Consider the following 115,343-nt stretch of genomic DNA (forward strand, 5'->3'; position numbering starts at 1 on the left):
GGATAGCAGGACTGAAATACCATTAGAATTACTGAAATTGCTTTTCAAAACCCGAAAGAAGAAAAATAAAACTGTGTAATTAACCCTCAGGAAAAATTAATATCATGTCAAAAAAAATAGCCATAATTGGTAGCGGAAATATTGGTTTATCTTTAGCAAAAGGTTTGGTGAAAGCCGATTTTGCCCAAGCTGCCGATATTACGTTAACCCGTAGAAATATTAATCATTTAAAGTCGTATGCCGAGGCGGGCTTTAAGGTAAGTAATCATAATAAACAAGCTGTTGAAGCCGCTGATGTTGTGATTTTAGCCGTTTTGCCGCAACAATTAAATCTGGTTTTAGATGAAATACAGGCTTCGATTGTGCCCGCAAAACACCTGGTTATTTCGGTTATTTCAGGAGTAAGTTGTGCGGCCGTTAGAGCGAAGCTGGGAGATGATGTTGAAGTGATCCGCGTAATGCCAAATACGGCCATCGCTATCGGCCAGTCTATGACCTGTATGGCCAGCGATAATGCCTCAGCAGAAAACATTGAAGAGGTAACCAGGATGTTTGAAACCGTTGGCTCGGTGGTTAAAATAAACGAAGATTTAATGACATCGGCCACGGCACTTTGTGCCTGTGGCATAGCATTCTTTTTAAGGGCAATCAGGGCAGCATCTCAAGGCGGAGTAGAAATTGGTTTTCATGCCGATGAAGCATTGAAAATGGCAGTACAAACCGCTAAAGGAGCAGCCGATTTACTTTTATTGAACGCAACACACCCCGAAACTGAAATAGATAAGGTAACTTCGCCGAAAGGTTGCACCATTGCCGGCTTAAATGAAATGGAACACAATGGTTTTAGCTCATCGCTGATAAAAGGTATTAAACTTTCGGCCTTAAAAGCCGGAAATTTATACACCAAGGAGGGCTAAAAGCTTAAAGACCAATGCTAAAAGCAGGGTGCAATGTCTTGATACTTTTACAACAAAATAAATTGGTGTCGAGTATTAAGTATCAGGATTAACCATCCTTGATACTTAATACTGGATACTGGATACGGGATAAAGAGTACTTGATACTATGTCATTAGAAAATATACAAAAAGAAAGCCTGGATTTATTGCGACAGTTAATCCGCATCCAGTCTTTTAGTAAAGAAGAAGACAGAACTGCGAATTTAATTGCTCAGTTTCTGGAGGAGAGGGGGATCAAAACCCAGCGAAAAATGAATAACGTTTGGGCCTACAACAAGCATTTTGATGCCAATAAGCCAACTTTATTGTTAAACTCCCATCACGATACGGTTAAACCGAATTCTGGTTATACGCGCGATCCTTACGATGCGGCAATTGAAGGCGATAAATTATTTGGTTTAGGCAGTAATGATGCCGGTGGATGTTTGGTTTCACTTATTGGTACATTTTTATATTATTACGAACAGGAAAATTTAAAATATAATATCTGTTTGGCAGCTACAGCCGAGGAAGAAATTTCTGGCAACAATGGCTTAGAGCTGGTATTGCCTGATTTAGGTGAGCTTGAATTTGGTATTGTAGGCGAACCGACAGAAATGAACCTCGCCATTGCTGAGCGTGGCCTGCTGGTATTGGATTGTGTATCGCACGGAAAAGCCGGTCATGCTGCCCGAGAAGAAGGCGAGAATGCCATTTACAAGGCATTAAAAGATATTGAATGGTTCAGAAATTACCAGTTTCCGAAAGTATCTGAGGTTTTCGGACCATTAAAAATGACGGTTACCATTATTAATGCAGGTTCACAACACAATGTTGTTCCGGCAAATTGTACCTTCACGGTTGATGTGCGTGTAACAGATGCCTATACCAATGAAGAAGTATTGGAAATTATCCGTGCAAACGTAGATTGTGATGTTACCCCACGCTCTATCCGTTTAAAACCTTCGTCTATCGATAAAAACCATCCGGTTGTGCAGGCGGGGATAGCACTGGGCCGAACCACTTACGGTTCGCCAACTACGTCAGATCAGGCTTTATTAGATATCCCATCGGTAAAAGTTGGGCCAGGTTTTTCAGGCCGCTCGCACATGGCTGATGAATTTTTGTATGTACGGGAGGTTGCAGAAGGAGTTGAAGGGTACATTAACATGTTGAAACCGGTTGTACAGGGTTAAAGAGCTTTAGGGCACGAGGCTTGGAGGCCTAACTTAAATATTTGAATGCTTTGTGTTCTCTGTGAAAAACCCAGCGAACTTTGTGGTAAAAATAGTATAGCTTAGTGCGCTTTGCGAAAAGCCTTGCGCCCTTTGCGGTTAAATAAAATTAAAATGAAGATTTGGCAAAAAAATATTGATGTAAATCAGTTTGTAGAAAATTTTACGGTAGGTAAAGACCGTGAACTCGATCTGCAAATGGCAAAATTTGACGTGCTGGGTTCACTGGCCCACACCGAAATGTTGGAAACCATTAATTTGCTAACGGCTGAAGAATTGAAAACCATTCAACAGGAACTTAAAAATATTTACGCTGAAATTGAAGCCGGTAATTTTACCATCGAAGACAGTGTAGAAGATGTACACTCGCAGGTGGAGTGGCTGCTTACACAGCGCATTGGCGAAGCTGGCAAAAAAATTCATAGTGGCCGCTCGCGTAATGACCAGGTTTTGGTCGATTTAAAGCTGTTTTTCCGTGCCTGCATCGAAGATATGGTTAACCAGACTTCTACATTGTTTAACCAGTTAATAGCGCTGAGCAATACCCATAAAGATAAACTATTGCCAGGTTATACACATTTACAGATTGCTATGCCTTCATCTTTTGGTTTGTGGTTTGGTGCTTATGCCGAAAGCCTTGCCGATGATATGGAACTGATGCTGGCCGCCTGGAAAATCACCAATAAAAACCCATTAGGCTCTGCAGCAGGTTATGGCTCGTCATTTCCTTTAAACAGGACTTTAACAACCAAATTACTGGGTTTTGAAAGCTTAAACTATAACGTGGTTTATGCGCAGATGGGCCGTGGCAAAACCGAAAGAATTTTGGCGCAGGCCATGAGTGCGGTAGCTGCAACGCTGGCTAAAATGGCGATGGATGTTTGTTTGTTCATTAACCAGAATTTCGGATTTATCAGTTTTCCGGCAGAGCTGACTACAGGTTCGAGCATTATGCCACATAAAAAGAACCCTGATGTTTTCGAACTGATCCGTTCGCGTTGCAATAAAATTCAGGCTTTGCCGAACGAAATTGCCATGATGATTACCAATTTACCTTCAGGTTATCACCGCGATTTGCAGTTGTTAAAGGAAAATCTTTTCCCAGCCATTGCTTCGCTAAATGAATGCCTGGAAATCGCCACTTTTATGTTCCAGAATATTACCATAAAGGACGATATTTTAAAGGATAAAAAATACGATTACCTGTTCAGTGTTGAGGTGGTTAATGAACTTGCCCTGCAGGGGGTACCGTTTAGAGAAGCGTATAAAATAGTTGGCGAGCAGATTGAAAATGGTACTTTTGCACCATCGAACCAAATACACCATACCCACGAAGGCAGTATCGGTAACCTTTGTAACGAGCAGATAACTGCTGCAATGAACGCTGTATTGGCGCAGTTTGGTTTTGAAAAAGTGAATAAAGCGATAGCAGATTTAATAGCATAATATGAAAGTTTCAGTAATAGCCAATTCATTAATTGGTTCAGAAATTATAAAAATTGGTAACGAAGTTAACGAGATGAAGCGCAAGGGCGCATCGATTGCCAACTTAACCATTGGCGATTTCGATTCGAATATCTACCCTATACCAGCTGAGTTAAAAGCAGGTATTGTGGAAGCCTATAATGCCAATCAAACCAATTACCCGCCAGCTGATGGGGTTTTGCCATTGCGCGAAACAGTTTCGGAACTATTGAAAGATAGATTTGGCCTTGAATATAATACTAACAGTATTTTGGTTTCCGGTGGTTCCCGTCCGTTGATTTATGCTACCTATCTGGCTTTAATCGATCCTGGCGATACCGTGGTTTTCCCTGCACCATCTTGGAACAACAACCACTATTCTCATTTAACTTCGGCTAAAACCATTGCCGTAGAAACCGATGCAGCCCATAATTTTATGCCAACAGCTGCGCAATTGAAACCGCATTTAAAAGGCGCAACGTTATTGGCTTTATGTTCGCCATTAAATCCAACCGGAACCATGTTCGATGCAGATTCGCTGGCTGAGATCTGTGATGCTGTTTTGGAAGAAAATGCTTCACGCGGTGCAGATGAAAAGCCATTGTACATGATGTATGATCAGATTTATTCGCTTTTGACTTTTGGTAAAAAGCATGTAAATCCAGTTTCTTTAAGGCCGGAGATGAGGCCGTTTACTATTTTTGTAGATGGCAGCTCTAAATGTCTGGCTGCAACCGGTGTACGTGTTGGATGGGGTTTCGGTCCGGAAGATATCATTAACAGAATGAAAGCATTGGTTGGCCACATGGGTGCCTGGGCTCCAAAAGCCGAGCAGGTTGCCATGTCTAACTATTTTAACGATAAAGCACAGGTTGATACTTTTTTAACCAGCTTTAAGGCTCAGGTACAAGACAGCTTAAACGCGCTTTACGATGGTTTTAATGCTTTAAAGGCCGAAGGCTTTAATGTAGATGCGGTAGAACCAATGGGAGCCATTTACCTGACCATTAAAATTGACTATATCGGTAAAACAACCGAAGATGGTCAGGTTTTAAAAGACAGTGCAGATGTAAACTTCTACCTGATCAAAGAAGCCGGAGCAGCATTGGTACCTTTCTCAGCCTTTGGAAATGAAGATAGCATGCCATGGTTTAGGGCATCGGTGGGGGCTTGTACCCTACAGGACATTAAAGATATGTTACCAAGAATTAAAATAGCCTTAAGTAAGTTGAAATAGGTATTTCATTTATAACATATAAACCCCTCTTCAATTATTTTGAAGAGGGGTTTTGTTTTGATCGTCATGTCGACCAAGGTAAAACGCAGTTGAGAACCCGCAGGTTAGTGAAGCTAAATCTCGAGATAGATCTCTCCGCTACACTGCGTTTCGGTCGAGATGACGGATTTTTTTATTGGATTTTGTATAGGCTCCGGACTCCAGACTGAGGACTTAAGACTAAAAACTAATCCTCCCTGCTTCCATCATCAGCCATTCTTACCATTTTAGGCTCGAATTTAGCCACCACATCAACTAGTTCCGTTTGTGCTGCCATTACTATGTTGATGTCTTTATAGGCCATTGGTGCTTCATCTAAGCCAGCCCCAATTAATGTAACATTATGATCCTTTAAAATGGCTTTCATATCCGATTTGGTGATCGATTGAATCGCTTTCGTCCTGCTCATTTGTCTGCCTGCACCATGCGATGCCGAGTTGATTGCGCTGGTTTCGCCTTTTCCTCTTACTAAAAATCCAGGTGCCGTCATACTTCCCGGGATAATTCCCATTACGCCTTTACCTGCGGGTGTAGCTCCTTTTCGGTGCACCATTACTTCTTCACCATCAAGAATTTCTTTCCACGCAAAGTTATGGTGGTTTTCTACCTTGGCCAAAACCTTTGCCCCGATGGCTTTGGTTAACCTTTTATGGATTATCTCATGACAAGCTGAAGCATAATCGCCGGCAAGGTTCATTGCTAACCAATATTCTTGTCCTTCGGCTGTATCCATATCTAAATAAGCCAGGTTTGCGGCTTCTTTAGGCAGCTTACACATCTCTTTTGCCAGTTTGGTGTAATGCCCCGCAATGGTGGCGCCTAAACCGCGCGAACCCGAGTGGGTTAACAAAGCCACATAGCGGCCTTTATCGATGTTTAAAACCTCATCGCGTTCTGCGAAATCGATAATTCCCCATTCTGCAAAATGGTTACCTCCGCCTGATGTACCTAATTGTGACCAGGCCTTTCCATGCAGCTTTTTAAGAAAAGGCGTAGAATTAAATGCCTCATCTTCCAAAACTTTATGATCGGCTCTTTCCAAACCCTTAAATTCTCTGCCTGCTCCGAATTTAGTGTGGGCGATTAATTCCCGCTTATACATGGCATCTTTACCGAAATAATGTTTTTCGGGGATATCGAAAATACTCAAAGCCATACGGCAGCCAATATCAACACCTACACCGTAAGGTATAATGGCATTTCTGGTCGCTAATACACCTCCGATTGGTAAACCATAACCTTGATGGGCATCAGGCATTAATGCCCCCGCTGCCGAAACCGGTAATTTCATGGCTATATCCATTTGGTTTCGGGCGCCTTCTTCAATGTAATCAGCGCCAAATACCGCGTAAGGCTTAGCATGGCTTACCAGTTCAATGGTTTCATCTTTTGGCGCATTGGCTGCTTCAATCATGGCCGTAGCCAACGGATTTAAAGCCGGATCATCCAAAAAACTTTCCGGGTAATCTTTTACTTTTTTAAATAAAGCCAGCGATTCTTTTTCTTCGGTATCTGCAAAATTTTCTTTCAGAATATCTAAAGCTAAGCCTACTATTTTTCCTTCGGTATAACCTATTTCGATCAGGTTGTTACCTGTTATATTGTTTTTCATTTTTTTCTCATTAATCCCCGGCAGGCAACATTCACCTCGCCGAGGGGTTTCTAAATTTAATTTATTTCACGAAGATTTGCTTCAATTGATCTACAATTTGGCCGCTACCCGATAAGCTGATGGTATTGATTTTTTCTGCGATTTTCTCTACATATTCCATCTCTTTCAACTTATACAACATTGTATTTTCTTCCATCAATTTGGCTGTATTTAACAAACTTCTGGTCGAGGCAGTTTCTTCTCTTCGCGTAATGATATTGGCTTGCGCCCTTTTCTCGGCAACTAAGACCTGGTTCATAATCTCCTTAACATCACCCGGTAAAACAATGTCTTTAACACCACAGTTGGTCAATTTTATGCCCAAATTTTCAACTTTATCCAAGGTAATGGACATTACCATTTTGGCCACTTTTTCTTTGCTTTCCATTAATTCGTCAAACGTCATTAAGCCAATACATTCTCTTAATGCCAATTGCATGGTGATGTACAATTGTTTTTCGAATTCTTTGTTCTCCAATAAAGCTTTGATGATGTCATCAACTTTATATTGAATGCTGAAATTTACCCTCAATTGTGCTTTATCTTTTGTTAAGATTTCTTGTCCGATAATCTCCATATTTAATTGCCTGATATCAGTTTTCAAAACCTGAATACTTGTGCTGTTTTTCCAGTAAACATAGTTTCCGGCGTCCATTATCCTTTCAAATTTGCCATCAATAAATAACAAAGCTTTTTCGAATGATTCTACTTTATAAGCCCTGATGTAGTTTAACAATGGTGCTTTCTCCAATAAATTCTTATCAATTACTTCGTCAATATTAATGTTGCTGATATCTACCTTAACAAAATTGTATGCTGATAAACCTTTCCAAATGGCATGCCTTCCGGCAGTTAAAACAGATTTGAAGTTTTTGTTTTGGTAAACCAAGGCCAATTCGTTGTCGGCAACGCTTATTAAGTGAATCAAATTCACAAAATCTGCATTTTCCAACAAAATATCCAATTCGGCAACTGAGTAATAGTACTCTTTAGCCATATCATATAATGTCATGCTTTCACCGAAACCTAACCAGTAAGTTCCTGCTGTTAAAACTTTTTTTAATTTTCCTTTTTTAAACACCAATCCAACATAATTGGTGTTAATCGTTACTCTTTTCATGTTTTTGATGTTAGCCCCATCTAAATCTTCCCCTAAGAGGGAGGACTTAATGAGTATAATTAATTATTTTATTCTTTTTAAAAGTGTTGCGCAAGCACATTTACCTGTTTTTTGCGGAAGTAAAAGTTTATCAAGCTTGTTTAAAAATGAAACGGGGTTTGTCTTATCGGTTTCATACCTCTAGCGTATTTTACCTTCTTGATTCAACCAATTTGATTTTTAAATCTTTTCTTGCTGCACTGATTCTTACTGAGCAAATACAGATTTGCTTTTTGGATTTAGAAAAATCCTAAAGCCAAATGAGGTTGCACAACGCTTATTTTGGTGGGCGGTTTGAAAAGTTGCCCTTCTTTTTGTTTTGGATTTTGAGTCCTAAACGCTTACCAATTAACTATTCCAAGTGACAGTTGGAAGCAGGATTCGAACCTGCATATTTGGTTGTTACTCTAACCCCTGAGTTATTCCGGCGCGGGCCGGAAGTGGGATTCGAACCCACGACACACAACGTGTTTAGACAAACTACCACCATCCTGATCAGTACATTCCATGCAATTGCACGAATACTTTGGGGCCATACAGAAACCCGCAACCGGGATCAGTTTTGATGTAGTGTTGCCATCCCGGTTATTCACCGGAATTTCTTTATAAATGATCTGATTTATATACGTTACCCTGTTCCACCTATCGGGAACAGGGGTTTCCTGCTGCCTCAAATAATCAGCAGCAGCACGACGGAGAGCGCGTATCATTTAACAGTAAACTGTCTCTATAAATCAGGTTGTTATTGTTGATGTTTTTCAAAGAACTTCATTATCGACTGGCGACATTACAAAGATGCTACCACCCCTGCGCGGCTGATTTGCGCAGTAAAAAATATTTTGATGTTATCTGTTTAAATTATTGGTATACAGTGTGATAAATTTTGTTTTTTTGTTAAAAATATTTCTTTTTGCTGTTAACTGCGCAATTGTATTGCGTAGATCAAAAACGCTTTCATATCTTTAGCTTCAAGAAATCACCAGATTTTTGGCATAAACTTAAAATCACGCTAAAATGGCCATCAATAAATCAGCCCTCATCCGTTACAAAACCATCGACGATTGTTTGAGAAACCGTTTCCGTAAATGGACGCTCGATGATATTATAGAAAAGGTTGCCGAAACCCTTTACGAACTGGAAGGCATAACCAGTGGAGTAAGTAAGCGTACCATACAGGCCGATATTCAATTGATGCGGAGTGATAAGCTTGGTTATAATGCACCGATCATTGTAAAAGATAAACGCTTTTATGCTTACGGAGACCCAAATTTCAGTATCACCAAAGCACCGATCAATAATGCGGATGTAGATAAAATGAAAGAAATTGTTGGTGTGCTGAAACAGTTTAATGCCTTTAATTACTTCGACGAAATGAGCGATATGATTGCCCGTCTGGAAAATAACCTTTATAAATCGACCAAACAGAGCGGTAATAATATCCAGCTGGAAAGCAATAAACTGGTTAAGGGTTTGGAATGTATTCCTCCTTTATATCAGGCAGTTTTAAATAAACGATCGTTGCTGATTGAATATAAATCGTTCAAAGCACAGCAGTCGCAACAGGGGATTTACTTTCCGTATCTGTTAAAAGAATACCGCAACAGATGGTTTTTGATCTGTAAAGCGAAAAAGCGGCCAGGGATCTTAAATCTGGCATTGGATAGGATCGTTGAATTTCAGGAGCTACCCAACGAGGAATTTTTTGCTTACCAGGGAGTAGATTTTGACCGTTATTACGATGATTTAATTGGTGTAACCAAGAGCGAGCGCGACCGTGCCCAAAAAGTTATCCTCGAGTTTACTAACGATCATGCACCCTATGTGGTGACTAAACCTTTACATTCATCGCAGGTAGTATTGGCTAAAAACGAAAAAACTACCATTTTTAGGATTGATGTTGTATTAAATTATGAGTTGGAAAGGGAGATCCTGGGGTTTGGCGAGTGTGTAAAAGTGCTGGCACCAAGGATATTAATCTCTAAAATCAAGAAGCGTTTGGAGCAGACTTTTAAACAATATGAAACTAAGGAGGAATAAAAAACCTCGCAGGCTTTAAAAATCTGCGAGGTTTGGGAATTAGCTTTTAAACTCGCTTGTTTTATGAAATTCGATATCAGGATAATCCTGTTTGGTTAAATTGATCATATATTCGCTATCGGCCAGGTAAACCGGGTTAGCTTCCTTATCGAAACCGATGTGCTGTTGTTTACGCTTCACAAATTCGTCAAGTTTTTTCCTGTCTGAAGAAGTTACCCAGCTCGAACGAGTATAACTCAGGGTACGGAAACGGCATTTTGCACCATATTCGTGTTCTAATCTGAAATTGATCACCTCAAACTGAAGTTCGCCAACTGCACCGATTACTTTCCTGTTTCCGGGCTGCATGACAAATAACTGTGCCACACCTTCGTCTGTTAACTGCTCAATACCTTTCTCCAATTGTTTTGTACGCATCGGATCCATGTTTTCTACCTCTTTAAAGATGGAAGGGGAGAAACTTGGGATTCCTTTAAACTGCAGCTTTTCGCCTTCTGTTAAGGTATCGCCTATTTTAAAGTTACCACTGTCATACAGGCCAACCACATCACCCGGCCAGGCTTCTTCAACAATACTTTTCTCGTTGGCCATAAAATCCATCGGATTGGAGAATTTTAGTTTTTTATCCTGACGGGTGTGATAATAGAATTTATTCCGCTCAAATTTACCCGAACAGATCCTTAGAAAGGCAATCCTGTCGCGGTGCTTAGGGTCTAAGTTGGCATGAATTTTAAACACAAAACCGCTAAAGTTTTTTTCTTCTACCAAAACATCACGCTCCTCGGCCTCGCGGTGTTTCGGACTCGGTGCAATTTCAATAAAGGTATCCAAAAGTTCCTTGATCCCGAAGTTATTAATAGCACTGCCAAAAAACACTGGTGCAACCAAACCATCGGTATATAAGTCTTTATCTATTTTACCATAAATGCCATCAACCAGCTCAACATCATCTTTTAATGTTTTGATTTCGTTTTCTTTCAGATAATCCAATAAAGATGGATCATTTAAATCGTTTGCTGCCACAACCGAATCGGTAACCTTGGTTTTATCGGAGTTAAATAAATTTAAATGTTTGTTGTAAATGCTGTACACCCCTTTAAAAGTGTGTCCCTGACCAATTGGCCATGAAAGCGGACAAAGGCTGATATTTAGTTTTTCTTCGATCTCGTCCAATAAATCGTAAGCCTCCTTACCTTCACGGTCCATCTTGTTGATGAAGATAATTACCGGAGTGTTCCGCATGCGGCAAACCGACATCAGTTTTTCGGTCTGTTCCTCCACACCCTTTACACAGTCGACTACCAGGATTACGCTATCCACTGCCGATAAAGTACGGTAGGTATCCTCGGCGAAATCTTTGTGTCCGGGCGTATCCAGAATATTGATGCGTTTACCACTGTACTCGAAACCCATTACCGAAGTTGCAACCGAGATACCGCGTTGCTTTTCAATTTCCATAAAGTCGGAAGTATTGCTTTGGTTCGCTTTGTTCCTTTTTACCGCACCGGCAGTGTTAATGGCCCCGCCAAAAAGCAGAAATTTTTCTGTCAGTGTGGTTTTGCCCGCATCGGGGTGGCTAATAATGGCAAAGGTTTTACGTTTTTCTATTTCAGGGTTAAGCATAATAAAATTTTGGATATAAAAGATGATGAAACCTTGTTAAAGGAATTTAACAGCGATAAGATTTGAATATTGTTGTTTCATCAGGGCGCAAAGATAATAAAAAGCTTTATCATTAATTGTTAGGTTGTTGTATTGTTTTATTTGATATAATATATTGAAAAGCAGGGTACAGCGGTTCTATTGTTATTGCAGTCCTGCCATACACTATAGCTCCGATAGAAAAATCGGAGGCTGCCGTTTCTGTCAGGTTTAGGTTGGTTCTTTTGTGATTCTGTTAGCATTTGTCCTGGCCATTCCTCAAGTTTCTGCTATTTATCAGGCCTCCTGTCGAAAATTATCCGGTTAAAATTAAAATTTCTCATCAATCATTCTTTAGTTTTGTGCTAAAATGTTTAGCTTTATTCGTCCCTCCGTGTATTGCTAACTAAAATTTTACTGCCGATGCCCACTTTAGAAGAAACTTCTATGCCCGCAGAAATTGCGGCTAAATTTGTTAATTACACCTCGAAACATGTTTTCTTAACCGGAAAAGCCGGAACGGGTAAAACAACTTTTTTACGGAAACTCATTCAGCTTACACATAAAAAAGCCCTGATTGTAGCACCTACGGGCATCGCCGCTATTAATGCAGCAGGAGTAACTATACATTCGCTCTTCCAGTTGCCTTTCGGTGCATTTTTCCCTGATGCTGCGGGCGCTTTAGTGAACGAGAACATCAACTTCAATTTTAATACACCCAGAACTTTAGTCAAGCACTTAAACATGCAGGGCAATAAACGCCGTATGTTACAGGAACTCGAACTATTGGTTATTGATGAGGTGAGCATGCTGAGGGCAGATATGCTCGATGCCATTGATTTTGCTTTACGCTATGTAAGGAGAAATAGAAACCTCCCTTTCGGAGGGGTACAATTGCTTTTTATCGGCGATCTGCATCAGTTACCACCTGTGGTAAAAAATGATGAGTGGCGCATTATGGCCAAATTTTATAAAAGTATTTATTTTTTTGATGCCCTGGCCCTGCAGGATAATGCACCGGTTTATATTGAACTGGACAAAATTTACCGGCAGGATGATTCAGTCTTTATCAACCTGTTAAATAACCTACGGAACAATAAAATCACCCCGGAGGATACTGCTTTGTTAAAACAGCACTTTAAGCAGGATTTTAAACCTGCTGCCGATGAAAATTATATTACGTTAACCACACACAACAATAAGGCCGATACTATAAACCGCGAGCGGCTCGAGCAGTTAAAAACCAAATCGTATTTTTTTGAAGCCAGGATACAGGGTGAGTTTAACGAATATGCTTATCCGAACGATAAAAGTTTAGAGTTAAAAGTTGGTGCGCAGGTAATGTTTATTAAGAATGACATGACTGCTGAAAAACGGTATTACAACGGCAAAATAGGGGTGGTGCACCATATTGAAAAAGATGTGATCGAAATCGAACTCCCGGAAGATAAAGCCGTAATCCAGATCTCGCCCTACACCTGGGAGAATGTAAAATATAAACTGGATGAAGCCACGAATGAGATCAAAGAAAACGTGGCCGGTTCTTTTGTACAATATCCGATTAAGCTTGCCTGGGCCATTACGGTGCACAAAAGTCAGGGTTTAACTTTTGATAAGGCCATTATTGATATAGGCGAAGCTTTTGCCCCAGGGCAAGCTTATGTTGCACTTTCGCGCCTGCGCTCACTTAAAGGTTTGGTGTTAACTTCTCACCTTCGCGATAGCGGTTTGCAGCAGGACCAAAACATCCATTATTTTTCTAAAACCAAACAACCGGCAGAAGTGCTTGACCAGCAGATCAGTGCCGAGAGTTATGATTTTATAAGGACCTACCTGCTATCGGCTTTTGACCTGAATATGGTGCGCTATTATTTTAAGGAGCACATGCAAACTTTTGATAAAAGTGAAGCTAAATCGACTAAACAGCGCTATGATGAATGGACGATGGATTTGTACAAAGATTTTCAGAAAATTACAGCAACGGCCGATACTTTTATTAACCAGCTTAAAAATCTGTTTGCCCAACAAACCGAACATACTTTGTTCAATGTATCCAAGAGGGTACAGGCCGCAGTAAAATATTTCAGTCCGTTAATTAAGGAGGTATCGGATAAATTTTTAGCGCAAATTGAAACCATAAAAGAAGAAAAGCAGGTAAAAACCTACCTGACCGAATTGCTTGAACTGGAAATTGTGATTTATGAACAGTTGAAGAAAATTCATAAAAGCAAGGCATTGCTCGAAGCGATTATTGATGGCAAAGAGTTTAATAAAGCCGATACGGATGCACTTTTGAATGTAGTTGAAAGGGAAGCACAGTTGAAAAAGGCAATTACCCTTAAAGGAATGGCATTAAAAGTAAGAACTGCAGCTGAAAAGAAAAAGAAAGAGCCGAAGCCTGATACCAAACTCCTAAGTTTTGAATTGTATAACGAAGGCAAAACGTTAGCTGAAATTGCTAAGGAGCGGGGTTTATCGCTGGGCACCATTGAAGGGCACCTGGCTTATTATGTATCAACGCAGCAACTCGATGTAGCCAAACTGGTAAAGGCCAATAAGATCAGAAATATCAGTGATGCAGTAGAAAGCCAGAAAACAAAATCGATGGCCACAATAAGGGAATTTCTGGGAAAAGATTATTCTTTTGGCGAGATTAAACTCGTGCTGGCCTCTTTATTCCCATCTGAGGAATAAGTTTGTTTAGTTTAAACCACTTCTGCCAAATGCGATTATCATGAATGATATGTAATGTAAAAATACAGTTAAACGATAATGACTCGGAGTAAGAAGCGTCATTTCGGGCAGAGTGCAACGAAGTCAAGAAATCTATCTCGAGACAGATCTCTCCACTCCACTGCGTTCCGGTCGAGATGACGATCACATGATATAGAACTTTATTAAGCTGAGTTTAAAGCACATTTTAATACTTATTAAATCCCTATCATAAAATTATGTTTTCTAAGTAAATCTTTGCGAACTTTGCGGTTAAATGGAGAAAGTTAATGTTTTAGCGCAATACATGCCTGCCGAGGCAGCACCACTAATTGCCAAATGGATTGATTATTTTCAGTGCGAATTTAAAATTGCTAAAACCCGTTCTACAAAACTGGGCGATTACCGTCACCCTTACCAGGGCAAGGGCCACCGGATTTCAGTAAATTTTAACCTCAACCATTATGCTTTTTTAGTTACCACTGTACATGAGTTTGCACATTTACTTACCTGGAACGATTTTAAAAATAAAGTAAAACCGCATGGATCGGAGTGGAAAAAGAACTTTCAGCGGATGATGGTCCCATTTTTTGAGCTGAATATCTTTCCTGATGATATTCATCGAGCGATTGATAATTACATGTCTAATCCTGCGGCATCAAGCTGCTCTGATCTGCATTTATCGAGAGCCTTAAAAAAGTACGACCGTAATAAAACCGAAACTTTGCATTTAGAGCAGCTACCTATCAATACCACCTTTAAAATTAAAGACGGTAGGCGTTTTACCAAAGGAGAAAGGATTAGAAAGCGTTATCGTTGTATGTGTTTGGATGATAAACGTTTATATCTGTTTAATCCTTTGGCCGAAGTGTTCTTGCTAGACTAAAGTCATTCTGAAGGCAGTGAAGAATCTTGACAAAGCATTATATTAACTTAAACTCATCTCCATTAAACAAACCCTTATCGCTTAACTTTAAATGTGGAATCACCAGTAAAGCCATAAAAGAAAGTGTCATAAACGGGGCAAGTAAAGTAGAACCCAAATCTTTGGCAAATTTATCTATTGAGGTGTAGCTTTTTGCAACCTTGTACCCGTTCTGATTGCTCATTAAGCCTGCAACCGGTAAAGCTAAAACTTCTTTTTTCCCATTTCCAAGGGCCACTACACCTCCGGTTTCCTGAATAACCAGGTTTACGGCTTCACAAATGCTTTTATCATCAGCGCCAACTGCAATAATATTATGGCTGTCGTGTGCAACGCTTGAGGCAATGGCGCCGTGTTTTAAACCGAAATTCTTAACAAAAGATACTGCTACTGGTGCATCGTGATAACGATTTACCACCACCATTTTTAAAATGTCATTTTCCGGGTCGCTGATGATGTTTTGATTTGACACTTTTGGTTTAGCAGATAATCTATTCGTAATTAACTGCCCGTCTAAGGCTTCAATCACAGGGATTTCTTCCTGTCGTGTAAACGCATAAACAAAATCATCTTCCCTTTTTAAGCTGCAATGGAAATGGTTTACCGATTCTTTATCTTCAATATGTTTTACCCAATCGCCCACGGTTTTGCCATTTTCAGCCAGTAATAACCCATCAATATAGGTTTGTTTAACCCTGAAATTTTTTAAATCTTCTATTACGATAAAATCTGCCGGATCGTTAAGTTGTAACGTTCCAACATCAAGTTTATAATGGAGTACAGGATTGATACAGGCTGCCTGGAGGATTTTGAAAATATCGGTTCCTTTTTCTACCGCCCTTGCGCAAAGCTGATTAATATGGTTTTCGACTAAACTATCGGGATGTTTATCGTCGCTGCAGAACATTATCATTTCAGGCCAGTCATTCAACAGACCGATCAGCGCTTCAAAATTTTTAGCTGCACTTCCCTCGCGGATAAGAATTTTCATACCACGCTGTAGTTTATCCATCGCTTCTTCTGCTGTAAAACATTCGTGGTCGGTAGAAATACCTGCATCGATATATTGCTGCACCGCATCGCCTCTTAAACCTGGAGCATGCCCATCAACGGGTTTGCCCAATTGGTGGGCAGCAGCAATTTTTTTTAAAACTTCTTCATCTTTATACAGTACTCCCGGAAAATTCATCATTTCACTGAGGTATTTTATTTCCGGCCGTTCTAAAAGTGCTTTTACATCATCATGATTGAGTTCTGCACCGGCGGTTTCGAATATAGTAGCCGGAACACAGCTTGGCGCACCGAAATTAAACTTAAAAGGGACGGTATTGCCATTTTCGATCATAAACTCTACACCTTCCATACCACAAACATTGGCAATTTCGTGCGGATCGCTTACTGTAGAAACTGTTCCATGGACAACTGCTAGCCTTGCGAATTCACTCGGAATTAACATGCTGCTTTCGATGTGTACATGGCTATCAATAAAGCCCGGAGAAATAAAATGAGCGCCTTCCCGCTGATCGGAAATTTTGGTAATTGATTTTATTTTACCAGCTTCTACCGCTATTTCTCCAAAGAAAATATTTCGTTCTGTGATGTGGATAATATTTCCTTCGACTTTTAATTTGCTCATTTGTTTTGTGTTTAATAATCGTTACCCAGAGTTCATTCCAGGGCCTTAACTCAGAGATGCTGAAATAAATTCAGCATGACAATAGGAGTTAATATTTTAATAATTTATCTATTGTTTCTGCTAATCGTGCCTTGGCCAGGAAATCTTCTTCCAATATCTTGCTCATTGGGATTGCGGTATCCAAGCTTGCGCAGCGCATTACAGGGGCATCTAAATGCCGGAAACAATGCTCTCCTATCCATGCAGCTATTTCTGCTCCAAAACCATTGGTTAAGGTGTCCTCATGTAAAATTAGTGCCCTTCCGGTTTGTTTTACAGCTAGTTTTACGGCTTCTTTATCCCATGGCTGGAGCGTGCGCAGGTCAACTATTGTGGCTCCGCATTCCGGATGCTCACTCAAATAATCTAAAGCCCAGTGTACACCTAGTCCGTAGGTAATGATGGCAAATTTATTCCCTTCTGTTAGCGTTACTGCTTTGCCAATTTCTGTGGTGTAATAACCATCCGGAACAGGGCTTGTTAAACTTCTATATAAGTATTTGTGCTCAAAATATAACACCGGGTTTGGATCTTCGATCGCAGCCAGCAATAATCCTTTTGCATCTTCAGGAAAAGCCGGATAAACGATTTTCAAACCAGGGGTTTTGGTAAACCAGGCTTCATTACTCTGTGAATGGAACGGCCCGGCACCTGTTCCTGCCCCCGTAGGCATGCGTACCACTACATCAGCTTTTTCGCCCCAACGGTAATGTGTTTTAGCCAGGTTGTTTACAATCTGATTAAAGCCAACAGTTACAAAATCAGCAAATTGCATCTCTACCACTGCCTTATAACCATTAATAGATAGGCCTAAGCCAGCTCCTACAATAGCCGATTCGCAAATAGGGGTATTGCGTACCCTGGCTTTGCCATATTTAGCGGTAAAGCCGTCTGTAATTTTAAAAGCTCCACCATAATCGGCAATATCCTGGCCCATTAAAACCAGGTTGGGATACATTTGCATGGCTAAATCGAGTGCATCGCTAATGGCATCTAAATATCTTTTTTCTGTTGAGGATTGGCTGGGCTGAACAACCTTTTGTTGATAAGGAAAATACATGTCAGCTTCCTCCTGGCCGGCATGTGCTTCTGGTTCGGCTTCATTAAATGCTTCTTCAACTTCCAGTTCAATATCTCTTTTAATTTGAATTTTGATGTCGATAACCGCATCGGAAGTTAAAATATCCTGATCAATTAAATAGGCTTCGTAATTTTTAAGCGGATCTTTCTTTTCCCATTCATCAAACAGTTCTTGCGGAACATATTTAGTTCCAGATGCTTCTTCATGGCCACGCATCCTGAAAGTCATACACTCAACCAAAACAGGTCTTGGGTCTTTCCTGATTACCATAGCCAGCTGATTAATGGTATCATATACTTCAAGAATGTTGTTGCCGTCAATCTGCCGGCCTTCAATGCCATATCCAATGGCTTTGTCGACCAGATTTTTGCACCTGTACTGCTCCGATTTTGGGGTTGAAAGCCCATATCCATTATTCTCAATCAGAAAAATAACCGGCAGACCCCATACGGCAGCTACATTCACTGCTTCGTGGAAATCGCCTTCGCTGGTTGCACCTTCCCCGGTGTAAACCAGGGTGGCATGTTGTTTATTGGACAAAACGTTGGCCAGTGCAATACCGTCTGCCAGGGCCATTTGCGGACCAAGATGAGATATCATGCCAATAATTTTATAATCTTGTGTGCCAAAATGAAAAGAACGGTCGCGGCCTTTGGTAAACCCCGTTACTTTGCCCTGCCACTGCGCCATTAATTTTTTGAGCGGAATATCGCGCGACGTAAAAACCCCCAGATTACGGTGCATAGGCAAAATATATTCATTGCTTTGCATGGCCAAAGTACTGCCAACTGCTATGGCTTCCTGACCAATACCTGAAAACCATTTACCAATTCTGCCCTGACGTAATAGTTTAAGCATTTTGTCTTCAACCATCCGGGGGTAAAGCAATCTTTTGTATAAATCCAATAGAAATTTGTCGTCTTTATCTCCTCGATTGAAATGCATATTTGGTTGTTTGGCTAATGGTTTCTGATTAAGATTCCCGTTCCTTTTTCATCTCTTCGAACTGCTTGGCAAAAGATTTATCGGCAACTTTTGGCATTTCGCGGTATTTACCCCAACTCTTTTTGAAGAAGGTTTTGAGCATAAAGTTTTTGAATTTTCCGCCAAAGAAATCCATCCATTTGCGCTTTTGCATCATCCTGTTAAACATGCTCCAGCCAATTTCTTCCTTTTTGCCATTTTCATGGCCCGCTGCAGCATCTCTACGGTTTAGCAATAACATTTTATGGATATCGATTTTTACCGGGCAGACCTCCGAGCATTTTCCGCAGAGACTGGAAGCATAACTTAAATGTTTAAACTCTTCCATGCCTTTAAAATGCGGTGTAATTACCGAACCGATAGGCCCACTATAAGTGGTATTATAAGTATGACCGCCAATATTTTTATATACCGGGCAGGCATTTAGACATGCACCGCAACGGATGCAGTATAAACCCTGTCTTTGTTCTTTCTGTGCCAGTAAATTGGTACGTCCGTTATCCAGCAAGATTACATACATTTCTTCTGGACCATCGGTTTCGTTAGGTTGGCGCGGCCCGCTTAAAATGGTATTGTAAACGGTTAGGTTCTGTCCGGTTCCATGCGAGGCCAGTAAAGGCCAAAAGAGATCAAGATCGCTTATAGAAGGAATTACTTTTTCAATCCCTACTATTGCAATGTGAATTTTAGGGAAGGTGGTACTTAAACGCGCATTGCCTTCATTTTCGGTTAAGGCAATGCTTCCGGTGTCTGCAATTAAAAAATTACCTCCACTGATCCCGATATCGGCCTTTAGGTATTTATCACGGAGCAATTCCCTTGCTTTTTGTACCAATTGCGGCGGAGTGGCATCTAATGGGGTGCCAAATTTATCGTGAAATAGTTGAGCAATATCTGTAGCACTTAAGTGCATGGCAGGGGTAACAATATGATAGGGTGCCTGACCCAATAACTGAACAATGTATTCGCCTAAATCACTTTCAAGCGATTCAATGTTATTTTGTTCCAGAAAATCGTTCAGGTGGATTTCCTCCGTCGTCATCGATTTAGATTTGATGACGGTTTTGCCATTGTTTCTTTTAATAATGTTGAGGATTTCCTGCTGGGCTTCTGCAGCATCGTTTGCCCAAATGACCTTACCGCCACGACGCTGAAAGTTCGATTCGAACTCGGGTAAAAACTTGTCGAGGTTTTCCATTACGCGCCATTTGATCACGTGAGCCTTTTTTTTAGAGGCCTCAAGGTTTTCGAATTTTGATAATCCGCGTTCAACTGCTGCATTGTATTTACCAATATTATAATTTATGGTTTTACGGTGCGGTAAATCGAAAGCTTTCTCATCTGACTTCTCTAAAAATTCCTCGGCAGTTTTCATCAATGGCAATATTATTATAGGGGTAACGAAGAATAGCTGCTTTTAGTTTGGAGTTACTTCGTTAAAAATCAAAGATATGAATTTATGCAGGCACCAAAAGTAATGTGCATAAAAAAGCCCCAACATTTCGTTGAGGCTTGGCTTTTTTTAATATTATTTCTTCGGATTTCCTTTCCCATCCATGTCTACTACCGGGCGTTTAGCTCTGTTGGCAAGCTCCCATGCAGTAAAATAGGTTAATTTGGCTCTTTTTGCCAATAAAGGGAAGTTAATTTTACTTACTTCATCACCCGGTTTGTGGTAGTCCTGTTGTAACATTCCATCGTAATAGAAAATAATCGGAATACCTAACTTGGCAAAGTTATAGTGGTCTGAACGATAATAAATCTGTTCAGGATCTTTCGGATCGTCGTATTTGTAATCCAGTTTCATTTTGGTATAGGTAGCATTTACCTGCTCGCTGATGTTGGCCAGGTCGCTGCTTAACATTTTCGAACCCACCGAGTAAATGTAGTTTGCCGAATCTGGTTTGCCTAAATATTCTTCACCCGTACGGCCAATCATGTCGGTATTTAAATCGGCAATGGTATTGGCAACAGGGAAAACAGGATGCTCAGAGTACCACTCAGAACCCCAAAGGCCTTTTTCCTCACCAACCACTGTCATAAATAAGATACTGCGTTTAGGGCCTTTACCAGCTTTTTTAGCATCGGTAAAAGCTTTTGCCATCAATAAAACGCCGGTTGTACCCGATCCGTCATCATCAGCACCGTTGTTTACTTTGTCTTTCGCGTTAGGATTTGTTTCCAAACCAATGTGATCGTAGTGACCAGTTAAGATCAATACTTCTTTTTTAAGAACAGGATCAGAACCTTCTAAATAACCCAGAACATTTTCGCACCTAACCGGTACTTCGTTTTTGGCAGCACTTGCTGAAAAAGGAACATTCACAATTTGCGAAGCAGGAGTAACGCTTTCGGTAATTTTCTTTTGTAAATCGGCTACAGTAGTATTGTTTGATTTTAAAAGGTCGTTTGCTAAGGCTACAGAGATTGAAATACGTGGAATATCATTTTGTTTTTGAGCCTCAATAGCAGCATTTGTTTTGACGATTACACGGCCTTTATTTTGAAATTGTTTGCTGTCTTCGGTAATTCTATCCACCCCCGGATCGATCAGGATAATGGCTTTAACATTATTCTCGGCAAAATATTTTGCCCTGCTTTCTAACATGTCGCGGTAAGCTTTTCTGTCAATCCGTGTACCAGGTTTAAGGGTTGGGTCGCCACCGTTAAACATCATTACAACTTTTCCTTTGATATCGGTTCCGGCAAAGTCGTTGTAGCTGTCTTTTTTGATCCCGTAACCAATAAATACGATTTGATCTGTTGAAAAAGTAAAACCGTTATCGCTGATTAAGCTTGGCGAAACAACATAATCTTTCTGATATTCTTTCGGCTGACCGTTAACGGTTACATGGCTTTCTTTTAAAGTAACATTTACCAGGTTAATTTTCTGGAAATATCCACCATCAACCGGACCTTTTAAACCAATGGATTTAAAATAATCGCGGATATAATCGGCAGCCATCCAGGCGCCTTTGGTTCCTGTTTCGCGACCTTCATATTCGTCAGAAGCCAACACAGAAAGGTGCTTATAGGCATTATCAGGGTTAATGGCTTTGCTAAACTTGATAGCGTCTTTATTGGCCTGCAATGGTTTAACCTGGCCAAAACAACTTGCTGTTACAAGCGTGGCCAAACCAAGGGTTAAAAACTTTTTGTTCATTATAATAATAGTTAGTTGAGTTTCTGCTTAGCACGAAATTTTTTCAACCCGGTCTTGATGGCGACCGCCTTCAAATGCCGTTGTTAAAAAGGTTTCGGTAATTTTTTTTGCTTCATCTTCTGAAACAAAACGTGCCGGGATACACAGTACATTAGCGTTATTGTGCTGACGTACCAAAGAGGCTACTTCATTTTCCCAGCATAAGCCTGCTCTAATGCCCTGATGTTTGTTTGCTGTTATGGCCACACCATTAGCAGAGCCGCAAAGTAAAATACCATAGGTAAATTCCCCACTCTCAACAGCACTGGCAACGGGGTGCGCAAAATCAGGATAATCAACTGAATCTGCGGTAGAGGTGCCGAAATCCTTTACTTCGTAATCCTGTAAAAAATCTTTTAATATTTCTTTGTATTCGAATCCGGCATGATCCGCGCCAATAGCAATTTTAATTTTTGTATCAGACATTGTCAAATGTATAGAGAATTATGAATTCTGTTCGTAATGTTTTTGTTAATTAGCATAGAAAGCTGCCTCAGCCTTTTTCTTCTTTCTTTCAATGTAAGCCGAAACAAAAATACTGGCTTCATACAATAAAAATAAAGGCGTAGCCACAATCAGCATCGTCATAATGTCTGGAGTAGGGGTAACAATTGCTGCAATAATCAGGATAATTACAGTGGCATAGCGCCTGCTGGCCCGCATCAATTTAGGGGTCATTAAACCGAGCTTAGATAAAATGAAAATAATTACCGGAAGCTCAAAAATAATCCCTGTTCCTAAAGTAAGAGTGGCAACAGATGAGAGGTATGAATCGACAGTAAAAGTATTTTTAATCTCAGAACTCACCGTATAGCCAGTTAAAAAATTAACCGATAGCGGACAAACTACAAAGTAGCCGAAAAAGATACCGATAACAAATAATAGTGACGCGAAGAATACAAAACCACTGGCCGATTTGCGCTCATTATCGTGCAGGGCAGGTTTAACAAAACGCCAGATTTCCCACAGTAAATAAGGAAAACCTACCACAATACCACACATTACACAAACATTTAACTGCAGGTTAAACTGGCCGGCCATTTCGGTATTGATAATTTCGCCGTTGATTTTGGTGATACACATGTCCTTGCCTAATGAAGGGAAGTGCTCTACCAGTTTGCACATCATACGGTAAGTCCAAAAATCTGGTTTTTTAGGGCCGAAAATGATTTTGTCAAGGATTTCTTCATTGAAGTAAAAAGCGATGCCGGTAAAAACGGCAATAGCAATTACGGCTCTGATTAAATGTTTACGGAGTACATCCAGGTGATCGAAAAAAGACATTTCTGCCTCTAAAGTGGTGCTCTTTTGCCCGATTGCTTTGGTAAGTGAAGTTTTTTTATTGTCGCTCATGTTGAAAACAAAAATACCATTCTATTTGAATAGAATGGTATTTACGTGTTAAATATAAAAATAGTTTATATTATTCTGAAAACTCAAACGTTTCCATAAATTTTGTGGTGAAATTCCCTGCCCTGAAGTTAGGATCTTTCATCAACTGTAAATGGAAAGGAATAGTGGTTTTAATACCTTCAATTACAAACTCGCTTAAAGCACGTTCCATGGTGCAGATGGCTTCTTCGCGGGTTTGGGCCACGCAAATTAACTTTGCAATCATAGAATCATAATTTGCAGGGATAGAATAACCGGCATAAACGTGTGTATCTACACGAACACCATGACCGCCCGGTGAATGGAAATTCGTAATTTTTCCTGGTGACGGTCGGAAGTTATTTGCCGGATCTTCGGCATTGATACGGCACTCAATTGCGTGCATTTCTGGCGTATAGTTTTTGCCTGAAATCGGAATACCGGCAGCAACTTTAATCTGTTCTTTAATTAAATCGAAGTTGATCACCTCTTCCGTAACCGGGTGTTCTACCTGGATACGGGTATTCATTTCCATAAAGTAGAAGTTACGGTGTTTATCAACCAAAAATTCGATGGTACCTGCACCTTCATAATTTACGGCCATAGCACCTTTAATTGCTGCTTCGCCCATTCTTTTGCGGAGCTCATCCGTCATAAATGGAGAAGGTGATTCTTCTACCAGTTTTTGGTGACGGCGTTGAATTGAACAATCGCGTTCTGATAAGTGACAGGCTTTGCCAAACTGATCTCCGATTACCTGGATTTCGATATGGCGTGGATCTTCGATGTATTTTTCTAAATATAAGCCATCGTTTCCAAATGCAGCACCAGATTCCTGGCGGGCACTGTCCCAGGCATTTTCAAAATCTTCATCTTTCCAAACCACACGCATACCACGGCCACCACCACCGGCAGTTGCTTTTAGGATAACGGGATAGCCCATGTCGTTGGCAATTGCAATACCTTCTTTAACACTGGTAAGCAAACCTTCTGATCCGGGGATAGTTGGAACACCTGCATTTTTCATTGTCGCCTTTGCAGAAGCTTTATCGCCCATATCGTTGATCTGCTCAGGGGTAGCACCAATAAATTTGATGTTATATTCACGGCAGATATTTGAAAATTTGGCATTTTCCGATAGGAAACCGTAACCCGGGTGTATGGCATCGGCATTGGTTAATTCTGCTGCCGAAATAATATTTGGAATATTTAAATAAGAATCTTTACTAGGTGGAGGGCCAATACAAACAGCCTCATCAGCAAAACGTACGTGTAAACTCTCGCGATCTGCGGTAGAGTAAACAGCAACGGTTTTGATGCCCATTTCCTTACAGGTACGGATAATACGCAAAGCGATTTCACCCCTGTTGGCAATAAGTATTTTTTTAAACATAATTTTTTAATTGATGACTACACCGATGATGTGGTTACACAGATTACCTGAGAATTACAAGCCGATATATTCAAATTTTTAAATTAAATGCCATGGTTCGTGTCACCACGAACCATGTATATTTTTTACGTTTCGTCTATGCTTTAAAATAACCGTCATGATGAATTGAGCTCAGCATCCGGTTTAAAAAGAAGCCCCTGAAATATGTTTACTTGTAGCTTTTTGCTATGCTGCAGATCAGGGCAACGTTAATCTCTAAATAGGTTCTACTAAAAATAGCGGTTGATCGTATTCTACAGGTGATGCATTATCAACCAGAATTTTAACGATACGGCCAGAAACTTCACTTTCGATTTCGTTGAAAAGTTTCATCGCTTCAATAATACAAACTACTTTACCTGCACTAATCTCATCTCCAACATTAACAAACACTGGTTTCTCCGGACTAGCTGAACGATAGAAGGTACCAATCATTGGTGATTTAATTGTTAGGTATTTCGAAGTGTCTTCTGCGGCAGGTACGGCAGGTGTTGCAGTAACCGGAGCAGTAGGAGCTGTAGCAACTGGGGCAGCAGCCTGTACAAGCGGAGCTTGTGGCACGGTAGCATGAACAACTGTTGGTGTTTGGTTTGTTTTGATCGTGATTTTGAAGTTTTCTTGCTCAATAGCAACTTCATTTACTCCAGAACGAGAAACAAATTTAATCAGTTCCTGTATTTGTTTGATATCCATTTTTTAGGCTTGTTATGTAAAAAATAGTGTTTATTGAATTAACTAAGTTATACTTTTTTTGTTTTATTTTTTATCTGAGTAGTCAAAGGCTTCTAACTAATTAGTATCGTATGCCCATTTAAGGTAAACCGATCCCCATGTGAAACCGCCACCAAAGGCTGCTAGAATAATATTATCGCCTTTTTTCAATCTGCTTTCCCATTCCCATAAACATAATGGAATAGTTCCGTTGGTTGTATTTCCATAACGCTCGATATTGATCATCACCTTATCGGTAGTAACCCCCATGCGGTTTGCAGTGGCATCGATAATGCGTTTATTGGCTTGATGAGGTACCAACCAGGCTACATCTTCAGCAGTTAAGCTGTTGCGTTCCATAATTTCGGCAGCAACATCGGCCATATTCGTTACCGCAAATTTAAATACGGTAGGGCCTTCCTGGTGTGCAAAATGCTCTTTAGCATCAACAGTTTCGTGGGTTGCTGGTTTAACAGAACCACCGGCTTTCATCCCTAAGAAATCTCTTCCTGAACCATCGGTTCTCAAAATCGAATCCTGAACGCCTAAACCTTCTTCGTTTGGTTCTAACAGGGCACAACCGCAACCATCACCAAAAATAATGCAGGTAGTACGGTCTTCGTAGTTAATAATCGACGACATTTTATCGCCGCCAACTACCAATACCTTTTTGTGCCTGCCCGATTCGATAAATGATGCACCTGTTGAAAGGCCGAAAATAAAGCCTGAACAGGCAGCCTGTAAATCGTAACCCCAAGCATTGGTTGCACCAATTTTATCCGCTAAAACGTTAGCAGTTGCAGGGAAAGTAAAATCGGGAGTAGTGGTGCAAAAGATAATCAGTTCAATTTCCTTTGCATCAATTCCTCTCTTTTTAAGTAAACCATTTACGGCATGAACAGCCATATCTGAAGTGCCTAAACCTTCTCCTTTTAAAATTCTGCGTTCTTTAATCCCCGTTCTGCTGGTAATCCATTCATCCGAAGTGTCAACAATGGTTTCTAACTCTGCGTTTGTAAGCACATAGTCGGGAACGTAACCATTTACTGCTGTGATAGCAGCGTGAATTTTACTCATTTTAAGAATTTTAATAAATTATTTAAATGCCATTCTAATTTTTTCTACCAATCCGGTTGTAATCATTTCCCGCGATTGCAGAACCATATTTTTAACAGCTAATGGGCTGGAAATCCCATGTCCGATAACCACAGGGGCATTGACACCCAAAACCGGACTTCCACCATACTGTTCATAATTAAAACGATCAAAGAACTCATCTTTAAGCCCTTTTTTGATGGTGAGCACGTAAAATGATTCTGCCAGTTTTAACATTACATTTCCAGTGAAACCATCACACACAATTACGTCGGCTTTATCATTAAATAAATCCCTTCCTTCCACATTTCCAACAAAGTTGAAAAGGTTGGTTTCTTTCATTAACGGGAAAGTAGCCATGCTTAGCATATTTCCTTTTTCATCTTCCTCACCGATATTCATCAGGGCCACCTTTGGGGTGTTGATCTGCAAAAGATTTTCTGCATATAAACTACCTAAAACGCCAAATTGTAATAAAATATCGGGTTTACAGTCGGCATTTGCACCTACATCCAACAGTAAGCCGGTGCCACCTTTAATTTTCGGAAGAATTGTACATAAACAAGGGCGGATAATGCCCGGAATGGTTTTAACGCTAAAAACTGCGCCAACCAACATGGCTCCAGAGTTACCAGCACTTGCGAAAGAATCGATTTTACCTTCTTTTAAAAGATTAAAACCAACTGCTATGCTCGAATTTGGTTTCTGAACGATTGCTTTGGTGGGATGTTCGCCCATACCGATTACTTCATCAGTATGAACGTATTCAAAATGATCCGGATTAAAGCCTTCTTCTGCTAGAATGGGTTTAATCTGTTCAGTATCGCCAATAAGAACTAAATGCTCTCCGGCGTTAAGCGATTGATGAGCTGCTATTGCTCCCAAAACAATTGCCTTGGGAGCATAGTCTCCGCCCATTATGTCGAGGCCTATTTTCATAGAAAAAATCTGTTTGTGTTGAGTCAGGTGTAATCCTGAATTTTCAGTGGACTAAGGTATGACTAAAGCCGCTGAAAACACAAACAATTTTTTAAGAAAATTACCCAATCTGAGTATTTTCGATAACCAGTTTGCCGTTGTAGTATAGGTTACCATCAACGTTGTAAGCACGGTGAGGTACGTGAATAGCACCTGTTGCCGAGCATGTTGCTAAAGAAGGAGTAACAGCTTTATAGTGTGTTCTTCTTTTATTTTTTCTCTGTTTCGAGATTTTCCGTTTTGGATGTGCCATTGGTGTATAATCTAATTATTTTTTTAACTTATTAAGGGCTTCCCAACGTGGGTCGCTTGTTTGTTCATTTTCTTCAGCCTGCTTTTCGATCGATAATTGATTTAAACGGTCAATCATCTCCTGGTCGCAATCTTTACCTGCCTGTTCACAGTTTTTGATATACGGTACAGCCACATTAATCATTTCGTATAAAGGCCCCGATACATCAATCTCGGTGTCTTTACGGCTTAGCGTAATAATTTCCTCATTATCGCTCTCCAGCTCATCTTCAGCAAACTTTACAATCTGCCTTTCATAAAGATTTATCGGCAACGGAAATTCAGATAAACATTTATCGCAATCTAAATTTACGGTACCCATAACTTTGAATTTTAGAAGCAACATGGTTTCTTGTTTCTCAAGTTCCAGGTCTACTTTTAAATTTCCACTTTTAATTAACGAATACTCAAAAGCATTAAAAAAGCGATCATCAAGCTCATAATCAAACTGATGAGTTCCCAATTTTAATCCGGTAAACGGTAATGAAAATTGTTTTAATGGGTTCAAAGTACTGTAAAATTTTAGCCTGCAAATGTAGGGATAAAAAAATTAGATTAAAAATGTTTTTTGAAAATTGTTGATGTTAACTCTTGATTTTTAGATCTTATAGGTGTTCTGGTTGGTCGGGATTTGCAATCCCGACTTTAGATAAGGGATTTTTAGTCCTTGAGTGGATTACAAATCCACGGTTCAGTTGGTCAGGATTTGTATCCCGACTAGCAAAATTACTGGTCAGCCAATACCATTTCCTTATTATTCCTGCTCCATTCGCTCCAAGAGCCAACATAAAGTTTAGGAATAGGCAAACCTGCATAATCCATAGCCAAAAGGGTATGGCATGCCGTAATGCCAGAGCCGCAATGTACAATTACATTTTCGGGTTTCACATGCGCCAGGGCCTCTGCATATTTTTCTTTCAATATTTCGGGGGCCAGGAAAGCGCCGGTTGTGTCTAAGTTTTCGGTATAAGGAATATTGGCTGCGCCTGGAATATGTCCGGCAATCAAATCAATAGGTTCGGTTAAACCGGCAAAACGGTTAGCATCGCGCACATCGATTACGATATAATCGTCAGTTCCGGACACTTTTTCTACTTCATTGATATCAGATAAGGGTAAGTTCCAGGTTGCGATTTTGTATTTTTCAACAGATTTTGGAATTTCTACTTTATCTGTGGTTGGGAAGCCTGCTTTAACAGCCGCCTGGAAACCGCCGTCTATTACCTGCACTTTTTCATGACCAATGGCTTTCAGCATCCACCACAACCTTGCTGCTGCATTACCGCCATTTTTATCATCGTAAACAATAACATGGCTGTGTTTGGTAATCCCGAGTTTCTGTAAAACGGTAGAAAACTGATCAAAAGTAGGTAAAGGATGACGTCCGCCTGCTGCAAAATCGCCAATATTGGCTAAATCTTCATTTACATCAGCAAAAATTGCACCCGCTAAATGTTGCTCATCATACCTTGCTTTTGAGCCAGCACTTGCATCTATGATTACAATTTCTTCATCCTGGTTTAACCAGGTTAATTCTGAGGGTTTTATAATAGGTGATAATTTATTTTTCATATGCTAATTTTGTTTCGGCTCGAAGCTTTTGCAATATATGAGATTTTGGAAATAGCACCTAATTCATTTTCTTCTGTTAAAGCCGTCAATCCGAAAACCGGTCTAATGGTCAGAGTGCTATTTAAAGATACGAATCCATTTAGCGATAAAATTTTAACGGTAATCAACCCATGCGAAAGTAGTGGCAATCCTGTTGATATGGTGCTTCGCTACGTCGGAATGACGATTTTTCTTAGAGTCTGGTCTTTAACATCCAGTCCCTGGGCCTTGGATTTGCAGACTTCCGACTTTAGCCTTTAAGCTAATATTTCACCTTTTAAGATGCGTCGTCTTTTATATCAAACTGTGTTTCAACTACTTTTCCGCCCGTACGCAACTGGTTTTTTAACATTTCTTCCTGTTCCCTGCGGTTTTTCACAATGTGGATGGCCGAAAATAAAGCTTCGGTAAATGAAGTCGGATCGGCTAAATCTTTACCCGCAATATCATAACCTGTTCCATGATCGGGAGAGGTGCGGACGAAGTTTAAACCAGCGGTATAGTTTACGCCATTATGGAAAGCTAATGTTTTAAAAGGAATCAGACCTTGGTCGTGGTACATGGCCAAAACTGCATCGAACTGCTTGTAGCTGCCATTACCGAAAAAGCCATCAGCAGGGTATGGACCAAAACAAATAATGCCTTTGTCAAAAGCTTCCTGAATAGCCGGGGTAATAATTTCAGCTTCCTCAGTACCCAGTAAACCATTATCGCTGGCGTGTGGATTTAGGCCCAAAACTGCAATTTTCGGTTTTTCGATCCAAAAATCTTTTTTCAGACTTTCGTTGATCAGCTTTAATTTATTTACTATTTTCTCTTTTGTAATGGATGAAGGAACATCTTTTATAGGAATATGGCCGGTAACAACACCTACCCGTAGATTTTCGCTGATCAAAAACATCAGCACATCTTTACTGCCGCTTTTTTCCTGCAGGTATTCGGTATGGCCCGGAAAGGCAAAAGTTTCTGACTGAATGTTGTGTTTATTGATCGGAGCAGTAACCAGGGCATCAATATCGCCACTTACCAGATCAGCAGTAGCACGTTCTAACGATAAAAGCGCATATTTACCACCCGTTGCGGTAACCTGGCCCAGTTCTATTTTCACGTCTTCTTCCCAGCAATTGATCATGTTTGCTCTTTTTGCCTGTGCCTGATTGGCGTGGCTGATCACGTTAAAGCTAAAATCGCCAAGGCTGTTTGCCTTTCTGTGAAAAGAAGAAACCTTTGTGTGGCCATAAACAATTGGTGTACAGTAATTTAAAATGGCAGGATTTGATAATGTTTTAATAATTACCTCTAAACCTATACCGTTTACGTCGCCTATACTGATGCCAATTTTAAGTTTATTGCTCATAATTACTGGAAAATTTTAGCGCAAATTACTGATTTTCGTTTAAAGAGGTGCTTACCGGATAAAAATTAGTTATTTTGTACAAAATAGAGTAACCACAGAAACAAGGTGTGCAAGGAGATGGGATCGGGTTTCCCCCTTTCTTCGTAAAAGTTTTTCTGTGATTTCAGTGCCCCCGTGGCAAAATAAAGTGTAAAGATGAGTTTAGTAAAAGCAAAAAAGCATTTAGGTCAGCATTTTTTAACCGATAAGGGCATTGCCAACCGTATTGTTGAGGCCTTGGTTAGTACCGATAAATACCACCAGGTTTTAGAGGTAGGGCCGGGAATGGGCATCCTATCCGATTTTTTGTTGCAACGGAAAGATCTTGAAACTTACCTGATCGATATCGATACCGAATCTTACCATTTTTTAAATGAGAAATATCCGGAGCTTGGCGATCGTCTGATTAATGGCGATTTTTTGAAACTCAATTTTAATGATGTTTTTCCGGGTCAATTTGCCATTATTGGTAATTTCCCATACAATATTTCTTCACAGATTTTATTTAAAATTTTAGATAACCGCCATAAAGTGGTAGAAATGGTGGGAATGTTCCAAAAAGAAGTGGCCCAACGTTGTGCTGCACCTGCAGGCAGTAAAGAATATGGTATTTTAAGCGTATTTCTTCAGGCTTATTATAAAATCGAATACCTGATGACCGTTAAACCCGGAACGTTTAATCCGCCGCCAAAAGTACATTCAGCAGTGATCCGCTTAACGCGGAACGAAGTGGAGACTTTAGACTGTGATGAAAAATTGTTTTGGCGTGTAGTTAAGGCTGGTTTCAACCAACGTAGAAAAACCCTGCGCAATGCCGTTTCTGCGGTGATGCCAAAAGATAAAATGGACGATCATATTTATTTCGAAAAGCGTGCTGAGCAGTTAACTGTTGCCGATTTTGTAGCCTTAACGCAGCATGTGAGTAAGTTGATGGGAGCTTAGCGACTTTTTTGTCAAGCTGAAAGGCACGAAACATCATCGGGTGCGGGTTATTCTATCGGTGGGTGTTTGCCGGCCAAAACAGAATTTGAAAATGAGCTTTCAGTAGTGCTTGGTGGTGTGCAGTCCCGCTTTCACTTATAGTCCTCTCCCGATGAAAAATCGGGATGCGGGCTATTCCGCTCAATCAGGTTTATTAACAAAGGTTTCTGCACCCTGTAGCCATAAAGATGGAATGCTGTTTTGGCCACCTAGCCCCGGTTGAAGCGTTACCCTGCAGCAACGAGGCACGAGGCAGCGAAGCGTATAAGCGTAAAACGGGAAGGAACTGGGTGTATTGTACAAGCAGAGCGCTCCAAAATTAAACATGATTTTATCCCCCGTAGCCATGGTTCATGTCTCCACATACTATAAAGCTTTTTGCCTATCGGTTGGTGTCTTACCGGACGAAATACCGTCAGGAAATGAGCATTCGGTGCTTTCTGGCAGCAATCAGCCGCTTGTGTTTTCTTGCAAATCCGTGATGATTTTCATTGAATTTCTCCTTTCCTTTGCGACATAATTTTAAACATCATGGTTAATTACAGCGAAATTTTCAGCGAACAAGGAATGGATTATCAAACATACCGCGCATTGATTGATCAACTTCTGCTAGAGGGAAAGGCTACTGGTGATGTAACCTACGATTTGCACTATACAAAAATGAATGTACAAAGGATGAATCGCGTGGATAAAACAATTAGCTTAAATGATGATTTGACTTCAAGCATTGGTCGCCTTAAGGAAAATTATAAATTTTTGGTAATCACTGAAGGATGGTGTGGCGATGCAGCCCAGATTGTTCCGGTGTTTAATAAAATTGCGGTTGCATCATTAGGTAAAATTGACCTAAGATTTGTGCTTAGAGATAAAAATCTGCCATTAATTGATGCGCATTTAACCAACGGTGGAAGGGCAATTCCTGTTTTAATTATATTGAATCAATCTGCTGATCAAGTTTTGGCAACCTGGGGTCCAAGACCACAAGTTTTGCAGGAACTTTTAAAGGAATGGAGAAAAGAAATTACCGAAATGCCAATTTTGGCAGAAAAACTTCACGGATGGTATGCCAAAGATAAAACGCAAACCACACAGCAGGGATTAAATGATCTTTTGAAGGGGTTGGAGAGATAATCTTGTCGTTTCATTTTAGGCAGTTGTTAACAACCCGAATTTGTTTCGGGGGCTGCTTCTTATTAGTTGCTGAAATGAATTCAGCATGACGTTAAGACAAAATAAAAGCAGCTCTGGTTTAATCAACAGTAACAGTCAGCCCTTCTTGCTGTAAAATTTTGCGGTATACTTCCATTTCGGTAAAAGATCCTTCTAAAACTGGGCATTTACCCTCATTATGCACTTTCCATGCAATTTTTTCGGCCTGCGATTCGTTATAATCCAAGTATTTCATCATGCAATAAATCACATGATCAAAGGTATTGATATCATCATTCCACAAAATAAGGCGATGTACAGTTTTAAGGGAAGTTAAAATCTCTTCGAGCGTAAAGGTCTCTTCTTTGGTTTCTGTAGACATGGTGCAAAAATAACTATTTTTATGTAAGATGTAATAGGTAAAATGGATGATAATCTGACTTATATCTAAATACCTGCTCTTGGGTTTATAATCTCATCATTCAAAAGATTGTATTTTTAATTAATAAAGTCCGTACTGCATCTTACATCGTACATTTTACATATTCTTCGGCCTCTTTTAATACATTTGCTAACCAAATAATAATAAATACAAGTATGCACCAGTCTAAAATTGCAGGAATAGGTTATTACGTTCCTAAAAATGTATATACCAACGATGATTTAAGCCGTTTTATGGATACCAGCGATGCATGGATTCAGGAACGAACAGGTATTAAAGAACGGCGTTTTGCAGATCGTAATGAGGAAACTACCACTACAATGGGCATTGAAGCCGCTAAAATTGCGATAGAAAGGGCTGGTATTACTGTTAAAGATGTTGATTTTATCGTTTTTGCTACCCTTAGTCCAGATTATTATTTCCCTGGTTGTGGTGTGTTGTTGCAACGCGAAATGGGCATGGGCGAAATTGGTGCATTAGATATCCGTAACCAGTGTTCTGGATTTGTATACGCACTTTCGGTGGCAGATCAGTTTGTGAAAACCGGCATGTATAAAAATGTTTTGGTAGTAGGGAGTGAAAAACACTCATTTGCAATGGACTTTGAAACCCGGAGCCGTAATGTTTCGGTAATTTTTGGCGATGGTGCCGGTGCAGTACTGTTACAACCTACAGATGAGCCAGGAAAAGGGATTTTAAGTACACATTTACATAGTGATGGTGCCGATGCCGAAATTCTGGCCATGCATTATCCGGGGGCTCATGCCAATAAGTGGTTAAAGGATAAGCCTGCTTATCCGGAACAGGAATTGGGCGGATTATTTATGACTAAGGAAATTTTAGAAAGCGGTGCTGCATTACCTTATATGGATGGTCCGGCAGTTTTCAAAAAAGCGGTAGTGAAATTTCCTGAGGTAATTAAAGAAGCTTTAGTTGCGAATAATTTAACCGAAAAAGACATTGATCTGTTGGTGCCGCATCAGGCAAATCTCCGTATCAGTCAATACATACAACAGTTGTTGGGTTTAAACGATGATCAGGTTTTTAATAATATCCAAAAATATGGCAATACTACCGCAGCTTCCGTGCCGATTGCTTTGTGTGAAGCCTGGGAAGCCGGTAAAATTAAGGATGGAGATTTGGTATGCCTCGCGGCATTTGGATCAGGCTTTACCTGGGCAAGTGCGCTGATCAGGTGGTAGGTTTAGGGTTTAGGGTTTAGAGTTTAGGAAAAAATGGCCACGCAAGTTAGAATAAAACTATTAAACCATTAAGAAGTTAAGGACATTAAGGTTTCAGTAGGATTTTCTTAACTACCTTAATTTCTTAATGGTGATGCATAACTAGTTTTGTGTTTTTGGCTTGATAAAATCTCCTAAATAACTGCACTCTCCAGCTGCTACGGTATAAAAAGGTGTTTTACTATAATTAAACCTTAATTCTTTGAGGTAGGGGTTATTGTAATTTGCTTTGATGAAGTTTCGCCATTTTACATCCTTTTTATCGTAGTAATAAAATGATAAGGGATTGGCGTTCATAATAATCTGTTTTTGCAAACATTTAGCCAGCATGAAAGTACATTTAGCCTTAAAATTGGCATTGGTGCTTAAAGCCCTGGCTTTCAAATACCACGCTTTTGCAGTTTGTGCTTTTTTGTAATCCCCATCATACACGTATTTTGCCGGACTACTGTTATCGTAAGATGACCAGTCGTAACTGATCAGGAACCAGCTATTACCAAAATAACCTGTCTGATAAACAGCATTAGCCATTTTGTAATAATAAAGGGCTGCATTCTTTTTATCGCTAACAAGTAATTTCTGCAAACGGAGCATTTCTGCGGCAAAAGCTTTTTTGTTAACAGATGCCTTGGCTGTTACATATGTTTTAGGAAAATCGTTAATGGTTTCGATGAAAGGATTAGCATAAAGTTTTGCATTTGACTCATCTCCATACCAGTTCTCCGGATTGAAATATTTATAATTTGGCGAAACCTTTGCAAACATCTGTACCGCTTTATCGTATTGATGCGTACGCAAATAAGTAGTGCCGTAAAGTTCATAAAAGTCGTCGTTTTTGAGTTGATTTAAAGCTGAAGCCAATAAACCGGTAACATCATTGCCCGCTGCTTTGGTTTTATAAAGCGCTAAACCCTGCATACTTTTCGGGCTCAAATTTTTCTGCCAGAAATTGATACTCTGGTAGCTCATATTCTGGAAAAGCGAATTCTCTTTTAACGTTTTGTATGACAGGTCGCCTTTAACCATTGCCAATGCCGCTTTTGCCGTATCGCCCATGGTTAAATAAGCAGGTGCCAGAATCTGCTGATAAAAATTCCTGGTGGTTCTGCTAAAACGTTTGCCGGCCTGATCATTATCATAATATTGACCATTTGGCTGGTTTTTATTTTCCGCAAAACGTTTTTCATCCAGCCATTTTAAGGTAGGTAACAAATCATTTTCGTTAAAAGGATTGCCTTTTTTGATGTTTTTTGCTTTAATCAGTAAATCAATAATACGGTATTGATCGCGCAATCTTTCGGGTAGTTTATCCGGTTTCAAAATAGCCAGGTAATTTGCAGCCATGAAATCTTTGTTCTCCATCCAGGATAAATAGGCTGCAGTTAAGGTACCCAATTCGGGTTGAGGGTATTTCTTTTCGGTAGCCAGTTTTACCGCAAAAGTTCTGATCTCGTTTAAACGTTTCAGGTTGATGTTTTTTATACTATCGCGGTACTTAGAACTTCCGTTATCCGAAAAATAATAATTATAACCAATTTTAGCGATATCGTTTGCTACAATAAGATCTTGCTCCAGCTTATTTACTTCGCGTACCAGTAAAGTGCCGTTCAACTGGCTTTTAGGTTCATAGCTGTAAACTTTGTTGATGCTTTCTATGCCGGAATCGGCATTGCCGAATCCATTAATTGCCCATATATTGGCTTTTTCATTATTGGTTTTTGCGTATTTTAAAGCACCCTCAACAGGCGAGCTGGTATAGTAATAATTTTTATAGGCCTGTATCCTCCGTTCCGGGTTGCTGGCAAAAACTTTTGAGAATAAAAAAGCAGATTCTTCGGGATTCCCTAACCTACGGGTCGATCCGGCATATAAAGCCAATGCCCAACCCTTGGCAGCACTGTTTATCTTACTGGTTTTAATGTATTTTTCGTAGGTTGATTTGCTTTCTGTGTGCAATCCTGCAAAATGAAACATGCGTTCAGCCTGATACGCATAACGCAATTTCAGAAAATCATCTTTTTCTGCTGCTGTTAAAGCTAAGCCTTCTTTGGCTTTGGCGGCCATTCCGGCAGTATCGCGCGGTGTTGCATCCCAAAGGCTGAATGCTACATTGGCCAATGGTTCGCAGCTTTTAGCGAACTGATAATATTTTAAAGGCGCCTTGCGTTTAGCCAGTGCCTGGATAAAACTGTTTTGCTGCAGACTATCGGGTAACTGCGCCATATTGCCTTCAAAATTTACCAATTTTACATCAGTGGCACTGTCTGTTTGATACATTACTTTTAGCACATCGTCCTTTTTAATATTTAGGTATTTAGCCCATTCGCGACTATTGATATCGGGCTCACTTTCTACATCGGTTTCGCTGTTGAGGTAAACCATTTGGTTGTAGGCAAAAGGCGAATATTCATCACCCTCAATGTTGTTATGGAAATAGGAAATATAATAATCGTATGGGTCGATTTCGCCCCCACAGGCTAGATTTACGGCAATTTCGCCAAAAAAAGTAATCAGGAATACACTAAAAATTAGCGATAACTTTTTGAAGGTTTTCATGGGTAAAATGTTTTAATAGGTCGGTGTCTAAGTGGTAGAAAACGAGGTTCCGGTCTCTGGAGGCTAAATATCGGGATAAAAATTTGGAGCTGGCAAGTAAATCTTCGGGAGAAATCTGTTCCCATCTTACTACATCACCCCGTTTTAATCCGGCAGCAGGATAATCAACTAAAAGATCGTAAAGAATGGAATTTTCCCTCTGTTTAAAAAGTTTTTTATCCTCTATCTGGATTTTACTGATCCGTTTAGAAATACCCGCATATTGCCCGTTTCTGAATACTACTGCCCACTCGAACAGTGGCAGGGCTACATCTAGCGGTACCGGATATTGCCCTAAATAATCTTTTAGGTACAGGTCCATTTCATCTTGGTCCAATATGGAATTTTGAGTGCCATATTTACGCAGATTGCCCATGTTGTAACACATCAAAATAGCCTTTTCTACCGGAGGTACACCGCTCGATACGATATTTTTAACCTGGTGCAGGCGCAAGGTTACCGAAATGGTTTTCGCTTTTAAAAGTGGATTTGCCTTTAGTTGTTCAAGAAATTTAAAATACCTGTTCCTGGTGCCTTTGGTCCAATCGCAATCAATCTGGAGTTCATGATAGCTTTGTTTTCCAGCCTGCTTTACCTTAGCTTTCACAAATTTGGCGATACGATCGGCCATCACTAGGGTCTGCAAGGTGTCTATTTTGTTAAAAACCTGGTTTACAATAAACACTACCGGTACAATATCAGTCTGTTTAGGTATCTGATCTGAAAATTTAATAGGCGAAACGGGTACTGGCAATTGTAGATCCGGATTAAAATCCACATCCATAATCCTCACATACAAAGATTTTGATTTAAACTGATCGAGATAAGTGCTTTCTTCCTTCTTGTTCTGGTAATCTGTTTTCCAATAGTAAAAGGTTGGATAAACAATTGATTTTTGCTTACAACCAAGGAAGAGAAATAGAGAAATCACTAAAATACTTATCTTGCGCATATCAATTTTATTGAACAAAAATAGTATAAAATGCGGGCAGTTTTACAAAGAGTTACACAGGCGAGTTGCACTGTTGATGGCGAAATAACGGGAGCAATTGAAGGTGGATTTTTGGTATTATTAGGTATTGAGGATGCTGATCAGGCAGAGGATCTGGAGTGGTTGGCACAGAAAATTATCGGGATGCGTGTTTTTAATGATGAAAACGGAATGATGAACAAAGCACTTGCTGATGTGGGTGGAGATATCCTATTGATTAGCCAGTTTACCTTGTTCGCCTCAACCAAAAAAGGAAACCGTCCGGGTTTTACAAGGGCTGCACGACCTGACGTGGCGATTCCGCTCTACGAGAAAATGATCGAAAAACTATCGGCTTTATTGGGTAAAAAAGTAAAAACCGGAATTTTTGGCGCTGATATGAAAATAGCGCTTTTAAACGATGGACCGGTTACAATTTTGATTGATACAAAAGATAAGGAATAAAAAGAGGCGTAACTTATTAAGTCTTGAATTGTCTAAAAACCATGTTAATTTATTTTTAAAACTTTTAACCTAAGCCAATATGAGGGATAGAAATTCGGGTCGTTTAACAGAATATGGTTGCCTGGTATTTTTTTTATTGCTAAAGCTAATTTTATCTTTTGTATTGGTTAATCCGGTTTATGAATTGCACCGCGATGAATTTTTGCATTTAGATCAGGCCAATCACCCGGCAGCAGGTTTTACTTCTGTTCCGCCGTTAACCTCCCTGTTTTCATGGCTCATTAAAGCGTTTGGCAATGGTTTTTTTATGGTAAGGCTTGTACCCGCAGTAATGGGAGCTTTAACCATTTTATATTGCTGGAAAGTTGTCAGTTTTTTAAAGGGGAACTTATTAGCCAAATGTTTGGTTGCGGTAGCCTGTTTATGTTCTTCCCTGATGAGGCTAAATACCCTTTACCAGCCTAACTCTTTCGATGTTTTAGCCTGGACAGCTATTTTCTATTATTTATTACGGTATTTCGATAAACAGGAAGCCAAATACCTGTATGCTTTTGCCATTTTTGTAGCCTTGGGGTTTTTAAATAAGTATAACGTTCTTTTTCTAATAATTGGTTTAATACCCGCTATACTTCTCACTTCAAAACGAAAAATATTTACCGATAAACATCTTTATCTGGCCATTTTACTTGTACTTTTAATCATTTCGCCCAATGTGATCTGGCAGATTAACCATCACTTCCCGGTACTCGTCCATATGAAAACTTTGGAGGCCACGCAACTGGTGTATGTAAACCGGATAGATTTTTTTAGAGGACAGTTCCTCTTTTTTATCAGCTCAATTTTCATTCTCCTGGCTGGAATAGGAAGTTTGATTTTTTATAAAGATTTCAGGAAATACAGCTGGATTATTCTAACCTATGTTATTACCCTGGCCGTGTTCGGTTATTTTAAGGCAAAAGATTATTATGCCCTGGGTTTATATCCGGTTTTACTGGCCTTTGGCGCTCATTATTTAAGCCGGGTTTTAGGTAAAATGTATATAATAACAGGCCTGCTGTTCGCTTTTACAATTGGTTCGTTTATTTATCTTTTGCCATTTATAATGCCTTTTTATAGTCCTGATCAAATTGTTGCCGACCACAATAGATTCGAACGGGCGGGAACGCTACGCTGGGAAGATGGTAAAAATCATGAGGTGCCGCAAGACTATGCTGATATGAATGGTTGGAAAGAACTGGCAGCATTGGTTGATGTTGCTTACGGAAAGGTTAAAGATAAATCAGCAGTATTGGTACGTGCCGATAATTATGGTCAGGCTGGCGCGATTAACTATTATTCGAAATATAAAAACATTAATGCAGTATCGTACAATGCAGATTATCTTTATTGGTTTAAAATAGATAAACCGATTAAAGATTTAATCATGATTACCGGATGGCATGATGAAGACCCGCAGCGTAAAAGAGAGCAACCCTATTTTAGCAGAATTACCAAAATCGGAGAAATAAAAACACCTTACGTGAGAGAAAGAGGAGCAGGCGTGTTTTTGCTCGAAGGGGCCAAAATTGAAGTGAACAGCATTATCAAATCAGAAATAGAAGAAGAAAAAAATGACCATTAACGAAGCACAGGAAACCGTAGACCGTTGGATTAATACCACAGGTATCCGTTATTTTAATGAATTGACCAATACGGCCATTTTAATGGAAGAAGTTGGGGAGGTGGCGCGGATCATGGCCCGTAAATATGGCGAACAGTCTTTTAAAAAAAGTGATGAAGAGGTAAACCTTGCAGATGAAATGGCCGATGTAATGTTTGTGCTGATCTGCCTGGCTAATCAAACCGGTATTAACCTAACCGAAGCTTTAGAAAAGAACCTGGAGAAAAAGAGTATCCGCGATGCAGACAGGCATAAGAATAATGAGAAACTTAAATAAGTCAGGAGTCCTGAGTTGGGAGTCTGAAGTCTAAGCGACGAACTCCATCAAACTTCTATAAGCTACAAAACGGTTTTTATACCTTTCGTTTAATTCTGCCTGTAAAGCCGGTGCAAATTCTTGCTGGTATTTATTGTAATGCTCAAGTGTTTCTGCCACGTACTGAGCACAATAAGTTACCCCTTCATTAGGCGAATCCACAACCTTTAACAAGCGGTTAGAAACAAACATGCCTGTTGCCATCACCTCAGGGATATGAACATCCTGCATCCATTGTAACCATTCTTCGGCAGCTGCATCTTCGAGGATGAGCGTAACATTATATAAAAACATATTGCAAAGGTAAATAATATATAAATGCCAAAAAATGTATGGATAACGCTTTTTATTCTTTTAAGTGCTATTATTTAATTAAATTTGTAATACCTTATTATCTAGAATGATACGAAACAACGCCTCTCAAAAAATCGATACCTCAACGCGCAATTACATTTATACCGGTTACCTCACTGCCATATTTGGCGGGGTTTTGGGCCTGATAATCGGTTGGGATATCATGAAGAAAAAAAAGACATTACATACCGGTGAAAAAGTGTTTTTTTATTCCTTAATGGACCGGCAACATGGTGCGAGAATTTTAATTTTAGCCTGTATTTGCTTCATTTTGTTGTTAACCTTAACTATTATTGCATTAGACTCATAAGTTATCTGCAATATCAGAATGATTAGCATTACCACATCTTCAACCATAAAAGAGCTTGAGGGAATTCTTGAACTTCAAAAGCAAAACCTAAAACAGGATTTAACACCCGAACAGATTAATACACAAGGATTTGTTACGGTTTCTCATTCGCTGGGTGATCTGGAGAAGATGCACCGGTATGAACCTAATATTATTGCAAAAAATGGCGATATAATTGCAGCTTATGTGCTGGGAATGACCGGGCAATCAAAAAACGATATTCCGAGGCTCGTTGAAATGTACGAAAGCTTTGATCATATTTTATACCGGGGAAAACCTGTTTCTGATCATCGTTATATTGTAGTAGGGCAGGTTTGCGTAGGCTATGAATATAGGGGAAAAGGTTTATTTGATCAATGCTATAATGCCTACAAAGATTACTTTAAAGGAAAGTATGACTTCGCAATCACTGAAATTGCAAGTAGTAATCTTCGATCAATGAATGCACATAAACGTGTTGGCTTCGAAGTAATTTACACCTATACTGATAATAGCGGTGTAGAATGGAATGTGGTGGTTTGGGATTGGTGTGATTTTAATTAGTATCTTTATTTTAACGCTTTATTTAAATTATGGCTACCGATTTTGTAACCTTTCAAAGATTTAATGACCAAGCAGCAGCTTTAGCACTAGCAGAAACATTTAAAGAAAATAAAATTGAAGTGGAGCTAGAAGATGCTTCTGCAAATTTTGACATTACCTTTGCTAATAATCAGATTGATAAAGATTACAGGGTTAAATTAAAACCTGAAGACTTTGAACAAGCTAATGTATTATTACGACAACAAGCGGAGAAAGATTTATTAGATATAGATCCAAATTATTACCTGTTTGATTTCAGTGATGACGAGTAGAGGGAAATTATTGAAAAACAAGATGAGTGGAGTAGTTTAGATTTTTTACTGGCTACCAAAATATTAAAGGAACACGGTGTGGAAGTAAATGTTAATCAAATTCAAACGCTTAAATTAAAAAGAATAGAAGAATTGTCCATACCTGAAAAAAGTCCAAAAGTATTAATTATTGCGGGTTATATTCTAGCGGCTTTAGGCGGACTTTTAGCCATAATAATTGGAGCATACTTAAGAATCATAAAAAAACATTGCCTAATGGGGAACGGATTTTTGGTTATGCGGTTTCAGATAGGGCACATGGTGAAAGAATTCTGATTATCGGCATTCTTGGGCTTATTCTTTCGGCTATATATCAATTTTCTAAATATGTTTAAGGCAACCTGAATTAGCCAATTTGCTGATAGACTTTAGTAGTTTTTATGGATGTAGATCTCTCCATTCCGCTTCACTTCAGGAGATGACGATAATATTTAATTGGCATTTAAGCGATGTTCATTTGGATTCAGTTAACCGATTTAGACACCTAACCAGTTAACCCGTTTTACTATCAATGCCTAATCACCAATCAACCAATCACCAATGACCAATGAATCAATGACCAATGAACTAATGAACCATTGAACCAGCTCTAAACCCCATCTCCCCGTAAATTCCTGAATCTTTTTCTTGCCTCGGCACTGAACATACTGCCAGGATAATCCGTAATCAGCTTTTGGAAATATATTTTTGCCTGTGCAATATCATTCAGTTTCTTTTCGTACAGATCACCCAATGTAAATAGTGCATCGTCTGTCCAGATTCCATCTTTAAATTCTTCCGTCACTTTTTTGAGCATATCGGCCGCTTTCTGAAAATCATTGGCTTTAATAAAAATCCGTGCTTTACTCATCATTATGGCATCTGCCAAACTGTTTTGCGGATAGGCAATGGCAATGCTGTCCATTTTTTTTACCGCTTTTTCGGGCAGGTTCCTGAATAAAAGCATCTCTGCATCAGCATACATCTTTAGGGCATTGCTATCAGCCGGGGTTTGGATGTTGTCGCTGATCAATAAACTTAGGTTTAAGGCGTCATTGGCAATCAGTTGAGAGGTAGCGGCTTTTAGAACCAAACATTGGCCATTGCTGTATTCGAAATTGCCCTGATAAAAGGAGAGTTTAGCGCTCCTGAAACGGGCTTCGTTGCCTACAGGCTGACCTTCGAATTGTTTGCTTACCTGTTCGTATACCAAAAATGCTTCCCAGGGCTGGTTGGTTAAAATGTAAATGTCGCCTAAATCCAGTTTCAGCTGCCCAAGTTCCGTATCATTAATCCCTGGCATTTTAATCGCTTCTTCCAGCTCTTTTTCCGCTTTAGCCGGTTGGTTTAAGTAATAAGCCTGCAGATTGGCCAACTTTTTAATCGCGAAAAGGGTGTTTCTGTTTTTGCCGTTTTCTTCCAGTAGGGCTTCATAATCTTTTGCCAGCAGATCAAGATCAGCAGTTGTGTATTTTCCGCTGGTACGCAGGTTATACCGGGTATTCAGCATCTCTATTTTTGAGGGAAGATAATATGGGTTATCCTTTCCTTTGGTGAGCAGGTAATCGTAGGCTTTAATCGCTGTTTCATAAGCGCCATTATCTACAAAAGTATAAATGGCGTTAAATAATGTCCCTCCATCTGCTTTCGTTCTTTTATCAAAAGCAATTAGCTGGCGCAGGGCCATATCAAATTCCTGTTGCTGGATATAATTCCAGGTAAGCAACTGGATATAAATTTCGGCGTCGGGTTCTTTCTGTATTTTTTTTAAAGTGGCGGCCTGAAACGTCTCATAGTCGTTTTTATCTTCAAAAATAGACGATAATACCGCTTCGGCCTGGGGCAAGAGCTGTGGCATTGTGGCCATTGCATCCAGGTACTCCTGCATCAGCATGGGTTTATCTTTTTTGAAGCGGTAAATGTTCAGCAGCTCGAATGTAAAAGCCTGGTCGTTGCCCAGCAATTTTCGCCCTTGTTTAAAGGTTTGAACGGCAAAATCGTAATTTTCGAAACGGTAAAAGCTATTGGCCAGGTTTCTGATTCTGAATTCTTCTTTAGGCAGTTTCGCAATAACCTCGTTAAAAATTTTGCCGGCAGCCTGTACATCACCTTTTTCCTGGTAAAGTTTACCCAGGGCTATAGAATAAAGTTCGTTTTGTTGATTTTTTTTTATCTCGCGCTTTACCACTTTTTCGGCAGCATCATAACGCTTTAATTTTAACAGTGTATTGAAATAAATGTCGAAATAAGCATCGTTGTTGGGAATGGCGTAGAGTTTTTCTAAGAGCACGGCTGCTTTTTCATAATCTCCTTCCTGGTAATATTGAATCGCTAATGTGCTCTCATCTGGTGCAACCTGCTGGTTGGGACGGAAAATCTGCGCATTGGCCCCAAGTGTCAGCAATAAAAATACGATGAAAAGCAAGCGGTTCATAACCCTAAATTATAACTTTTAAATGTAACATTTTAATACATTTTTAGCTAAAGCACATATATGTATAAAACGTATTTTAAATGTTACCTGTATTTTATTTTGTGTAAATTTTATAAATACTAAATTGAACCACAACTTATTATTTGCATAAGTAACATTGTTGGTGTAAATCGCTTAAAGTTGTTAGGTTACTTATTTTTGTCATCCGGTGAAGGATTTATTTATGTTGAAGAGAATTTTTCTGATGTTAATGGTAGTATTGATATGGGCCTGTAAAGGTTCAAACGATGATACTATTCCTGTGGACAATTTTTTTAAAACACAGGATAAAGCCTATTACCGTATTTCTCCTGATGGCAAAAGCCTGTCTTATTTAAAACTGCATGATAACAAACTTGATCTTTTTGTTGAGGAACTCGCTACAGGAAATAGCATACAGCTCACCCACTTAAATGGGAAAAATATCAGCTTTCAATTCTGGACAAGCAATAATGAACTGATCTATTATACCGAAGATGGCTCTAAAGAGCGCAGGTCTGATATTTTCGTCATTAATAAAGATGGAAGTAAGCAGGTACAGTTGAGTGCCAATGAAAAAAATAGGCTGAGGGTGATCGAAGATCAGCTGATTGATGATAAATACATTATTGTGGCTTCAAACAAGCGCGATTCGACCGTTTTCGACGTATACCGCTTAAACGTTAGAAATGGGAAAATGGAAATTGCTGCAAAAAATCCAGGCAATATTACCAAGTGGATGACAGACAGCAAAGGTGTGCTTAAAATTGCCGTTGCCAGTGATGGGGTAAATGAAACCCTGATGTACCGTGAAAAGGAAAACCAGGCTTTTGCACCTGTAATTACGAATAATTTTGAAACGACTTTACAACCGATTGCTTTTTCAGAAGATCAACCTAATGTACTTTATGCCATTTCAAGCGTTAACCGTGATAAGAACGTACTGGTAGCGCTTGATTTAAAAAGCGGGAAAGAAAAACAGGTACTTTTTGCAAACGATACTTTAAATGTAGTAGACGCAACCTATTCGCGGTTCCGGAAAAAAATGCTCTTTGCAACCTGCGAAACCTGGAAAAGAGAGAAATTTTACCTTGATGACAGTGCAAAGGTGGCCTACTCGATCATAGATAAACTTTTGCCGGGCACTGAATGGGTAATTGTGGATAAGGATAAAACAGATAAAGTGTTTGTAATACGAACCTTTACCGATAAAAATCCAGGTTCTTATTATTTGTACACAGCTATTGATAAAAGGCTTAAAAAACTTACTGATGTGAGTCCTTCCATTAAACCGGAAGATATGAATGCCATGAAACCCATCAGTTTTAAAAGCCGCGATAGTTTAACCATTAATGGTTATTTAACCTTACCTAAAAACAAAAAGGCTATAAATTTACCGGTTGTGGTGCTGCCACATAATGGGCCAAGATCAAGAAATAGCTGGGGCTATAATGCAGAGGTACAGTTTTTGGCCAACCGTGGCTATGCTGTTTTGCAGGTAAATTACCGCGGTTCTACCGGTTATGGAAAATCATTTTATGCTGCGGGTTTTAAACAGTGGAGCGATAAAATACAGGAAGATGTAAATGATGGTGTAAAATGGCTTATCGCAGAGAAAATTGCCAATCCTAAAAAAATTGCCATTTATGGTAACGGTTTTGGCGGATATATTGCATTAAACTGTTTGTATAAAAATCCCGATCTTTATAAATGCGGCGGATCCAATTCGGGTGTAATTAACCTGTTTAGTTACCTGAAAACCTTTCCTCCGTTTTTAAAGGCCAAATTACAGATGTATTACGAAATTTTGGGCAATCCGATAACTGAAACCGATTATATGCGCTTCGCGTCGCCTGTATTCCATGCCGACCGCTTTAAGGCACCTGTTTTTATTGCCCAAAACCCAAAAGATCCAAGTGTTAACGTAGCAGAAGGCGTTCAGTTCATTAAAGAACTTAAAAAACGGAATGTTCAGGTCACCTACATCGAAAAAGAAGAAGGTCCTGATCCGGTAATACGCCAACAGAGCAGAACAGCCCTGTACAAAGCCTTAGAAGAGTTTTTAAAAGAAAATCTAGGTAAGAAATAGGTATGGCCTTAGATAAGAAAAGCAGTTACCGTAAAAACTTCTCACTTGGTGTAACTTTCATTATACTCATTTCCATTCTTTTTATCTTATCGCTTTTTCTTGCATTCAACTATAGTAAAAAATCGATAGAGAACGACTTCGTTTCTGAGAAGGTAAATGTACTGGAGCAGAGTATTAAGCCTTACAATGATTTTTTTCAGAACAAAATGCCGGAGATTTCTTATTACAATGGTTATTTGGATTCCTCTACCGCATCGAAGTTTGTAGATACGCTGATGTTAAAATACCCTTTTATCTCAAAGGTTACTTTTTATGACACAGAGGTTAAAAATGTGCCGGTTAAGGATGGGATCAACGCCAACCACCTGGGCATAGGGCCAAAATCCATTTACCAATTTGGTAAAGGGGTTAAACCCGATTCTATAAAACTTTATTCGGAGGATGATACCCGGTCTTTTGCCGTTGGGAGCGATTTTAATGCGATAGCGATTAAACTGGCTACTTTTGTTGAAGATCTCGATACGGCTTCAGTACCCACCCAGGAAGAGCTCTTTACCAATTTTTCTATTGTTAACTCGAACGAAAATAAAATTACATACCTTAATATTCCCAGGCGTGCCGATTTAAGGGTTTATAAAGATATGATCAGGCGTAAACTTAATCCTGCTCCTGTTTACCCACAGGATATACTGGTTTTTAAACTGGATGCACACCGGATAAAAATCGTTAACACAAGGCCTTCGCTGTATCAGACCATTAGAATCGAGCCGCTTACTTACGACCCGATTGACACTTCTGATGAAAATATTACCACTGAAATAGCATTACCAGGTGCATTTTCTGATTTTAAGCTTTATCTTATTTCATCTAAATCTTACATCAAAAAAGAGATCTTCATTTACTTTATGCCAATAGCGCTCATCTTGTTATTGGTGTATGGCGTATTGTTATTGGTGGCTTTTCTAATTTACCGTAACCTAAACATCAATAGTAAAATGTTTAAGCTGCAATACGATTTTGTGAATAACCTTACGCACGAGTTTAAAACACCTGTGAGTGTAATTAAAATTGCCGGAAACAATATTAAAAGTGCACCGGTACTTAGTCAGAAAGAGCAACAGTTATACGGCAAAATACTGGATGAAGAAGCTGATAAGCTGAACGGGCTGATGAATAAACTGCTGGCCTTTACGCAAATTGAAAACAAAGCAATTAAATTGAATCAGGAGGAGGTAAATATTGTCGATTTTATTGAAAGTACCATTGAATCGCATACCTTAAAACATCCTGATTTTAAAATTACCTACGAGGTAAGTGGCTTTAAAACCTTTATCACCGATCCGGTATTATTAGGAAGTCTGTTCGATAACCTGGCAGAAAATGCCTACAAATATTCGAAGCCTGAACAAAAGAAACTGCATATCAGTGCAAAACTGATTAAAGGTGTGCTGGTGCTTCGCTTTACCGATAAAGGAATCGGTATCCCGTCATCAGAATTAAACAATATATTTAAGAAGTTTTTCAGGATACAGAACGAATATAACCAAATGGGCAGTGTTGGCCTGGGTTTGGCATTCTGCAAAGAACTGGTTAACTTTATGGAAGGAGAAATTACTGTAAAGAGCAAGGTAGGAAGTGGCACAGAATTTAAAATTGTGCTGCCTTATAATAGTTAAATTTAGGAGTTGGAAGGTTAAAGGTTAGAAGGTTATAAAGTTAAATGGACCATCAAACATAGCAACGTTTCAATAGTACAATGTAATACACACATAAATGTCTAAAGAAGTAAAAATATTAATCGTAGAAGATGATGAAAATCTTCGCTTTTTGGTAGCACACCGTTTAAAGGCCGAAGGTTATACTGTGCTTGAAGCAAATGATGGTGAAGCCGGCGAAAGAATGATTTTAGCCGATCAGCCTGATATTGTTTTATTGGACTGGATGATGCCAGGTAAACAAGGTGCCGAAGTTTGTGAGAACGTACGTAAACAGGGGTTCGAAAACCTTGTGATTATGATGACTGCAAAGGCGCAGGACGTGGATAAAATCGATGCATATAACTTTGGTGCATCTGATTATATTACCAAGCCATTTAATATGGATGTTTTGGTAGCCATGCTGGATAGTAAGGTGAAATTTATTGTAAATAAAGATACTGCCGAAATCCACCGTTTTGGTAATATGGAACATCACCCTAATATCCATACGTTGTTTAGGGATGGAAAGAAAATCGAATTAACCATATTGGAAAACCGGATCCTCCTTTATTTCTTACGTAACCCAGGTAAAGTAATCAACCGCGACGAACTGATGCTGGTGGTGTGGGGATACAACTCTGATGTAAATACACGTACGCTTGATATGCACATTGTACGCTTGCGAAAAAAGATAGAATTGAATCCTGATAATCCGCAGTTGCTTCAAACGGTGAGGGGAGTAGGTTATCGCTTTAACGCAGGATAGAAGCTTTTATAAAATCTATTGCCATAATTAACGTTTTCAAAATACTAGATTGAATAATGATAAATCAAGTTGTAATTGATACTCTCAAGAGTGTTGTAGAATATTTAAAGGTTAATGTAACGTACAACAGCGGCTCTACTAAACCATATGATTATAAAGGTTTATTGAGATATAGAGATGCTGTGCTTACAATTGAATCTTTAGGATTATTTCCCGAAACTGTTAAGGAAATTAAAACTACGTCGCTTTTTACTGAAAGATATAAATACGATACTCAGTCTTTAAGCTCGTCGGAAGATCCTTTTGTTAAAAATCTTAGTAATGCATTGTATTTTAAATCGTTAGGTGTTATTGAGATTTATGATCAAAATTTTAATAATGATACTTCAGACGCGTTATTGTTTAAATATCCACAAATAAATGACTTTCCTGAATTAGAGAAATTTGCTAAAGAACTTAACCATGCTGTTCAAATTCCTCTTCATGTGATTAGTGGTAATGAGAATGACCTGGATATATTAAAAATAGAAGAGGGATCAATTGTTCTAACAGTATCATTTAGTGCTGGCTTATTAATTATCACAAAACTTATTGATTTGGCATTTAGATACAAATCAAAATGGGAGGAAGCTAAGAGAAATATTGAATACAGTAGAAGCCTTCAACTTGACAATGATCTGAAAGAGACCTTTGTATCTGCCATAAATGATCAGGTTAAACTTTTTTTACAAACTGAATCGGAACTATTAAGCAAAGAACTAATAGAAAATGTAGATAATGAAAAAATAGAGATTGTTAAAAATTCTATTATAACATTTAATTCTCTATTAAACAAAGGGTTATCAGTTCAGCCCTCTATAAGTGCACCAGCTGAAATAAAAGATAGTTTTGAAAGGTTTAATACTCTAAATTTAAATGAGCAAAAGCAGATAGAAGAGCCAAAAAGTGATAGCTAGATTTAAGAATTTAGCTATCCTCTTTTCAACGTAAAAATGGTAATCTCCGGCAAAATACCAACCCTGCCCGGATAACCTAAAAAGCCATAGCCCACATTTACATAAAGCTGTTGTTTTTGCTCCTGATATAAACCTGCCCATTCCTTGTAAATGTATTGTACAGGGCTCCATTGGTATTCTTTTAAACGTACACCAAACTGCATGCCATGTGTGTGGCCACTGAACATGGCATCTATCTGTGGGTATTTCTGTAAAACTTCTCCGCGCCAGTGCGAAGGGTCGTGGCTTAATAAGAGTTTTACCGGTAAATCATCTGTATTTTTAACCGCAAGCTCCATTTTTCCATATTTAGGAAAACGGCCCATGCCCCAGTTTTCAATACCTAAAATTCCGATTTCTTCACCATCAACTTTTAACCTGCGGTTTTCGTTCATCAAAAGGTCGTAACCCATTATTTTGTGTACATCAACCATATCTTTCAGGTTTTTTACCTTGGCAGGGGAAGATTCTTTGCCAAAATAATAATCACCATAATCATGGTTGCCTAATGATGAATACACACCGAGTGGTGCTTTGACTTTCGAAAATATATCCTGGTAATCCCTTACTTCGTTGGTGAGGTTATTTACTAAATCGCCTGTGAAAAAAATAAAATCAGGTTTTTCGCCCAATAACATTTCAACACCACCCTTTACGGCTGTTTTGTTGTAAAAGCTCCCTGAGTGGATATCGGAAATCTGCCCCATGGTAATGCCATCAAAAGCTTTGGGCAGGTTAGGGAGAATTAAATTTACCCTTCTTACCTGATAGTCATAAGCACCAGAAATTATTCCCCAACTTAACGAGGTTAGCGGAATGGCTGCAGCTGCCAATCCGGCCTTAACCAAAAATTCCGATCTTGAAATCGGCTCCGCAGTTGAAGATGGTGCTGTTTGAGCGGCAGTTGCACTTTTAGCCGTTTTATTTCTTCTGAAAATTTTAATAACCAATCTGCGTAAATCATCCAGTACCAAAAAGGGTAAAGTGGCCAGCTTACAGGCTACGGTTAAAAAGAAAGCAACTAAAATAATGGCTCTTAACGTAAGAAAAAGATTAAGGTAAATACCACAAAATACACCAACAATTAATAATGTGCTATAAGTCCAGTAGGCAATACCAAATGCTTTTTTTGTGCCGGGTTTCCATTTTTTAAAAACAGCAATAATGGCTTTAAAACAATAAATATCAAATGCAATAATAAAAATGCAGGCGGCAATAATAAAAGGTAATCTTCCCATTATATTCGGGTTTATAAATAAAAAAGCTTTGGCAGATTCCTCTTTTAGGAGAAGAATTTACCAAAGCTAATCAAATTAGAGAAATTCAATATTATCTGAAATCATCTTCATCCTCTTCTTCATCAAATTCGGCATTAAATAAACTGCCAAACATATCGGAGAAGCCAAAGCCGCCATTTAAAAAGTTTTTGTTCAATTGTGAATATTCGGCTAAGCCATGTAATACAAATTCCATTAAAAGTAACGTTTGGTTCTCGCTTAATTTAGGATGAAACTTCTTTACCAGGTCGTATAAACCAGGCACCAGCATCAGAACCTTTTTATATTGTGCGTTGCTTAAGGTATCCGTAACATCAACATTGTGGCCTTCAGTAAACCATTCGGTTACTTCTGTGTAAGGATTAGCCGTTTTGCTTTTCTTGGCTTTTTCAGGATCAGGGAAATAACGGGCAAACATAGTTTTAACAGCTTTGCCAATTAAGGTGGTGGCTACATGTGCAGGTCCTTCCAGTTCACCTTCATAAACCAGTTCAATTTTACCGGTTATGGCAGGAATAATTCCGGCCAGATCGGATAAGCGCACGAAAGTATTTTTCTCACCTGAGATCAGCATCCTTCTTTCGGCTGTGCTAATTAAATTTTCATAAGCAGAAATGGTTAATCTTGCCGAAACCCCCGATTTTTGATCAATGTATTCACTTTTACGGGCTTCGAAAGCAATCTGCTCTACCAGATCTTTCACTAATCCATCGGCTTCTATACTGGCTTTCTGGTCAGTGGTTAACTTTGCTTCCTGGAAGGTTATTTTGCGCGAAATTTCGACCGACTTTGGATAGTGGGTTAAGATCTGACTCTCAATCCTGTCTTTCAATGGTGTAACAATGCTTCCGCGGTTGGTATAATCCTCAGGGTTTGCGGTAAACACAAACTGGATATCAAGGGGTAAACGCAATTTGAATCCACGGATTTGTATATCTTTTTCCTGCAGCATGTTAAACAAGGCTACCTGTATGCGGGCCTGTAAATCGGGCAACTCGTTAATCACGAAAATGCTGCGGTGAGCACGCGGAATTAAGCCAAAGTGGATTACACGCTCATCATTATAAGTTAATTTTAAAGTAGCGGCTTTTATCGGGTCAACATCGCCAATTAAATCGGCAACCGTAACATCTGGTGTAGCCAGTTTTTCGGTATACCTTTCGCTGCGGTGCAGCCAGGCAATTTCGGTGTTGTCGCCTTTGGTAGCAATTTCATTTTTGGCGTACCACGAAATCGGATTCATTGGATCATCAAAAATCTCGCTCCCGGCAACATAAGGTACATATTCATCCAATAAATTTACCATTAAACGGGCAATACGTGTTTTTGCCTGTCCGCGTAAGCCTAAAAGTAAAATATTATGACGTGATAAAATAGCAGTTTGAAGCTCAGGAATCACTGTTTCATCGTAGCCAATAATGCCTTCAAATTCCGTTTTTTTATCGCGCAGAACTTTAACCAAATTTTCTCTGAGTTCTTCTTTTACAGATCTTGATTTATATCCTATGTTTTTTAATTCGCCTAATGTGGTGTTTTGCATCTTTTAAAATGGGTTTAGGGTTAAGGGTTTAGGGTTAAGGTTGCAGCATGCGAACCCAATCACTAAATCTTCCCTTGTTTAAATGTTTCTAATGCTTGTTAGATAGGTCTTTTTGGCTTTAGGTTTTTCCTTAAACTTTCCACCTTTTACCCTCTATCTTATTTAACTGTCTTACGTCTGTTCTTAATGTAATCTTCAAAAATATATTCACCTAAGCCGTTTAATGAGCTATAAAATGCCCTGCCACCGTTAATTTCAGTAAACTGCCTGACAAACTGTTGCAGATATGGGTCTTTCGCAATCATAAATGTGGTGATCGGTATTTTTAAGCGCTTACATTGCGCCGCCATGTTTAAGGTTTTGTTGATTACTTTTCTATCCAACCCCATGCTGTTTTTATAGTATTTTCCATTTTCTTTGAGGCAGGTTGGCTTTCCGTCGGTAATCATGAAAATCTGCTTATTATGCGTTTTCCTTCGACGGAGCAGATCTGCAGCAAGTTCCAGGCCTGCATAGGTATTGGTATGGTAAGGACCAACCTGTAAATAGGGCAGGTCTTTCAGGCTAATCGGCCAGGCATCATTTCCGAAAACCACAATATCTAAAGTGTCTTTAGGGTACTTCGTTTTAATCAGCTCGGCTAAAGCCATGGCAACTTTTTTGGCAGGAGTAATGCGGTCTTCGCCATATAAAATCATCGAATGCGAAATATCGATCATTAATACGGTAGAAGTTAAGGTTTTAAAATCTTTTTCCTCTACTTCCAGGTCGCGGTCGGTAAGGGTGAAGTCACTAATGCCATGGTTAATCTGCGCATTTTGTATAGAGGCAGTCATATCGATCTGATCCAGGCTGTCGCCAAAATTATATTCACGTCTGTCAGCATTTTTCTCCTCGCCAATACCCGATCGGTTGCTGTTGTGGTTGCCGCGGCCAGATTTTTTAAGTTTCCCAAAAATTTCGTCCAGGGCAGATTTTCGAATGGTCTGTTCCGTTTTGGCAGTAATCTTAAACGCTCCCGATTGGTTGTCTTCAGTAAGGTAACCTTTATCTTTCAGGTCGTCGATAAAATTACCGATACCATAATCATTATTGGTTAATTTATATTGTTTGTCTAGCTCATTCAGCCAGCTTAATGCCTCAGCGGCATCCCCTGCTGTATAATTCAGCAGTTCGCTAAACAATTTCAGCAACTCCTCAAACCCGCCTTTCGGCGCATCTCCGGGCTTATAATCAGAAAAACGAAAACCTCTCATGTGCTTGTATTAACGATTTACCGAAGATAAAAGTTTCGCTCTGTAATAATTTAAGCGTGGTGTCATATTTGGGGGCAAGCGACCAAAACGGAAAACAGATTGAAGTAAAAATTACCAATTGCAAACTGTCAAACTGATCTGGGCGTTCTCCAAGCTGCGCAAGGGGCGGGCTTTTCAGGGCTGCGCTGCGCTCCGGTGCCGATGAAGGATCGGCACTGAACCCTTACTATCCCTAACGCAAAACCCATCGTTTTCATAAACAGAGGCCTTATAGGTTTTTAAATCTATAAGGTCAGAGGTGGTTATCCCAGTGCCATATGGTAAATCTTTTTATTATAATCGGGATTTGCTCCGGGTTGCGAGGCAACAAAAGCCCCCACTTTACAGGCATTATCCAGGGTGGTTTCCATAGGGTAACCTTGCAGGTAGCAGGCAATAAAAGTGGCCAAAAAAGCATCGCCTGCACCAACAGTATCCGCAACCTGAACTTTGTAACCGGCATGTTTAAACAATTTTCCATCTTTTAAAACGCAGGCCCCCTTATCGCCAAGTGTAAGGCAGATAATTTCGATATCGAACTGACTTGATAGCTGTTTTAATAATTGTTCGTCGGTATTGCCTGTTAAGCCGAAAGATTCTTTTACCCAAACAATTTCATCTTCGTTTATTTTAAGAATATCAGCTTTTGCCAAAAGCTCGCTAATGAGTTCTTTCGTATAAAATGGAGCCCTGAGGTTAATATCGAATATTTTGGTTTTCGCATGTGTTAAAAGTTCAAGAACCGCTTTTTTAGATTCCTCCTCCCGGCAGGTTAAACTGCAATACACCAAAGCATCTGCCTCCCTTACCGCAGCTATATTTTCTTCGGTAATTTTAATGGCGTCCCAGGCTACAGGCTGTTTAATGGTATAAGTGGCCTGATGTTGTTCGTCGAGTTGAACCACAACAGTACTGGTTGGCAATTCGTGATGGGTTTGAATTAAATCTGTAGAAAAATGATTGCTGGCTAAAAAGCTCAGGAGTTCTTTGCCATTATCATCATCACCAACGGCGCTGATAAAACTGCTTTCTATACTTTGTTTATGTAAATTAAGCGCAACGTTCATACTCGAGCCGCCAGCTTTTTTACCCTCCGGGAAAACATCCCAAAGTATTTCGCCAATTGTGATTACCTTATTTTGCATTTTAGATTGATAAAAACTGTAAATAACCAATTTTTAGCCATGGAACAAAATATTTTGTTTCATATCTTTAATTTTTATCAAAATTGTAATAATCATGAAAAAAATACTCCTTATCGCCTTCTTTTTTATCTCTTTAAGCACTTATGCTCAAAATGCAAAAGACAAACAAGCTATTCTCAACTTACTCGAAAAACAACGCAATGATTGGAATAAAGGCGATGTTGAAGCTTTTATGCAGGGTTACGAAAAATCAGATAGTCTACTTTTTGTAGGTAAAAACGGGCCCACTTATGGCTGGCAAAAAACATTGGATAATTATAAACGTGGCTATCCTGATAAATCTGCCATGGGATTTTTGGTGTTTGGAATAAAAAAGGTCGAATTTTTGAAATCCGATCTGGCTTTTGTGCTGGGCAGCTGGAATGTTAAACGTGAAAAGGACGAATTAAAAGGATATTTTACGCTTTTGATCAAAAAAATTAAGGGCGAATGGAAGGTGATCGCCGATCATAGCAGTTAATTGTTTAAGGTCTTGATATATTGAAGAACAGGATCAATGCCTTTGATCTGATCAAGGTAGCTTGTTTCAATATACCGGTCGGGTATTACCGGGTGTTTGGTTTTGTCGTTACAATTTGCCCCAAAATCTAAGCTCGTAGAAACGCTAACGCTGATTTTGCTGTTTGGTAATTGGAAGCGATAGCCTTCACCAAAGTCGTTTGTATTTTCGCCGGTAGATTCTCCCACCAAAGTAGCCAGTTTAAATTGTTTTACACCATCTGCAAGCATGTTCGCGCTGGAGAATGTCATAGGGCCGGTAATTAGGTAAACCTGGCCCTTAAAAAAAGCATCTTCGCTGGTGTATTTCGGTGCATAAGGTTCGCAGGTTCTGATCTGCCAAATGCTGTTGTTTTGCTCTTTTAGATATTGATTGCTGCTATCACCCTGTATCATCAGTTTATCTTTATACAACTGGCTTATTTTCCAGTTTTTTCCGGTAGAGAGCGTATATTTCTTTGAGTTAAAAAAGCCTAAAAGTAAATCGGCATTGATGGAATTGCCTCCCGTGTTTTTTCTAATGTCGATGGCAACAGCCTTAATGTTTTTTTGCTTTATTATCGTAAAGCACGAATCGAAAAATTTGAGGTAGGGGTGATAATCGCCAGACAGGGTATTTAATTCGATATGTGCAACCTTATTGTTCAATATGTTAAAAGAATAGGGTTTATTAACCAGATTTGGGAATGCATCGCCTATTATATCGCGTAAAATCGCACCTTTTTCTATTTCTTTAATCAATTTTTTCTGCTGGTACCGGTAAACAACTTTGAAAGGTGGCCTTATTCCTGAGAGATAAAGGTTATAGCCCATCATTTTACCTGCAATCTCATTTCGGTAAGTTTGGAGCCCGCCTACGCGCAATGCACTTGCCTTATAAAATTCAGGAACCGATATTCCGTTTACCGAAATGATTTTTGCGCCTGCAGGAATGATATCCTGTGATAATTTGCCATCAGAATAGGTCATTCCTTTTTTATCGGCAACAAAGGTCAGCGGTAAAAAGACAGGTTTTCTGAAATCTGCCTGGAAAATAGATTGTATAATGTTTGGTGCCGTATGGGCGTCATCAATAATGCCTGTTATTTCTCCAAGTTTTAAAGCGAAAAGTCTTGTTTCAATTGAATCAGGAAGTGAACGTTTTAGCTCATTTACTTTTTGCAGGTATTTGAATGATGAAGTAAATAAAAACGGGTTATAATGAACCGTCCTTATCGTTTTATCGAGAAGATCTATATCTTCAATTGCTTCTGCTTTAGAAATTCGCTGTGCAAAGCCTGATGACCAAAGGGAAAACAGAAATAATAAAGGTAAGGCGGTTTTCATTACATTAATTTATCACAAAGACGGAATAAAAATAGTTAAGGTTGCATAAAAACTATTCGCCCAGTTTAAAATTCTTATAATAATAATCTTTATCTGCATCGGTTAGCTGGCGGATTACCCTGCATGGGTTTCCAGCTGCGAAAACATTATCCGGAATATCTCTTGTAACCACGCTTCCAGACCCGATGACTACATTTGAGCCTATTTTTACTCCCGGATTAACTACCACGTTGCCACCAATCCAAACGCTGTTGCCAATGGTAATTTCCTGCGCCCACTCATATTCCTGATCACGTAAATGTGCATGGATTGGATGTCCTGCTGTATAAATAGCTACATTTGGCGCAATAAAAACGTTGTTTCCAATGCTCACTTTGGCACAATCTAAAATAACAAGGTTAAAATTTGCGTAAAAATTATCGCCGATTTCGATATTATAACCATAATCGCATCTGAATGGTGGTTCTACATAAAACATCTTTTCTGTTTTACCGAAAAGTCTTTTCAGTAATTCCTTGCGCTGTTTAATAAATTTTGGAGCCAGGTTATTAAACTCGAAAACAATTTCGCGGGCCTTCAATCTTTCTTTTGCCAGTTCTGCATCACCTGCCTGGTATGCTTTTCCTGTCAGCATTTTTTGTTTTTCTGTAAGTGTGTTTGTGCCCATTTGTGACCTGGTTTTTAATTTACATTAGATGTTATTCGCAATAATAACAAAAAACGGGACTATCGTTACCGATGCCCCGTTGTATTTTAATCTTTTTAAATTTTACGGCCTACCTTTTGCTAAAGCCCTTTCGGCAATTTTAACTGCTTTTTTCTCTCTCCAGTTGGCATACTTTTCTTTGAAGGTCATTTTTATCAGGCTGTCTATTGCCCCATGGGTAAACAAGCTCCAAACACTGGCCACTTTACGTGTAATCGATTGGTCCCATGCCCTTAAGCTTAAAGAGAATGAGCCGTCAAGATATTTCATCCAGTGCCACATACCGGTTGGCATAAATAAAGTATCGCCGTGTTCCAAAACCACCTCGTAACCTTCTACACCTTTTAATGCTGGGAATTTTTCAAAATCCGGGTTGTCGACTTTATAATCTTCCAAGGCATAAGTAGCATTTGGAAGGCAGTATAACCTGTCTTTCCACTTATAATCGAATAGGATAACGTGTTTTCTTCCGCCAAAGTGCGTGTGGAAGATATGGGGTAAATCGATATCATAATGTAAAAAAGTTACCGAGTTGGAGCCACCAAAAAACATGGCTGGCATGCTTTCGATAAAACCGCCCATTAAATCTTTAGGGATTTTTACATCATTGATTAAACTAGGTACTTTTTTAAACAGGTTGAAAAAGAAAATTCTCAACTCAGTGGGTTCGCGTTTGATCAGATCCAGGTAATCGCCAAATTTCATGTGCGCAGTAGCTGCATTGATCGGTTTTGAAGGATCAGCTTTAGAGTTATCATAAAGTGGAACCTCCAGCTCGCCTCCAATTTCTTTTAAATATTCAGTTGTCCATTTTTCTCTCGCAGGCCAATCTTTGGTAAGACCCCTGATGACTAACGGACGTTTAGTTTTCAGATAATTTTTCTTAAAATCTTCAGGAGTGATATTCTCGACAATATCAACAGGTTTTAAAATGAAACTCATGCGCTTAAATCGGTTATTTGTACCGAACAACAAATGTGTAAATTTTATTTTATAAAATTGATGTTAACAGGTAAATGTGACTAAAATCACCTAATTAAATTAGCAAATACTTAATAATTTAATAATCAAGCTTCAACTTTATATTTAACAATTTCGGCATAAGCGGCATCCCAAAGGTCGATCCTTTTTTGTAAGGCTTGTTTTGTGGTTTCTTCTGCCTCGGCCCAAAATGCTTCCTCTTTTTCACAGAGTTTCTCTGTCATTGAGAGTGCCAAATGGCTATGGTGATCGCCGTCTACTTCGATATGGCGTTCCAGGTAATATTTAAAAATCGATACTTTATCGGCCTGGGTGCTGTTCAGATCATTTACCATACTGTAAAACATGTTAGGAATCAGATCTTCACGGCCAAAGGTAAAACTGGCTGCCTGTAAGTATGTTTTACCACTGTTAATGGTTTCGAATGTAGCATTCACGAAATCTTTGGCAGCAACAGGCACTTCTGCAAGATCAAATGCCTCATTAAAACTTTTGCCGGCTTTTAATGCATTTAAAAAATCATTAATGGGTTTTGTATTTGCTCCACACTGATCCATGGCATCCAAATACAGTTCGAAATGGCTTTTAATAGCACCATCGGCATCTACATCCGATTCTTCACCAGCAACGATTTCGTTAATCAACTGCCTGGTAACCGGATCGCCTACAGGAAACCAAGGCAAAGTAGTACAGGTTAAATTTATTTGCAAGGCTTTAAGCAGCGACATAAAATCCCAAACCGCAAAAATATGGTGTTCCATAAAAATGCGAAGGTCTTCCAGTTCACTAATTGCCGAATAAACCTTATGGTTAATAATCTCTTGTCTGAGAGGTTCTATTTCTTTTTGGATTTTTATAATATTGGAATGCATATATTGAATGGCTGAATCACCCGCTCTCTCAAGACTTTAAATGATTCAATTATGATTATTTTGGTAAATTCTTCTCCAGCGCCCTGCTCGCTCTTTTAACTGCAAGTTCTTCTTTCCATTGCATATACTTTTCGCGGTAGTTTGCTTTCATAAAGTCGTCAAATTTACGCTGTAAAGTTAAGTTATACAAGCTTTTTGCTTTTACTATCCAGCTTTTATCCCATGCCCTTAAGCTGATAGAGAAAGATCCATCCAGGTATTTCATCCAGTGCCAGTAGCCTGTGGGCATAAATAAGGTATCGCCATGCTCTAAAAAAGCTTCTACTCCCTGAACACCTTTTAAAGCCGGGAACTTATCAAAATCGGGGTTTTCTACATCATAATCCTCTAAGGCATAAGTGGCATACGGAATTTGATACAGGCGTTCTTTCCATTTATAATCAAATAAGATCACATGTTTTCGTCCGTTAAAATGAGTGTGGAAAATGTGCGCAAGATCAATATCATAATGTAAAAAGGTTACAGAACCCTTCCCGCCAAAAAACATATTGGGATAGTTATCCAAAAAACCGCCCATTAAATCTTTCGGTGCAATGTAATCTTCCAGTAGTTTCGGCGCAAATTTTATCGGATCGAACAAAAAGATGCGCAGGTCAGTAGGTGTTTCTTTAATCAGGTCTATATAATCGCCAAATTTCATTTCGGCAGCTGAAGCATTTATAGGCTTAGAAGGATCGGCTTTAGAGCTGTCGTAAAGTGGAACAGTTTTATCGCCAACAACCTCTTTCATGTAATCCAGCGTCCATTTTTGATAAGCAGGCCATTTTTTGGCCATATTTTTAATTACCAAAGGTTTACGTGGTTTAAGGTAGTTCTGCTCGAAATCTGATTTAGATATATCTTCAACTACATCTATGGGAGATAAATTGAATTTCATGTTAAGAAACTATTAATACAGGCAAAATTAAATAGTTAGAAAACACTAAGCATTACAAATGCGAAAACTTGAAAAAAAACTGACAATTCACCAAAAAAAGTCAGATGGTATAACTGCCTGCGGTTGTATACGGGGTTCAGTATTAATCTGTTTAAAAATAAAAACGTTCCAAGCCATTGACTTGGAACGTTTTTATGGAGCAATAAGGATATGTCAAATATTATTTAGGCATTAAAACGGTATCAACCACGTGGATTACACCATTTTTTTGGTAAACATCTGCAATTGTTACAGTACTTGTTCCACCTTTTTCATCTTTTAATACTAATTTTTTGCCTTTCATCCAGGCCCAAAGTTTACCACCCTCTACAGTTGTTAATTCTGCTTTGCCGCCACCAGCTTTAATGGCTGCTGCAATTGCTTTGCTATCTAATTTACCGGCAACAACATGGTAAGTTAAAATTTTGGTAAGGGTTGCTTTATTTTCTGGTTTAACCAGGTTATCTACTGTTCCGGCAGGAAGCTTGCCAAATGCTGCATTGGTTGGAGCAAAAACCGTAAATGGTCCGGCGCCTTTTAAAGTTTCTACCAAACCAGCTGCTTTAACTGCTGCCACCAATGTAGTGTGGTCTTTTGAATTTACCGCATTGTCTACAATATCTTTAGTTGCATACATTGCTGCGCCCCCAACCATCGGGTTTTTTTGCGCGTAAACTTGAGTAGTGAATGCCATTGTAATTACGGCAAATACGGATAAGATTAAATTTTTCATTATTTCTAATTTTTAAGTTTCTGTTATTTGAACCCATTTACGATGGCTTACAGATGCTTGGTTTTTAGAAATTGAAAAATAATATATAATGTATTGATTGTTAGTGTTTTAATTATTGTTTTTTTGGTTTGTAAAGGTGCTGTAGGGCTCTTCGGCTGGGCTACTCCCGTTTTTCGCTAAATCTTTTGGCTGTTCTTTGACTACGCTCAGCATGACACCAAAAGGATATCGCTTCAACCGGGTTTAGACAAGGTGGGTTTGTCCCTGGGCCGCATCTTTTATAAACTCTTCGTGAAGCCTGCTTATCTAATTCACCTTAGCTGTTCTTACTTTTTTAGAGAAAAACTTTGGAAAAAAACGCTTCAACAGTACTGCTTTTGTTTCCTTTCCACCGATGTAAATCTCTTCTTTTTTATTACGGATTGCCAGAACAATCTGTTTGGCACAATCTGCTGGTGTCATTGCATTTGCATGCGCTTCGCCCATAGCATTTAATGGCTTCCCATCTGCTGTGAGCGCATTATAGGTTACATTTGTTTTGATAAATCCGGGACAGATAATCGTAATATCGATGTTTTTGTCATAAACCTCTGATCGGAGCGAATCGAAATAACCATGCAATGCATGTTTTGATGCTGCATAAGTGGAGCGTAATTTAGTGCCGAATTTTCCAACAAGACTACTGATCACAGCGATCTGTCCACCGCCATTGGCAATCATCAATGGTAAAACTGATTTACTGAGTACAACTGTGCCCCAAAAATTGGTGTCCATAATCTGCTGTTCGGTTTCCAGGTTGGTTTCTAAGGCAAGGCTTCGCTGGCTCACACCTCCGCTATTGATCAATAAATCTATTTTGCCAAAAATACGGATGGCATCAGCCGCTTTGTTTTCCAGGGTTTCGGTTTCACTTAAATCGAATGGTAAAACGTGTATATTAAAGGAGTTTTGGCAGTTTCCCTTAACGCGGAACAACTCGTCGCGGTTTCTTCCTGAAATAATCAGTTTGTCGCCCGATTTAAAATATTCATATACCAGGGCCTCTCCAATACCGGATGATGCGCCTGTGATCCATACAATTTTTGACATAATATATAATTATTGAATTAGGGAATGATTGAATGATAAACTTGTAAAAAGTATTCACTCCCTCTCTAATTCATTCCTTCAATCATTCTCAACAATAAACAACTCCGAAGCAATGTGGTCGGCAAATAATTTTCCGTTCTGACTTAAACAAATGTTATTTCCATCCATCAGCAACCAATCTTTATCCTCAAAACTTTTAAGGTTATGTTTGGTCTCTTCTAAAAAATCTTTTCCAAAATCGGTATTTATTTTTTGTAAATCAATTCCCCAGATCGTTCTCATTGAAGTCATGATGTATTCGTTAAACCTGTCGTTTAAACTCAATTCTTCAACACTTTCAGGGAGTTTGTTTTTTTCGAGGATTTCCATGTACGAGGCATTATTTGCTGGGTTCATATACCGGTTCCGGCCATCAAAACCATGTGCTGATGGACCGATGCCAATGTAATCTACACCTTTCCAATAATTGGTATTGTGTACGGCGTGGTGGCCTGGTTTAGCAAAATTGGAAATTTCATAGTGCTCAAACCCTGCATCCACCAGCTTATTCATCAAAATTACAAACTGTGAGGCACTCTGGTTGTCGTTTACCGGAGGCTGCTTTTTATTTTTAATGGCATGGGCCAAAGCTGTTCTGGGCTCAACAGTTAAGGCATAGGCAGAAATATGCGGAACCTCAAGCTCAATTGCTTTTTGGATATTGTTTAACCATTTTTGATCCGTAAGTAAAGGATAGCCGTAAATCAGATCGAGGGTTAAATTTTCAAAACCGGCATCCTGGCTTCTCCTGATGCAATCTTCGGCTTCCCTGGCCTGGTGTGCCCTGTTCATCCAGATCAGGTCCTCATCGTAAAAAGATTGTATACCCACGCTAAAGCGGTTAACCGGCAATTGTTTCAGCTCTTTTAGCTTCTGCGCAGTTAAATCGTCGGGATTGGTTTCGATGGTAATCTCCGCATCAGCATCAACTGAAAAAGTATGGTTAATAGCGTCAAAAATCTTTTGCAAAGCCACCTGGGATAAAATAGAAGGCGTGCCACCACCCAGATAGATGCTTCCAACCTGGCCCGTAATCCGGTCTTTTTTCATTTTGATTTCCTTACAGATGGCTTCTACCATTTCATCGGCATATTTTAATGAGGTGCTGAAATGGAAATCGCAGTAGTGACAGGCTTTTTTACAAAAAGGAATATGGATATAGATGCCAGACATTTTGCAAAGATAGCGAAGTAAATTTCTTTATTGGGCCCTCGAAATCAAAAGTGAATTGTTCAATATAATTTTAGTAAAGTAATGGCTTTACTTTTATGTTGTTTTGGTAAAGTAATAACTTTACTAATATTTAAATCTTTATTGCAGTTAATGATCAGTAACAGTTGAAATCTTATTCGGAAGTTATTTTTGCTTGAAAATCTGTATTTCGAAATTCTTTCAGCCATTTTATTTTAGCTTTTCTTATCTTTCTTTTTCGAAGCATCGCTTGTTATTTCAAATATTGGTATTTTCCTTCCTGGATTAAACATGCTCGGTACACAGACTTTTGATTTTAAATAAAGCTATTTATTTCTTTAGGTAAAACATGATTATTCGACTACTTTTGCAACTTTAAGTTTTGATTTACAGCATGCCGAAATTTATTTTCTTTTTGTTTGCGTTTGTATGGTCTGCTAATTTTGTGGCAGCACAAGAAATTCCTGTTCAAACAGATAGTGTGGCTGCAAATCAATACCAATACCGAAGATATCGTCCTGATTCGGCAACCCTGGCCAGGCAGAAATTTTCTACCGATTCCCTGATTCACCATACTTGGGTACTTCCTGATAGTTTAATCAATAAAAATGCGCTTATAGATACAATTGAAAAAGAGTATCTTTTTCCAAAACTGGATTTATGGGCATGGTATAAGAAATATCAGCATTTAAAGAAAAAAGAAAATCCTTACCAGTTGGGCACAAAAATTCCCAAGGGCAATGTTGGTCTGCTGGGTTTTATTTTCGGGATGCTCATTATTTTTGCCATTTTAAAAAATGCATTTTCCAAGCAGCTATCAGACATTGTACAATCGTTTTTTAGCAACAGGATATTGAATAATATCAATAAAGAAGATAACTTATTTAGCTCCTGGCCGTTTTTATTGCTTTTTGTGCAGTTTGGCTTCGTTTTCGGGATGTTCTTTTTCCTGGTGGCGCAATGGAACGATATGTACCAGGCTAAAGACGGCTTTAAGTTTTTCTTTAGTATATCCATCACCATAATTGCTTTTTACGCGCTCAAATTAATCCTATTACGCTTTCTCGGATACCTGTTTAATGTTCAGAAACCAGTTGGCGAGTACATCTCGATATTGTATCTCAGCTACTTTAATGCGTCGCTATTGTTTATTCCTTTGGTGGTTGCTTTTGCCTTGTCGCCACTTAAATATGGAGAAGTTTATATCGTATTGGCTTTCTTGTTGTTAGGTGTCATTTTTGCTTTTCAGCTCTTAAGGGCGGGTATTACGATACTTTCTAACAATAAGTTTTCTAAAATGCATTTAATTTTGTACTTTTGCGCCCTCGAAATATGTCCTATCCTCATACTAATTAAAACGATAGGGCTGTAGCAGGAAAAAGGAAAATGCAAGAAAAGAACGACTCTAGAATCCGCAAAGTAAAAAGTATTTTGGTTACGTTACCAAAACCTGAAACAGAAAAATCTCCTTATTACGATTTGGCCAAGAAACACAATTTAAAAGTTGATTTTAGGTCTTTTATTCATGTTGAAGGAGTACCCGCAAGAGACTTTAGGAAGGATAAGATTAACCTGGCCGATTTTACGGCAGTAATTTTTACCAGCCGTAATGCAGCAGACCACTTTTTTAGAATCTGCGAAGAAATGCGTTATGAAGTGCCGGCAGAACTGAAATATTTTTGTTTGTCTGAAACCATTGCCTTATACCTGCAGAAGTATATCCAGTACAGAAAACGTAAAATATTCTTTGGTAAGCAAACTGCTGCCGACTTGGCCGAGGTGCTTAAAAAACATGCAGGCGAGAAATTTTTATATCCTTGCTCTGATGTTGCTACTGAAGATACGATGAAATTTCTGGAAAAAGGTGGGTATGATTTTACTCCGGCCGTTTTGTTCAGGACAGTGGTGAGCGACCTATCTGATTTGGCTGAGGTGTTCTATGATGTTATTGCATTTTTTAGTCCATCAAGTATTCAGTCTTTATTTAAAAATTTCCCCGATTTTAAACAAAATAATACCCGTATTGCTGCTTTTGGAACCAACACCAGTAAGGCATGTGCCGATATGGACCTGATAGTGGATATTGCAGCGCCAACCCCAGGTGTTCCGTCTATGACAATGGCTATTGAAAATTACATCAAAATATCTAATAAGTAATACTGTAAATAATTTATTCTAAGTCAATACAATAAAATACGTAACTTTACTGTTAATAAGGAAGTTATCTGTATTGTTGAACAAAATATTAGGCTGATGAATAAACGTTAACATAACTTTAATTATCCAGGAGTGATGATTTAATGTAAAATATTTGCTTTTGTTGATAATTTCTGTGATTTTTGATAAAATTCCTCCTAATCGTACTTTGCACACTATAAAAATATGAAGAAAATCTACCTTCTAGCTATTGTAGGTATAACTGTAATGCTAGCGAGCTGTGGCCATGGTGGCCAGGGTGAGTTGGTTGGTGCTTATAACCGAAAATTCAAAAACGATAGAATCCCGCTAGGAATGGTTTACGTGCCGCCAGGCCATACTCCGCTTGGTGGATCAGATGAAGATATTACATTCTCCCAGAATGGCCCAAGTAAAATGGTGACCATTAGCGCATTCTTTATGGATCAGACTGAGATTTCAAATGCAGAATACCGTCAGTTTACCAATTGGGTACGCGATTCGATTGCCATCGGAATGATGGGCAACCCACAACAATTTATGATTACACCAAAGGGAAATGCGGCAAATGCTGTTGGTGGGGATAAATACATCGACTGGAAGAAAGTTGGACCTAATGGCGCAAATATCTGGAGAAATAAGGGTAAAGGTGCCGCTGCAGCTCAGGCAAGCCAGTTAGATGGCATGTATTATTCGGGCCTTGACGCACTTCCGGGGAAAAAAGAACTTGACGTGCGTAAATTCGTATACTCTTATGCCGAATTAAACATGGAGAAAGCCGCTGCCGGACATAAAGATCCGAACAGCAAACGCCAGGATTATATTGATCGTTACAGCGTTGCCATTTATCCTGATACCATGGTATGGAAAACGGATTATTCTTATTCGCAGAACGACCCAATGGTTCGTGGCTATTACAATCACCCTTCTTATGATGATTATCCTGTTGTAGGAGTAAGCTGGGAGCAAGCAAAAGCTTTCTCTCACTGGAGAACCAGGTTATATGACGGTGTTGCTACAGCAAGGAAATTACCTGCGGGCACGAGATCGGATTATAGACTACCGGCTGAGACAGAATTTGAATATGCAGCAAGAGGTGGTAATACCAAAACGAAATATCCATGGGGTGGTCCTTACATCAGAAATACCAAAGGTTGTTTACAGGCTAACTTTAAACCAGGCCGTGGCGATTATTCCAGCGATGGTGGTATCTATACAGTAGGTGTAAGATCTTATTTCCCTAATGATTATGGATTGTATAATATGGCAGGTAATGTGGCCGAGTGGACTATTACCTCCTATAATAAAGGGGCCAGCCCATTACTGCACGATCTGAACCCTAACTTCACTTATGATGCTGGTCCGAATGATAGCAAATACAAGAAACGTAAAGTAGTAAAGGGTGGATCCTGGAAAGATACCGGTTACTTTTTACAAAATGCCGTTGCAACTTACGAGTATCAAGATACGCAAAGATCGTATATTGGTTTCAGGTGTGTTTCATCTTATCCTGGTACCGATTTAAGACATTAACAATAAAACAAACAAACTAAAAACTAAAGAAAAACATCAAAATTTTATGGCAGCAAAGAAACAACCAAGCTGGTTACATGTAGCGATTTCATGGGGAGCAAGTATTGTAATTATCGGAGCGTTATTTAAAATTCTACACATTGGTGGAATTTTAGGTAATTATATGATCGGGCTTGGACTAGGAGTGGAAGCGTTTTTATTCTTTTTAACAGGGTTTTTCCCACCAGAACCAGAACCAGCATGGGAAAGAGTGTATCCGGAATTAAAAGAAGATTTTAAAGGAGAATTGCCTACAGCATCTGCAAGACCTGTAGCCCAGGTTGCTCCGTCTAATACCGCAGCTTTAGACAAAATGTTATCAGATGCGAAAATCGGTCCTGAGTTGATTGAAAGCTTAGGTTCGGGTTTACGTACTTTTGGTGATAAAGTGGCAACAATTTCTAATGTTGCTGATGCTTCTACGGCTACAAACGAGTTTACTGGCAAAATTAAAACGGCTTCAGCCGGGTTCGATAACTTAAGTGCGTCTTTCGAAAAAGCTACTGCAAATTTAAAAGCAATGGGCGAAAGCTCTGTAGATTCTCAGGCTTATCATGATCAGGTAACCAATTTAGCTAAAAATTTATCAGCGTTAAATGCGGTATATGAATTGGAATTGCAAGATTCTAGTGCACATTTAAAATCGATGAATAAATTTTATTCAAATTTATCATTAACCATGCAAAACTTTAACGAATCGATGGAAGATTCGAAACAGTTTAAAGAGGAGGTGAGCAAACTGGCTAAAAACCTGTCATCTCTTAATGCAATTTACGGTAATATGTTATCGGCTATGAACAGCCCACGTGTATAATTTGTTTAGTTTTTAATTTTTAAAGGAAAAGCTACATTAAACATGGCAGGCGGAAAAGAAACAACAAGGCAGCGGATGATCAATATCATGTATTTGGTATTGTTGGCCATGCTTGCCTTAAACGTATCAGATACCATTTTAGATGCATTCAAAAATATAAACGATAGTTTGGATACTTCTAAAAACAATGTAAATACAAGTATTAATCAGTTATTTTCTGCCTTCGAAAATTCGAAGTTAAAAGAAGAACCGGCCCGTGCACAGCCTATTTACGAGAAGGCAAAACAAGCACAGAAGGCTGCGGATGATCTGAATAATTATATCGAAGGTCTTAAAAAAGAATTTACGAAGGCAGGTGACGGAATCGATCCTGAAACTGAAGATTTGGTGAATAGATCAAATCAGGATATTGCTCAAAATATCATGATTAATCAGAAGAAAGCAGATGAATTAAAGAAAAGAATCAATGCAACACGCGAAAAATTAATTTCTTTATTGGACCCTGCAGACAGGGCAAGTGTTGCTTTTTCTCTTGAAGCTAAAGATCCTGCTAGAAAAAGAAAAGGAAACTGGCAGGAGACCTACTTCGGTGAGGGAACGCCATTAACAGCTGCAATGACTATTTTAACCAAACTGCAAACAGACACGAAAAATGCTGAAGCAGAAGTGGTTAAAAAATTATTCGGAAATATGGACAAAGCGCAGGTAAACCTGGATCAGTTTGCTGCTGTAGCAGTTGCGCCTACGTCTTACGTTATCCAGGGGCAACCTTATACCGCTGAAGTATTTTTAACAGCGAGCGATTCGAGGTCAACTCCTGATATTACCGTTAACGGAAACAAATTATCGGTTAAAGATGGTAAAGGAACTTACAGTGGTGGCACAAGCAGTGTTGGTCAGTTTACCTGGGTAGGTACGATCCGCGTTCGTCAAACAGATGGACAGGTTAAAGAATACAAAACGCAGCCACAAACGTACCAAGTTGCAAAACCATCAGCATCGGTTACATCTACAAAATTAAATGTAATTTATGCTGGTATTCCAAATCCGTTTACCGTATCGGCAGCAGGTTTCCCTTTAGAAAGTGTTCGTGCTTCTATATCCGGAGGTTCAATGTCGGGTAGCAATGGAAACTTTAATGTAAATGTTCCGGGCAGCATGGTTGGTTCAGAAGTATCAATCAATGTTTCTGCGGCTAATGCTGGTAAAACCGTAAGTTTAGGCTCACAAAAATTCAGGGTGAAGGCCATTCCTGCACCGATTGCAAAAGTTGGTGGACGTGCAGGAGGCGACATAGCTTCGGTACAGTTGAAAAGCGAAACCGAAATTGAAGCAGATTTGGATGATTTTCCTTTCGATGTTAAGTTTAAGATACAGCGTTATAAATTAACCATTATTAAACCTCGTTCTGATGCGGTTACCATTCCTGGTAGCGGTGGAAGTTTCGCTGGTGCAGTTAAGGGCGCTATAAACTCAATTACTCCTGGAACCAGGGTGTTTTTTGAAGATATTGTTTCTGTAGGCCCGGATGGCCGTCAAAGGATTTTGCCTTCATTAGCGTTTAGTGTAAAATAAAAAGAAGATGAAAAGGATTTTAAGTATTGCTATTTTAGTTTTGTCGACAGCGTTCGCTTTTGCACAGAAAAAGCCGACCAAGTTAGCACCAAAGAAAGCGGCCCCGGTAACTGCTGCTCCAGCAGTTGATACGGTAAAAGCTCCTGTTAAAACGGCTAAAAAGAAACTTAAGGTACCCCCTAAAGATGGTTTTTATGCCCGTAAGGACATTGACAGTACTGAAATGGTGCCTTTGGCAGATGTAAGGGAAGAAGATGTTTTTTACGCAAAAAGAATCTGGAGGGAGATTGATTTACGTGATACTGTAAACTCGCCTTTAAGATCGCCAAAATCCAGATTGATTGATGTATTGATCGGTGCGATTAAAAAGGATGAGCTAACCGCTTATTCTCCTATTGATAGTGCATTGAATGAAGATGACGCTTTCTTAAATCCTATGTCTGCAGATTCTGCAGCTAAATCGGCTTTGGGAACAGCAGAGGTTTCGAACAATAAAACGGGAACCGTTACTACTGTGGTTAATGATTTTAACCCGGAGCTATTTTTGAAATTCAGAATCAAAGAAGATTGGATCTTCGATACCAAACGCTCTGTTTTCGAACCACGTATTGTAGGTATTGCACCGTTAAAATACAATGAAGTTTCTAAGCAATGGCAACCGGTATTTTGGGTATATTATCCGGAGGCTAGGGAAATCCTGACTAAAAAGCGGTTAATTAATACCAATAATGACGCATCTTCATTAAGCTTCGACGATTTCTTTATCCGTCGCTTATTTAGTAGCTATATTGTTAAAGAGTCTAACCCGGGAGATAACAAAATCAGGGATATTATTTCAGATCCTAAAGAGCGATTGTACGAGTCAGAAAGGATTAAAAAATCTGTTCTTGATTATGAACAAGGCCTTTGGGAATATTAATCTCATAAAAAAGCTCCGGTGAAAATCGGAGCTTTTTTTATGCCATCATCCTGCCTGAAGCACAGGTCACAAATTTTTGGAAGAAAGAGCTATCTGAATGCATTTTGCTATATCCTTACTCCGATTATTGGATGATCTCACTAACATTAATGACGTTCATTAAAAAGATCCATCGTTGCTCTTTGCCAACTGAAAAAAACTTCTGCCTTTATAGTGATTTTTCTGAGATGAATTAATCTTCTTGATCTCAGGAGCAATGGTTTATATCACAATATTTTATATAAATCAAAAGCGGTAACCAAAAATTTTGATTACCGCTTCTTTATTAATGGGGTAAGACGATCTATTGGTTATCTGTTGCGGCCTCTATTACATTTTGTATGGCTACGGGTACATTTGATAAAAGATTGTAACCAGTTGCTGCCTCTACTGCATCAACGGTAGTACGATAGGTTTTCCAGTTGCTATTTAACCCATTTGTGTTAGGCATATTTACCGTAATTACCCTTGTGGATGAATTGACCCTGCTTAAATCGTTATTACCGTTAGGCAGCACCACAATTACTTTCCAGGTATTAGATGGAACATTTATACGGCCATTGTCAATGGTGTAGGTAATGCCTCCGTTACTCCCGGTACCACCAGATCCGTAAGAGCCGCAGATAACATAAACTTCGTTACCAGCTGTTACCAATGAACGGGTATAGTTTTCAAGGTCGGCCCAGGGCCCTTGGTTGTTATTTGGTGCCTGTGGCATCATGTTACTCATCAGGAATGTAGAAGAGTTGGCTGCCACTGAAGCTGTCCTGTCAGCCGAAGGGCAATTGTGGCCACGATCGAAACCAGAACCAGAATAACTGCTGCTCGATACCTGATACCAGCCTGCAGGCAAGGTGTTATCAGCTCTGAAATCGTCCTGACGAGGGGTTGAACCCAGATCGGAAGCTCCGATATGCCAGCTCACCCAGTTCGGTGTAGCCCTACTTTTGCTATACGAACTTGAATAATAAGTACGTTCCATTAAGTAATTTTCAGGATACGAAGTACTGGCAACGGCATTGCTCGGATTACCCATTAAAAGGTGACTATTATCGCCCGGAGTAGTTGGAGGGTTTGAGGTGCTATCGCCTGTAGAAATGCTAAAATCGTCGATATTGATGCGGTTAGTACCCCCGCTAATTTTACGGACCTGAAAACGTACATTTCCGGAAATAGCGGTGTTAAAAGTAGCAGTAGATAATGTGGTTGAGCTACTGGTAATGGTGCCGCCGGTTTGTTGCCAGGTTGAACCACCGTTGGTAGAATACCATAGCTGCCAGGTACTATTGGCATCGCTACCGTATTTGGCATGGGCAATGGTTACTGCATCGGCCCCGTTAACATCAAAGTTCATACTTAATGTACCTGTGTTGCGCATACGTACCGATTGACTGCCATTTTTTGCATCCGCTGCCAGGTTTCCGATTAAGGCGTCGTCCAGAGTCCAGCTTCCGCTACTTAAGGTAACTGAGGCGGCACTGTAACTCCCTTTGCTGCCCGATTCGAAGGTTTCAGGGAAACCGGCAACTATTGACTGTGTACTTGCAGTAGCTGCTTTACTATTTAATTTTTGTTCAAATAGATTTGACTCAGGCAATGTTGGGTTTTCTTTTTTACAAGAGGCCAGGCCAAGGCAGAGCACTGCCATTAAGCTTAATTTTTTTAATGCTTTCATTTTTAATTGGTTTATTTATGGGGATTAATTTTAAGTCTCTACGGCAAAAGTTTCGATAGCCAGACAGCTACCATCAGGAAGATAACCGGTTATAATTATAGGGATCTTGCTGCTGCCCTCTACACGCGTAACCTGTATGTTGGATAGGTTTTGCGCAATAAAAGCCCGAAACGCTTCAATTTTGCGGGCATTTTCAATCATTGGCGCATCATTAGCATCTGCCTTTGATATAATGTGCTTAAAGAAGGCAACATGATCTACCTGTTTTAAATTAAAGGGTTCAGATTGGTAACGGGATGCTATTTCTTGCTGTAATGCAGAAGGAGGGATTTTGCCCCAATCAGCCGCTGTAAAAGGGCTTTCTGATTCAGTAAAATACAATACGCCCAATAGGAGTTTGGTAATTGTGGTCAGGATGTTGTTATTCATGTAAATAGGGATGCAGGTTTACCTGTATTAACAACCCTAAGTTATCTAAAAAATATTTAAGCCGTACACAATCCAGATTAATTTACTGTTAATATTTTTACAAGGCTGTCTTTCCTGTTTTACAACCTGTATTTAGGCTTCGTGAAAGTGCGCCAGTAAAGTCTGCACTTGCTTTTTGTTGAGCACTTCTAAAAGTTGTTCCTTAGTAGCCTCTTTAATTTTTTTTACAGATTTAAAATGCGTGAGTAATTTATCGGCAGTAGTTTTACCGATACCTTCAATCTGCTCCAATTCAGTTTTGAGTGTTCCCTGATCACGTTTTTTACGGTGGAAGGTAATTCCGAAGCGGTGTGCCTCATCACGTAATTGTTGAATTACTTTTAAGGTTTCCGATTTTTTATCCAGATAGAGTGGAAATGAATCGCCAGGATAGAATAACTCTTCGAGGCGTTTGGCAATACCAATTACCGTTACGCGTTTTTCAATGCCCAACAGTTTTAGGCTCTTTACAGCTGATGATAGCTGGCCTTTACCGCCATCAATGATGATAAGCTGGGGCAAGCTTTGGTTTTCATCCAGCATGCGCCTGTATCGCCTAAAAACGGCTTCTTCCATGGTGGCAAAATCATTTGGTCCTTCTACGGTTTTAACGTTAAAATGCCTGTAGTCTTTTTTTGATGGTTTAGCATCTTTAAATACCACAATTGCCGAAACCGGGTATTTCCCTTGAAAATTGGAGTTATCGAAACACTCAATATGCTTGGGCAGCTGTGTTAAACGCAGGTCCTTTTGCATGGTGGTTAATATGCGGTCAGTACGTAAATCAGGGTTAAGCTTTTCGTACTGGTTTAATTTTTCTTTTTTGAAGAAAAGCACATTTTTTTGCGAAAGTTCTAAAAGCTTTTTCTTTTCGCCCAGTTTAGGTACGGTGAAGCGCAGGCTTTCGTCTTCAAGTGAAGGTTCAAAGGGAACGATAACCTCTTTCGACGTGCTTTTAAATTTACTTCTGAAATCGAGCATGGCGAGCGTCATGATTTCATCATCGCTTTCATCCAGTTGCTTTTTAACCTCAATGGTTTGAGTCTGGATAATGGTTCCGTTCATTACCTTTAGGTAGTTCACAAAAGCATAACGTTCATCAGATGCAATACTTACCACATCTACATTCGTTATGGCACTGTTTACCACGGTCGATTTGCTTTGGTATTTTTCTAAAATCTCTAACCTGCGTGCATATTGATGCGCCAACTCGAAGTTTAAGTCTTCGGCTGCCGATTTTATCGTCGCTTTCACCTCACGGATTACATTGCCGATCTTTCCGTTCAGTATTTCCTTTATTTCGGCAATGTTTTTATCGTAATCGCTTTCGGTCTGGTAAGCCTGGCAGGGACCTTTGCAATTGCCAATCTGGTATTCAAGGCATACTTTAAACTTACCCTCCGCAATGTTTTTATCGTTTAAAGGTAAATTGCAGGTACGCAATGTGTAGATTTCCCTAATGAGGTCCAATATGGTATGCATCATGCCTATTGAGCCATAAGGGCCAAAATAGGTTGAACCATCTTTAATTACTTTCCTGGTCCAGTAAATGCGGGGGTAATGTTCATTTTTAACAATAATCCAGGGATAGGTTTTATCGTCCTTTAAATTTATGTTGAATTTAGGCTGGTGCTTTTTAATTAAGCTATTTTCGAGTAGCCACGCATCAATTTCGGTATCGACAATGGTAAAGGTAATTTTTCTGATTTTTGAAACTAATACCCGGGTTTTACCGTTAAACTGGCTTTTATCGCTGTTAAAATAAGAACCTACCCGGTTGCGCAGATCTTTTGCTTTTCCAATATACATTAACTTACCATCTGCATCCCAATACTGGTACACACCTGGTTTATGTGGAATTGCGGTTAATGCTGTTTTATGGTCGAAACTGCTCATTGATTACAAAAATAAGATTCAAAAAGGGAAATCTTTATTTAAACGGATATTGATTTAATGTTGTTTAAAGAATTTGGGGTACCTTTAAGCTAAGCCAAGGCGTGGGCAATCCGGGCACAATCTCTTGTAGCGCTTTTGCTATGCTCCAGGCTCAACAAAAGGATTTCCTCTGTTATTCTTCACGAAGAACCTGACGATTAAAATCCGAGCTTCTCGTCCAATTCACTCGTACCTTCTTCCTGCTTCTGATACTGGTTACAGTCAAAAGTAATGGAAACACCTGATTTTGGTGCTTCGAAATCGGCATGACTAATTTTTAATGCCGGATTGGCATAAACTCTTTTTATAAATCCTGCAAAAATTGGTAAAGCAGTATTCGCGCCTTCACCCTGATTGGTGCTGATAAAGTGGAAAGCCCTATCCTCGCAACCTGTCCAGATACCGGTTACCAGTTGTGGGGTAATGGCCATAAACCAACCGTCGGAGTTATTTTGGGTAGTGCCTGTTTTCGCCCCGATCGGTGCATTAACTTTATATTTATAATTCAATCTCGATCCGGTTCCGTTGGTCACCACACCTTTAAGCATCCTCGTCATTACATAAGCCACTTCCTCGCTCATAATCGGTTTTGGTATTTCCTTTTGAGAAAATAATACCACACCGTTTTTATCTTCAATTCTCAATAAATAAATCGGCTTGGTATAAATTCCCTTATTGGCAAAAGCGCCGTAAGCACCCACCATATTATAAACAGAAGAATCGAAAGTACCCAAACAAATAGATGGAAATGCCGGAACATTAGGGATCCCCATTTTTGTGGCCAGTGTAGACACGGCGACAGGACCAACCTGTTTCATTAAATAAGCCGTCACAAAGTTTTGGGAGTAAGCCAACGCTTTTTGTAAGGTGATACTGCCAGGTAATGGTTTGCCTGAGTTTCTTGGCGTCCAAGGTTCTCCATAACCTTCAATCGTTACCGGAACGTTCGGTACGGTATAACAAGGCGAATAACCATTTTCAATGGCTACAGCATATGTAAAAGGTTTTGCCGTTGAGCCTACCTGACGGGTTCCCATTTTAACCTGGTCGTATTTGAAATGCTCATAATTAATTCCACCAACCCATGCCTTTACATGTCCATTAGTTGGGTCCATGGTCATCATGGCATTACGCAAAAGCATTTTGTAATAACGTACAGAATCGATAGGTTTCATTACAGTATCAATATTGCCTTTCCAGGTAAAAATGGTCATTTCTGTTTTCGTATTAAAATCGTTGGTGATTTCCTCATCCGATTTTCCTTCCAGTTTTAACGATTTATAACGGTCGGATCTTTTAATGCCCTGCTCAATCTGCAAGGTTTTATCTTTAAAAGGATTTCTACCTTTCCAGCTCGCAATAAATTGTGCTTGCAGCACTTTCATGTATTCTTTTTGTGCTTCTTCTGCATATACCTGCATGTCATAATTCAATGTGGTATAAATTTTTAAACCGTCCCGGTCCAGGTCGTAAGGTGTACCATCAGGTTTGGTGATCGATTGTTCCTGAAAAATGGTTTTTATATCATTTTTCAATACCGAACGGAAATAAGGTGCAATGCCATCATTAACTGTGGCCGCATTAAAATGCAGGTTTAAAGGTTTGTCTTTCTCTTCATCGAATTGTTGCTGCGTTAAAAGATCAGATTTAACCATCATGGCCATTACTGTATTTCTACGGTCTCTGGAGCGCTCAGGGTGCCGTGTAGGCGAATACATGGTAATTCCTTTCTGCATGCCTACCAGCGTTGCTGCCTGCGTTATACTCAGTTTATCGGGAGTGGTATTGAAATAAACCCTTGCTGCCGATTTAATACCATAAGCCTGGTTGCCGAAATCGACTGTATTTAAATACATGGTAATAATTTCTTCCTTGGTGTAATTGCGTTCGAGTTTAACGGCAACAATCCACTCTTTAAATTTGGTTAATACCAGCGAGAAAAAATTGAGGTTCGATTCACGCGGGAAAAGATTTTTGGCCAATTGCTGGGTAATGGTACTGGCCCCCTGTTTTTTGCCGATTAAATTATAACCGATAATAGAGAAGGTCCGTTTAAAATCGATACCGGAATGTTCTTTAAAACGGGTATCTTCTGTAGCAATCAATCCGTTGATTACATTTTCGGAAATATCTTTGTAGGTAACATTCGATCTGTTCTGTACAAAATAAGTACCTAATGTGCGACCATCTTCGGCAATAATTTCTGATGCCTGGTTGCTTTTGGGATGTTCAATATCCCTGAAAGAAGGTAAAGCTCCGAAAAGACCCAAACCGATCATTGAAATGAAAATAGCGAAAAGGGCAATTCCCCCGATCAATAATTTCCAAATGAGTAAACTGTATCTTTTTATATCCTGTGCAGAAAGGGATTTATTCATTGTATGTTGTTATTTTCCAAAACCGAATAAAAGGAGGTTTGGATGCAAATTTATTAATTTTTTATAGAATCAAATTTAAGCTGTGCAAATTGGCAATTCAACGACTAAATACAGTTAAGCTTTAGTTTTCACGCTTTGCTTTACCATTTTAGACATATAAGGTCATCAATGGTTTCAGCTTTAGTCTTTAAGCTTTCTGCTTACTTATAATTGTCTTTTAAAAACTCCAGGTATTCGTTAATCCGCGATCTGTCTGTAAGTTTCTGAAAGTTTTCTTTGCTGATGATGAAGCCTTTGTAAAGGTTAGCCGGTACTTTCATAATATTCTTTAACTGGCCTTTAATGCTCGATTCGTAAATTTTTGCATCTTCAAGATCGACAAAACTCGTAATATAAATCAACTGATCATTATCCAACTCTACCAATTTATGTTCCAAATCGTTATCGGGGTAATTTCCACGGTTAAACTGACCTATACCAAAGCGGGATGAACTTAGGGTTAAAGTGGCATCGGCCACGTCGATTACGTAATAATACTCTTCTGATTTTTCTGCACTGAAAATACTGGCTGATTTAGTCGGATCAGCTGGCTTAACCTCAACAGGTTTTGCTACAGGAGAAGGTTCAGCCGTTTTTGTTACAGGATTTTCGATCACCAAAGGTTTGGTTGGAACGGCAGCTGGGGTAGCCTGAGCTACAAAACGGGGCTCGTTTGGATCAAAATCGATCAGCGCCACCGGCCTTTGTTTAAACTCATCAAGATTCGCTTCAATGTATTTTAAATGATCACGAACCAAGGGTGTAATAATTTTATCATTCGGATAAAGGCTCGTAATGAGGTTAAATTCCGTCAATAAAGCATCAATTTTTGCTGTGCGGCCAATGGCTATGGCTTTTAAATAGGCATACTGTGGTGCCAGGTCGTTATTTGGAAAAGCCGAAATATTATCATCAGCCTGCTTTACCACACCTGGATAATCTTTTCTAGTGTAAGCATCAAAAGCCACATTGTAATTATTGATGGCAATGTTTTCCATCTGTGTCTGTTTAGCCGAATAGTTCGGATCTAAAATATTCTTGGCAAAATTCGATTCTGGGAATTTTGTAAGCACCAATTGTTTATACTGATCGGATTTTACTTCGTCTACACCTTTATAATTGAGGTAAAGGCTATAATAAATAGCTACAAGGTGATTGTTTTCGGGATATCTCTTAATGAGCTCCAGGAATATTTTATTTGCCTCCGGATTATCGTTCAGTTCCTGCTGGTAAAAACTTGCGATTTCAAAATACGCATCTATAATTTTTTGATCAGATGCTGCCAATAATGCTGGCGTGGTAGGTAAAGCATCCAAAAACTGCTTTTCTAATGAAGTTTGCTCTGCAGAAGCGGCATTGGTTTGTCCCGTTGCAGGTATAATTTCTGTGGCAACTTTTCCTCCCGCTAAAACCTGGTTTGTTTCCTGTCCGGATGAGCGTACACTCTGGCGCCAGTTATCTTGGAGCTGGCGGTTGCCCCAACGTTTCTTAAAATCGCCAAAGCCATTACTTATGGCTGCATTATTATTAAAATAAAAAGTGTTTCCTGCAGTATTTGTTGGGACATTTAAACTTCTGTTCGGAAAATCCGGATCATTTAAGGACTGGTTGTTGATTGACGCGTCTGTATTCGTCACTTCAACTTTTGGAGCTAAATAAGCTTTTACTTTGGTCTCACGCTCAGCAGCCGGAAGTTTCGCAATATACTGGGCAGTATCTTCTTTAGCAATAATGGTATACCTATCGGTTAGATATTTCAGGTTATCGGCCTTTTTAACAATATTGCTGTAATCAGGAAAATTTTTAGGTAAAATCATTGCCGCACTGTCGTAATACAGTTTTGCTTTAATGTAATTGTTAAACTCTTTAAAGTTTAAATCAGCAATCCTTAAATAAGATAATGCTTTTTGTGTTTGGTTACGCGTACTTTGTGAAACCGATTTATGGTAGTTTTCTTCCGCTTTTACAAAATTACCTTCTGCCGAGAAAAGCTCACCAACCTGGTAATAGATCTGATCGATATAATCGAAGTTTTTATCGTCTTTTAATAGTGCGAGTAACTGGTCTTCCTTGTTCAGTTTTACCCCGCTAAGTAATGCTTTTAATTTAATCCGGTTTAAATTGGCGTGGAAATACATTTCGAAAGGCGCATTGCTCTTTTCTACTTTAGTGAAATTGATATAAGCATCCTGTATGTTTTTTTCTTTTTCCTGTAACTGTGCCAATATGAAGCGCCAACGGATACGTAACTGTTTTTCTGCAGGCAAGGCAATGGCCGATTCTAAAAATAAAATGGCTTCTTTATTGCGCTTCTGATAAATGCGCATCTGTGCTGCAGTTGCCAGGGGTTCAGCCAGATCTTTTTTTAACTGATCGGAAGCGCGCAACATGGTATCGAGTATTTTATCGGCCAGTACCATATTGTTCAGCTGCATCTGACTGCGGGCCTTCCAGTTCAGGGCCATAATGAACGTTTTCAGGTCATTGTTATAGGTTTTTGCCGTATAATCGAAATACTCTGATGCAATAAAATAATTCCCTTTCAAATAATTTGCCTTACCCAAAAGCATGTAGGCATCGTCAATATAATTGCTAAAACTTTTTTCATTAATGATGGTTTGTCCTTTGGCAATTACGTCATCAAGCTGTTTATTGGCTGTACCTGCCGAGAGCACCAGGTTTACCTGGGGTTCGGGGTCGAGATAAACAGGCAATATTTTTTCATAATTATCTGTATAACTTTGCAGTTGGCTCTCGTTGTATTCGGTAAGCAAGACATTGGAGTTATAGATATAATTATACCTTGCCGTCAGGTTTTGGAACCTGCGGTCTACTGCAGTATCTTTATTTGCAACACAGCCATAAATAAGGAGGGCACTAAAAAAGATGGCGAAGCGACTTAAATGTTTGCTAGCGTTTTTTTTCAATGATGGTAAATCTCTTAAGTTGATATATAATAAACAATATATATAGAAAAATATTTTATCCGGCAACAAATTTCAATTATTCAAAGTTAATTTAATTATTGCATAAAAAATGGAAAATCCAAAAGAAGAAGATGCAAAGAAAAAGGTGAACGCTGCGGCCAAATATTCTGCCATTGGTTTCCAAATGATCGCTACCATAGGCCTGCTTACTTTTATAGGTTACAAAATTGATGAGCACAGAAACAGCAAAAGCAAGTTGATCACTGCAGCTTTTGCCCTGGCAGGGGTTGGGATTGCGTTATACCAGGCTATTAAGCAGGTTACCAGGGATTAGTGCCGGTTAACAGTTTTCAGTTGGCGGATTTCAATTTTCAGTTAACCAATTAGATGATGAAATAATTCTTTAGTTAACCGGTTAACCATCCTTATAATATTTCCATCCCTTACTAGTTACTTGATAATAAAAACCTTATCTTTGCAAAAGTTTTTATCTGCTAAGAAATTTATTCCATTGACTCTAGCCAAATTTACCAGCATCTATTTGATCTTCGTGGGCTTATTAATAGGCGTTGTTGCCGTTTTACCTTTATTATTTCCTGATAAACAGATTTTTGTGAATAATTTTTGGGTGATGTTCGGCTTTTTGGCTGGTATTACCTATATCGCTTACATGCTTGTTGATATAGGGATAAAACGAGATCCTGAAGTGGGGATTATGGCTATTATGGGATCAATTGCGATAAAGATGATTTTTTGTATGGCTTTTGTGCTGATTTACAGTATAAAAGCAAAGGGAATTGGGCTTGTATTTCTGCTTAATTTTTTTTCTTTATATTTATTGTTTTCGGTCTTTGAAGTTTACTGTTTGTTACGTAACTTGCGCCACCAAAATTTAAAGTAAAAAACTGCCAATAAATGGATTGTAACCGAGTTTTTGTGTCTAAAGTTAAAAGGCTAACTATTGTTTTTACGCTTTTAATCGCGTTTTTATCTATCAAAATTGATACTTTCGCCCAGGTTGATAGCGCTGTTGTACCTGTTGATAGTGCTGTTGCTGAATCTGCTCATGCAACATCTGGCGAACATGGAGCTAAGGCCGAACACGGAGAAGAAAAATTCGAGCCAACCAAGGTGATTATGGAACACATAGCCGATTCACATGTTTGGCATTTGTGGGGTCACACTTCGTTGCCCCTTCCTGTAATCTTGTATACTCCTAATGGTTTAGAAGTTTTTTCTTCAGGTAATTTCCATCACGGTGAGCATGATTATAACGGTAAATATAATAACTACCGTTTAGAAGAGGATCATGTTAAAGTGGTTGGTGCTGATGGTAAAATCGATGAGGAGGCAAGCAAATCTATTCTTGATTTCTCGATCACTAAAAACGTTGCGGCAATGTTTGTGGCTATCCTGGTAATTCTAGTTGTATTTATTTCAGTGGCCGGAGCTTATAAAAAACGTGTGGGTAAAGCGCCTAAGGGTTTGCAGTCATTAATCGAACCGATTATCGTATTTGTGCGTGACGATATTGCAAAACCAAACATTGGTCATAAATACAATAAATTTATGCCTTACCTGTTAACCGTGTTTTTCTTTATCTGGTTTAACAACTTATTGGGTTTAGTGCCGATTTTTCCGGGTGGAGCAAACGTGACGGGTAATATTGCTTTAACTTTTGTAATGGCTTTGGGTACCCTGATTATTGTAAATATCAACGGTAACAAATATTACTGGAAGCATATTCTTTTGCCGGATGTTCCTTTCTGGTTATGGCCTTTAATGGTAGTTGTGGAGGTAATTGGTATTATTTCTAAACCTTTCGCTTTAATGGTTCGTTTGTTTGCGAACATCACTGCAGGACACATTATCGTATTAAGTTTAATATCGTTAATATTTATTTTCGAAACCCTGGCCATCGCTCCGGTTTCAGTTGCATTCGTATTGTTTATGGATGTACTGGAATTACTGGTAGCATTTTTACAGGCCTTTATTTTTACATTACTTACTGCTTTATTTATTGGTATGGCAGTAGAAGAACATCATTAACAGAAAACTATTTTTTACAAATTAATATAAATTAAATTAGTTATGGTAGGTTCAATCGCGGCAATTGGTGCCGGTTTAGCAGTAATCGGTGCAGGTATCGGTATCGGTCAAGTAGGTGGTAAAGCAATGGAAGGTATTGCTCGTCAACCAGAAGCTGCATCAAAAATTCAGACTGCAATGATTATCGCTGCTGCCCTTATCGAGGGTGCTGCTTTATTCGGTGTAGTAGTTGCATTATTAGGCTTAAACGGTTAATAATCACTGAAGAAATTAGGCTGGGTAACTAACGATTGGTTATTTACCCGGCCTTATTAAAAAGATTGTATTTAAAAATTAGATAAAATGGAATTAGTAACCCCAAGCATAGGATTGGTTTTTTGGACATCGGTAGCATTCATCTGTTTATTGATTATACTTAGAAAGTTTGCATGGAAACCTATTTTAGGTGCTATACACGAGCGCGAGCAAAGCATTGATGAGGCTTTGAACAAAGCTGAGTTGGCTAAACAGGAAATGGCTCGTTTAACCAGCCAGAACCAGGATCTGATGCAACAGGCCCGTGCCGAGCGTGATGAAATTCTGAAGGAAGCTAAAACCTTAAAAGATAGTATCCTGAACGAGGCTAAAAAACAAGCACAAACTGAAGGTGCAAAATTGATCGATAAAGCAAAAATTGAGATCGAAAACCAAAAGAAAGCCGCTTTAGCAGAAGTAAAAGGTCAGGTTTCTACTTTATCATTAGAAATTGCAGAACGTGTTTTACGTGCGCAGTTAGATGATAAAACCAAACAGGAAGCATTAGTTGCTAACTTGTTAAAAGACGTTGAATTAAACTAGTTTGAGAAAATAGATTTGAGATGCTAGATATGAGATGTTAGATATGAGATGGGGCTATAGCTCTCAAATCTCAGATCTCAAAATCTCAAGTCTCCCATATCCGATCTCACACCTAAATATATGTCAGAAATTAAAGTTGCGAGCAGATACGCCAAATCATTAATAGACCTAGCCATTGAAAACAATGGGCTGGAAGAATCTTATAATGATATGGTTTTGTTTGAGAAAGTGGTTGATGAAAGCCCTGAGTTGGAAGCAATATTAAAAAACCCGATTGTACCTTTAGATAAAAAAACAGGTATCCTGAACGGTATTTTTGCAGACAAGGCAGGTAAACTAACCCTGACTTTTTTCAAAACCGTTGTAAACAAAGGACGTTCGGCTATATTATTTGCTACTGCAAAACAGTTTGTACAGCAATATAACCTGATCAAAGGCATTGTTACAGCAGATGTAACCACTGCGAGTGCTTTAAGCCCTGCAGCTAAAGAGGAAATTGTAGCGATTGTAAAAAAAGAATTAGGTGCCAAGCAGGTCATCGTAAACGAAAAGGTGAGCGAAAAACTAATTGGTGGTTTTATATTAAAAGTTGGTGATAAGCAGTTTGATGCCAGTATCGCTAACGGTTTAAGTAAACTTAAAAAAGAATTTGCGCAATAGCGGATAGCATTTTGCGTAGGGCGTTTAGCGTTGATTTGCAAAAAGCCAAAAAAACATAGTGAAGCGTGAGTGTAAGGCAATAGAGCGCCAAACACGAAGCGCCAAACGCAAAGAGTATTGCGATAAGCGTATGGCACAAAAACGCCAGGCGCCATGCGCTAAGCACTAAACATTTATAAAAAGATATAAAGTAAAATTATGGTAGAGGTAAGACCAGACGAAGTATCGGCAATTATCAGACAGCAATTGGCGGGCTTCAAATCAGAAACCGAACTGGAGGAAGTTGGTACCGTGCTGCAAGTGGGCGACGGTATTGCCCGTGTTTACGGTTTAACTAAAGTTCAATCGGGAGAGTTGGTTGAATTTGCAAATGGCCTGCAAGGTATTGTATTAAACCTTGAGGAAGATAACGTTGGTGTGGTACTTTTAGGCCCTTCTGACGAGATCAAAGAAGGTGATACCATTAAACGTACCAAAAAAATTGCCTCTATTAAAGTTGGTGAAGGTATGCTTGGCCGTGTAGTAAGCACTTTAGGTGAGCCTTTAGATGGTAAAGGTCCGATCTTGGGCGAAACTTACGAAATGCCTTTAGAGCGTAAAGCACCAGGTGTAATCTATCGTCAGCCGGTAAATGAGCCTTTACAAACTGGTATTAAAGCAATCGATGCGATGATTCCAATTGGTCGTGGTCAACGTGAGTTGGTTATCGGCGATCGTCAGATTGGTAAAACTGCTGTTTGTATCGATACCATTATCAACCAAAAAGAATTTTATGAAGCAGGTCAGCCTGTGTTCTGTATCTATGTAGCTATTGGTCAGAAAAACTCTACTGTAGCCAACATTGTACGTACACTGGAAGAAAACGGTGCTTTACCATATACAGTTGTTGTTGCTGCTTCGGCTGCAGATCCTGCTCCAATGCAGTTCTATGCTCCGTTTGCAGGTGCTGCAATTGGCGAGTTTTTCCGCGATACAGGTAAACCAGCATTAATTGTTTACGATGATTTATCTAAACAAGCTGTGGCTTACCGTGAGGTATCTTTATTGCTTCGTCGTCCACCGGGCCGTGAGGCTTATCCAGGTGATGTTTTCTACTTACACAGCCGTTTGTTGGAAAGAGCTGCGAAAATCAACGCTAACGATGATATCGCTAAAAACATGAACGATTTACCTGAGTCGATTAAGCACATCGTTAAAGGTGGTGGTTCGTTAACAGCACTTCCAATTATCGAAACACAAGCGGGCGACGTTTCTGCTTATATCCCAACCAACGTAATTTCAATTACTGATGGGCAGATTTTCTTAGAGTCGAACCTGTTCAACTCTGGTATCCGTCCGGCAATTAACGTAGGTATTTCGGTATCGCGTGTGGGTGGTAATGCGCAGATCAAATCGATGAAAAAAGTTGCAGGTACTTTAAAGCTTGATCAGGCTCAATACCGCGAGTTAGAGGCATTCTCTAAATTCGGTTCTGACTTAGATGCTGCAACAAAATCGGTATTGGATAAAGGTGCACGCAACGTAGAGATGTTGAAACAAGCACAGTTTTCTCCATTTACTGTAGAGAAACAAGTTGCAATTGTTTATGCTGGTACTAAAAACCTAATGCGTAACGTTCCGGTAGATAAAGTAAAAGAATTTGAAACTGAATTCTTAACGCAGCTGGAATTACGTCATCCTGAAACTTTAGCGGCTTTAAAAGCTGGTAAATTTGATGACAACATTACTGGTGTTTTAGATACAGTAGCAAAAGAGATTTCAAGTAAATATTAATAAGATTTGAGACATGAGATTTGAGATCTGAGATTGGGACTTAACGTCTTGTATCTCATATCTCACATCTCACATCTAAATAGAGAATGGCTAATTTAAAAGAAGTAAGAAACCGGATTGCATCGGTACAGTCAACACAGCAGATTACCAAAGCTATGAAAATGGTTTCGGCAGCAAAGTTGAAACGTGCTACCAATGCAATTATCGCTTTACGTCCTTATGCTACTAAACTGAAAGAGATTTTAGGTAATCTATCAGCAAGTTTAGAGGGATCGTCATCGCCTTTTATTCAAGAGCGCGAGCCCAATAAGGTGTTAATTGTTACTGTATCTTCAAACCGTGGTTTGGCTGGTGCTTTTAACATGAACGTAATTAAAGCGGCCAACAATTTAATTGCCGGGAAATATAGCGAACAGTTGAAAAACGGTAATGTGAGCATTATTTCTATTGGTAAGAAAACTCAGGATTTCTACGAAAAACGTAAATACAATGTTATTGGCAACAATAACGAAATATATTCAGCCCTGACTTTCGAAAACGTAACCAAAATTACGGATACGATTATGGCAGGTTTTGTTAAAGGTGAGTTTGATAGGGTAGAAGTAGTTTACAACCGTTTCAGGAATGCAGCTGTCCAGTTTATTACTACTGAACAATTGCTGCCTTTGCCTAAAACAGAAGAAGCAGCTGCAGATCCAAAAGCCGTTAAGAAAACAACAAATGCTGATTATATTTTAGAGCCTTCTCAGGAAGAAATTGTAGAACAGCTGATTCCTAAATCAATTAAAATCCAGTTATACAAAGCCGTGTTGGATTCACACGCTTCTGAGCATGGTGCACGTATGACATCAATGGATAAAGCAACTGAAAATGCTGGCGAACTATTAAAAGCCTTAAAACTTTCATACAACCAGGCACGTCAGGCAGCAATTACAACCGAGTTAACCGAGATTGTAAGTGGTGCAGCAGCATTGGAAGGATAACATTTAAGTTGCTAGTTCAGCGTCCTTAGTTTGGAGTCTGAACTAGCAAAAATATAAAGCCTGTTTCGATCAAGAAACAGGCTTTTTTATGACCTTTAAATCCTATAATCTAAAATTATTATAATTTTTATGTATTTCAATCAAAAATTATTATGTTTTTTATGGATTGTAATCCAAAATTATTATACTTTTGTATAAAGATTAATGGTTATGATTGTTCGGAAACAATTGGATTATGCTTTTGCAAGACTTTTTAAAGGGAAAGCCTTTATCATTTTTGGGCCACGCCAAACGGGTAAAATTACATTTGTTGAACAATTATTGGCAAAGGTTAATAAAAAGACCCTGTACCTTAACGGCGATGATGCCGATGTGCGCGAAACTTTAGCTAAACCTAATGCGGCACAGATCACACAAATACTCACTGGCTACGAAGTGCTCTTTATTGATGAGGCCCAGCGAATCAATGATGTAGGTCTATTGATCAAGATTATTGTCGATCGTTTTAAACATATCCAGGTAATTGCTACAGGTTCTTCTGCATTTGAGTTATCAGATAAGATAAATGAGCCCTTAACCGGTAGAAAATATGAAATGATGCTTTTACCATTTTCATACGCTGAGCTGGTAAATGATACTGATTTTATTAGCGAAGAAAGATCATTAGCGCAACGTTTAATTTATGGTTCTTATCCTGAAATTATAAACGATCCGCAAAATGCAGAAGAACATTTAAAATTACTGGCCGATAGTTATCTGTACAAGGATCTTTTTACTTTAGAAGATGTTAAAAAGCCTTTGCTGTTCGAGAAAATTGTAAAGGCCCTGGCTTTGCAGGTTGGGAGCGAAGTTAACTTTTCGGAACTGGCACAGCTGGTAAAGGCGGATCAGAAAACCGTTGATAAGTACATCAGTCTGCTCGAAAAATCTTTCGTGGTTTTTAGCTTACCTGCCTTTTCGGGCAATGTGCGCAACGAGATTAAAAAGAGCAGGAAGATTTATTTCTATGATACGGGTATTATTAATGCGATTACGCGGAATTTTAACCCCTTAGCCAATAGAAATGATGTAGGAGCACTGTTTGAGAATTATATGATTGCTGAGCGCGTAAAGTTTCTGCATCAGAACCAGATAGATGCAGAATGCTTTTTCTGGCGTACCACACAACAGCAGGAAATTGATTATATCGAAAAAACAAAAGAAAAATTTTTGGCTGTTGAGTTTAAATGGAGCGAAAGGGGGAAAAATAAATTTTCGCTTACTTTTAGGCATGCTTACCCGGACGCAGAAACATTATTGGTTTCAAAAACTGATAGGGGAAATTTTTTAAATAGCTAATTTAGAAATCCCTATTCAATTAAGAAATGGGATTTACAAAATTAAAAATAGGCGTTTTCTGTATCTTTGTAACCTAATATCAGGTTATGAAAAAATACATCCTCATCATTTTGTTGTCTTCTTCATTTTTTGTTAAGGCTCAAAATCCTGCCCGGGATTACACCAATGCCGTGCTATGGCAGCAAACATCAGGCGAATACCGCGCGCTATGTTTTCAGGCTTACAATTTTGCGCGTTTATCATTAAAGGAAGCTTTGTGGGCCGATACCAGTAAGAAGCCCAACTGTGTAATTGTTGATATAGACGAGACGGTTTTGGACAACTCGGCTTTTCAGGGCCATGAAATTAAAAAAGGACTGAGTTATGCACCGGCTGATTGGACAGAGTGGACAAGTTTGGCCCAGGCTGATACCGTTCCGGGAGCACTGGCGTTTTTAAAATTTGCCGCCTCAAAAAACATCGAAACCTTTTATGTGAGCAACCGCGATGAAAAGGATTATAAGGCAACCTTAAAAAACCTGCAACAGTTTGGATTCCCTTATGCGGATGATGCGCATTTGGTGGTTTCGAAAGGTACTTCAGATAAAGAGCCCCGCCGGCAAAAGGTAGCTGAAACCCATAATATACTGATGCTTTGCGGAGATAATCTGAGCGATTTTTCGAATATTTTTTACCGTGAAAATAAAAATACAAAAGAGCAGGTAGAGCAAAACCAGCATCTTTTCGGTACTAAATTTATTGTATTGCCAAACCCTATGTATGGCGATTGGGAAAAGCCTTTGTATCAGGGCGAAAAGCTATCGGATAAGGATAAGGCAAAGCAACGTTTAGAACGATTAAAAAGTTACTAAGTTTATATAATTATTCGGCAATAAGTATTACTTTTGCTGCAACATAAAAATAAACATTATGGAGAACAACAAATTAAAGCACAATACAGAAAGTATGCAAACGGCTAACCAGCCAGGAATTTATAAATTGATGGTTTTGGGTGTACTGATATGCATTGTGGGTACTTACGCACGTTTCGCTTACGATTCTTGGCAGGTATCATTGGCATCATGGATTGTTTTGTTCATCGGTGCAATTATTGCCATTAAAGGAGTATTCAAAATATTAGACGCATAAGCATTTTGCTATCAAGATATAAAGGCCGGTCATGTTGATACATTGACCGGCTTTTTTATGATGTAAAAACCCATCAGGTTTTCAAAACCTGATGGGTTTAAGTAAAATAGGTTCCAAAAGCCCTGCCATCCGCTTTACTCCGTGCCGCTCCTGTCAGGTTAAATTACTTAGGCAGGCCTTTCTATCCTAAGCCCGACAGCCGCGGCAGCCCCTGATTCTTTGCCGATGAATCGGCACTAAATTAGCATCAGGGCTAAAGCAAATGGCGGGACTGCTATAACCCAACTGCTTCTGCACTTGCCTTACAAAAAATAAGATAAGTTTTGAATTTCCGCATTTATTAAGACTTACATTACCTGAGCCGGCCTTTCTTATTCTTAACGAAAAGCCACCTAAAGTCTCTTCTCAATACGCTAAACTTAGTATTGGGTTACCTAAATACAATTATCGTATTAAGGGTAAATACGGCGTTATTATCTAACCAAAGGCGCCGGACTTCTCATGGCCATTTGAAGCAATATTTAAAATGATTATTTATTTAGAACCACACAATCATGAAAAGGAATATTATTGCTATAGCCATAATTTTAACCATTTTTGGCTGCCAGAGTGAAAGTAAAAAATACGCAGGTGCCGATACAGTAGCTTTAGAGCCATTAGACAAAGCGGTTACAGATAGCACAGCAACAGAGAAGATCGTTAAAACTGCCGACATGAGGTTTAGGGTAAAAGATGTTCAGAAAACGAAAGAACAGCTTAGCAAAATCATTAAGGCCGAAGGTGGCACAGTGGCTGAATTCTCGATCGAAAGTATCATCCAGGAAACCGACAAGGTTAAACAATCAACCGATTCGTTAAAGGAAATTACTTCTTACCGCACGCAGGGCTACCTGGTGGCTAAGGTACCATCAGATAAACTGGACGATTTTACCAATACCATCGCGAAAATGGCCGTTTTTGTGGATAATCAATCGATGAAGATGGACGATCAGAGCATGGCTTATTTATCGAATAAATTAAAAGCACAGAACCGGATCGATGCAATCGAAAAGATTAATAAAGTAGCTTCAAAAAAGAGCGCCAATGTAGAGTCTTCCCTTTTCATCAAAGACGATTATGTTGATAAAAGGATAGAGAATATGCAGATCGATAGCCGTGTAAAATTCAGTACCATCACCCTTAATTTTTATCAGGACAATACGGTGAAGACTATGGTTGTTGCGAACGATAACCTGTACGATTACCGCCCTTCGTTTATGAACAGGCTGTGGCTGGGTATAATAAACGGCTGGACGATCTTCAAAGAAATCATCATTGCCATTTCCAACCTGTGGATGCTAATATTGGTCGGTATAGCGACATTTTTAGCGATCAGGCATTTGATTAGGAAAGATAGGTCGGCAAGAGACCTAATCACAAAAAAATTAATCGAAAATAATCAGGGATAAATTTCTCCATGGTTCATGTTTGCACGAACCATGGAGAATTATTAACGCGATCGTCATGCTGAATTTATTTCAGCATCTTTCTGGGAAAATAGACCCTGAAATAAATTCAGGGTGACGAACGGTTTGGGATCGATTTTGCTCCATGGTTCGTGTTCGCACGAATCGTTTTAGATTAAATGGATTATTATCTTATTGATTAGGAGGATGTATGCTAAATATATCATTGTCATCCTGAGCCTGTCGAAGGATTTGTTAAATTTCCGGAAAAGCGTTTCGATACTTCGTTAAGCTCAGTACAAGCTCAGCTCAACGTGACAAATTCGGTGTGATTTTATCATTATTTCTTTGCTTTAACCGTTAAACCTTTAACCTTAGTTTTATTATCGCTTACAAAAGATTCCCAGCCCGAATAGGTTTTAGATTTACCACCTGCAGTAATTTTCTGAAAGGAGTGACAAACGGCAACGGCTAAACCATCAGTAGCATCTAAAAACTCGGGTGTTTCCTTAAAGTTCAATAAGCGCTGTAACATGGCTGCAACCTGCTCTTTGGTGGCATTTCCACTGCCTGTAATAGATTGTTTGATCTTACGGGGTGAATATTCGGTTACGGGCACATTTCTGGATAATGCAGCTGCGATGGCTATGCCCTGCGCACGGCCAAGTTTTAGTAATACCTGGATGTTTTTACCATAAAAAGGGGCCTCAATAGCGAGCACATCAGGTTTATACTGTTCCATCAGTACGACCGTTTTTTCGAATATCCGCTGAAGTTTAAGAAAAGGATCGTCTAAATGGGTCATTTTAACCACGCCTAAACTGATCAGCTCCGTTTTATTCCCTTTCTCTAAAATTACGCCATAACCCATCACTGCAGTGCCTGGATCGATGCCCATAATTACCCGTTCCTTTTTTTCATTCAACATTACAGCAATATTAAGCATATTTGCAAGAAAAAAGAGAATCTTGACAGGCAGGCACAAAAAAATACTATCGCTTTTAATTAAAGTTGCAATTGTAATATTTGCCTTTTGGTTTATTTACCATAAACTTATCGCCAATAAGAACCTACGTGATTTTAGTACGCTGTTAAAAGATATCCCCCAGGCCGAAATTATTACGGTAATTGGTGTTGTAGTGATATTGATGCTGGTAAACTGGTTTCTGGAAGCCGGGAAATGGAAATACCTGATGAGCCATATCGAACCCATCAGCTTTTATCGTGCCATCGAATCGGTTTTTTGCGGTTTAACGCTGGCTATTTTTACGCCCAACAGGCTAGGTGAGTACGGAGGGCGCGTGTTTTTCCTCTCACCACGAAGAAGAATTGTTGGGATAGTGGCCATGAGTGTGGGCAGTATCGGCCAATTGGTGCTGACTAATGTTTTTGGCGCTATTGCAGCCTGCTTTTTTGTGTACCGCTTTATCCCTGTAAACCGCGTACTATTTATTGCCCTGGTATTTTTTGCAGTAATTTTTTGCCTGTTTTTTCTAATCTTTTATTTTAATATCCGTTGGTTAAATGGGATTTTACTATCCATTAAATTCACCAGGAAATACAAGAAATTTTACAGTATTTTAGCCCGTTACAGAAAAAGGGAATTATTCAAAATTATTACCTACTGTTTTGCCCGGTACGTGGTATTCAGTTCGCAATATTTTATTCTTTTTGTTTGGCTGGTGCCCGGCATGCATTATGTAGACATTGTGATGATGACCTGTTTACTCTTTTTGGTACAATCGGCATTACCTTCACTCGATCTTTTCGATGTGGGGATCAGAAGTGTTACCGCTGTGGAGCTATTTAAGCATATAACCGACCAGCATGTGGCAGTTATTGCATGCACGGCAGGTATTTGGCTCGTAAATATCATAATTCCTGCTATCTTAGGCACTTATTTCGTTTTTAAACTCAATTTTTTTGGAAATCTTAAATCTAACTAGTCTATTTTCTATCGCTTTAACCTTAATCTATGGTTTTTTGGTCCTTTATTTTATCAGGGGATGGCATAGGCTGATTTATTTCAACCCACAAAAATCAGATCCAAAAACCAGGGTTTCTATCATAGTGGCAGCCAGAAATGAGGAAGAAAATATCAATAAAACGATCGATGACCTGATTGCACAGCATTATCCTCAGGCTTTAACGGAGATTATTATTATTGACGACCATTCTACTGATAAAACAGCGGAAATTGTGTTAAGTTATGCCGATCGTAATGTAAAACTGATTAAGTTAAATGAAGACCGGGCATTGAACTCTTACAAGAAAAAAGCAATACAAACCGCTATCGGCACCTGCTCTGGCGACCTGATCATAACCACTGATGCTGATTGTAGAATGGGGCCTGACTGGTTGATTACTATTGTTGGATTATACGAGGAGAAAAACTATAAAATGATTTCTTCCCCGGTAGCTTATTTTCAGGAGAAAAGTTTTTTTGAGCGCTTACAAGCGTTAGAGTTCCTTTACCTGATTGGACTGGGTGCCTCTACCATTGGAAACAGGAAACCATCAACCTGCAATGGTGCCAATTTAGCCTATGAAAAAAATACTTTCTATGAGGTTGGCGGCTTTCAGGGAATTGATGACCTCGCATCGGGCGATGATGAACTGTTACTACATAAAATTGCTGCGAAATACCCGGATAAGATCGGCTTCTTAAAAAACAGGAATGCGATCGTGTATACGCACGCAAAAGAAACATTGGGCGATTTTATCCAGCAGCGCAAACGCTGGGCATCAAAAAGTACACGTTATAAGAACAAGGCTATTATTGTTTTGGGTGTACTGATCTGGATCTTCAATCTCAGCATACTGTCAAACTTTGTTACGGGATTGTTTATTCCAGGCTTTTTAACCCTTGTTTTCTACCAGCTGTTATTTAAAATGGTTGTAGAAACCTTATTTTTATGGGATGTAACCGGCTTTGCCAAAAGGCGTAGTTTACTGATTTTAATGCCTGTTTTAAATGTACTGCATATCATTTATATGGTATACATTGGCATTGCCGGAAACAGTGGAAAATATAATTGGAAAGGCAGAATGGTTAAATAATGGATAATAGCCCATCAAAAAAAGTATGGTTAAAGTTTAAGCGGAATAAACTGGCATTCGGCGGGCTGATCTTTATCTTACTATTGATGCTCATGGGCATTTTGGGCTATTTGATTATGCCCGATCATTCTCCAAATGCAAATGTGCAAACCCTTCAGTTAAACAAAAAGAAACCAGGCAGCACCTTTACTTTTTTAATCATTGGCCGCAATCCCAAAGTGGAAAAAGTTAATTTTTTAAAAAGAATGCTGAATGGACAAACACCTGCTTTTAAAAGCATCCCGATAACTTCGTACAAAATAAAAGGCAATACTGTTTTAGTGCAGGAATATATCGGAGATGACGAAAAAGCCAAAGAAACGGAATACGCGTTAAAAGATCTATGTCCGGATTGTGTTCTGCCTTCAAAAACAGGTGCGCCACAAGCTCTTTTTGAGAAGAATAACATCTATAAACAAACCTATATTCTGGGAACCGATATTTATGGCCGTGACTTATTGAGCCGTTTGATTTTGGGCATACGCGTTTCATTATCGGTAGGTTTAATGGCGGTTCTCATTTCTCTTTTTATAGGGGTAAGTTTAGGGGCTATAGCAGGTTATTTTGGTGGAAAGATAGATGCAGCCATCAGCTGGTTTATGAATGTAGTTTGGTCGTTGCCATCGCTTTTATTGGTCATTGCCATTTCATTTGCCTTGGGGAAGGGTTTTTGGCAGATATTTATCGCAGTTGGTTTATCAACCTGGGTAGATGTAGCCAGATTGGTGCGCGGGCAGGTAATGGCTTTAAAAGAAGTAGAGTTTATAGAGGCGGCAAGGGCGCTGGGTTTTAGTACAGCCAGAACCATTATCAAACATATATTGCCCAATATTGCAGGTCCTATTTTGGTTGTGGCCTCTTCTAATTTTGCTTCGGCCATATTGTTGGAAACAGGGCTAAGCTTTTTGGGCTTTGGTGCACAACCGCCCATGCCAAGCTGGGGGAGCATGATTAAGGAACACTATGGTTACATTATTATGGATGCTGCTTACCTTGCCATTTTGCCCGGTTTAGCCATTATGTTTACCGTTTATGCCTTTAATGTGCTTGCCATAGGCCTACGTGATGCCTTTGATGTAAAAGGGCAAAATGTAACAGTTTAATCATAAAAAAGAGGCTGTATTATAAGTTGTGATTTACGCCGGATCTACCAGATAAATCCAGCCTTTACGGAGCTTAACGAGGTGTCTAAACGCCTTGTAATATGTGTTTAGATTAGATAAGCCTTTTTACAAAACTCCTAATGACAATCCTATATACAGCCTCTTACCTTAAAAAAACAAAAGCTTAAGCTGTAGCTGTCAGCATATTTGCTGAAACCGTAAGCGGATAAACCTTTAGAGCACTTGTGGTACCGCCATCATTCGGTTGGGCTAAAATACTTCCGCTAGTGGTATACCTCGAATTATGTAAACCACACTGGATATAGTTGCTGGCCTGGATAAAGCTTAGTGAACCACCCTGATGTGGACAAGTGGCTTGTGTAGCTGCAAAAGAAGTGGTGGCATTCCCTGTTGCCGTACGGATAAATAAAATGCCATTAACTACAACTGATGCTCCAACGGTTAACAGTTGGGTATTCAGATCTACACTTGCGGTAGTACCCGTAGGTACTCCACCACCGTTAGGTTTGCTGGGTTCTGGTGAATCACTTTTTTTTCCACAGGCAGAAAAGCAGGCTCCAGTGCACACCATGGCAACACCAAGGCCCAATGATTTGATAAATTCATTACGTTCCATAATTGTTTTCTTAATTTACTTTTTGGTTCAATTAATCTACTTTGCTTTTTTCTTATCGAAAGAAAATCTTCGTGCTATACTAAAGCCCCAGCGGTATTGCCCTTTAAGCCACGAAGTATTTGTATCGGTAATAAATTGGGATTCCTGAATTGCAGTTGCATTGGTGAAATTAAGGTGGAAAATATGTCCACCGGTTTCAAATTCCAGTCCGGCACCAAGTGTCTTATAGTATGTTGTTCCCAAAGTATTTTCGAGATAAGCTTCTTTATTTTTATCCCTGAACGGAATAGTATAATCGGCTACAAATGCCATGCGTTTGGTAATTTTGATGCGACCACCAACAGACAGGGCAAGCATATCATTCTGATCACCAAAAACAGTAAAGTTGCGGTGTACGTACGATGGCATTACCAACATCGAGAAATTTGAGTTAAACTTACGGGCAATTACAGCCTGTACCACATAAGTTAAGCGGTCTTGAAATTGGCCGAATGCATTTGCAGCGGTGGGATCGGTTGAAGCTTTCGCTGCCGAAATGGTAGTGCTACCAAATACAGTTACCGCAACCGGTATTTTATCATCTGCAGTTTGCTCCAGTAAACGGTATTTTAAGTTTCCTTCGTATAACTGCGTTACTACACCGGCTCCTTTAGCTCTTGCCAAACCTACAGAAAGTTTATCACTGATCCCATATTCAAAACCAATACGGATATCAGTTGATTGATCAAGTCCGAAAAAATTTTTTATGCCTCCTGCACTGCCGGCAATGTCTCCGAAACGGTGATCTACCCTAAAATCCAGTTCGTTTTTATAAATGGTTTCGTTAGTTTGAATGTTAATAAGTTTAGTTGCTTTGAAAGTGGCCTGCACATTCTTTTGTTCTTTAGGGAGTTGTAATGCATTTTCGAGGGAATCCTGGCTAAAAGCCAAATACGGCGAACAGATGATAAATAGACATAAAAGAGATCTTAGATGATATTTCATAAAGTTTTTATTTTTTAGGTTCATAAACAGCACTTATTTTTACTTGTATGGTTTCTGCAATTTGTTTAAAAACAATGGTGGGGACTTTAATATTATGATCGGCAAGTTTTACGTTAAACGCTGAGGTGGCTTTTGCCTCTCCGCCTGCGATAACAAGCGATCCTTTTGCCTGATATTCCTTAGTAACGCCGTGGATCTGCAGGTTTCCTTTAACGGTAATGGGATAGGTACCTGGTTTTGAAAAATCAATCTGTTCTACAATTTTCCCTTTAAACTCTGAGGTAGGGTATTTATCACTTTCAATATAATTTTCGTTAAAATGTTCCTGCATCAATTTTTTCTTAAATTGATAAGAACTATTATTGATCTTGAAAATAATATCGTTGGTATTGGTATTTATAGCCGAGGCCCCGGTTTTACTGGTAGCATCTATATCCTCTACCGGTGTGGAAGAAAAAAATGAAGAGGTTACATTTTTACTTACCCATATCTGTGCTTTTAAACCTGTACATAAAAACAGGGCGACTAACGTGAAAAATAATTTTTGCATCGGTAAATTGATTTAAGTTTTTAGTAAAATATTGTTCATAAGCGTTAATTTATACTCTGTTTAGTCGTTATTCAGGCATTCCGCGATCAAACCATGCTTGTAATAATTCCCTTTCGCTAACTGTTAAAGTGCCACCCTTAGGCATTGTTTTGGTTACGAGCACACTATTGGCTACACGTGTATCATTTTTTATAGAGGCCAGACCATTAAATGCCCAAACAATTTTTACTGAACCATTAGGGCCATGGCAATTGTTACATTTGGTTTGGAAAAGTGCACCTGCAAAATTGCTATAGGTTACATTGGCAGTGGTTACAGCGGTTGGACCCGTTGGGGTTGTTGGTTTCAATTCTTCAGCTTGTTTTTTAGAGCAGGCAAAAAGCAAGGCAGTAATTGCGGCTAATAAAAAGATTGAATTTTGTTTTTTCATAGGTATTGATTTAAAATTGGTATCGGAAAGGTTTATTTTTCTTGTCATTATATTTAACTGCTAATCTGTGTGATGTAAGGTTTGCTTATTAAAAATGTCAATAGCCATTATTGTATTTATAGGTTTTTAAGTAATTTCTACGGAAATCTTAATAGATACGTAAACTTTTTACAATAGGTTGCCTTCAATAAAAAAAAACATAAAAAAAGCCGTCCCGATTTTACACCGGGACGGCTTTTTTATTAAACTTTATCTAAAACCTAGTTAAAATCTTCGGCTTTTAATGGTGGATTTACTAAGATGTCTTTAATTGATACTGCAAATTCCTGCGAACCTTGTGGAGTTGCAACCGATTGGGTTAAGGTAAATGGAAATAATACCTCGCCAACTTTCTTGTAGTTCGAATATTCAGTAGATTGACTGATTTCAGCTCCTCCTTTGGTAACGGTACGCTCTTCTTTTAAAAGTAGCCCCGATTTAGCATCGTAATATTCTGTTTTCTTTTTACCGGATGGAGAAGTGATGGTTAATTTATATGCATCAGCAGTCCCTACCTTTGCCGTACCAGCTGCTTCAATTTTAGTTCCGTCAGTTGCATAATACAATTGGGCTCCATAGCCTTTGTCGTCTTTCCTTTCAGCCAGATCATCACCGGTTAATTCAGCTTTTTGGCCCATCTGCATCGAATAACCGGTTTTACCATTGTAAACTTGTTTCATGGCAGTTTGGCCACCCATAGAAATTTCCATACTGCTTAGATTAGGCACCATGTTTTTAATGATCACCGTAAGTTTTTGCCCCTGCATTTCCATTTCACCGTTTTGCTGTAATGTTGTTATTTTTTTAACAGCTTCTTCACCGCCAATGGCTTTAATGTAGTTTTTGATAATCACTGCGGGTGCAACTGTTGGTATGGCATTGGTTTCTGTTGCTTTAACTGCATTTGCATAACTATCATAAACCTGTGTTTTAAAACCTGCTTTAATTAAACCGGCTGCAAATGCATCGCTTTTACCTACAATAACGATACGGGCGTTGTCATGATTGTAATATTTTTTGGCAACCCTTAAAATATCGTCGGTAGTTACGGCATTTACCCTTTTTAAGTAGGTGCGGTAAAAATCTTTAGGTAGGTTATTAATTAAGATATTACTGGCGAAACCTGCAGTTAGTGCCGGGTTTTCCAAACCTAATGCAAACGATCCGTTAAACAGGTTTTTGGCATTTTGTAATTCATCAGCGGTAACCTTTGTGGTACGGATAGTGTTAATTTCTCTTAAAAATTCGACCACTGCACTATCAACTTTCTCGTTTCTCACTGCTGCATTAGCAGAAAATTTGGATTGGAAACGGCCCGATCCTGTACTTGAATAGGCCCCGTAGGTGAAACCATGTTTTTCGCGAAGGTTATCAAATAACCTCGATTCAGAACCACCACCCAAAATCTGATTAGCCAATAAAACCGGGAAATAATCAGGACTGCTCATCGGAAGGTCGATTAAGTTAACCACGGTAATTTCAGATTGAACGGCATTACTTACATTAACGATATCGACTTCTGTTTTGGCTGGATTTGCAACCTTAGCAAGAACAGGTAATGTTAAGGTTGTTCCTTTCCAATCGCCAAATGCTTTTTCGGCCAAAGCTTTTGCTGCTTCTGGTTTAATATCACCCACAAAGGTTAAATAGCCTCTAGAAGGAGTAATATATTTTTGATAAGCAGCTTTTACATCTGCCAAAGTAATGGCATTTAGGGAGGTTTCGGTTTCAAATTCACCATTTGGATGGTTTTTACCATAAGCCAATGCATTTACTACTCGGGCTGAAATGGCTTTAGCACTTTTTTCGTTAGATTTTAAACCTGTAATGGTCTGCGATTTTAATTTCTCGAAAGATTCTGCGGGAAAGGCGGGTTTACGGATACTTTCGGCCATTAAATTAAATGCCTGAGGAAAATATCGTGTTAAGGCTGATACAGAACCGCCACCTGCTCCTGCGCTTACATTGGCGCCCAGCTGATCAACAGCTTCGTCAAATTGCGCTTTTGTTTTGGTCGTTGTACCTTCATTAAGCATACTGCCCATTAAACTTATAACGCCAGCTTTTGCTCCTTCTGTAATTGGTCCGGCATCAATGCTGTAACTGGCTGAAACTTTAGGTAGTTTATGATTTTCTACCACCAAAACGGTAATACCATTAGCTAATTTATAAATAACAGGGTCGCCTATGGTAATAACCGGGGCGGGGCCTGGTTTTGGTTTATGGCTACGATCTATAGTTTGTGCTGAAATACCTTGGGCCAATAAGGAAACTGCAGCTATAATGAATAATTTCTTCATGTTTTTAGTAATTAAAATGAAAAAGCGGTCAGCTTATTTTTTAGGTAAGTAATACAATACAACTCTTTGGTTTTTGTTCAGGTATTTTTTGGCAACATCCCTGATTTCTTCACGGGTAATGGATCTGATTACCTCCAGTTCCTCATTAATATCGTTCGTATCCTTATCGTGAAAAGTATAGCCATCAGCTAAATTTTCAGCAACACCAAGCATCTTGCTGTTTGCACTCACATAATTGTTTTCAAACTTGTTTTGCACCTTTTTGTAGTCGCTTTCGCTGATCAGATCGGTTTGAAGCCTTAACACTTCCTCATCAATATCTTTTAAAAGATCGTTGAGCGGAGTATTTTTATTCGGTAATGCAAGGGTGATGTAGGCTCCGTAATCTTCCAATGAATAGTTAAAAGCGGCAACCTGCAGTGCAGTTTTCTTTTGGTCTACCATTTTGGTGCTTAATCTTGAGCTTCCACCTTCAGACAGGATAGAACTGATCATCCCTAAAACCTTACTTTCTCTGGTTTTCATACCGGGCACGCGGTAAGCAGCAAAAATTGCAGGAATCTGGATGTTTGCATCATAAGCGGTATCGATAATTTCTTTGGTAATTTCGGGTAGTTTATAATCTTTACGTACTATCGGTTCGCCCTTAGGTACCTCTGCAAAATAAGCTTTTACCAAAGCGCTGGTTTTATCGATATCCAGGTCGCCGGCAATGGTTAAAACCGCATTGTTAGGTACATAATATTTTTTAAAGAAAGCAATAAACTCATCTAATTTTGCCGCATCTAAGTGTTCCATCGAACCGATCGGCTGCCAGCGGTAAGGGTGGCCATCAAATAAATGTGAGAATATTTTTTCGGTAAATTTTCCATAAGGTGAATTATCGATACGCAGGCGTTTTTCTTCTTTTACTACCTCATTCTGTGTTTTTACACCACTTTCGTTAATTACCGGGTGTAACATTCGTTCGCTTTCCAGCCATAAACCCAGTTCCAATTGGTTTGATGGAAAAAGTTCAAAATAAAAGGTGCGGTCTTGCGAGGTATTAGCATTGTTCTGGCCTCCATTGCTGCTTACCAGTTTCATGAAATCGCCTTTTTTAATATTTTTAGAGCCTTCGAACAATAAATGTTCGAAAAAATGAGCAAAACCGGTACGTTGAGGATCTTCATCTTTTGATCCTACATGATACATTACTGAAACAGCAACCACAGGAGCAGTTTTATCCTGGTGTAAAATAACATGCAGGCCATTGTCGAGGTCAAATTCGGTAAATTTTACCTTTTGTGCAGAAGCACTTAAGCACAGGCTGGAAATGGCCAAAGCAAAAAGTATTCTTTTTTTCATAGGTTTATAATTGTTTTTTATGGTTATGAAACTGTCATTAACATATTTTTTATTATTTGTAATTAATATGCCTATGATGTTCCATAGTTAGTTTGTTTAAGGGTTAGAAATAATCAAAATCAGGTAATTATTTCAATAATAAGTTAATTTGGGCTTTTCACTAGCGTGAAATAATAAGAATGGGCCTAAATTATAGGATTTTAAATAAAAAAGCGAGTATTTCTACCCGCTTTTTTATTCATTTTACCTCCAGGCCTTGTATTGGTTAATTAAGCCATTGGTAGAACTATCGTGACTCGATACTTTTTCATCACCCGCCAGTTCAGGAAGGATCTTTTTAGCCAGCTGCTTGCCAAGCTCAACCCCCCATTGGTCGAAACTGAAAATGTTCCAGATTACGCCCTGAACAAATATTTTGTGCTCATAAATAGCCACTAAACTACCCAAAGTATAAGGGGTTACCTTTTTTAATAAAATAGAGTTTGTAGGGCGGTTGCCTTCGAATACTTTAAACGGTGCGATTTTTTTAATTTCGGCATCCGATTTACCTTCTTTCTTTAATTCGGCTATAACTTCCTCTTCGGTTTTACCATTCATTAAAGCTTCAGTTTGTGCAAAGAAATTGGACAGTAAAATTGGATGGTGATCGCCCAAAGGGTTTAAACTCTGTGCAGGTGCGATAAAATCGGCAGGTATAATTCTGGTTCCCTGGTGGATCAACTGATAAAATGCATGCTGGCCGTTTGTACCCGGCTCGCCCCAAATAATCGGTCCGGTTTCATAGTCAACTTCATTGCCGTTCCTATCTACATGCTTACCATTACTTTCCATATCCCCCTGTTGAAAATAAGCGGCAAAACGGTGCAGGTACTGGTCGTAAGGTAAAATAACCTGTGTTTCTGCCTCATAAAAATTGATGTACCAAACGCCCAATAAACCTAAAATTACAGGTAAGTTGCTTTCAAATTCAGCCGTTTTAAAGTGGTTATCGGTAGCATGCGCTCCGGCCAGTAATTGTTTAAAGTTATCGAAGCCAATGCTTAATGAGATGGATAAACCAATAGCGCTCCATAACGAATAACGGCCTCCAACCCAGTCCCAAAACTCAAACATATTTTCAGTGTCGATACCGAAAGCCGAAACGTCTTTTGCATTGGTAGATAGGGCAGCAAAGTGTTTGGCAATATCCTTTTCTTTGCCTCCTTTTTCTAAAAACCAGGTACGTGCAGAATGTGCATTGGTCATGGTTTCCTGTGTAGTAAAGGTTTTCGATGCCACTAAGAATAAGGTAGTTTCGGCATTCAGATTTGCTAATGTTTCTGCTATGTGTGTACCATCAATATTAGAAACAAAGTGAATATTTAAGTGGTTTTTGTAGTGTTTTAATGCTTCGGTAACCATAACGGGACCTAAATCAGAGCCGCCTATACCAATATTTACAATATCTGTAATGGCTTTGCCCGTATAACCCTTCCATTCACCGCTAATAATGCTGTTGCTGAATTTCTCCATTTTAGCTAAAACCGCGTTCACTTCCGGCATTACATCCTTACCGTCAACCAAAATCGGGGTATTGCTCAAATTACGTAAAGCAATATGGAGTACCGAACGGTCTTCTGTTTCGTTGATTTTATCCCCATTGTACATGGATTTTATGGCTTCATCCAATTTGCACTCTCGTGCCAATTGAATTAACAGTGCCAATGTTTCATCGCTGATGCGGTTTTTACTATAGTCCAGTAAAATATCTTCGAAGAAAACAGAAAACTTATTGAAACGATCTGCATCATCAGCAAAAAGGTCTTTAATGCTTTTTTGATTAATATCTATAAAATGATCGGCTAAATATTTGTAGGCCTCAGTTTCTGTAAAATTTACTTTAGGTAACATAATCTTTGTTTTTTTGTAAAAGTAATAAAGCAAAAATTTAAAACCGTCTTTTTAATGTTCAAAATCGTTAAGAAGATATTAAATTTCTTCATCAGCATAAAATGCAATGTAGTGGAACTTTCCCTGTATGCAGTAATTTTTTGTAATGGAGAAAATATTAAAGCTAACTGCTTAACCTATAATTAAAATCATGAGCGGGGATAAATTGTAATAACTTTTTGTAGTAGTGAACTTATAATTTTTAATCTCGATTAAAGAGCTTAACTTTAAACAATACCTGTTGGTTCATTAATTATTTTAACCTTTAATGCTGCACTTATGTTAGAAAATTTAAATGAAATGGTGCGTGAAAACGTACAGGAAAGTGTTGTTAACAACGCTGCTATTCCGAACGAGCATAATGAAGCCGTTATACAGGCTGCTTCCGGATCTATTTTCGATAGTCTGAAGGACCAATTATCGTCAGGTAATATTGGTGCTTTAACTGATATCTTTAATGGAAATAAAGCAGAAGGCACCCAGGTTGCTGAGCAGGCCTCTGGAAGTTTTATCGATAAATTAAGTGGGCTGGGGATAAACGCTGATACGGCAAAATCTTTGGCGTCGAGCATCATCCCTGGGCTTATTGCCAAATTTACCCAAAAAACAAATGATCCTAACGACAGTTCTTTTAATATTAAGGATGTTTTAGGGAGTTTGGGCGGCGATGACGGTAAGTTTGATATGAGTGATGTAATCGGGATGTTCAATGGCGGTGGGCAATCACAACAAGGTGGTCAGGCTGGTGAAGGTGGGATTATGGATAAGTTGAAGGGGATGTTTGGGTAAAATTCACGCTGCCTGACATTCTACCGGTCACGAATTGGTAGTTGGTATAGTGATTATCGCGCAGTTCGAGTTTCAATTCCATCTCTCCGCAAAATTGTTTAGCTTAGGGCACCTAAACTAAACAATTTATTTATGAAGAAAATATTTCTGATCGGTTTTTCACTCATGGGATTAAATGCCTTTGCCCAAAAATCAGATTTAAGACCATTGGTTTCGAAAAAAGCAGACGCCATTGAGCAAAAAGTAATCGCCTGGCGACGCGACTTTCATGAACATCCTGAACTGGGCAATACCGAAACAAGAACAGCAGGTATTATTGCAAAACACCTCGAGGCATTAGGAATAAAAGTAACTACAGGTGTGGCTAAAACGGGTGTGGTAGGGGTTTTGAAGGGGGGTAAACCTGGTCCGGTTGTGGCACTACGTGCCGATATGGATGGACTGCCCGTGGTTGAAAGGGTTGATGTTCCATTTGCCTCAAAAGTGAAAACGCAATATAATGGACAAGAAGTGGGGGTAATGCATGCCTGCGGGCACGACAGCCATGTGGCCATTTTGATGGGTGTAGCTGAGGTACTGGCCTCGATGCAAAAAGATATTCAGGGAACAGTAAAATTCATATTTCAACCGGCAGAAGAAGGCGTTTCTCCAGGAGATGAGGGTGGTGCCGCACTAATGATTAAGGAGGGGGTACTGGAAAATCCTAAGGTTGATGTGATTTTCGGGTTGCATATTAATTCTCAAACAGAGGTTGGCGAGGTAACATATCGCCCGGGTGGAACTATGGCCGCAGTAAACGATATGAAAATTACCGTTACCGGCCGACAGGCACATGGTGCTTATCCATGGAGCAGCATTGATCCGGTGGTTATTTCTTCGCAGATTATCAATAACCTGCAAACCATTGTAAGCCGGAACTTAAATGTAACTGAAAACCCTGGTGTGGTTACCATAGGGGCTATTAATGGAGGAGTACGATCCAATATTATCCCCGAAAAGGTGGAGATGTTGGGTACCGTACGTAATTTCAGCAAAGAAGATGAAGCCATGTTTATTGAGCGTATCAAAACCATCGCCACCAAAACAGCCGAAGCTGGCGGTGCAACTGCCGAAGTTAAAATTCCTTACAGCAATCATTATCCTGTTACCTTTAATAACATCGCGTTAACCGAAAAGATGCTGCCCAGTATGCAATCTACAGCTGGTAAGGAGCATGTTAAGCTGAAGCCACCTGTTACCGGGGCAGAAGATTTCTCTTTCTTCCAGGAAAAAGTGCCAGGCTTATTCGTGTTTTTGGGAGGAATGCCAAAAGGTAAAGATCCTTTAAAAGCGCCATCGCACCATACACCAGATTTTTACCTTGATGAGAGCGGGTTTGTTTTAGGCGTTAAATTGTTGTCCAACCTTACTTTGGATTATATGGCGATGAAGAAATAGCTTTATTCGTTCATTGGGTTAACCGGTTAATTGTTCTATGGAGATAATTGTTCATTGCAGGATGGTTAACTGCAATTTGCCAGTTGTAAACTGTAAATTGCTTTCGGCCATGCGCTATGCTCAATGCGATTTCCTATATTTGTTGCATGACCAAAGAACAAATTCAGGATTTAAGGGACAGGGTAGCGTCGCTGAGGAGGTATCTTTGACGTTGATGAGCTACTTTACGCCATCCGCGAAGAAGAAAAATTAACAATGGCGCCCGATTTCTGGGACGATCCAAAAAAAGCAGAAAAAATTCTAGCTGAAATCAGTGCAAAGAAAAAGTGGACAGATGGCTTCAACAAAACACATAATGCGGTTGAGGATGCAGTTGTGATGTTTGATTTTTTCCAATCCGGAGATGCTTCGGAAGCAGAAATGAAAGACCAGTTCGAGATCGCTAAAGTTGCGGTAGAAGAGCTTGAACTTAAAAATATGCTCCGGAACAAGGAAGACCAACTTCCGGCCGTACTGCAGATTACCGCTGGTGCAGGTGGAACGGAAAGCTGCGACTGGGCCTACATGCTGATGCGGATGTACCTGATGTGGGGCGAAAAAAACGGCTACAAAATTACCGAGCAAGATAGCCAGGAAGGGGAGATTGCGGGTATAAAATCAGTAACTCTCCAGTTTGATGGTGATTTTGCTTATGGTTACCTTAAAGGCGAAAACGGAGTACACCGTTTGGTACGGATTTCTCCATTCGATTCAAATGCCCGCAGGCACACCTCTTTTGCCTCAGTGTATGTTTATCCCCTGGTAGACGATACGATAGAGATCGATATTAATCCGGCCGATATAGAATTCGAAACCTTTAGGGCTGGTGGTGCCGGTGGACAAAATGTAAACAAGGTAGAAACAGCTGTGCGCTTATATCACAAGCCTTCAGGTATTATTATTAAAAACCAGGAGTCGAGATCCCAGCTGCAGAATAAAGAGAATGCCATCCGATTATTAAAATCACAGTTATACGAAATTGAGGAACGCAAGCGCAACGAAGCAACTGCGCTGATAGAAGGGTCGAAAAAGAAAATAGAGTGGGGCTCGCAAATCAGAAGTTATGTACTGGACGACAGGCGGGTTAAAGATCACCGTACAAATTATCAGACTTCTAACCCTGATGCGGTTTTAAACGGAGATATCAACGACTTTTTAAAGGCATATTTAATGGAGTTTTAAATTAGTGAATTAATACAACGATTTTAAAATAATTCATATAGGGCTGATTCATATATTATGAATATAAACATTGAAGATCATAATGTTAAGCAAAGTATGCTTGAAGCAAATCAGCTTATTTGGCGTGTATACGGAAAGAAGCTTTTAGTTATTTCATTGATATTTTTTGTCTTAGGCATTGCTTTTTATGTGTATTTCTATAATATGATTAAAAATACACCAATCACCCAAGAATTGGACAGAGAAATTGATCAGGAAATATTATTTATCTGTTGGTTGATATCCTTGATGTTTTTGATTAGGTTTTTCAGGGCTAAACGTAATTTTTTTACCGCGTTAAAGAATAATTTAAATCAGGCTTTTAATCATTCAAACTACAGAAAGATTATTATTTCGGATGAGGGGGTTGAAGGGATAACAACATATTACAGGTCATTTGTCAAATGGGAGATCGTTACCGGTTTTAAAGTTTATGATAAATACATTAGTATTACTCATGCGTTGCGTCCCTCTCCATTTTTCATCCCCATTTATTTAATGGCTGAGGAAGAATATAAATCACTATTGTTTTATCTTAGATCTACTAAAAAAGAAACCAAATAGATATGAAATTTATTTTAAACCTGATTATTCTATCTTTTTTAACAATTAATTTGAAAGCACAAGAAGTAATTCCATTGTATACTGGCGACATTCCGGGCGCTAAGCCCACACCTGCTGATTATGTAGAAAATACCGAGGTGCGCCCAAATGGTACTTTAAGTGTTACCAAAGTATCAATACCAAGCATCACTGTTTTTGAAGCACCTAAAAACATTGCAACCGGAACAGCTGTAATAATCTGTCCGGGCGGAGGTTATCACTCGCTTGCCTTTAGTCACGAAGGAACTGATGTGGCCAAAAGATTTAATTCCATTGGCATAACGGCTTTCGTATTAAAGTACCGCTTGCCTAGCGACGTCATTATGGTAGATAAAACCTACGGCCCTTTACAAGATGCACAGCAGGCTATTTATCTGATCAGGAAGAATGCTAAAAAGTATGGCATTAAAGCCAATAAAATCGGGATTATGGGTTTCTCTGCGGGGGGGCATTTCGCATCAACTTTAATTGCGCATTATAACGATTTAAAGATTACCAACCCTGAAAAAATAAACTTAAGGCCAGACTTCGGCGCATTAATTTATCCCGTTATCAGTTTTGAAGAATCTGTGCATACGGGTACGATGAAAAATTTATTGGGGCCAAATCCGCCCGAAAACCTTAAACACTATTTTTCTGCCAATAAAAATGTAAACAAAAAAACGCCCCCAGTTTTCTTTGTGCATGCTAAAGATGATAAGGTTGTGCCTTATGAAAACAGCGTATTGATGAACGAAGCACTAAAGCAGAATAAAGTAGATACGGAGATTTACCTGTACGAAAAGGGCGGCCATGGTTTTGGCCTGGTAAACAAAACTTCGGACGTAGATTGGTTTAACTTATTGGTTGCCTGGATGAAAAAAGAAAAGTTTTAATATCTTTGCCGATATTTTAACCTCTTAACCAGAAATTTTAATGCAAAAAACAATTAAATGTGCAATAGTAGCCCTGGTAGCTGTTATTGCAATAGCGGGCTGTAAAAAAGAAATTAATTGGAATGCCAAGCTCGACCCTAATGGAAATGGTTGTAAGCTCACGAGCTTAAAGACTAATTTCGATACATTGGATGAAATTACAATCAGCTATAAATATGATGCTTCTGGTAAGTTAGTGAGTGCAACCAGCGATAATGAAACGATGGTTTATACCTACTCCGATACCAAAATTACGGGTACGCTCCCAAGTGGTGAAAAAACAGAACTTACCCTGTCGAACGGAAGGGCAGTATCCAGTTATTTATCTGACTTTTTTCCGGGTGTAAGCGCAACAAGGACTTATACTTATAATGCTGATGGTTATGTAACAGTAATTAAAAGCTATTTAATGAACGGACTGAATTCTACTGCCGAACTTAGCTATACAGATGGTAATTTAAAACAGATCAAAGTAACCTATGCCGAAGATGGAAGTGTAGAAACAACGAATTATGAATATTCTAGCGAGATTGCGGTAAATGCTTGCCAGATGGTTGATCCAATTTCTACTATAGTGGATTACATCCCTGGTAATTATTTTGGAAAAACATCCAAAAACGTACTTAAAAAGTCAGTTACAGTTTCGAGCGACTTGATTAATGTAGAAACAGAGGAATATTCTTATGTTTTTGATGCTAAAGGCAATGCAACTTCGATTGTGATTAAAAGCCACATTAATAACGGTGGAAGTGCAAACGATATAACTACAACTACTTTGAGTTTAACTTATAACTGTAAATAGCATTTAAAACACTATTAAAGCCTGATCACAATTTTGTGGTCAGGCTTTTGCTTTATATAGCATTATTGTTTTTTCTGGAAACGAATTATAACTCCCATTTTACCACTCTATTTTTACGATTTAACCCCTTATTTTTTGGTATTGGTATGTATAAATTTGCTTACAAGCATGTCGGTTTTAACTTTGATGTGCTACAAGTGATCTAACCAAATTATCTAATTAAATTCAAGCTGATTTACGGTTTTTTGATGGTAAATGTAGTTTGTATTTCGGGTTTATATGAGGTTAAGATCAGGCGTAAAGCTTTTACAATTAACCAAATATTTACCTAAAATCAAAAAAAATGAGAAAAGAAACAATGAAATGGTGTCTGCTATGGGTATGCCTGTTTACCGGACTTTTATCTTGTAAGAAAGATAAAACTGAAGTTAAAGCAGAAAAAGCTGAAGTTAAAGCCTGGGAAACATTGATCGATGGAAATTCATTGACCAGTTATGCTAATTTCGAAGCACAGTGGAATTATAATTATCCCTGGGGCACCGATCATAACGGTTCTGCCCGTATGGTAGGAAGTACCACAAACCATAACCAGCTTTCATTAAGCGGAGGAGTATTAACCATTAAAGCTACACGCCTTGCTTCTTCACCCGGAAACAGTACAGCCAACGGTTTTACTAACGTGGCCATATGGTATAACTCGGGTGCCTGTTATGCCAAACAGCAGGTTTTAATTAACGATCAGTTTCCGAGTTATACGATTTCTGGTGATTTTGCCGTACCAACCAATAAAGGTACCTGGCCGGCTTTTTGGATCACCGGGGTTAATTCGTGGCCACCGGAAAGCGATATTATGGAGTTTAAAGGCAATAATACCAACTGGCAGAATACTTACGATGGTGGCTGGGAAAATAAACTCACAACAGTTTCTAACGCAGGCTCGTACCATAATTACAAATGCTGGTACAATAAAGTAAGTGCAACCGATGTAGATTGCCATTACTATATTGATAACGTTTGGGTAGCAAAACATACCATGAGTAATTCTGTAAATAAACCGATGTGGCTTATCATCAATATGCAAATGGAAGGCGATAGCGGTTCTCCTGGTCCGTCTGGCGATACTTTTTATACTGGTAAAAATGTTTATATGGGCAGGGAAAGAGCTTTTTAATCCGTAAAATTAACATGCATTGGGGGAGGTAACCGTAAGTTACCTCCTTTCTGAGGGAAAATAGAATATGAAAAAATGCCTGACTGTTTCTGCTGCGATGTTGCTCTTTATTTTACTGGTTCAATGTAAAAAAGATGAAATGGCTTTGCCAGATCAGGATATTGATTTGGTGGTGATCGCTAAAATTAATGAATTAAGACAGCATGGATGTAATTGTGGTACGAGCTACATGCCCCCGGTACCCAATTTATCACAAAATAAACAATTACAGGGCGCCGCACAGGCACATGCTCAAGATATGGCACAGCGAAACTATTTTGATCATTTATCGCCAGAGGGCGGTACACCAGAAGAAAGAGCTTTAAATGCAGGTTACACCGGCGATTTTAAAGCTGAAAATCTTGCCAGGGGATACAGCCAGGTTGATCAGGTTATTGCGGCCTGGAAAAGTAGCGTAAGCCACTGCAAAGCAATGATGGATGCTAAAAGTAAAGAAGCGGGCGTAGGTACAACGCGCAATTACTGGGTAGTAACCTTTGGCAGTTCTTTATAATTCTTTTATGGTTTTATCGATTACATTCAACAAACCATCTGTATAGGCATCATCGGTAAGCTCCCAGAACATAATGCCATTTAGTTTTTGATCAATCACATATTTGGTTTTCAATGATATTGATTTAGGATCATCAAACGTGGCGATGCGTTTAGTTTGTGGATTATAATAGTATGGGGCCTGGGCAGTTTCGTCCCAATAATAATTGTAACCGTTTAAGCTCGAAAACTCTTTTTTGAAATTTTTGAAAGAAACCCCACTAATAAATTTTGTCGGCTGATATAAACCCTGGTTCGCATCGGTGCTGTTTTCAAAAACGCGGGCATAGAAAGCAGCTCCTAAGGCTATTTTTTGTGCCGGAACGCCCAGTTTTATTAAGGTTTTTACGCCATAATCTCCCGATAAATCTTGTTCAGCAGTGGCGTATAAAGGCGAATGATGACCACTTTTAACGGCGTAGCCGCTAACCAGATCGTAACTCATTAAATTTACCCTGTTTACAAGAGGCATTACTTTGTCCCATTCAAAACAGGAATCGATACAGTTTTTTGTTCCGCCTGCTGCGAAGCTGATCTCCATTTTTTTGCCGAGTTTCTTCCGCAATTCTTTAATCAATAAAGTAAAATTATGCTTGTCTTCCGGTGTGTACCTATGTCCGGGATAGCCTAAAACAGCAGGGTATTCCCAATCGATATCAATTCCGTCGGCATGGAAAAAATCAAGGATTTCTTTAGTAGTTTTAGCAAAGGTTTTCCGTCCGTTGGCCCTGCTAAAAACTTCAGAACAAGGTGCGCAGCCACTCCAGCCGCCCAGCGCGATCATCACTTTTAAAGCAGGGTTGCGCTGTTTTAAAGCAACCATTCTGGTAATCAAAGCCGAATCCTTAGCCGATCTGATGTTTAAACTATCGCCCTTTACATGTCCGAAACTATAAATTAAATGACTCAGCTTTTCTATCGGAAAACTATCGATCACTGAATTCTGTCCTGTGTAATAGGCAATAACATTGGGTTTAACTGTTTTTTGAGCTTTTAATTGGATACTCAAAAATGATAACGAGATGATGGCTGTAATGCGGAACAGTACAGTAAGTTTTCTTTTATGCATAGGCTTTGGGATACACTACTTTTCGGCAATAATATCCTGTAGTTCATTTAGTTCGGCAACCTTATCAGTAGCCCCCGCATTTTCGTAAGCAGAAATCAGGTTTCTGATTACCCGACGGATAATATCAGTGTTGCTGCAAGGCCTGTAATATTCTGGCAAGGCTTCTAAATTAAGCTGACGTAAAAACTGGTCTACATCATGTTTGCCGAAAATATTGCCACGGTTAAAGGCATTGATATAAAAAAGAACGCCATATTCAGTTCCTTGCTGTTTACTGTCATCAATATAGCCCAAAATAAAGTGCTGCGGCAGGTTAATTCCGTATATCGGTAAATCAAGCTTCTGTGCCAAGGTAGAATAAATAATGGCCAGCGAAATCTGGTTGCCTTTTTTACTTTCCAATACCTGGTTTAAATAAGAATTTTGAGGGTCGTGGTGGTTTTTGGTATTTCCCCCAAAGCCATATTGCTGATAAAGCACATGGTTAATGAGCTTCACTTTTTCAACTGAGCTCATTTCATATTGCAGGCCTAACCAAATATCGCGTTTAATCTCTTCGATCTGGTTAATTACTTTTTGTTCGTCTAAATCAGGATACTGATAACGGTTAATAATGAGGGCACCTTGCAATAAATCAAAAGCACCGCTTAAATACCATAAATTTAAATCTTCTTTAACCGTTTTAAACTGAATCTGGTGCACAATGTTCTCAATACGCTCTTGTAAAAGCCCGTCAAAAGATTGTTCCCATGCATTTTCTAAAAAATGTACTACCTCACCGCCATATTCAAGCAGTTTTTTCTCTACATGATGGAATACTTCCTCGTCTGGATCATCCAAAAGTTTTACTAAAGCACTTATCTCAGCGTTATTTTCCATAAAACATACCTACGTTTGCAGTGTTTAATTACTTTTGCAATATTATGCTATTTCAATTTATTACAGATTATCTTAAACACCGTTTAACAGCAAAAAGCCGACATGGAACACACTCCCCATTTGTGTACAAGTTAGCTGATGAGGTAATTTACGATTTTACCGACAAATCTGAATACAAAAATATAGAAGAACAGCGAAAAAAACTTTTTAATGACGATTCGGTAATCACCGTTACCGATCTTGGAGCAGGCTCCCATCTGAATAAAAACCGTACAAAAAAAGTAAGCCAGATTGCAAAAAATGCATTGAAAAGTCCACGTCTGGCTAAGTTGATTTATCGTTTGGCAAAAAACGCCCGGCCTAAAAGTGCAATAGAATTGGGTACTTGTTTAGGGATTACTACAGCTTATCTTGCCAAAACGGATCCGCAAACAGAGATCATTACCATAGAAGGTTGTCCGCAGACGGCTGAAGTGGCAAAAAAGAATTTTCAGGAGTTAAATCTTAACAATATCGAGCTTCATGTAGGTAATTTTGATGTGATTTTGCCCGATATTATTGCCAGACAGCCCGGTTTGGACTTTGTTTACATTGATGGAAACCACCGTAAAGATGCTACCCTGAATTATTTTAAATGGTGCCTGCCAAAAGTTAATGAAAATTCGCTGCTGATTTTTGACGATATTTATTGGAGCGAGGGAATGAAAGAAGCCTGGGCAGAAATTAAAAACCACCCCGATGTTACCGTAACGGTTGACCTGTTCTGGATCGGCCTGGTTTATTTTAAAAAGGGGCAGGCAAAAGAACACTTTAAGCTTAAATTTTAAAAACATGAACATTGAACCGAAATTAGAGGGTATCCAAAAAAGATCAGCATTATTTATTTTGCTAACCAGCCTATTTTCGGGAATTGCAGTTTACCTGGTTTCGTTTTTTATTGAAATGAGTGTGCTTGCCCATGTTATGTTTGGTTGGGATGGATTCTGTTTGGTTCTGATCAGTTTGCATTGGTACATGTTTTTGCACACTTCTGTGGCCGAAACACATCTCAAAGCCAGGATGCAGGATGAAACCCGGGCAGAAATTTTTTCCATTGTGGTGATTTCGACCTTTGCAGGATTACTCGCAGTGGTTTTATTGTTGATCAATAAGGACATTAAACCGCTTGATATGATTGTAGCCATTGCCGGCATGTTTTTATCGTGGTTTTTGGTGCATACCACCTTTAGCATGCGTTATGCGCATCTTTATTATGGCGACGATCAGGATGGTAATACTGAAAAAAAAGGCTCAGGATTAGAATTTCCCGGCGATGAAGAGCCGGATTTTGTCGATTTTGCCTATTTTTCGTTTGTACTCGGTATGACTTTCCAGGTTTCTGATGTGGAAATTTCAGACCGGAAAATCAGGAGGCTTTCCCTTTTACACAGTTTAATTGCATTTATCTTTAATACAGTAATTGTAGCGCTAACCATTAATGCCATTGCAGGTTTAAGTAATTAGGCAAATCACTTTTTAATTTCTTCAGTTCGACCGAAGTGCAACGGAGTGGGGAGATCTATCAAACTTTATTATGTCGTATTTTGACCACTTCAGTCACCTTGGGGCATCTAAGCAACAACCTAAGCGATCATGCTGAGGCACGCAGCATCTGTATTCTATTGAGCGCTATATTATATCAGTTTTAGGAAAATGAACGTTTCTGTTCTTTTGGCGGACTTCAGTCCCTCTTTCCCTTCTGCTGATTGAAGAAATTTGCATTCGTCCAATCGGGTTTATTTACAACGGTTAAATGCTTTTGGCTCCATGCCAGGAGCAAGCCATTCGATCATAACCTGACAGCAGCGAGCACGAAGTGTAACGGAGTAAAGCGAATGGCAGGGCTGCATTGGCCAAGAACCACAGACCATTTGTTTTCAAATAAACAAGAAAATTAATTTTATTTATTTGAATATCAGTATTTTATTCTTTAAAACTGATTTTTCAGTAATATAACTTATTTTATAGTTGTAAAACTGAAAAATAAGTTATAGATTTGGTTATGGAAGAATTAACCAAGACAGAAGAGCGCATTATGCAGGTTTTATGGAAACTGCAAAAGGCATTTGTAAAAGACATTATAGAAGAGTTGGATGAAGAGCCTAAGCCGCCCTATAATACCATTTCATCAATTGTCAGGCTTTTAGAGAAGAAAGGTTATGTTAATTACAAGGCTTATGGAAAAACATACGAGTATTTTCCGGCCATTAGCAAAGATGAATATGCCAAAACTACTTTCTCTAAATTGTTTTCGGGTTATTTTGATAACTCTCCGAGCAGTCTTCTATCCTTTATGGTAAAAGAAGAAAAGTTAAGTGAAAAGGATATAGAAGAAATTAAAAAGATCATTAACCAAAACTCAAAACCATGATTTTAATCTATTTGTTAAAGGTTTCGGCCTGTACACTTCTATTCTTTGCGGTTTACCGGTTATTGTTGGCCAGGCTTACTTTTTTTAACCTTAACCGCGCTTATTTATTGTTGATGCTGATTGTGAGTTTTGGCATTCCGGCCATTACCCTCGAAAACCGGCATGAAGTGATGGTCGCCAGCGAAGAAACCTCATCAAAAATTGCCTATAATAACGATGGTTTTACAGAGCAGGACAACGAAAGTGTGGTAAAATCAGTTAATGATAATATAAAGTGGAATCAGCT

104 protein-coding genes (1 of these 104 running past the window's edge) are annotated in these 115,343 nt (G+C 39.1%); 54 read left to right on the forward strand and 50 right to left on the reverse strand.

Translation table 11 applies throughout. From position 1 onward, the window contains the following. Positions 1 to 104 precede the first annotated feature (104 nt). From proC to ACFSR6_RS11965, 4 genes are all read left to right on the forward strand, one after another. Positions 105 to 917 (forward strand): pyrroline-5-carboxylate reductase, encoded by an 813-nt coding sequence (proC, locus tag ACFSR6_RS11950; protein ID WP_379079079.1) that lies wholly within the window; start codon positions 105 to 107, stop codon positions 915 to 917. A 148-nt stretch (positions 918 to 1,065) separates the two neighbouring features. After that, positions 1,066 to 2,133, forward strand: coding sequence for a M20 family metallo-hydrolase (locus ACFSR6_RS11955; RefSeq protein WP_379079081.1), 1,068 nt, complete (start codon positions 1,066 to 1,068; stop codon positions 2,131 to 2,133). A 153-nt stretch (positions 2,134 to 2,286) separates the two neighbouring features. Next, the gene (argH, locus tag ACFSR6_RS11960) at positions 2,287 to 3,618 is read left to right on the forward strand and encodes an argininosuccinate lyase (protein WP_379079084.1); all 1,332 of its coding nucleotides are present in this window, start codon (positions 2,287 to 2,289) and stop codon (positions 3,616 to 3,618) included. 1 nt (position 3,619) lies between these two features. Continuing rightward, the gene (locus ACFSR6_RS11965; protein WP_379079087.1) at positions 3,620 to 4,873 is read left to right on the forward strand and encodes a pyridoxal phosphate-dependent aminotransferase; all 1,254 of its coding nucleotides are present in this window, start codon (positions 3,620 to 3,622) and stop codon (positions 4,871 to 4,873) included. Positions 4,874 to 5,099: 226 nt separating this feature from the next. Here ACFSR6_RS11965 and ACFSR6_RS11970 read toward each other — a convergent pair whose 3' ends face one another. From ACFSR6_RS11970 to ACFSR6_RS11980, 3 genes are all read right to left on the reverse strand, one after another. After that, complete coding sequence (locus ACFSR6_RS11970; protein ID WP_379079090.1) at positions 5,100 to 6,524, reverse strand: RtcB family protein; 1,425 nt, start codon at positions 6,522 to 6,524, stop codon at positions 5,100 to 5,102. A 61-nt stretch (positions 6,525 to 6,585) separates the two neighbouring features. Further along, complete coding sequence (locus tag ACFSR6_RS11975) at positions 6,586 to 7,683, reverse strand: slipin family protein (RefSeq protein ID WP_379079093.1); 1,098 nt, start codon at positions 7,681 to 7,683, stop codon at positions 6,586 to 6,588. Positions 7,684 to 8,141: 458 nt separating this feature from the next. Next, positions 8,142 to 8,432 carry a hypothetical protein gene (locus ACFSR6_RS11980; RefSeq protein ID WP_379079095.1) on the reverse strand — a complete coding sequence of 97 codons (291 nt, stop codon included), beginning with the start codon at positions 8,430 to 8,432 and terminating at the stop codon, positions 8,142 to 8,144. A 304-nt stretch (positions 8,433 to 8,736) separates the two neighbouring features. Here ACFSR6_RS11980 and ACFSR6_RS11985 point away from each other — a divergent pair, with 304 nt between their 5' ends. Next, positions 8,737 to 9,759 (forward strand): helix-turn-helix transcriptional regulator, encoded by a 1,023-nt coding sequence (locus ACFSR6_RS11985; protein ID WP_379079097.1) that lies wholly within the window; start codon positions 8,737 to 8,739, stop codon positions 9,757 to 9,759. 39 nt (positions 9,760 to 9,798) lie between these two features. Here the strand turns inward: ACFSR6_RS11985 and ACFSR6_RS11990 are convergent, their stop codons facing one another. Beyond that, a complete protein-coding gene (locus ACFSR6_RS11990; protein WP_379079100.1) occupies positions 9,799 to 11,382 on the reverse strand; it encodes a peptide chain release factor 3 in 1,584 nt (527 codons plus the stop codon). Between the two features lie 441 nt (positions 11,383 to 11,823). On the opposite strand from ACFSR6_RS11990, the gene ACFSR6_RS11995 reads away from it, so the two are divergent. Both ACFSR6_RS11995 and ACFSR6_RS12000 read left to right on the forward strand, forming a co-directional pair. Next, positions 11,824 to 14,094 (forward strand): helix-turn-helix domain-containing protein, encoded by a 2,271-nt coding sequence (locus tag ACFSR6_RS11995; protein ID WP_379079102.1) that lies wholly within the window; start codon positions 11,824 to 11,826, stop codon positions 14,092 to 14,094. A gap of 295 nt (positions 14,095 to 14,389) precedes the next feature. Continuing rightward, entirely contained in the window at positions 14,390 to 14,998 is a 609-nt protein-coding gene (locus ACFSR6_RS12000; RefSeq protein ID WP_379079105.1) for a SprT-like domain-containing protein, read from the forward strand. Between the two features lie 37 nt (positions 14,999 to 15,035). On the opposite strand, the gene ade is transcribed toward ACFSR6_RS12000, so the two are convergent. The 14 genes from ade to pdxA all read right to left on the reverse strand — a co-directional run bounded on the left by ade (position 15,036) and on the right by pdxA (position 30,825). After that, complete coding sequence (ade, locus tag ACFSR6_RS12005) at positions 15,036 to 16,673, reverse strand: adenine deaminase (protein WP_379079107.1); 1,638 nt, start codon at positions 16,671 to 16,673, stop codon at positions 15,036 to 15,038. A gap of 88 nt (positions 16,674 to 16,761) precedes the next feature. After that, on the reverse strand, positions 16,762 to 18,738 hold the full coding sequence (locus tag ACFSR6_RS12010; RefSeq protein WP_379079110.1) for an alpha-ketoacid dehydrogenase subunit alpha/beta: 1,977 nt from the start codon (positions 18,736 to 18,738) through the stop codon (positions 16,762 to 16,764). Between the two features lie 28 nt (positions 18,739 to 18,766). Next, positions 18,767 to 20,155 (reverse strand): LutB/LldF family L-lactate oxidation iron-sulfur protein, encoded by a 1,389-nt coding sequence (locus tag ACFSR6_RS12015; RefSeq protein WP_379079113.1) that lies wholly within the window; start codon positions 20,153 to 20,155, stop codon positions 18,767 to 18,769. A gap of 150 nt (positions 20,156 to 20,305) precedes the next feature. Then, positions 20,306 to 21,940 (reverse strand): M28 family peptidase, encoded by a 1,635-nt coding sequence (locus tag ACFSR6_RS12020; RefSeq protein ID WP_379079116.1) that lies wholly within the window; start codon positions 21,938 to 21,940, stop codon positions 20,306 to 20,308. A gap of 27 nt (positions 21,941 to 21,967) precedes the next feature. Then, on the reverse strand, positions 21,968 to 22,405 hold the full coding sequence (gene rpiB, locus ACFSR6_RS12025; protein WP_379079118.1) for a ribose 5-phosphate isomerase B: 438 nt from the start codon (positions 22,403 to 22,405) through the stop codon (positions 21,968 to 21,970). A 45-nt stretch (positions 22,406 to 22,450) separates the two neighbouring features. After that, positions 22,451 to 23,332, reverse strand: a complete 882-nt coding sequence (gene tatC / locus ACFSR6_RS12030; protein ID WP_379079121.1) for a twin-arginine translocase subunit TatC — start codon at positions 23,330 to 23,332, stop codon at positions 22,451 to 22,453. A 70-nt stretch (positions 23,333 to 23,402) separates the two neighbouring features. Further along, entirely contained in the window at positions 23,403 to 24,743 is a 1,341-nt protein-coding gene (accC, locus tag ACFSR6_RS12035; RefSeq protein WP_183767574.1) for an acetyl-CoA carboxylase biotin carboxylase subunit, read from the reverse strand. 255 nt (positions 24,744 to 24,998) lie between these two features. Continuing rightward, entirely contained in the window at positions 24,999 to 25,475 is a 477-nt protein-coding gene (gene accB / locus ACFSR6_RS12040; RefSeq protein ID WP_343523504.1) for an acetyl-CoA carboxylase biotin carboxyl carrier protein, read from the reverse strand. 96 nt (positions 25,476 to 25,571) lie between these two features. Further along, positions 25,572 to 26,570: a beta-ketoacyl-ACP synthase III gene (locus ACFSR6_RS12045; RefSeq protein ID WP_183767578.1), complete on the reverse strand. Its 999-nt coding sequence runs from the start codon at positions 26,568 to 26,570 to the stop codon at positions 25,572 to 25,574. An 18-nt stretch (positions 26,571 to 26,588) separates the two neighbouring features. Then, the gene (gene plsX, locus ACFSR6_RS12050) at positions 26,589 to 27,527 is read right to left on the reverse strand and encodes a phosphate acyltransferase PlsX (RefSeq protein WP_379079124.1); all 939 of its coding nucleotides are present in this window, start codon (positions 27,525 to 27,527) and stop codon (positions 26,589 to 26,591) included. Positions 27,528 to 27,627: 100 nt separating this feature from the next. Then, a complete protein-coding gene (gene rpmF / locus ACFSR6_RS12055) occupies positions 27,628 to 27,819 on the reverse strand; it encodes a 50S ribosomal protein L32 (RefSeq protein WP_025143959.1) in 192 nt (63 codons plus the stop codon). A gap of 15 nt (positions 27,820 to 27,834) precedes the next feature. After that, positions 27,835 to 28,365 (reverse strand): YceD family protein, encoded by a 531-nt coding sequence (locus tag ACFSR6_RS12060; protein ID WP_183767582.1) that lies wholly within the window; start codon positions 28,363 to 28,365, stop codon positions 27,835 to 27,837. 218 nt (positions 28,366 to 28,583) lie between these two features. Next, on the reverse strand, positions 28,584 to 29,429 hold the full coding sequence (locus ACFSR6_RS12065) for a sulfurtransferase (RefSeq protein WP_379079127.1): 846 nt from the start codon (positions 29,427 to 29,429) through the stop codon (positions 28,584 to 28,586). A gap of 316 nt (positions 29,430 to 29,745) precedes the next feature. Beyond that, entirely contained in the window at positions 29,746 to 30,825 is a 1,080-nt protein-coding gene (gene pdxA / locus ACFSR6_RS12070; RefSeq protein WP_379079130.1) for a 4-hydroxythreonine-4-phosphate dehydrogenase PdxA, read from the reverse strand. Positions 30,826 to 31,020: 195 nt separating this feature from the next. On the opposite strand from pdxA, the gene rsmA reads away from it, so the two are divergent. After that, positions 31,021 to 31,806 carry a 16S rRNA (adenine(1518)-N(6)/adenine(1519)-N(6))-dimethyltransferase RsmA gene (gene rsmA / locus ACFSR6_RS12075; RefSeq protein WP_379079133.1) on the forward strand — a complete coding sequence of 262 codons (786 nt, stop codon included), beginning with the start codon at positions 31,021 to 31,023 and terminating at the stop codon, positions 31,804 to 31,806. Between the two features lie 570 nt (positions 31,807 to 32,376). Beyond that, positions 32,377 to 32,976: a thioredoxin family protein gene (locus ACFSR6_RS12080; RefSeq protein WP_379079136.1), complete on the forward strand. Its 600-nt coding sequence runs from the start codon at positions 32,377 to 32,379 to the stop codon at positions 32,974 to 32,976. Between the two features lie 118 nt (positions 32,977 to 33,094). Here ACFSR6_RS12080 and ACFSR6_RS12085 read toward each other — a convergent pair whose 3' ends face one another. Continuing rightward, entirely contained in the window at positions 33,095 to 33,376 is a 282-nt protein-coding gene (locus ACFSR6_RS12085; RefSeq protein WP_183768439.1) for an ATP-dependent Clp protease adaptor ClpS, read from the reverse strand. 215 nt (positions 33,377 to 33,591) lie between these two features. Between ACFSR6_RS12085 and ACFSR6_RS12090 the strand changes: the two genes are divergently transcribed. Continuing rightward, entirely contained in the window at positions 33,592 to 34,638 is a 1,047-nt protein-coding gene (locus ACFSR6_RS12090) for a 3-oxoacyl-ACP synthase III family protein (protein WP_379079139.1), read from the forward strand. Between the two features lie 141 nt (positions 34,639 to 34,779). On the opposite strand, the gene ACFSR6_RS12095 is transcribed toward ACFSR6_RS12090, so the two are convergent. Then, on the reverse strand, positions 34,780 to 37,233 hold the full coding sequence (locus ACFSR6_RS12095) for a hypothetical protein (RefSeq protein ID WP_379079142.1): 2,454 nt from the start codon (positions 37,231 to 37,233) through the stop codon (positions 34,780 to 34,782). Beyond that, positions 37,199 to 38,224, reverse strand: coding sequence for a hypothetical protein (locus tag ACFSR6_RS12100; protein WP_379079144.1), 1,026 nt, complete (start codon positions 38,222 to 38,224; stop codon positions 37,199 to 37,201). The genes ACFSR6_RS12095 and ACFSR6_RS12100 overlap by 35 nt, the downstream gene beginning before the upstream one ends. A gap of 30 nt (positions 38,225 to 38,254) precedes the next feature. Between ACFSR6_RS12100 and dtd the strand changes: the two genes are divergently transcribed. The 3 genes from dtd (at position 38,255) to ACFSR6_RS12115 (ending at position 40,644) form a co-directional block, all read left to right on the forward strand. Then, complete coding sequence (gene dtd, locus ACFSR6_RS12105) at positions 38,255 to 38,707, forward strand: D-aminoacyl-tRNA deacylase (RefSeq protein ID WP_379079147.1); 453 nt, start codon at positions 38,255 to 38,257, stop codon at positions 38,705 to 38,707. A 79-nt stretch (positions 38,708 to 38,786) separates the two neighbouring features. Beyond that, complete coding sequence (locus ACFSR6_RS12110; protein WP_379079150.1) at positions 38,787 to 40,328, forward strand: glycosyltransferase family 39 protein; 1,542 nt, start codon at positions 38,787 to 38,789, stop codon at positions 40,326 to 40,328. Continuing rightward, the gene (locus ACFSR6_RS12115) at positions 40,318 to 40,644 is read left to right on the forward strand and encodes a nucleotide pyrophosphohydrolase (protein ID WP_379079153.1); all 327 of its coding nucleotides are present in this window, start codon (positions 40,318 to 40,320) and stop codon (positions 40,642 to 40,644) included. Before ACFSR6_RS12110 ends, ACFSR6_RS12115 begins: the two co-directional genes overlap by 11 nt. 30 nt (positions 40,645 to 40,674) lie before the next feature. On the opposite strand, the gene ACFSR6_RS12120 is transcribed toward ACFSR6_RS12115, so the two are convergent. Beyond that, positions 40,675 to 40,977 (reverse strand): DUF4286 family protein, encoded by a 303-nt coding sequence (locus ACFSR6_RS12120; protein ID WP_183767604.1) that lies wholly within the window; start codon positions 40,975 to 40,977, stop codon positions 40,675 to 40,677. 106 nt (positions 40,978 to 41,083) lie between these two features. Between ACFSR6_RS12120 and ACFSR6_RS12125 the strand changes: the two genes are divergently transcribed. The 3 genes from ACFSR6_RS12125 to ACFSR6_RS12135 are packed head-to-tail and all read left to right on the forward strand — an operon-like array spanning position 41,084 to position 42,240. Then, positions 41,084 to 41,347, forward strand: a complete 264-nt coding sequence (locus ACFSR6_RS12125) for a hypothetical protein (RefSeq protein WP_379079156.1) — start codon at positions 41,084 to 41,086, stop codon at positions 41,345 to 41,347. 18 nt (positions 41,348 to 41,365) lie between these two features. Next, a complete protein-coding gene (locus tag ACFSR6_RS12130; protein ID WP_379079159.1) occupies positions 41,366 to 41,929 on the forward strand; it encodes a GNAT family N-acetyltransferase in 564 nt (187 codons plus the stop codon). A gap of 29 nt (positions 41,930 to 41,958) precedes the next feature. Further along, positions 41,959 to 42,240, forward strand: a complete 282-nt coding sequence (locus ACFSR6_RS12135) for a hypothetical protein (RefSeq protein ID WP_379079162.1) — start codon at positions 41,959 to 41,961, stop codon at positions 42,238 to 42,240. 628 nt (positions 42,241 to 42,868) lie between these two features. Here ACFSR6_RS12135 and ACFSR6_RS12140 read toward each other — a convergent pair. Then, on the reverse strand, positions 42,869 to 44,692 hold the full coding sequence (locus ACFSR6_RS12140; protein WP_379079164.1) for a tetratricopeptide repeat protein: 1,824 nt from the start codon (positions 44,690 to 44,692) through the stop codon (positions 42,869 to 42,871). A 223-nt stretch (positions 44,693 to 44,915) separates the two neighbouring features. Here ACFSR6_RS12140 and ACFSR6_RS12145 point away from each other — a divergent pair, with 223 nt between their 5' ends. The 4 genes from ACFSR6_RS12145 (at position 44,916) to ACFSR6_RS12160 (ending at position 50,218) form a co-directional block, all read left to right on the forward strand. Continuing rightward, the gene (locus ACFSR6_RS12145; protein ID WP_379079167.1) at positions 44,916 to 46,799 is read left to right on the forward strand and encodes a S9 family peptidase; all 1,884 of its coding nucleotides are present in this window, start codon (positions 44,916 to 44,918) and stop codon (positions 46,797 to 46,799) included. 2 nt (positions 46,800 to 46,801) lie between these two features. Then, positions 46,802 to 48,475, forward strand: a complete 1,674-nt coding sequence (locus ACFSR6_RS12150; RefSeq protein ID WP_379079170.1) for a sensor histidine kinase — start codon at positions 46,802 to 46,804, stop codon at positions 48,473 to 48,475. Between the two features lie 97 nt (positions 48,476 to 48,572). Next, positions 48,573 to 49,262: a response regulator transcription factor gene (locus ACFSR6_RS12155; RefSeq protein WP_379079173.1), complete on the forward strand. Its 690-nt coding sequence runs from the start codon at positions 48,573 to 48,575 to the stop codon at positions 49,260 to 49,262. A gap of 56 nt (positions 49,263 to 49,318) precedes the next feature. Beyond that, complete coding sequence (locus ACFSR6_RS12160; protein WP_379079176.1) at positions 49,319 to 50,218, forward strand: hypothetical protein; 900 nt, start codon at positions 49,319 to 49,321, stop codon at positions 50,216 to 50,218. Positions 50,219 to 50,232: 14 nt separating this feature from the next. On the opposite strand, the gene ACFSR6_RS12165 is transcribed toward ACFSR6_RS12160, so the two are convergent. The 4 genes from ACFSR6_RS12165 to ACFSR6_RS12180 form a co-directional block, all read right to left on the reverse strand. Beyond that, entirely contained in the window at positions 50,233 to 51,495 is a 1,263-nt protein-coding gene (locus ACFSR6_RS12165) for a metallophosphoesterase (protein ID WP_379079179.1), read from the reverse strand. Between the two features lie 91 nt (positions 51,496 to 51,586). Further along, positions 51,587 to 53,074, reverse strand: a complete 1,488-nt coding sequence (locus tag ACFSR6_RS12170) for a P-loop NTPase family protein (protein WP_379079182.1) — start codon at positions 53,072 to 53,074, stop codon at positions 51,587 to 51,589. A gap of 158 nt (positions 53,075 to 53,232) precedes the next feature. After that, complete coding sequence (locus tag ACFSR6_RS12175; protein WP_379079185.1) at positions 53,233 to 54,330, reverse strand: vWA domain-containing protein; 1,098 nt, start codon at positions 54,328 to 54,330, stop codon at positions 53,233 to 53,235. Between the two features lie 302 nt (positions 54,331 to 54,632). Then, positions 54,633 to 55,514 (reverse strand): carbohydrate kinase family protein, encoded by an 882-nt coding sequence (locus ACFSR6_RS12180; RefSeq protein ID WP_379079188.1) that lies wholly within the window; start codon positions 55,512 to 55,514, stop codon positions 54,633 to 54,635. Positions 55,515 to 55,608: 94 nt separating this feature from the next. Between ACFSR6_RS12180 and ACFSR6_RS12185 the strand changes: the two genes are divergently transcribed. After that, the gene (locus tag ACFSR6_RS12185) at positions 55,609 to 56,034 is read left to right on the forward strand and encodes a YybH family protein (protein ID WP_379079191.1); all 426 of its coding nucleotides are present in this window, start codon (positions 55,609 to 55,611) and stop codon (positions 56,032 to 56,034) included. Here the strand turns inward: ACFSR6_RS12185 and ACFSR6_RS12190 are convergent. From ACFSR6_RS12190 to hemW, 8 genes are all read right to left on the reverse strand, one after another. Further along, positions 56,031 to 57,398 (reverse strand): S41 family peptidase, encoded by a 1,368-nt coding sequence (locus ACFSR6_RS12190; RefSeq protein WP_379079194.1) that lies wholly within the window; start codon positions 57,396 to 57,398, stop codon positions 56,031 to 56,033. The two genes, ACFSR6_RS12185 and ACFSR6_RS12190, sit on opposite strands and share 4 nt — an antisense overlap. A 52-nt stretch (positions 57,399 to 57,450) precedes the next feature. Beyond that, positions 57,451 to 58,065 (reverse strand): sugar O-acetyltransferase, encoded by a 615-nt coding sequence (locus ACFSR6_RS12195; protein ID WP_379079197.1) that lies wholly within the window; start codon positions 58,063 to 58,065, stop codon positions 57,451 to 57,453. 102 nt (positions 58,066 to 58,167) lie between these two features. Continuing rightward, positions 58,168 to 59,046 (reverse strand): cupin-like domain-containing protein, encoded by an 879-nt coding sequence (locus ACFSR6_RS12200; protein ID WP_379079200.1) that lies wholly within the window; start codon positions 59,044 to 59,046, stop codon positions 58,168 to 58,170. 125 nt (positions 59,047 to 59,171) lie between these two features. Beyond that, positions 59,172 to 59,957, reverse strand: a complete 786-nt coding sequence (locus ACFSR6_RS12205; protein WP_379079203.1) for a DUF3050 domain-containing protein — start codon at positions 59,955 to 59,957, stop codon at positions 59,172 to 59,174. A gap of 55 nt (positions 59,958 to 60,012) precedes the next feature. Beyond that, positions 60,013 to 60,894 (reverse strand): cupin-like domain-containing protein, encoded by an 882-nt coding sequence (locus ACFSR6_RS12210; protein WP_379079206.1) that lies wholly within the window; start codon positions 60,892 to 60,894, stop codon positions 60,013 to 60,015. Between the two features lie 220 nt (positions 60,895 to 61,114). Continuing rightward, positions 61,115 to 61,666: a fasciclin domain-containing protein gene (locus ACFSR6_RS12215; RefSeq protein WP_379079208.1), complete on the reverse strand. Its 552-nt coding sequence runs from the start codon at positions 61,664 to 61,666 to the stop codon at positions 61,115 to 61,117. A gap of 306 nt (positions 61,667 to 61,972) precedes the next feature. Then, a complete protein-coding gene (locus ACFSR6_RS12220) occupies positions 61,973 to 62,755 on the reverse strand; it encodes an SDR family oxidoreductase (RefSeq protein WP_379079211.1) in 783 nt (260 codons plus the stop codon). Positions 62,756 to 62,833: 78 nt separating this feature from the next. Next, positions 62,834 to 63,967: a radical SAM family heme chaperone HemW gene (hemW, locus tag ACFSR6_RS12225; protein ID WP_379079213.1), complete on the reverse strand. Its 1,134-nt coding sequence runs from the start codon at positions 63,965 to 63,967 to the stop codon at positions 62,834 to 62,836. A gap of 412 nt (positions 63,968 to 64,379) precedes the next feature. Here hemW and ACFSR6_RS12230 point away from each other — a divergent pair, with 412 nt between their 5' ends. The 6 genes from ACFSR6_RS12230 to porN all read left to right on the forward strand — a co-directional run bounded on the left by ACFSR6_RS12230 (position 64,380) and on the right by porN (position 71,040). Then, positions 64,380 to 65,357, forward strand: coding sequence for a DUF4271 domain-containing protein (locus ACFSR6_RS12230; RefSeq protein WP_379079216.1), 978 nt, complete (start codon positions 64,380 to 64,382; stop codon positions 65,355 to 65,357). 14 nt (positions 65,358 to 65,371) lie between these two features. After that, positions 65,372 to 66,142 carry a uroporphyrinogen-III synthase gene (locus ACFSR6_RS12235; RefSeq protein ID WP_379079219.1) on the forward strand — a complete coding sequence of 257 codons (771 nt, stop codon included), beginning with the start codon at positions 65,372 to 65,374 and terminating at the stop codon, positions 66,140 to 66,142. Between the two features lie 225 nt (positions 66,143 to 66,367). Next, positions 66,368 to 67,693, forward strand: coding sequence for a T9SS ring complex lipoprotein PorK/GldK (gene porK, locus ACFSR6_RS12240; RefSeq protein WP_379079222.1), 1,326 nt, complete (start codon positions 66,368 to 66,370; stop codon positions 67,691 to 67,693). 46 nt (positions 67,694 to 67,739) lie between these two features. Next, on the forward strand, positions 67,740 to 68,546 hold the full coding sequence (porL, locus tag ACFSR6_RS12245) for a type IX secretion system motor protein PorL/GldL (protein ID WP_379079225.1): 807 nt from the start codon (positions 67,740 to 67,742) through the stop codon (positions 68,544 to 68,546). 42 nt (positions 68,547 to 68,588) lie between these two features. After that, positions 68,589 to 70,121, forward strand: coding sequence for a type IX secretion system motor protein PorM/GldM (porM, locus tag ACFSR6_RS12250; protein ID WP_379079227.1), 1,533 nt, complete (start codon positions 68,589 to 68,591; stop codon positions 70,119 to 70,121). 7 nt (positions 70,122 to 70,128) lie between these two features. Next, positions 70,129 to 71,040: a type IX secretion system ring subunit PorN/GldN gene (porN, locus tag ACFSR6_RS12255; RefSeq protein ID WP_379079230.1), complete on the forward strand. Its 912-nt coding sequence runs from the start codon at positions 70,129 to 70,131 to the stop codon at positions 71,038 to 71,040. Positions 71,041 to 71,383: 343 nt separating this feature from the next. On the opposite strand, the gene ACFSR6_RS12260 is transcribed toward porN, so the two are convergent. The 5 genes from ACFSR6_RS12260 to porW all read right to left on the reverse strand — a co-directional run bounded on the left by ACFSR6_RS12260 (position 71,384) and on the right by porW (position 80,501). Beyond that, positions 71,384 to 72,754: a DNA/RNA non-specific endonuclease gene (locus ACFSR6_RS12260; protein WP_379079233.1), complete on the reverse strand. Its 1,371-nt coding sequence runs from the start codon at positions 72,752 to 72,754 to the stop codon at positions 71,384 to 71,386. A gap of 30 nt (positions 72,755 to 72,784) precedes the next feature. Next, complete coding sequence (locus tag ACFSR6_RS12265) at positions 72,785 to 73,183, reverse strand: nuclease A inhibitor family protein (RefSeq protein WP_379079236.1); 399 nt, start codon at positions 73,181 to 73,183, stop codon at positions 72,785 to 72,787. A gap of 132 nt (positions 73,184 to 73,315) precedes the next feature. After that, positions 73,316 to 75,118, reverse strand: a complete 1,803-nt coding sequence (gene uvrC, locus ACFSR6_RS12270) for an excinuclease ABC subunit UvrC (RefSeq protein ID WP_379079239.1) — start codon at positions 75,116 to 75,118, stop codon at positions 73,316 to 73,318. 197 nt (positions 75,119 to 75,315) lie between these two features. Then, a complete protein-coding gene (locus ACFSR6_RS12275; protein ID WP_379079241.1) occupies positions 75,316 to 77,535 on the reverse strand; it encodes a transglycosylase domain-containing protein in 2,220 nt (739 codons plus the stop codon). A gap of 200 nt (positions 77,536 to 77,735) precedes the next feature. Beyond that, positions 77,736 to 80,501 carry a type IX secretion system periplasmic lipoprotein PorW/SprE gene (gene porW, locus ACFSR6_RS12280; protein WP_379079243.1) on the reverse strand — a complete coding sequence of 922 codons (2,766 nt, stop codon included), beginning with the start codon at positions 80,499 to 80,501 and terminating at the stop codon, positions 77,736 to 77,738. A 109-nt stretch (positions 80,502 to 80,610) separates the two neighbouring features. Here porW and ACFSR6_RS12285 point away from each other — a divergent pair, with 109 nt between their 5' ends. From ACFSR6_RS12285 to ACFSR6_RS12340, 12 genes are all read left to right on the forward strand, one after another. Then, positions 80,611 to 80,835: an AtpZ/AtpI family protein gene (locus tag ACFSR6_RS12285; protein ID WP_379079245.1), complete on the forward strand. Its 225-nt coding sequence runs from the start codon at positions 80,611 to 80,613 to the stop codon at positions 80,833 to 80,835. Between the two features lie 141 nt (positions 80,836 to 80,976). Then, positions 80,977 to 81,402 carry a hypothetical protein gene (locus ACFSR6_RS12290; protein WP_379079247.1) on the forward strand — a complete coding sequence of 142 codons (426 nt, stop codon included), beginning with the start codon at positions 80,977 to 80,979 and terminating at the stop codon, positions 81,400 to 81,402. A 14-nt stretch (positions 81,403 to 81,416) separates the two neighbouring features. Continuing rightward, positions 81,417 to 82,550: a F0F1 ATP synthase subunit A gene (gene atpB / locus ACFSR6_RS12295; RefSeq protein ID WP_379079248.1), complete on the forward strand. Its 1,134-nt coding sequence runs from the start codon at positions 81,417 to 81,419 to the stop codon at positions 82,548 to 82,550. A 42-nt stretch (positions 82,551 to 82,592) separates the two neighbouring features. After that, positions 82,593 to 82,805 carry an ATP synthase F0 subunit C gene (gene atpE, locus ACFSR6_RS12300; RefSeq protein ID WP_025144011.1) on the forward strand — a complete coding sequence of 71 codons (213 nt, stop codon included), beginning with the start codon at positions 82,593 to 82,595 and terminating at the stop codon, positions 82,803 to 82,805. Positions 82,806 to 82,892: 87 nt separating this feature from the next. After that, on the forward strand, positions 82,893 to 83,387 hold the full coding sequence (locus tag ACFSR6_RS12305) for a F0F1 ATP synthase subunit B (RefSeq protein WP_379079250.1): 495 nt from the start codon (positions 82,893 to 82,895) through the stop codon (positions 83,385 to 83,387). Between the two features lie 120 nt (positions 83,388 to 83,507). Further along, the gene (gene atpH / locus ACFSR6_RS12310) at positions 83,508 to 84,047 is read left to right on the forward strand and encodes an ATP synthase F1 subunit delta (RefSeq protein WP_379079252.1); all 540 of its coding nucleotides are present in this window, start codon (positions 83,508 to 83,510) and stop codon (positions 84,045 to 84,047) included. Between the two features lie 198 nt (positions 84,048 to 84,245). Beyond that, complete coding sequence (gene atpA / locus ACFSR6_RS12315; protein ID WP_379079254.1) at positions 84,246 to 85,820, forward strand: F0F1 ATP synthase subunit alpha; 1,575 nt, start codon at positions 84,246 to 84,248, stop codon at positions 85,818 to 85,820. An 86-nt stretch (positions 85,821 to 85,906) separates the two neighbouring features. After that, entirely contained in the window at positions 85,907 to 86,803 is an 897-nt protein-coding gene (gene atpG / locus ACFSR6_RS12320) for an ATP synthase F1 subunit gamma (protein ID WP_379079256.1), read from the forward strand. Positions 86,804 to 87,013: 210 nt separating this feature from the next. After that, positions 87,014 to 88,141 carry an ATP-binding protein gene (locus tag ACFSR6_RS12325; RefSeq protein WP_379079258.1) on the forward strand — a complete coding sequence of 376 codons (1,128 nt, stop codon included), beginning with the start codon at positions 87,014 to 87,016 and terminating at the stop codon, positions 88,139 to 88,141. A gap of 86 nt (positions 88,142 to 88,227) precedes the next feature. Next, positions 88,228 to 88,992, forward strand: a complete 765-nt coding sequence (locus ACFSR6_RS12330) for a 5'-nucleotidase, lipoprotein e(P4) family (protein ID WP_379079260.1) — start codon at positions 88,228 to 88,230, stop codon at positions 88,990 to 88,992. A gap of 58 nt (positions 88,993 to 89,050) precedes the next feature. Beyond that, entirely contained in the window at positions 89,051 to 89,269 is a 219-nt protein-coding gene (locus ACFSR6_RS12335) for a hypothetical protein (RefSeq protein WP_183767686.1), read from the forward strand. Between the two features lie 554 nt (positions 89,270 to 89,823). Further along, a complete protein-coding gene (locus tag ACFSR6_RS12340) occupies positions 89,824 to 90,717 on the forward strand; it encodes a DUF4349 domain-containing protein (protein WP_379079262.1) in 894 nt (297 codons plus the stop codon). Positions 90,718 to 91,054: 337 nt separating this feature from the next. Here the strand turns inward: ACFSR6_RS12340 and ruvC are convergent, their stop codons facing one another. After that, positions 91,055 to 91,642, reverse strand: a complete 588-nt coding sequence (gene ruvC, locus ACFSR6_RS12345) for a crossover junction endodeoxyribonuclease RuvC (protein ID WP_183767690.1) — start codon at positions 91,640 to 91,642, stop codon at positions 91,055 to 91,057. A gap of 40 nt (positions 91,643 to 91,682) precedes the next feature. Between ruvC and ACFSR6_RS12350 the strand changes: the two genes are divergently transcribed. The 3 genes from ACFSR6_RS12350 to ACFSR6_RS12360 are packed head-to-tail and all read left to right on the forward strand — an operon-like array spanning position 91,683 to position 94,916. Beyond that, a complete protein-coding gene (locus ACFSR6_RS12350) occupies positions 91,683 to 92,660 on the forward strand; it encodes a lysylphosphatidylglycerol synthase domain-containing protein (RefSeq protein ID WP_379079264.1) in 978 nt (325 codons plus the stop codon). Further along, on the forward strand, positions 92,638 to 93,774 hold the full coding sequence (locus ACFSR6_RS12355; protein WP_379079266.1) for a glycosyltransferase family 2 protein: 1,137 nt from the start codon (positions 92,638 to 92,640) through the stop codon (positions 93,772 to 93,774). The genes ACFSR6_RS12350 and ACFSR6_RS12355 overlap by 23 nt, the downstream gene beginning before the upstream one ends. Further along, the gene (locus ACFSR6_RS12360; protein ID WP_379079268.1) at positions 93,774 to 94,916 is read left to right on the forward strand and encodes an ABC transporter permease; all 1,143 of its coding nucleotides are present in this window, start codon (positions 93,774 to 93,776) and stop codon (positions 94,914 to 94,916) included. Before ACFSR6_RS12355 ends, ACFSR6_RS12360 begins: the two co-directional genes overlap by 1 nt. A gap of 184 nt (positions 94,917 to 95,100) precedes the next feature. Here the strand turns inward: ACFSR6_RS12360 and ACFSR6_RS12365 are convergent, their stop codons facing one another. The 7 genes from ACFSR6_RS12365 to pgi all read right to left on the reverse strand — a co-directional run bounded on the left by ACFSR6_RS12365 (position 95,101) and on the right by pgi (position 103,093). Beyond that, positions 95,101 to 95,553, reverse strand: coding sequence for a QcrA and Rieske domain-containing protein (locus ACFSR6_RS12365; protein WP_379079270.1), 453 nt, complete (start codon positions 95,551 to 95,553; stop codon positions 95,101 to 95,103). A 36-nt stretch (positions 95,554 to 95,589) separates the two neighbouring features. Then, positions 95,590 to 96,537, reverse strand: coding sequence for a DUF5777 family beta-barrel protein (locus ACFSR6_RS12370; RefSeq protein WP_379079272.1), 948 nt, complete (start codon positions 96,535 to 96,537; stop codon positions 95,590 to 95,592). Between the two features lie 7 nt (positions 96,538 to 96,544). Beyond that, entirely contained in the window at positions 96,545 to 97,087 is a 543-nt protein-coding gene (locus ACFSR6_RS12375; RefSeq protein WP_379079274.1) for a YceI family protein, read from the reverse strand. Between the two features lie 67 nt (positions 97,088 to 97,154). Then, positions 97,155 to 97,517: a hypothetical protein gene (locus ACFSR6_RS12380; RefSeq protein WP_379079276.1), complete on the reverse strand. Its 363-nt coding sequence runs from the start codon at positions 97,515 to 97,517 to the stop codon at positions 97,155 to 97,157. A 260-nt stretch (positions 97,518 to 97,777) separates the two neighbouring features. Further along, positions 97,778 to 99,856 carry a M16 family metallopeptidase gene (locus tag ACFSR6_RS12385; protein ID WP_379079278.1) on the reverse strand — a complete coding sequence of 693 codons (2,079 nt, stop codon included), beginning with the start codon at positions 99,854 to 99,856 and terminating at the stop codon, positions 97,778 to 97,780. A 33-nt stretch (positions 99,857 to 99,889) separates the two neighbouring features. Beyond that, complete coding sequence (locus tag ACFSR6_RS12390; RefSeq protein WP_379079280.1) at positions 99,890 to 101,203, reverse strand: M16 family metallopeptidase; 1,314 nt, start codon at positions 101,201 to 101,203, stop codon at positions 99,890 to 99,892. Between the two features lie 243 nt (positions 101,204 to 101,446). Beyond that, positions 101,447 to 103,093 (reverse strand): glucose-6-phosphate isomerase, encoded by a 1,647-nt coding sequence (gene pgi, locus ACFSR6_RS12395; protein ID WP_379079282.1) that lies wholly within the window; start codon positions 103,091 to 103,093, stop codon positions 101,447 to 101,449. Positions 103,094 to 103,411: 318 nt separating this feature from the next. Here pgi and ACFSR6_RS12400 point away from each other — a divergent pair, with 318 nt between their 5' ends. The 8 genes from ACFSR6_RS12400 to ACFSR6_RS12435 all read left to right on the forward strand — a co-directional run bounded on the left by ACFSR6_RS12400 (position 103,412) and on the right by ACFSR6_RS12435 (position 110,661). Then, a complete protein-coding gene (locus ACFSR6_RS12400; protein ID WP_379079284.1) occupies positions 103,412 to 103,921 on the forward strand; it encodes a hypothetical protein in 510 nt (169 codons plus the stop codon). A gap of 132 nt (positions 103,922 to 104,053) precedes the next feature. After that, positions 104,054 to 105,358, forward strand: a complete 1,305-nt coding sequence (locus ACFSR6_RS12405; RefSeq protein WP_379079286.1) for an amidohydrolase — start codon at positions 104,054 to 104,056, stop codon at positions 105,356 to 105,358. Positions 105,359 to 105,504: 146 nt separating this feature from the next. After that, positions 105,505 to 106,579 (forward strand): peptide chain release factor 2 gene (prfB, locus tag ACFSR6_RS12410; protein ID WP_379079288.1). Its coding sequence is split into 2 segments (ribosomal slippage): positions 105,505 to 105,564 and positions 105,566 to 106,579, totalling 1,074 coding nucleotides; the frame shifts between segments, so codons are not numbered across the junction. 57 nt (positions 106,580 to 106,636) lie between these two features. Further along, positions 106,637 to 107,182 carry a hypothetical protein gene (locus tag ACFSR6_RS12415; RefSeq protein WP_379079290.1) on the forward strand — a complete coding sequence of 182 codons (546 nt, stop codon included), beginning with the start codon at positions 106,637 to 106,639 and terminating at the stop codon, positions 107,180 to 107,182. A gap of 2 nt (positions 107,183 to 107,184) precedes the next feature. Next, entirely contained in the window at positions 107,185 to 108,096 is a 912-nt protein-coding gene (locus ACFSR6_RS12420; RefSeq protein ID WP_379079293.1) for an alpha/beta hydrolase, read from the forward strand. A gap of 40 nt (positions 108,097 to 108,136) precedes the next feature. Beyond that, a complete protein-coding gene (locus ACFSR6_RS12425; protein ID WP_379079296.1) occupies positions 108,137 to 108,937 on the forward strand; it encodes a hypothetical protein in 801 nt (266 codons plus the stop codon). Between the two features lie 343 nt (positions 108,938 to 109,280). Beyond that, positions 109,281 to 110,108 carry a glycoside hydrolase family 16 protein gene (locus ACFSR6_RS12430; RefSeq protein WP_379079299.1) on the forward strand — a complete coding sequence of 276 codons (828 nt, stop codon included), beginning with the start codon at positions 109,281 to 109,283 and terminating at the stop codon, positions 110,106 to 110,108. A 67-nt stretch (positions 110,109 to 110,175) separates the two neighbouring features. Beyond that, positions 110,176 to 110,661, forward strand: a complete 486-nt coding sequence (locus tag ACFSR6_RS12435) for a CAP domain-containing protein (RefSeq protein ID WP_379079302.1) — start codon at positions 110,176 to 110,178, stop codon at positions 110,659 to 110,661. Here ACFSR6_RS12435 and ACFSR6_RS12440 read toward each other — a convergent pair. Together ACFSR6_RS12440 and ACFSR6_RS12445 are read right to left on the reverse strand one after the other, a co-directional pair. Next, entirely contained in the window at positions 110,656 to 111,768 is a 1,113-nt protein-coding gene (locus tag ACFSR6_RS12440; RefSeq protein WP_379079305.1) for a glycoside hydrolase family 18 protein, read from the reverse strand. The genes ACFSR6_RS12435 and ACFSR6_RS12440 overlap by 6 nt on opposite strands. A gap of 15 nt (positions 111,769 to 111,783) precedes the next feature. After that, positions 111,784 to 112,647 (reverse strand): transglutaminase-like domain-containing protein, encoded by an 864-nt coding sequence (locus ACFSR6_RS12445; RefSeq protein ID WP_379079308.1) that lies wholly within the window; start codon positions 112,645 to 112,647, stop codon positions 111,784 to 111,786. 44 nt (positions 112,648 to 112,691) lie between these two features. Between ACFSR6_RS12445 and ACFSR6_RS12450 the strand changes: the two genes are divergently transcribed. From ACFSR6_RS12450 to ACFSR6_RS12465, 4 genes are all read left to right on the forward strand, one after another. Continuing rightward, the gene (locus ACFSR6_RS12450; protein WP_379079311.1) at positions 112,692 to 113,474 is read left to right on the forward strand and encodes an O-methyltransferase; all 783 of its coding nucleotides are present in this window, start codon (positions 112,692 to 112,694) and stop codon (positions 113,472 to 113,474) included. A gap of 4 nt (positions 113,475 to 113,478) precedes the next feature. After that, positions 113,479 to 114,150: a DUF1345 domain-containing protein gene (locus ACFSR6_RS12455; protein WP_379079314.1), complete on the forward strand. Its 672-nt coding sequence runs from the start codon at positions 113,479 to 113,481 to the stop codon at positions 114,148 to 114,150. 538 nt (positions 114,151 to 114,688) lie between these two features. Continuing rightward, positions 114,689 to 115,057 (forward strand): BlaI/MecI/CopY family transcriptional regulator, encoded by a 369-nt coding sequence (locus ACFSR6_RS12460; RefSeq protein ID WP_379079317.1) that lies wholly within the window; start codon positions 114,689 to 114,691, stop codon positions 115,055 to 115,057. Next, positions 115,054 to 115,343, forward strand: the 5' portion of a protein-coding gene (locus ACFSR6_RS12465; RefSeq protein ID WP_379079320.1) for an N-acetylmuramoyl-L-alanine amidase. Its footprint extends 1,270 nt past the window's final position; only the first 290 of its 1,560 coding nucleotides appear in the window; it begins with the start codon at positions 115,054 to 115,056; the stop codon falls past the right edge of the window. The genes ACFSR6_RS12460 and ACFSR6_RS12465 overlap by 4 nt, the downstream gene beginning before the upstream one ends.

It is taken from the genome of Pedobacter vanadiisoli, from assembly GCF_042684385.1.
In the GTDB taxonomy this organism is placed as follows: domain Bacteria; phylum Bacteroidota; class Bacteroidia; order Sphingobacteriales; family Sphingobacteriaceae; genus Pedobacter; species Pedobacter vanadiisoli.

What these genes read in the sequence shown, in the direction of transcription:
- proC (WP_379079079.1), top strand. Translation starts at nt 105, where the DNA reads ATGTCAAAAAAAATAGCCATAATTGGTAGCGGAAATATTGGTTTATCT.
- ACFSR6_RS11955 (WP_379079081.1), top strand. Translation starts at nt 1,066, where the DNA reads ATGTCATTAGAAAATATACAAAAAGAAAGCCTGGATTTATTGCGACAG.
- argH (WP_379079084.1), top strand. Translation starts at nt 2,287, where the DNA reads ATGAAGATTTGGCAAAAAAATATTGATGTAAATCAGTTTGTAGAAAAT.
- ACFSR6_RS11965 (WP_379079087.1), top strand. Translation starts at nt 3,620, where the DNA reads ATGAAAGTTTCAGTAATAGCCAATTCATTAATTGGTTCAGAAATTATA.
- ACFSR6_RS11970 (WP_379079090.1), bottom strand. Translation starts at nt 6,524, where the DNA reads ATGAAAAACAATATAACAGGTAACAACCTGATCGAAATAGGTTATACC.
- ACFSR6_RS11975 (WP_379079093.1), bottom strand. Translation starts at nt 7,683, where the DNA reads ATGAAAAGAGTAACGATTAACACCAATTATGTTGGATTGGTGTTTAAA.
- ACFSR6_RS11980 (WP_379079095.1), bottom strand. Translation starts at nt 8,432, where the DNA reads ATGATACGCGCTCTCCGTCGTGCTGCTGCTGATTATTTGAGGCAGCAG.
- ACFSR6_RS11985 (WP_379079097.1), top strand. Translation starts at nt 8,737, where the DNA reads ATGGCCATCAATAAATCAGCCCTCATCCGTTACAAAACCATCGACGAT.
- ACFSR6_RS11990 (WP_379079100.1), bottom strand. Translation starts at nt 11,382, where the DNA reads ATGCTTAACCCTGAAATAGAAAAACGTAAAACCTTTGCCATTATTAGC.
- ACFSR6_RS11995 (WP_379079102.1), top strand. Translation starts at nt 11,824, where the DNA reads ATGCCCACTTTAGAAGAAACTTCTATGCCCGCAGAAATTGCGGCTAAA.
- ACFSR6_RS12000 (WP_379079105.1), top strand. Translation starts at nt 14,390, where the DNA reads ATGGAGAAAGTTAATGTTTTAGCGCAATACATGCCTGCCGAGGCAGCA.
- ade (WP_379079107.1), bottom strand. Translation starts at nt 16,673, where the DNA reads ATGAGCAAATTAAAAGTCGAAGGAAATATTATCCACATCACAGAACGA.
- ACFSR6_RS12010 (WP_379079110.1), bottom strand. Translation starts at nt 18,738, where the DNA reads ATGCATTTCAATCGAGGAGATAAAGACGACAAATTTCTATTGGATTTA.
- ACFSR6_RS12020 (WP_379079116.1), bottom strand. Translation starts at nt 21,940, where the DNA reads ATGAACAAAAAGTTTTTAACCCTTGGTTTGGCCACGCTTGTAACAGCA.
- rpiB (WP_379079118.1), bottom strand. Translation starts at nt 22,405, where the DNA reads ATGTCTGATACAAAAATTAAAATTGCTATTGGCGCGGATCATGCCGGA.
- tatC (WP_379079121.1), bottom strand. Translation starts at nt 23,332, where the DNA reads ATGAGCGACAATAAAAAAACTTCACTTACCAAAGCAATCGGGCAAAAG.
- accC (WP_183767574.1), bottom strand. Translation starts at nt 24,743, where the DNA reads ATGTTTAAAAAAATACTTATTGCCAACAGGGGTGAAATCGCTTTGCGT.
- accB (WP_343523504.1), bottom strand. Translation starts at nt 25,475, where the DNA reads ATGGATATCAAACAAATACAGGAACTGATTAAATTTGTTTCTCGTTCT.
- ACFSR6_RS12045 (WP_183767578.1), bottom strand. Translation starts at nt 26,570, where the DNA reads ATGAGTAAAATTCACGCTGCTATCACAGCAGTAAATGGTTACGTTCCC.
- plsX (WP_379079124.1), bottom strand. Translation starts at nt 27,527, where the DNA reads ATGAAAATAGGCCTCGACATAATGGGCGGAGACTATGCTCCCAAGGCA.
- rpmF (WP_025143959.1), bottom strand. Translation starts at nt 27,819, where the DNA reads ATGGCACATCCAAAACGGAAAATCTCGAAACAGAGAAAAAATAAAAGA.
- ACFSR6_RS12065 (WP_379079127.1), bottom strand. Translation starts at nt 29,429, where the DNA reads ATGAAAAATAAATTATCACCTATTATAAAACCCTCAGAATTAACCTGG.
- pdxA (WP_379079130.1), bottom strand. Translation starts at nt 30,825, where the DNA reads ATGAGCAATAAACTTAAAATTGGCATCAGTATAGGCGACGTAAACGGT.
- rsmA (WP_379079133.1), top strand. Translation starts at nt 31,021, where the DNA reads ATGAGTTTAGTAAAAGCAAAAAAGCATTTAGGTCAGCATTTTTTAACC.
- ACFSR6_RS12080 (WP_379079136.1), top strand. Translation starts at nt 32,377, where the DNA reads ATGGTTAATTACAGCGAAATTTTCAGCGAACAAGGAATGGATTATCAA.
- ACFSR6_RS12085 (WP_183768439.1), bottom strand. Translation starts at nt 33,376, where the DNA reads ATGTCTACAGAAACCAAAGAAGAGACCTTTACGCTCGAAGAGATTTTA.
- ACFSR6_RS12090 (WP_379079139.1), top strand. Translation starts at nt 33,592, where the DNA reads ATGCACCAGTCTAAAATTGCAGGAATAGGTTATTACGTTCCTAAAAAT.
- ACFSR6_RS12095 (WP_379079142.1), bottom strand. Translation starts at nt 37,233, where the DNA reads ATGAAAACCTTCAAAAAGTTATCGCTAATTTTTAGTGTATTCCTGATT.
- ACFSR6_RS12100 (WP_379079144.1), bottom strand. Translation starts at nt 38,224, where the DNA reads ATGCGCAAGATAAGTATTTTAGTGATTTCTCTATTTCTCTTCCTTGGT.
- dtd (WP_379079147.1), top strand. Translation starts at nt 38,255, where the DNA reads ATGCGGGCAGTTTTACAAAGAGTTACACAGGCGAGTTGCACTGTTGAT.
- ACFSR6_RS12110 (WP_379079150.1), top strand. Translation starts at nt 38,787, where the DNA reads ATGAGGGATAGAAATTCGGGTCGTTTAACAGAATATGGTTGCCTGGTA.
- ACFSR6_RS12115 (WP_379079153.1), top strand. Translation starts at nt 40,318, where the DNA reads ATGACCATTAACGAAGCACAGGAAACCGTAGACCGTTGGATTAATACC.
- ACFSR6_RS12120 (WP_183767604.1), bottom strand. Translation starts at nt 40,977, where the DNA reads ATGTTTTTATATAATGTTACGCTCATCCTCGAAGATGCAGCTGCCGAA.
- ACFSR6_RS12125 (WP_379079156.1), top strand. Translation starts at nt 41,084, where the DNA reads ATGATACGAAACAACGCCTCTCAAAAAATCGATACCTCAACGCGCAAT.
- ACFSR6_RS12130 (WP_379079159.1), top strand. Translation starts at nt 41,366, where the DNA reads ATGATTAGCATTACCACATCTTCAACCATAAAAGAGCTTGAGGGAATT.
- ACFSR6_RS12135 (WP_379079162.1), top strand. Translation starts at nt 41,959, where the DNA reads ATGGCTACCGATTTTGTAACCTTTCAAAGATTTAATGACCAAGCAGCA.
- ACFSR6_RS12140 (WP_379079164.1), bottom strand. Translation starts at nt 44,692, where the DNA reads ATGAACCGCTTGCTTTTCATCGTATTTTTATTGCTGACACTTGGGGCC.
- ACFSR6_RS12145 (WP_379079167.1), top strand. Translation starts at nt 44,916, where the DNA reads ATGTTGAAGAGAATTTTTCTGATGTTAATGGTAGTATTGATATGGGCC.
- ACFSR6_RS12150 (WP_379079170.1), top strand. Translation starts at nt 46,802, where the DNA reads ATGGCCTTAGATAAGAAAAGCAGTTACCGTAAAAACTTCTCACTTGGT.
- ACFSR6_RS12155 (WP_379079173.1), top strand. Translation starts at nt 48,573, where the DNA reads ATGTCTAAAGAAGTAAAAATATTAATCGTAGAAGATGATGAAAATCTT.
- ACFSR6_RS12160 (WP_379079176.1), top strand. Translation starts at nt 49,319, where the DNA reads ATGATAAATCAAGTTGTAATTGATACTCTCAAGAGTGTTGTAGAATAT.
- ACFSR6_RS12165 (WP_379079179.1), bottom strand. Translation starts at nt 51,495, where the DNA reads ATGGGAAGATTACCTTTTATTATTGCCGCCTGCATTTTTATTATTGCA.
- ACFSR6_RS12170 (WP_379079182.1), bottom strand. Translation starts at nt 53,074, where the DNA reads ATGCAAAACACCACATTAGGCGAATTAAAAAACATAGGATATAAATCA.
- ACFSR6_RS12175 (WP_379079185.1), bottom strand. Translation starts at nt 54,330, where the DNA reads ATGAGAGGTTTTCGTTTTTCTGATTATAAGCCCGGAGATGCGCCGAAA.
- ACFSR6_RS12180 (WP_379079188.1), bottom strand. Translation starts at nt 55,514, where the DNA reads ATGCAAAATAAGGTAATCACAATTGGCGAAATACTTTGGGATGTTTTC.
- ACFSR6_RS12185 (WP_379079191.1), top strand. Translation starts at nt 55,609, where the DNA reads ATGAAAAAAATACTCCTTATCGCCTTCTTTTTTATCTCTTTAAGCACT.
- ACFSR6_RS12190 (WP_379079194.1), bottom strand. Translation starts at nt 57,398, where the DNA reads ATGAAAACCGCCTTACCTTTATTATTTCTGTTTTCCCTTTGGTCATCA.
- ACFSR6_RS12195 (WP_379079197.1), bottom strand. Translation starts at nt 58,065, where the DNA reads ATGGGCACAAACACACTTACAGAAAAACAAAAAATGCTGACAGGAAAA.
- ACFSR6_RS12200 (WP_379079200.1), bottom strand. Translation starts at nt 59,046, where the DNA reads ATGAGTTTCATTTTAAAACCTGTTGATATTGTCGAGAATATCACTCCT.
- ACFSR6_RS12205 (WP_379079203.1), bottom strand. Translation starts at nt 59,957, where the DNA reads ATGCATTCCAATATTATAAAAATCCAAAAAGAAATAGAACCTCTCAGA.
- ACFSR6_RS12210 (WP_379079206.1), bottom strand. Translation starts at nt 60,894, where the DNA reads ATGAAATTCAATTTATCTCCCATAGATGTAGTTGAAGATATATCTAAA.
- ACFSR6_RS12215 (WP_379079208.1), bottom strand. Translation starts at nt 61,666, where the DNA reads ATGAAAAATTTAATCTTATCCGTATTTGCCGTAATTACAATGGCATTC.
- ACFSR6_RS12220 (WP_379079211.1), bottom strand. Translation starts at nt 62,755, where the DNA reads ATGTCAAAAATTGTATGGATCACAGGCGCATCATCCGGTATTGGAGAG.
- hemW (WP_379079213.1), bottom strand. Translation starts at nt 63,967, where the DNA reads ATGTCTGGCATCTATATCCATATTCCTTTTTGTAAAAAAGCCTGTCAC.
- ACFSR6_RS12230 (WP_379079216.1), top strand. Translation starts at nt 64,380, where the DNA reads ATGCCGAAATTTATTTTCTTTTTGTTTGCGTTTGTATGGTCTGCTAAT.
- ACFSR6_RS12235 (WP_379079219.1), top strand. Translation starts at nt 65,372, where the DNA reads ATGCAAGAAAAGAACGACTCTAGAATCCGCAAAGTAAAAAGTATTTTG.
- porK (WP_379079222.1), top strand. Translation starts at nt 66,368, where the DNA reads ATGAAGAAAATCTACCTTCTAGCTATTGTAGGTATAACTGTAATGCTA.
- porL (WP_379079225.1), top strand. Translation starts at nt 67,740, where the DNA reads ATGGCAGCAAAGAAACAACCAAGCTGGTTACATGTAGCGATTTCATGG.
- porM (WP_379079227.1), top strand. Translation starts at nt 68,589, where the DNA reads ATGGCAGGCGGAAAAGAAACAACAAGGCAGCGGATGATCAATATCATG.
- porN (WP_379079230.1), top strand. Translation starts at nt 70,129, where the DNA reads ATGAAAAGGATTTTAAGTATTGCTATTTTAGTTTTGTCGACAGCGTTC.
- ACFSR6_RS12260 (WP_379079233.1), bottom strand. Translation starts at nt 72,754, where the DNA reads ATGAAAGCATTAAAAAAATTAAGCTTAATGGCAGTGCTCTGCCTTGGC.
- ACFSR6_RS12265 (WP_379079236.1), bottom strand. Translation starts at nt 73,183, where the DNA reads ATGAATAACAACATCCTGACCACAATTACCAAACTCCTATTGGGCGTA.
- uvrC (WP_379079239.1), bottom strand. Translation starts at nt 75,118, where the DNA reads ATGAGCAGTTTCGACCATAAAACAGCATTAACCGCAATTCCACATAAA.
- ACFSR6_RS12275 (WP_379079241.1), bottom strand. Translation starts at nt 77,535, where the DNA reads ATGAATAAATCCCTTTCTGCACAGGATATAAAAAGATACAGTTTACTC.
- ACFSR6_RS12285 (WP_379079245.1), top strand. Translation starts at nt 80,611, where the DNA reads ATGGAAAATCCAAAAGAAGAAGATGCAAAGAAAAAGGTGAACGCTGCG.
- atpB (WP_379079248.1), top strand. Translation starts at nt 81,417, where the DNA reads ATGGATTGTAACCGAGTTTTTGTGTCTAAAGTTAAAAGGCTAACTATT.
- atpE (WP_025144011.1), top strand. Translation starts at nt 82,593, where the DNA reads ATGGTAGGTTCAATCGCGGCAATTGGTGCCGGTTTAGCAGTAATCGGT.
- ACFSR6_RS12305 (WP_379079250.1), top strand. Translation starts at nt 82,893, where the DNA reads ATGGAATTAGTAACCCCAAGCATAGGATTGGTTTTTTGGACATCGGTA.
- atpH (WP_379079252.1), top strand. Translation starts at nt 83,508, where the DNA reads ATGTCAGAAATTAAAGTTGCGAGCAGATACGCCAAATCATTAATAGAC.
- atpA (WP_379079254.1), top strand. Translation starts at nt 84,246, where the DNA reads ATGGTAGAGGTAAGACCAGACGAAGTATCGGCAATTATCAGACAGCAA.
- atpG (WP_379079256.1), top strand. Translation starts at nt 85,907, where the DNA reads ATGGCTAATTTAAAAGAAGTAAGAAACCGGATTGCATCGGTACAGTCA.
- ACFSR6_RS12325 (WP_379079258.1), top strand. Translation starts at nt 87,014, where the DNA reads ATGATTGTTCGGAAACAATTGGATTATGCTTTTGCAAGACTTTTTAAA.
- ACFSR6_RS12330 (WP_379079260.1), top strand. Translation starts at nt 88,228, where the DNA reads ATGAAAAAATACATCCTCATCATTTTGTTGTCTTCTTCATTTTTTGTT.
- ACFSR6_RS12335 (WP_183767686.1), top strand. Translation starts at nt 89,051, where the DNA reads ATGGAGAACAACAAATTAAAGCACAATACAGAAAGTATGCAAACGGCT.
- ACFSR6_RS12340 (WP_379079262.1), top strand. Translation starts at nt 89,824, where the DNA reads ATGAAAAGGAATATTATTGCTATAGCCATAATTTTAACCATTTTTGGC.
- ruvC (WP_183767690.1), bottom strand. Translation starts at nt 91,642, where the DNA reads ATGTTGAATGAAAAAAAGGAACGGGTAATTATGGGCATCGATCCAGGC.
- ACFSR6_RS12360 (WP_379079268.1), top strand. Translation starts at nt 93,774, where the DNA reads ATGGATAATAGCCCATCAAAAAAAGTATGGTTAAAGTTTAAGCGGAAT.
- ACFSR6_RS12365 (WP_379079270.1), bottom strand. Translation starts at nt 95,553, where the DNA reads ATGGAACGTAATGAATTTATCAAATCATTGGGCCTTGGTGTTGCCATG.
- ACFSR6_RS12370 (WP_379079272.1), bottom strand. Translation starts at nt 96,537, where the DNA reads ATGAAATATCATCTAAGATCTCTTTTATGTCTATTTATCATCTGTTCG.
- ACFSR6_RS12375 (WP_379079274.1), bottom strand. Translation starts at nt 97,087, where the DNA reads ATGCAAAAATTATTTTTCACGTTAGTCGCCCTGTTTTTATGTACAGGT.
- ACFSR6_RS12380 (WP_379079276.1), bottom strand. Translation starts at nt 97,517, where the DNA reads ATGAAAAAACAAAATTCAATCTTTTTATTAGCCGCAATTACTGCCTTG.
- ACFSR6_RS12385 (WP_379079278.1), bottom strand. Translation starts at nt 99,856, where the DNA reads ATGAAGAAATTATTCATTATAGCTGCAGTTTCCTTATTGGCCCAAGGT.
- ACFSR6_RS12390 (WP_379079280.1), bottom strand. Translation starts at nt 101,203, where the DNA reads ATGAAAAAAAGAATACTTTTTGCTTTGGCCATTTCCAGCCTGTGCTTA.
- pgi (WP_379079282.1), bottom strand. Translation starts at nt 103,093, where the DNA reads ATGTTACCTAAAGTAAATTTTACAGAAACTGAGGCCTACAAATATTTA.
- ACFSR6_RS12400 (WP_379079284.1), top strand. Translation starts at nt 103,412, where the DNA reads ATGTTAGAAAATTTAAATGAAATGGTGCGTGAAAACGTACAGGAAAGT.
- ACFSR6_RS12405 (WP_379079286.1), top strand. Translation starts at nt 104,054, where the DNA reads ATGAAGAAAATATTTCTGATCGGTTTTTCACTCATGGGATTAAATGCC.
- ACFSR6_RS12415 (WP_379079290.1), top strand. Translation starts at nt 106,637, where the DNA reads ATGAATATAAACATTGAAGATCATAATGTTAAGCAAAGTATGCTTGAA.
- ACFSR6_RS12420 (WP_379079293.1), top strand. Translation starts at nt 107,185, where the DNA reads ATGAAATTTATTTTAAACCTGATTATTCTATCTTTTTTAACAATTAAT.
- ACFSR6_RS12425 (WP_379079296.1), top strand. Translation starts at nt 108,137, where the DNA reads ATGCAAAAAACAATTAAATGTGCAATAGTAGCCCTGGTAGCTGTTATT.
- ACFSR6_RS12430 (WP_379079299.1), top strand. Translation starts at nt 109,281, where the DNA reads ATGAGAAAAGAAACAATGAAATGGTGTCTGCTATGGGTATGCCTGTTT.
- ACFSR6_RS12435 (WP_379079302.1), top strand. Translation starts at nt 110,176, where the DNA reads ATGAAAAAATGCCTGACTGTTTCTGCTGCGATGTTGCTCTTTATTTTA.
- ACFSR6_RS12440 (WP_379079305.1), bottom strand. Translation starts at nt 111,768, where the DNA reads ATGCATAAAAGAAAACTTACTGTACTGTTCCGCATTACAGCCATCATC.
- ACFSR6_RS12445 (WP_379079308.1), bottom strand. Translation starts at nt 112,647, where the DNA reads ATGGAAAATAACGCTGAGATAAGTGCTTTAGTAAAACTTTTGGATGAT.
- ACFSR6_RS12450 (WP_379079311.1), top strand. Translation starts at nt 112,692, where the DNA reads ATGCTATTTCAATTTATTACAGATTATCTTAAACACCGTTTAACAGCA.
- ACFSR6_RS12455 (WP_379079314.1), top strand. Translation starts at nt 113,479, where the DNA reads ATGAACATTGAACCGAAATTAGAGGGTATCCAAAAAAGATCAGCATTA.
- ACFSR6_RS12460 (WP_379079317.1), top strand. Translation starts at nt 114,689, where the DNA reads ATGGAAGAATTAACCAAGACAGAAGAGCGCATTATGCAGGTTTTATGG.